The sequence below is a fragment of the Variovorax sp. KBW07 genome, assembly GCF_003852515.1.
Classification (GTDB): Bacteria; Pseudomonadota; Gammaproteobacteria; order Burkholderiales; family Burkholderiaceae_C; genus Variovorax.
Map to the genome: position 1 here is coordinate 1 of NZ_QAJK01000065.1, position 94,028 is coordinate 94,028.

General features: G+C 67.0%; 74 protein-coding genes, 5 tRNA genes and 2 pseudogenes. 35 read left to right on the forward strand and 46 right to left on the reverse strand.

Translation table 11 applies throughout. From position 1 onward, the window contains the following. Positions 1–110: 110 nt before the first annotated feature. The gene (locus DBV14_RS14595) at positions 111–509 is read left to right on the forward strand and encodes a YbaN family protein (protein WP_260397033.1); all 399 of its coding nucleotides are present in this window, start codon (positions 111–113) and stop codon (positions 507–509) included. 31 nt (positions 510–540) lie between these two features. Here the strand turns inward: DBV14_RS14595 and DBV14_RS33435 are convergent, their stop codons facing one another. The 12 genes and pseudogenes from DBV14_RS33435 to DBV14_RS14650 all read right to left on the reverse strand — a co-directional run bounded on the left by DBV14_RS33435 (position 541) and on the right by DBV14_RS14650 (position 14,144). Continuing rightward, on the reverse strand, positions 541–1,197 hold the full coding sequence (locus DBV14_RS33435; protein WP_185546022.1) for an energy transducer TonB: 657 nt from the start codon (positions 1,195–1,197) through the stop codon (positions 541–543). Then, on the reverse strand, positions 1,194–1,628 hold the full coding sequence (locus DBV14_RS14605; protein ID WP_124459884.1) for a biopolymer transporter ExbD: 435 nt from the start codon (positions 1,626–1,628) through the stop codon (positions 1,194–1,196). Before DBV14_RS14605 ends, DBV14_RS33435 begins: the two co-directional genes overlap by 4 nt. A gap of 15 nt (positions 1,629–1,643) precedes the next feature. Continuing rightward, positions 1,644–2,072 carry a biopolymer transporter ExbD gene (locus DBV14_RS14610; protein WP_124459885.1) on the reverse strand — a complete coding sequence of 143 codons (429 nt, stop codon included), beginning with the start codon at positions 2,070–2,072 and terminating at the stop codon, positions 1,644–1,646. Positions 2,073–2,116: 44 nt separating this feature from the next. Beyond that, positions 2,117–3,028, reverse strand: a complete 912-nt coding sequence (locus tag DBV14_RS14615; protein ID WP_124459886.1) for a MotA/TolQ/ExbB proton channel family protein — start codon at positions 3,026–3,028, stop codon at positions 2,117–2,119. A gap of 34 nt (positions 3,029–3,062) precedes the next feature. Beyond that, positions 3,063–4,271, reverse strand: a complete 1,209-nt coding sequence (locus DBV14_RS14620) for an alanine racemase (protein WP_124459887.1) — start codon at positions 4,269–4,271, stop codon at positions 3,063–3,065. Next, positions 4,268–5,161: an alpha/beta hydrolase gene (locus DBV14_RS33885; protein WP_311732834.1), complete on the reverse strand. Its 894-nt coding sequence runs from the start codon at positions 5,159–5,161 to the stop codon at positions 4,268–4,270. Before DBV14_RS33885 ends, DBV14_RS14620 begins: the two co-directional genes overlap by 4 nt. 93 nt (positions 5,162–5,254) lie before the next feature. Continuing rightward, positions 5,255–6,670 (reverse strand): annotated as a pseudogene (locus DBV14_RS33890) (M81 family metallopeptidase); the annotation flags it as partial. Beyond that, positions 6,667–8,367, reverse strand: a complete 1,701-nt coding sequence (locus DBV14_RS14630) for a serine hydrolase (protein ID WP_124459889.1) — start codon at positions 8,365–8,367, stop codon at positions 6,667–6,669. The gene DBV14_RS14630 and the pseudogene DBV14_RS33890, both read right to left, overlap by 4 nt. 71 nt (positions 8,368–8,438) lie before the next feature. Beyond that, positions 8,439–9,902 carry an MFS transporter gene (locus tag DBV14_RS14635; protein WP_124459890.1) on the reverse strand — a complete coding sequence of 488 codons (1,464 nt, stop codon included), beginning with the start codon at positions 9,900–9,902 and terminating at the stop codon, positions 8,439–8,441. Between the two features lies 1 nt (position 9,903). After that, the gene (locus DBV14_RS14640) at positions 9,904–12,435 is read right to left on the reverse strand and encodes a TonB-dependent receptor (protein ID WP_124459891.1); all 2,532 of its coding nucleotides are present in this window, start codon (positions 12,433–12,435) and stop codon (positions 9,904–9,906) included. 69 nt (positions 12,436–12,504) lie between these two features. Then, on the reverse strand, positions 12,505–13,575 hold the full coding sequence (locus DBV14_RS14645; RefSeq protein WP_124459892.1) for a FecR domain-containing protein: 1,071 nt from the start codon (positions 13,573–13,575) through the stop codon (positions 12,505–12,507). Further along, complete coding sequence (locus tag DBV14_RS14650; RefSeq protein WP_260397034.1) at positions 13,572–14,144, reverse strand: RNA polymerase sigma factor; 573 nt, start codon at positions 14,142–14,144, stop codon at positions 13,572–13,574. The genes DBV14_RS14645 and DBV14_RS14650 overlap by 4 nt, the downstream gene beginning before the upstream one ends. 221 nt (positions 14,145–14,365) lie before the next feature. Between DBV14_RS14650 and DBV14_RS14655 the strand changes: the two genes are divergently transcribed. The 6 genes from DBV14_RS14655 (at position 14,366) to DBV14_RS14680 (ending at position 20,980) form a co-directional block, all read left to right on the forward strand. Continuing rightward, on the forward strand, positions 14,366–14,752 hold the full coding sequence (locus DBV14_RS14655) for an STN domain-containing protein (RefSeq protein WP_124459893.1): 387 nt from the start codon (positions 14,366–14,368) through the stop codon (positions 14,750–14,752). 315 nt (positions 14,753–15,067) lie between these two features. Further along, the gene (locus DBV14_RS14660) at positions 15,068–16,780 is read left to right on the forward strand and encodes an IlvD/Edd family dehydratase (RefSeq protein WP_124459894.1); all 1,713 of its coding nucleotides are present in this window, start codon (positions 15,068–15,070) and stop codon (positions 16,778–16,780) included. A gap of 8 nt (positions 16,781–16,788) precedes the next feature. Then, entirely contained in the window at positions 16,789–17,712 is a 924-nt protein-coding gene (locus tag DBV14_RS14665) for a dihydrodipicolinate synthase family protein (protein ID WP_124459895.1), read from the forward strand. Further along, positions 17,709–18,422 carry a FadR/GntR family transcriptional regulator gene (locus DBV14_RS14670; protein ID WP_124459896.1) on the forward strand — a complete coding sequence of 238 codons (714 nt, stop codon included), beginning with the start codon at positions 17,709–17,711 and terminating at the stop codon, positions 18,420–18,422. The genes DBV14_RS14665 and DBV14_RS14670 overlap by 4 nt, the downstream gene beginning before the upstream one ends. 128 nt (positions 18,423–18,550) lie before the next feature. Further along, positions 18,551–19,849, forward strand: coding sequence for an MFS transporter (locus DBV14_RS14675; RefSeq protein ID WP_124459897.1), 1,299 nt, complete (start codon positions 18,551–18,553; stop codon positions 19,847–19,849). 117 nt (positions 19,850–19,966) lie between these two features. After that, positions 19,967–20,980 (forward strand): tripartite tricarboxylate transporter substrate binding protein, encoded by a 1,014-nt coding sequence (locus tag DBV14_RS14680; protein WP_124459898.1) that lies wholly within the window; start codon positions 19,967–19,969, stop codon positions 20,978–20,980. A gap of 19 nt (positions 20,981–20,999) precedes the next feature. Here DBV14_RS14680 and DBV14_RS14685 read toward each other — a convergent pair whose 3' ends face one another. Together DBV14_RS14685 and DBV14_RS14690 are read right to left on the reverse strand one after the other, a co-directional pair. Then, positions 21,000–22,286: a hypothetical protein gene (locus tag DBV14_RS14685; RefSeq protein WP_124459899.1), complete on the reverse strand. Its 1,287-nt coding sequence runs from the start codon at positions 22,284–22,286 to the stop codon at positions 21,000–21,002. Positions 22,287–22,293: 7 nt separating this feature from the next. Next, the gene (locus DBV14_RS14690) at positions 22,294–23,307 is read right to left on the reverse strand and encodes a tripartite tricarboxylate transporter substrate binding protein (protein WP_260397035.1); all 1,014 of its coding nucleotides are present in this window, start codon (positions 23,305–23,307) and stop codon (positions 22,294–22,296) included. 209 nt (positions 23,308–23,516) lie between these two features. Between DBV14_RS14690 and DBV14_RS14695 the strand changes: the two genes are divergently transcribed. Beyond that, on the forward strand, positions 23,517–24,485 hold the full coding sequence (locus DBV14_RS14695) for a LysR substrate-binding domain-containing protein (RefSeq protein ID WP_124459900.1): 969 nt from the start codon (positions 23,517–23,519) through the stop codon (positions 24,483–24,485). On the opposite strand, the gene DBV14_RS14700 is transcribed toward DBV14_RS14695, so the two are convergent. After that, entirely contained in the window at positions 24,475–25,635 is a 1,161-nt protein-coding gene (locus DBV14_RS14700) for a calcium:proton antiporter (protein ID WP_124459901.1), read from the reverse strand. The genes DBV14_RS14695 and DBV14_RS14700 overlap by 11 nt on opposite strands. 301 nt (positions 25,636–25,936) lie before the next feature. Between DBV14_RS14700 and DBV14_RS14705 the strand changes: the two genes are divergently transcribed. Next, on the forward strand, positions 25,937–26,167 hold the full coding sequence (locus DBV14_RS14705; RefSeq protein ID WP_124459902.1) for a hypothetical protein: 231 nt from the start codon (positions 25,937–25,939) through the stop codon (positions 26,165–26,167). Positions 26,168–26,228: 61 nt separating this feature from the next. On the opposite strand, the gene DBV14_RS14710 is transcribed toward DBV14_RS14705, so the two are convergent. Continuing rightward, a complete protein-coding gene (locus tag DBV14_RS14710) occupies positions 26,229–28,763 on the reverse strand; it encodes a penicillin acylase family protein (protein ID WP_124459903.1) in 2,535 nt (844 codons plus the stop codon). A 243-nt stretch (positions 28,764–29,006) separates the two neighbouring features. Further along, the gene (locus DBV14_RS14715) at positions 29,007–30,332 is read right to left on the reverse strand and encodes an aspartate aminotransferase family protein (protein WP_124459904.1); all 1,326 of its coding nucleotides are present in this window, start codon (positions 30,330–30,332) and stop codon (positions 29,007–29,009) included. Positions 30,333–30,428: 96 nt separating this feature from the next. Here DBV14_RS14715 and DBV14_RS14720 point away from each other — a divergent pair, with 96 nt between their 5' ends. Together DBV14_RS14720 and DBV14_RS14725 are read left to right on the forward strand one after the other, a co-directional pair. After that, positions 30,429–31,304: a LysR family transcriptional regulator gene (locus DBV14_RS14720; protein ID WP_124459905.1), complete on the forward strand. Its 876-nt coding sequence runs from the start codon at positions 30,429–30,431 to the stop codon at positions 31,302–31,304. 229 nt (positions 31,305–31,533) lie between these two features. Beyond that, on the forward strand, positions 31,534–31,752 hold the full coding sequence (locus tag DBV14_RS14725) for a hypothetical protein (protein WP_124459906.1): 219 nt from the start codon (positions 31,534–31,536) through the stop codon (positions 31,750–31,752). A gap of 25 nt (positions 31,753–31,777) precedes the next feature. On the opposite strand, the gene DBV14_RS14730 is transcribed toward DBV14_RS14725, so the two are convergent. From DBV14_RS14730 to DBV14_RS14750, 6 genes and pseudogenes are all read right to left on the reverse strand, one after another. Next, positions 31,778–32,371 (reverse strand): TetR/AcrR family transcriptional regulator, encoded by a 594-nt coding sequence (locus tag DBV14_RS14730; RefSeq protein WP_124459907.1) that lies wholly within the window; start codon positions 32,369–32,371, stop codon positions 31,778–31,780. Between the two features lie 96 nt (positions 32,372–32,467). Next, the gene (locus DBV14_RS14735; protein WP_124459908.1) at positions 32,468–33,697 is read right to left on the reverse strand and encodes a dienelactone hydrolase family protein; all 1,230 of its coding nucleotides are present in this window, start codon (positions 33,695–33,697) and stop codon (positions 32,468–32,470) included. 47 nt (positions 33,698–33,744) lie between these two features. After that, complete coding sequence (locus tag DBV14_RS33895; RefSeq protein WP_260397041.1) at positions 33,745–34,269, reverse strand: flavin reductase family protein; 525 nt, start codon at positions 34,267–34,269, stop codon at positions 33,745–33,747. Beyond that, positions 34,255–35,481: pseudogene (locus DBV14_RS34160) on the reverse strand (styrene monooxygenase/indole monooxygenase family protein); the annotation flags it as partial. The gene DBV14_RS33895 and the pseudogene DBV14_RS34160, both read right to left, overlap by 15 nt. Positions 35,482–35,494: 13 nt before the next feature. Then, entirely contained in the window at positions 35,495–36,736 is a 1,242-nt protein-coding gene (locus DBV14_RS14745; protein ID WP_124459910.1) for a styrene monooxygenase/indole monooxygenase family protein, read from the reverse strand. 45 nt (positions 36,737–36,781) lie between these two features. Continuing rightward, positions 36,782–37,573 (reverse strand): SDR family oxidoreductase, encoded by a 792-nt coding sequence (locus DBV14_RS14750; RefSeq protein WP_124459911.1) that lies wholly within the window; start codon positions 37,571–37,573, stop codon positions 36,782–36,784. Between the two features lie 211 nt (positions 37,574–37,784). Here DBV14_RS14750 and DBV14_RS14755 point away from each other — a divergent pair, with 211 nt between their 5' ends. Further along, positions 37,785–38,783, forward strand: coding sequence for an AraC family transcriptional regulator (locus DBV14_RS14755; protein WP_124459912.1), 999 nt, complete (start codon positions 37,785–37,787; stop codon positions 38,781–38,783). Between the two features lie 81 nt (positions 38,784–38,864). Here the strand turns inward: DBV14_RS14755 and DBV14_RS14760 are convergent, their stop codons facing one another. After that, complete coding sequence (locus DBV14_RS14760) at positions 38,865–39,854, reverse strand: hypothetical protein (RefSeq protein ID WP_124459913.1); 990 nt, start codon at positions 39,852–39,854, stop codon at positions 38,865–38,867. A gap of 222 nt (positions 39,855–40,076) precedes the next feature. Between DBV14_RS14760 and DBV14_RS14765 the strand changes: the two genes are divergently transcribed. Beyond that, positions 40,077–40,682 carry a hypothetical protein gene (locus tag DBV14_RS14765; protein WP_260397036.1) on the forward strand — a complete coding sequence of 202 codons (606 nt, stop codon included), beginning with the start codon at positions 40,077–40,079 and terminating at the stop codon, positions 40,680–40,682. A 252-nt stretch (positions 40,683–40,934) separates the two neighbouring features. Here the strand turns inward: DBV14_RS14765 and DBV14_RS14770 are convergent, their stop codons facing one another. Beyond that, complete coding sequence (locus tag DBV14_RS14770) at positions 40,935–41,186, reverse strand: hypothetical protein (protein ID WP_124459915.1); 252 nt, start codon at positions 41,184–41,186, stop codon at positions 40,935–40,937. On the opposite strand from DBV14_RS14770, the gene DBV14_RS14775 reads away from it, so the two are divergent. Further along, positions 41,185–43,074, forward strand: coding sequence for a GspE/PulE family protein (locus DBV14_RS14775; RefSeq protein ID WP_124459916.1), 1,890 nt, complete (start codon positions 41,185–41,187; stop codon positions 43,072–43,074). The two genes, DBV14_RS14770 and DBV14_RS14775, sit on opposite strands and share 2 nt — an antisense overlap. 20 nt (positions 43,075–43,094) lie before the next feature. Here DBV14_RS14775 and DBV14_RS14780 read toward each other — a convergent pair whose 3' ends face one another. From DBV14_RS14780 to DBV14_RS14805, 6 genes are all read right to left on the reverse strand, one after another. Next, positions 43,095–43,877, reverse strand: coding sequence for an EAL domain-containing protein (locus DBV14_RS14780; RefSeq protein WP_124459917.1), 783 nt, complete (start codon positions 43,875–43,877; stop codon positions 43,095–43,097). Between the two features lie 38 nt (positions 43,878–43,915). After that, positions 43,916–45,448 carry a sensor domain-containing diguanylate cyclase gene (locus DBV14_RS14785; RefSeq protein ID WP_260397037.1) on the reverse strand — a complete coding sequence of 511 codons (1,533 nt, stop codon included), beginning with the start codon at positions 45,446–45,448 and terminating at the stop codon, positions 43,916–43,918. A 177-nt stretch (positions 45,449–45,625) separates the two neighbouring features. Beyond that, the gene (locus DBV14_RS14790; RefSeq protein WP_185546020.1) at positions 45,626–59,329 is read right to left on the reverse strand and encodes a filamentous haemagglutinin family protein; all 13,704 of its coding nucleotides are present in this window, start codon (positions 59,327–59,329) and stop codon (positions 45,626–45,628) included. A gap of 165 nt (positions 59,330–59,494) precedes the next feature. Beyond that, positions 59,495–60,460 carry a FecR domain-containing protein gene (locus DBV14_RS14795; protein ID WP_260397038.1) on the reverse strand — a complete coding sequence of 322 codons (966 nt, stop codon included), beginning with the start codon at positions 60,458–60,460 and terminating at the stop codon, positions 59,495–59,497. A 22-nt stretch (positions 60,461–60,482) separates the two neighbouring features. After that, on the reverse strand, positions 60,483–61,043 hold the full coding sequence (locus DBV14_RS14800) for an RNA polymerase sigma factor (RefSeq protein ID WP_124459921.1): 561 nt from the start codon (positions 61,041–61,043) through the stop codon (positions 60,483–60,485). A gap of 13 nt (positions 61,044–61,056) precedes the next feature. Further along, entirely contained in the window at positions 61,057–61,857 is an 801-nt protein-coding gene (locus DBV14_RS14805) for a secretin and TonB N-terminal domain-containing protein (RefSeq protein ID WP_124459922.1), read from the reverse strand. Between the two features lie 451 nt (positions 61,858–62,308). Between DBV14_RS14805 and DBV14_RS14810 the strand changes: the two genes are divergently transcribed. The 5 genes from DBV14_RS14810 (at position 62,309) to DBV14_RS14830 (ending at position 67,384) form a co-directional block, all read left to right on the forward strand. Continuing rightward, a complete protein-coding gene (locus DBV14_RS14810) occupies positions 62,309–62,548 on the forward strand; it encodes a hypothetical protein (protein WP_124459923.1) in 240 nt (79 codons plus the stop codon). 34 nt (positions 62,549–62,582) lie between these two features. Beyond that, complete coding sequence (locus tag DBV14_RS14815; RefSeq protein ID WP_124459924.1) at positions 62,583–63,536, forward strand: helix-turn-helix domain-containing protein; 954 nt, start codon at positions 62,583–62,585, stop codon at positions 63,534–63,536. Between the two features lie 238 nt (positions 63,537–63,774). After that, complete coding sequence (locus tag DBV14_RS14820; RefSeq protein WP_124459925.1) at positions 63,775–65,562, forward strand: DUF262 domain-containing protein; 1,788 nt, start codon at positions 63,775–63,777, stop codon at positions 65,560–65,562. Positions 65,563–65,587: 25 nt separating this feature from the next. Next, a complete protein-coding gene (locus DBV14_RS14825; protein WP_124459926.1) occupies positions 65,588–66,745 on the forward strand; it encodes a PIN domain-containing protein in 1,158 nt (385 codons plus the stop codon). Between the two features lie 333 nt (positions 66,746–67,078). After that, positions 67,079–67,384: a hypothetical protein gene (locus DBV14_RS14830; RefSeq protein ID WP_124459927.1), complete on the forward strand. Its 306-nt coding sequence runs from the start codon at positions 67,079–67,081 to the stop codon at positions 67,382–67,384. A gap of 113 nt (positions 67,385–67,497) precedes the next feature. On the opposite strand, the gene DBV14_RS14835 is transcribed toward DBV14_RS14830, so the two are convergent. The 6 genes from DBV14_RS14835 to DBV14_RS14860 all read right to left on the reverse strand — a co-directional run bounded on the left by DBV14_RS14835 (position 67,498) and on the right by DBV14_RS14860 (position 72,245). After that, positions 67,498–67,585: transfer RNA gene (locus tag DBV14_RS14835), tRNA-Ser, on the reverse strand. Between the two features lie 32 nt (positions 67,586–67,617). After that, entirely contained in the window at positions 67,618–68,880 is a 1,263-nt protein-coding gene (gene hemW, locus DBV14_RS14840; protein ID WP_124459928.1) for a radical SAM family heme chaperone HemW, read from the reverse strand. Next, positions 68,880–69,485, reverse strand: a complete 606-nt coding sequence (locus DBV14_RS14845) for a non-canonical purine NTP pyrophosphatase (protein WP_124459929.1) — start codon at positions 69,483–69,485, stop codon at positions 68,880–68,882. The genes hemW and DBV14_RS14845 overlap by 1 nt, the downstream gene beginning before the upstream one ends. 47 nt (positions 69,486–69,532) lie before the next feature. Then, the gene (gene rph, locus DBV14_RS14850; RefSeq protein ID WP_124459930.1) at positions 69,533–70,264 is read right to left on the reverse strand and encodes a ribonuclease PH; all 732 of its coding nucleotides are present in this window, start codon (positions 70,262–70,264) and stop codon (positions 69,533–69,535) included. 48 nt (positions 70,265–70,312) lie between these two features. Further along, complete coding sequence (locus DBV14_RS14855) at positions 70,313–71,221, reverse strand: PP2C family serine/threonine-protein phosphatase (RefSeq protein ID WP_124459931.1); 909 nt, start codon at positions 71,219–71,221, stop codon at positions 70,313–70,315. A 16-nt stretch (positions 71,222–71,237) separates the two neighbouring features. After that, entirely contained in the window at positions 71,238–72,245 is a 1,008-nt protein-coding gene (locus DBV14_RS14860; RefSeq protein WP_124459932.1) for a serine/threonine-protein kinase, read from the reverse strand. 91 nt (positions 72,246–72,336) lie between these two features. Here DBV14_RS14860 and DBV14_RS14865 point away from each other — a divergent pair, with 91 nt between their 5' ends. The 4 genes from DBV14_RS14865 to DBV14_RS14880 all read left to right on the forward strand — a co-directional run bounded on the left by DBV14_RS14865 (position 72,337) and on the right by DBV14_RS14880 (position 76,483). Then, positions 72,337–73,263 carry a YicC/YloC family endoribonuclease gene (locus DBV14_RS14865; protein ID WP_124459933.1) on the forward strand — a complete coding sequence of 309 codons (927 nt, stop codon included), beginning with the start codon at positions 72,337–72,339 and terminating at the stop codon, positions 73,261–73,263. A 14-nt stretch (positions 73,264–73,277) separates the two neighbouring features. Next, a complete protein-coding gene (gene gmk, locus DBV14_RS14870) occupies positions 73,278–73,898 on the forward strand; it encodes a guanylate kinase (protein WP_124459934.1) in 621 nt (206 codons plus the stop codon). 32 nt (positions 73,899–73,930) lie between these two features. Further along, positions 73,931–74,134 carry a DNA-directed RNA polymerase subunit omega gene (gene rpoZ, locus DBV14_RS14875; protein ID WP_021009011.1) on the forward strand — a complete coding sequence of 68 codons (204 nt, stop codon included), beginning with the start codon at positions 73,931–73,933 and terminating at the stop codon, positions 74,132–74,134. A gap of 93 nt (positions 74,135–74,227) precedes the next feature. Beyond that, entirely contained in the window at positions 74,228–76,483 is a 2,256-nt protein-coding gene (locus DBV14_RS14880; protein WP_124459935.1) for a bifunctional (p)ppGpp synthetase/guanosine-3',5'-bis(diphosphate) 3'-pyrophosphohydrolase, read from the forward strand. Positions 76,484–76,513: 30 nt separating this feature from the next. On the opposite strand, the gene greB is transcribed toward DBV14_RS14880, so the two are convergent. The 5 genes from greB to hrcA form a co-directional block, all read right to left on the reverse strand. Next, positions 76,514–77,092, reverse strand: a complete 579-nt coding sequence (gene greB, locus DBV14_RS14885) for a transcription elongation factor GreB (protein WP_124459936.1) — start codon at positions 77,090–77,092, stop codon at positions 76,514–76,516. 57 nt (positions 77,093–77,149) lie between these two features. After that, a tRNA-Arg gene (locus tag DBV14_RS14890) sits at positions 77,150–77,226 on the reverse strand. Between the two features lie 127 nt (positions 77,227–77,353). Further along, positions 77,354–77,430, reverse strand: a tRNA-Arg gene (locus DBV14_RS14895). Between the two features lie 19 nt (positions 77,431–77,449). Beyond that, positions 77,450–77,526 (reverse strand) — tRNA-Ile (locus DBV14_RS14900). A 62-nt stretch (positions 77,527–77,588) separates the two neighbouring features. Then, entirely contained in the window at positions 77,589–78,596 is a 1,008-nt protein-coding gene (gene hrcA, locus DBV14_RS14905; RefSeq protein ID WP_124459937.1) for a heat-inducible transcriptional repressor HrcA, read from the reverse strand. A 28-nt stretch (positions 78,597–78,624) separates the two neighbouring features. On the opposite strand from hrcA, the gene DBV14_RS14910 reads away from it, so the two are divergent. From DBV14_RS14910 to rapZ, 3 genes are read left to right on the forward strand one after another with little or no spacing between them, the layout of a single operon-like run. Next, entirely contained in the window at positions 78,625–79,539 is a 915-nt protein-coding gene (locus tag DBV14_RS14910; RefSeq protein ID WP_124459938.1) for an NAD kinase, read from the forward strand. Position 79,540: 1 nt separating this feature from the next. Then, positions 79,541–81,223, forward strand: a complete 1,683-nt coding sequence (gene recN / locus DBV14_RS14915; protein WP_124459939.1) for a DNA repair protein RecN — start codon at positions 79,541–79,543, stop codon at positions 81,221–81,223. Beyond that, complete coding sequence (rapZ, locus tag DBV14_RS14920; protein ID WP_124459940.1) at positions 81,220–82,095, forward strand: RNase adapter RapZ; 876 nt, start codon at positions 81,220–81,222, stop codon at positions 82,093–82,095. The genes recN and rapZ overlap by 4 nt, the downstream gene beginning before the upstream one ends. Before the next feature lie 3 nt (positions 82,096–82,098). On the opposite strand, the gene mutY is transcribed toward rapZ, so the two are convergent. The 3 genes from mutY to mutM all read right to left on the reverse strand — a co-directional run bounded on the left by mutY (position 82,099) and on the right by mutM (position 86,043). Further along, positions 82,099–83,136, reverse strand: a complete 1,038-nt coding sequence (mutY, locus tag DBV14_RS14925) for an A/G-specific adenine glycosylase (protein ID WP_185546021.1) — start codon at positions 83,134–83,136, stop codon at positions 82,099–82,101. 34 nt (positions 83,137–83,170) lie between these two features. Then, positions 83,171–85,141 (reverse strand): dynamin family protein, encoded by a 1,971-nt coding sequence (locus DBV14_RS14930; RefSeq protein WP_124459942.1) that lies wholly within the window; start codon positions 85,139–85,141, stop codon positions 83,171–83,173. Positions 85,142–85,230: 89 nt separating this feature from the next. Continuing rightward, entirely contained in the window at positions 85,231–86,043 is an 813-nt protein-coding gene (mutM, locus tag DBV14_RS14935) for a bifunctional DNA-formamidopyrimidine glycosylase/DNA-(apurinic or apyrimidinic site) lyase (RefSeq protein ID WP_124459943.1), read from the reverse strand. A gap of 79 nt (positions 86,044–86,122) precedes the next feature. Here mutM and DBV14_RS14940 point away from each other — a divergent pair, with 79 nt between their 5' ends. From DBV14_RS14940 to DBV14_RS14975, 8 genes are all read left to right on the forward strand, one after another. After that, a complete protein-coding gene (locus tag DBV14_RS14940) occupies positions 86,123–87,979 on the forward strand; it encodes a tetratricopeptide repeat protein (RefSeq protein WP_124459944.1) in 1,857 nt (618 codons plus the stop codon). After that, a complete protein-coding gene (locus tag DBV14_RS14945; RefSeq protein WP_124459945.1) occupies positions 87,976–88,503 on the forward strand; it encodes a lipoprotein insertase outer membrane protein LolB in 528 nt (175 codons plus the stop codon). Before DBV14_RS14940 ends, DBV14_RS14945 begins: the two co-directional genes overlap by 4 nt. After that, positions 88,500–89,381 (forward strand): 4-(cytidine 5'-diphospho)-2-C-methyl-D-erythritol kinase, encoded by an 882-nt coding sequence (gene ispE / locus DBV14_RS14950; RefSeq protein WP_124459946.1) that lies wholly within the window; start codon positions 88,500–88,502, stop codon positions 89,379–89,381. The genes DBV14_RS14945 and ispE overlap by 4 nt, the downstream gene beginning before the upstream one ends. 70 nt (positions 89,382–89,451) lie before the next feature. Then, positions 89,452–89,528 (forward strand) — tRNA-Gln (locus tag DBV14_RS14955). A gap of 140 nt (positions 89,529–89,668) precedes the next feature. Then, positions 89,669–90,643 carry a ribose-phosphate pyrophosphokinase gene (locus DBV14_RS14960; RefSeq protein WP_124459947.1) on the forward strand — a complete coding sequence of 325 codons (975 nt, stop codon included), beginning with the start codon at positions 89,669–89,671 and terminating at the stop codon, positions 90,641–90,643. Between the two features lie 95 nt (positions 90,644–90,738). After that, positions 90,739–91,416 carry a 50S ribosomal protein L25/general stress protein Ctc gene (locus DBV14_RS14965; protein ID WP_124459948.1) on the forward strand — a complete coding sequence of 226 codons (678 nt, stop codon included), beginning with the start codon at positions 90,739–90,741 and terminating at the stop codon, positions 91,414–91,416. 84 nt (positions 91,417–91,500) lie between these two features. Beyond that, the gene (pth, locus tag DBV14_RS14970; protein ID WP_124459949.1) at positions 91,501–92,133 is read left to right on the forward strand and encodes an aminoacyl-tRNA hydrolase; all 633 of its coding nucleotides are present in this window, start codon (positions 91,501–91,503) and stop codon (positions 92,131–92,133) included. 37 nt (positions 92,134–92,170) lie between these two features. After that, on the forward strand, positions 92,171–92,701 hold the full coding sequence (locus DBV14_RS14975) for a hypothetical protein (protein ID WP_260397039.1): 531 nt from the start codon (positions 92,171–92,173) through the stop codon (positions 92,699–92,701). Here DBV14_RS14975 and DBV14_RS14980 read toward each other — a convergent pair. Continuing rightward, positions 92,687–92,971, reverse strand: a complete 285-nt coding sequence (locus DBV14_RS14980; RefSeq protein ID WP_124459950.1) for a YfhL family 4Fe-4S dicluster ferredoxin — start codon at positions 92,969–92,971, stop codon at positions 92,687–92,689. The genes DBV14_RS14975 and DBV14_RS14980 overlap by 15 nt on opposite strands. Before the next feature lie 103 nt (positions 92,972–93,074). On the opposite strand from DBV14_RS14980, the gene DBV14_RS14985 reads away from it, so the two are divergent. Next, positions 93,075–94,025, forward strand: a complete 951-nt coding sequence (locus DBV14_RS14985) for an ABC transporter permease (protein ID WP_124459951.1) — start codon at positions 93,075–93,077, stop codon at positions 94,023–94,025. Positions 94,026–94,028 lie beyond the last annotated feature (3 nt).

A 94,028-nucleotide genomic window follows, 5' to 3' on the forward strand; every position in this document is an offset into this window, starting at 1 on the left:
CAAGCCAAAGAATGACCCCGCCCCCGAACCCTGCACCCGTGGAGAATGGCAACCGGATGGGCTCGACGCGATGGCCCATCGCAACGGTCCGAATCCCCGAGAGTGCTCAGTTGAACCCAGGTCCCAAGTCTCCGTCCGTGCTCGTGCGCGCCCTGCTGTACTGCTTTGCCGTGCTGTGCCTCGTGCTGGGCCTCATCGGCGTCGTCGTGCCCGGCATGCCGACGACCGTGTTCATTTTGCTGGCCGCATGGGCCGCCGCGCGCAGCTCGCCGCGCCTGCACAACTGGCTGCTCGGCCACCGCCTCTTCGGGCCGCTGCTGCTCAACTGGCAGAACGGCCGCACCGTGAGCCGCCGCGCCAAGTGGAGCGCCACCATCACCATGGCCGCCTGCGCCGTCATCGTTTCGCTGACCGCCCACAAGTGGTGGCTCGCCGCGCTGGCCATCGGCTGCATGGCCGTGGTGCTGGCATGGCTGTGGTCGCGGCCGGTGCCACCACCGCAGCCCTGAAGGTCGCGCACGCCGGCTTGTTTACCCGCCGTCACTCGATCCTGAAGACGAACTCCTGCGTGGCCAGCACCTCCACGTCGCCCGTGGTGATGCACTCGTAGCGCATCACCGCCGAGCGCACGGCCGATTGGTACACGCGCGGGCCCGACAGGAAGCGCACCTCCGTCACGTGGCCGCCCTTGATGCGCACCTCGGCCTTGACCACGCCGCCGATGCCTTCGTCCAGCGCCTTGCGCGGCATCTCGGGCTTGACCTGCTTGGGGCAGGCCACCGCGATGTCGGTGGAGGTCGCCTTCGGCGGTGCCGGTGGCGCGGGAGGCGCGGGCGGTGCGGCCGGCGGCGGCGCCACGGGCTCGGTGCTCTGCACCGCGGTGATGGTCGGCGCCGTGGTCGCGGGCGGCGTCACGGCCGGGGGCGGCACGTAGGCCGGCCGCGGTGGCGGCGGCGCCTTGGGCGTTTCCAGCTTGACGATCTTCTTCGGTGGAGGCGGGGGCGGAGGTGGAGGCGGCGGAGGCAGCTTGATCTCGGCAATGATGGTCGCGTCCATCGGCTTCTTGATCATCTCCACGGCCTTGCGGGCCAGGCCCGACACCAGCGCGTAGCCGACCAGCAGGTGGAACAGGATCATCACGCCGATGCCGATCGGGCCGAAGCGGGACTTGGGGTCGAAGTCGTTGGCGCGGCTCATGGGATGAACTGCTCCGAACCCATGATGCCCAGCTTGGTCAGCCCCGAGCGCTGCGCCGACGCCATCACGCCGGCCACCACGTTGTACTTTGCGTGCTTGTCGGGGCGCAGGTGCACTTCGGGCTGCACCGGTTGCGCGGCCACCTGCTCGAAGCGCCGCTCGACCTCCGCGATGTCGGCCACGGCCTCGCCGTTCCACAGCACCGTGCTGCGCTCGTCGATGTCCACGCGCAGCACCTCGGGCTTGATGTCGCTCGGCGGCGGGTTGCCCGTGGGCATGTTCAGGTTCACCGAGTGCAACTGGATCGGAATGGTGATGATCAGCATGATCAGCAGCACCAGCATCACGTCGATCAGCGGCGTGGTGTTGATGTCCATCATCGGTTCATCGGACGGGGTGCCGCTGCGGCGCCCCTGCTTTTCTTTTCGCATGGCTGTGCCTTCTCCTCAGTTGCGCGCGGGCGGCTCGGTGATGAAGCCCACCTTGGCAATGCCGGCGGACTGGCACGCGAAGATGATCTTGCCCACCGGCTCGTAGTCGGAGTGCCAGTCGCCGCGGATGTGCACCTCGGGTTGCGGCGTGAGCGCGGCCACCTTCTTGAGCTTTTCGGCCAGGCTGTTGACGTCGCGCACGGGCGTGTCGTACCAGTAGATGCGGCCCGACGAATCGACCGACAGCACGACGGTGTCGGGCTTGCTCTCGCGCACCTCGTTGCGCTCTTTCGGCACCTCCACCGGCACCGAGTAATTGACCACCGGAATGGTGATGAGGAAGATGATCAGCAGCACCAGCATCACGTCGACCAGCGGCGTGGTGTTGATGGCGGCAATGACCTGCTCCTCGTCGCCCCCGGCGGATGGAATGTTCATCGCCATGGTGTCGTGGCCCGGTTCAATGCGGTCATTCGGTCACGCGGGCATCAGGCCGCGGCGCTGCCGGCCAGGATCACGGAGTGCAGCTCGCCGCTGAATTCGCGCACGTCGTCCATCACGGTGATGTTGCGGCGCAGGAGCCAGTTGTAGCCCAGCACCGCGGGCACGGCCACGGCCAGGCCGATGGCGGTCATGATGAGCGACTCGCCCACCGGGCCGGCCACCTTGTCGATCGACGCCTGGCCGGCAATGCCGATGGCGGTGAGCGCGTGGTAGATGCCCCAGACGGTGCCGAACAGGCCCACGAACGGCGCGGTGGAACCCACGGTGGCCAGCAGCGACATGCCGTTGCTCAGGCGCCGCTGCACGCGCTCGGTGGCGCGGTGGATGCACAGGTCCACGAAGTCCGCGAAGTCCACCTTGCCGCGCAGGCCGTCGTGCTTCTTGGTGGCATGCACGCCGGCGTCGGCGATGAAGCGGAACGGGCTGCCTTCGGCGAGCTTCGCGGTGCCGGCCTGCACGGTTCTCTCGTTCCAGAACTCGTTGTCGACCTCGCGGGCCTGGCGGCCCATGCGCATCTGCTCGAGCAGCTTGGTGACGATCACGTACCAGCTGCCCATCGACATGATCGCCAGGATGGCCAGCACGGCCTTGGCCACCAGGTCGCTCTGCGCCCAGAGCGCGCCGATGCCGTAGGGGTTGTCGACCTTCGTCGCGGCGGCGGGCATGGCGGCCGGTGCAACCGGTGCGGGCGCTGCCGTGGCAACGGCTGCCGGGGCCACCGGGGCCATCTGGGCTGCAGCGCCGTTGCCGGCGGTCTCCGCCACCGGTGCGCCGGTCGGCGACGGTGCGGGCGTGGCCTGCGCATTGGCGGCGTGCGGCATCGCGGCGGACAGGGAAAGCGCCAGAACGAACGGGGCTGCCGCGGCCGTCAGCTTCGCGAAAAAGGTCTTCATCATGAGTGTCTCCAAAAAAAACTGAACGTGGCGCGCGTCAGGCGCCGGGGCCGGCCACGTGCCAGCCGTGGGCCTTGCCCCAGACGGCGTGCACGCTGGCGCCGGTGCCGCGCACGACGTGGTAGCGGTCGTAGGGCGCCGCGGTCATGCAGGCGTGGTGCGGCAGGATGCGCACGCGGCTGCCGATGGGCAGTGCTTCGAACATGGCGCTGTCGCTGTCGCCGTCGCTTCCGTTGCTGTTGCCATCGCAGGCGATCAGCCCGTGCTCCTGGTGCAGCTCGGCCACGCGCAACCCGGCCAATGGCGCCGTGCCGTCCACCGGGCAGACCAGCCCGAAGCCGAGCCCGTCGCGAAACTCCGCCGCGGATTCGTCCTTCGACAGCGCGAGCGCGCCGGCGTCGATGAGCACGCGGCGCGAGCGCGGGTTGTGGCCGATCACCGTGGCCAGCACCGACAGCGCGATGTCGTCCATGGTGCAGATGCCGCGCGCGGCCTGGTCCAGGTCGAAGAAGGTGTAGACGCCGGGGCGCATTTCGGTCACACCGTCGAGCCGCTCGGCGCACACCGCGGTCGGCGTGGCGCCCACGCTGACGGTGTCCACCGTGAAGCCGGCCGCGCGCAGGCATTCGGCCGCACGCACCGCGCCGGCACGCTCTGCTTCGGCAATGGCGCGGATCGCCGCCAGCCCCTCGGCGTGGTAGCTGTGGCCCGCATGCGTGAGCACGCCGGCCAGCGACAGCACGCCGCTGCGCTGCACTTCGCCCGCCATGGCCAGCAGCGCTGCGTCGTCATCGGGTGCGATGCCGCCGCGGCCACCGCCGGTGTCGACCTCGATCAGCAGGCTGAAGCGCGCTCCGATGGCGCGGGCGCGTTCCGCCGCGGCCCGCACTGCTTCGACGCGGTCGGCCAGCAGCGTGATGCGGGCGCCGTGGGTCCGCTGGATGCGATGCAGCGCATCGATCTTTCCCGCGCCGATGCCCACCGCATAGGTCAGGTCCAGGAAGCCGTGCCGCGCGAAGTAGTCGGCCTCGGCCACGGTCGACACCGTGATCGCGCCGCTGTGCCCGCGCGTGGCAAGGCGCGCCACCTCGGCCGACTTCGACGTCTTCAGGTGCGGGCGCAGCGCCACGCCGTGCCGCGCCGCGCGCCGCGCCATCGCTTCGCAGTTGCGTTCGAGAACCGTGCTGTCGAGCAGCAGCGCGGGCGTGGTCATCTCGGCCAGCGCCGTGTGTGCGAGTGGCGTCATCGCGTGCGTCCGAGCTCCGCCATGAGCCAATCGACCTCTTCGGCAATGCGGCTCACGAAAGGCGGCAGCAGCACCAGCGTCATGTGCTCCGCGCCTTCGACGCGGTGCAGGCGGCTTCGCGTCGACAGCGCCGCATGCGACTGCTGGTACTCGGGCCAGTGCCGTTGCACTTCGGCCGCTTCCTCGGCGCCGGGCGGCAGCTTCTGCATGACCGTGGCCGACAGCACCGACAGCGGACGGGCGCCCAGGTCCGGCGATGCGCCGGCCTGCCGGGCGACGTTCGGAAGGCCCACGTGCTCCTTCAGGATGGTGTCGACGCTCTCCGGCGTGTAGTTGGCAGCCATCTGCCGCAGCACATGGGGCATGTCCGCGAAGAGGGCCTGCACCGGCGCGAACTCCGGCGGCGGCGAGCCACCGGCCTGGAACGCGGCACGCTTGGCGCGCTCGGGCGCCAGCACTTCGGGCGACAGGCCCTGGAACACTTCGAACTGCTCCGGGTGGCTCGAATCGAGCATCACGACACCGGCCACCTGCGCCGGGTACAGGCCGGTGTAGATGCGGTTCAGCAGGCCGCCGAGCGAGTGGCCGACCAGCACGATGGGGCCGGTCACGCCGGCCGCGGCCAGCAATGCATGCAGCGTCTGCGCGTTGCGCTTTCCGTCGAAGGGCACGTCGTCGGCCTCGCTCCAGCCCATGCCGGCGCGGTCGTAGCTGATCACCGGGTACTTGGCCGACAGCGCCTGCTGCAGCCGCGCGTAGGTCGGCGAGGCGCAGCCGCCACCGGCTTCGATCACCACCGTGGGCTGCGATGCGTCGGCCGGCGCGGGGCCGCTGCGCTGCAGATGCATCTTGCGTCCGTCGACGGTGTACAGCTCGCCCGGCGCGGGCATCCCGCGCCCGTCCAGCTCCGGTGAAAGCGACGACGCCGCACTCGCGGCGCGCTTTGGCTCTTCCACGCGCGGCCAGTAGTCGAGGTCGCGCACGCGGTACGGCAGGTTGGCGAAGTCGGTGCTCAATGCAGCCGGCGTCGACACGTAGAGCACCGACTTGGCGATGGGGCCGAACTCCGCATGGAAGTGCTGCGCCGACTTCACCACCACCAGCTTCTTGGCCGCCAGGTCGATGCCCAGGCCGGTGAACAGGTCGCTGCCGATGACCTGGTTGCGCTTGCTGATGAGCACGATGTCCACGCCGTTCGCCGCCTGCACCCACACGCAGGGGCCCATGGGCGTGTGGTTGCCGGGCACGAGGCCGCGCTGCGAATGCGCGTCCGCCACGGCCTTGACGGTCACGTGCAGGTCGATGGGGTCGCCCGAGGCCGGGCCGCACTTGCCGCCCAGCCGCAGCTCGAAGCTGGCGCCGACGCCCGCGTCGCGGCACAGTTGCACCGCGCCCAGGTCCCAGACGCCGCCGAAGGCCACGTCGGCAATGCCGCGCTCGACGATGGCGCGCAGCACGAAGGTGCTGTCGCTGGTGGCGCCGCCGCCGGGGTTGTCGGCCGTGTCGGCAATGACCACCGGGCCGCCCACCGTGGCCATGGCCTGTTCCAGCGTTTCGTCGATGGAGAGCGAAGGCACGCCGGTCTTGTGGCGCAGGTCCCAGAACTCGCGGCCCAGTTCATCGGCGAGCTTGGCGGCCAGCGCGGGGTCGTTGTCGGTCACCACCCACAGCTTGGCGCCCGACTCGGGCACGTCGGCCCACGGAAAGCCATGGCCCAGCGACACCGACAGCACGCCGGGCAGCTTCTCGCAGGCTTCCATGCGGCGCACGAAACCGGCCATCGGTTCGCGCGTGGTGTGCCACTTGCCCACCATGCGGCAGTCGTGCACGGCCGTGACGGGCTGCACGCGGCCTTGCGCGGTGTCCACCACGATGCGGGTCAGCTCGCGCAGACGGTCGAGCGCGTCGGTGTGCGGATATTCCTTGTAGCAAATGATGACGTCCGACTCGGTGAGCATCTGCTGCGTGAAGTGGCAATGCAGGTCGAGCGACACGCCGACGGGCACCTTCGGGCCGACGATGGCGCGCACGCGCGAGATCAGGTCGCCTTCGCAGTCGTCGTAGCCGTCGGCCACCATGGCGCCGTGCAGCACCAGCAGCACGCCGTCCACCGGGCCGGCATCGCGCAGGTCGGCCAGGATCTCGTCGCGCAGGCGCTCGTACACCGGGCGCACGGTGCGCCCCAGCGGCTGCGCGAAGGCCAGCAGGCTCTCGACCATCTCGTGGCCCTCTTCGGCCAGCTGCTTGCGCAGCTCCACCGCGAACATGCCGTAGCCGGATGCATCGCGCGTGCTGGAGTCGCCGTGGAAGATGCCGTATTCCTCGAAGCTGCCAAGCCCCGTGGGGGCGGAGACGAAGGTGTTGGTCTCGGTGGCGAAGAGTGTGGTGAAGAATTTCATGCGCGTTGCTCCTGGCGTGCGAAGTGAATGTTCCGGGTGCGCAGGGTGTCCATCCGCAGTCCGACGACCCGGCCCGCCTTGCGCTCCACGTTGAGAATCGACTTGCCCATCTGGCTCAGCACCGGATCGGTCGAGACGAGCGTCATCACGTCGGCCGACAGCGGCGTCAGCGCGCAGGCGTGCTGGCCGTGGCGGCCCTGCACCGTGAACAGCAGCGTGCCGTCGACCAGCGTCATCCGCCCGGTCGCGTCGAGGTCGGCGCTGGTGTAGTCGCCGCACAGCTGTTCGGCCAGCGACGCGGCATCGGGCACCGCCGGATCGAGGCGCTCGAAGCGGCGCGGCTGCCCGCCTTCGTGCAGCACCAGCGTGTCGGGTGCGCGCTGCGGATCGATGTCGCCGGCGTCGAGCACGAGGTCGTTCACCGGCAGGTCCTGCAGGCCCAGCCACAGCTTGCCGTCGCCCTGGTGCATGGGCTTGCCGCCCGAGGCCTGCCACGACATGCACAGCCGGCCCGCGGCGTCGGCGGAAAAACCGATCACGCTGCCGGTGGACGGCGCATGGTAGTTGTGGCCCACCAGCGAAGGGAAGGCACTGGCCTGCGGACGCACTTCGGGCGGCTGGAGCACATCGCCCAGCAGCAGCTCGACCACCTTGAGGGCCAGCGGCGAAGGCGCCACGGCGGCACCGTTCACCATGACGATGATGTCCAGCCCATGGGCCGGCACGCTGAGCATCTGCGACTGGGCGCCGAGCACCGCGCCCGCGTGATGAACGATTTCGACGCCGCGGTAGGGGTGGCGCGCCAGCCCGAAACCGTAGGTCACCTTCGAGCCTGAAGACAGCGTGGTGGGTTCGGACAGCAGGGCCCAGCTCTTGGCGCTGCCCACGGTCTTTTCGCTGCTGCGCATGTGCGCCTGCCAGCGCAGCATGTCGTCCAGCGTCGACACCAGCGAGCCGCCGCCGTCGAGTTCGCACGGGTACATGCCGCGTTGCCATCCGCCGCCGCCGATCGCCGGCACGTAGAGGCCGGCCAGGCCGGGAACCACGTCGAGGTCGGTCGCCACCGATGCGGTGTCGGGCATGCCCAGCGGCCCGAACAGGCGCGTCTTCAGGAAGTCGTTGAAGCTCTTTCCGCTCACGCGCTCGACGATCTTCGCCAGCAGGAAATAGCCGCCGTTGCTGTAGACCATGTGCGTGCCGGGCTCGAAGTTCAGCTCGCTCTGGCGCGCCATGGCGGGCAGCCCCGGACCGGGATGCGTGAACGTGAGGCCGTGCGCAATGGCCCACAGCTCGTCGTGGCCGCGCCAGCCGCTGGTGTGGGTGAGCAGGTGGCGCAGCGTGGGGCCGTTGGCGCTCAGTTGCGGCAGCTCGGGCAGGTACTTTTGCACCGCGTCGTCCACGCTCAGCAGCCCGTCTTCGGCCAGCAGCAGCACGGCCATTGCCGTGAAGTGCTTGCTGGTGGAGGCGATGCGCATGCGCGTGGTCGGCGTGAGGGCCACGCCCATCTCCAGGTTGGCCATGCCGACGGCGCGCCGGTACAGCAGGCGGCCGTTGCGCGCGATGCCGATGACCAGGCCGGGTGCGTCGCCGCGGTTGAAGGGTGCCACCAGCGCGTCGATGGCGGCCAGCGCGGCCATCTCCGCGGCGCTGGGCGATGAAGGGGTTTCAGGCAATGAAGGCGAGGGTTGTTGCGACATGAAAGGACAACGAAGGGGTGTGGAAGGAACGAAGAGAAAAACCGGGTAGGACGAGGTGGGACCAGATGGCGTCAGGTGGGCCGCGCCGCGCGCATCAGGCGCACGAACGGGCCTTCGGTGGCGCGCAGCACCATGGCGCCCATGACGCCGCCGATCAGCGTCGTGGCGACGATGGCCACCGCCAGCCCGTTGGGCACCGACTTGAGGGCGTCCGACAACATGCCGACCACCAGCGGCCCCAGCACGCCGAACGGCAGGCCGGCCACGGACAGCAGCGCGATGGTGCGGGCGCGCAGGTGCGGCGGCGCGGCGTCCTGCAGCACGTTGGGCAGCAGCACCGCGCCGCTGATGAGCGGCACGACCAGCAGCGCCAGCAGCGCGAACGCATCGGTCGCCGAGCGCGTGAAGAGCAGCAGCGACGACAGCAGCGCGGCCGTGAGGTTGCCCAGCATGATGATGCGCAGCGCCGCGGCCGGGCCCATGCGCGGCTGCACGTAGCGCATTGCCGCCACGCCCAGCAAGCCGCCGACCACCGTGCCGGTGAGAAAGGCAATGCCCATGCCCTGCCCCATCTGCGCCGGCGTGACGCCGTATTCGCGCGCCGCCATGATCGGCAGCCAGGTGCCGATCGAGCTCATGCCGATGCTCGCCAGGCCCGCGCCGACCACCAGCCCGGCGAAGGTGCGCCAGTGCTCGCGTATGTGGTCGCGGAAGCTGATGTTGCTGGCCGCGTCGTCCGCTTCGACGGCATGCACGGCGGGTGCGGCATCGGGTGCTGCCGAAACCGCCGGAACAGCCGGCACGGCTGCAGCTTCATCCTGCAGCGCGCCCCCGCGCCGGGTCCTGCGGATCGACAGCACCAGCAGCGCCACCGGCACGCCGGCGGAGGCCATCACGAAGAAGGTCAGGCGCCATGCCTCCATCTGCTGCATCGACGCGGGCAGGAACGGCCGCAGGTCTTCCGTCAGGTGAACGACGGTGCCGCCCAGCAAGGCGCCCAGCGCGCTGCCGAAAATGGCCGACAGCGCGAACACCGCATTGGCCAGCACCCGCTGCGCGCGCGGGAACAGGTCGGGGATCATGCTGTTGGTGATGGGCCCCAGGCCCGCCTCGCCCACACCCAGGCCGATGGACGCGATGAACAGCACGCCGTAGTCCATGGCGGTGCCGCGCATGGCGGTGGCGGCACTCCACAGCACCACGCAGGCGGCCAGCACCACGCGCCGGTCGTAGCGGTCGCTGAGCCAGCCCAGGGGCAGCGTGGCGATGCCGGTGAACAGCACGATGCCCGCGCCCTGCAGCAGGCCCAGTTGCGTGTCGGAGAGCGACAGCGCAATGCGCATCGGCTCCGTCAGCAGCGTGAGGATGACCTTGTCGATCGAACCCAGCACCGTCGCGATGACCAGCACCGCCAGCGCATACCAGGCGCTGGTCGGCGCCTTGCGCACGGTGACGGGCGCGACGGACGCGACGGACGCGGCAAGGCTCGTGTTGTCCGGCGGCACCGCGGCCGCCAGTGGCGTGATGCTCGACATCTCAGAACGGAACGTTGACGCTCAGGCCAATGGTGCGCGAGGGTGCCAGCGCGGCCTGCACCAGGTTCGGGTTTGCCGCCAGGCCGGTGTCGATCGACAGAATGCCGCGCTTGTTGGCCAGGTTGCGCACATAGGCCGAGAGGCTGAAGCGCGGGAAGTCGATGCCCGCCTGCAGGTCGATCAGCGTGAAGGCCGGCATCTTGATGCTCGGAATGGTCGAACTGCCGCGATAGCCCGCATCGCGCTTGCCGGTGTAGCGCGCGCTGACGCCGAAGTACGCCGGGTGGTCGGCGATGCTGAAGTTGTGCGTCACGCCCAGCGTGGTGGCAAAGCGCGGCGTCTGCGGCAGGCGGGTGCCTGCCTTGGCGTCCAGGCCCTTCGCGTCTTCGGTCAGGCGCGCATCGATGGCCGCGGCATTGGCGGTGAAGCGCCATGCCTTGTTCGGCTTGTAGTTGAGCGTGAGTTCGCCGCCCTTGATGCGCGCGCCGCCGGCGTTGGTGACGAAGACGAAGCCGCCGCTCTTCGTGGGCTGCTGCACGTCGCGCCATTCGATGTCGTACAGCGCGGCCTCCAGCGACAGCTTGCGGTCCAGCAGGTCGGCCTTGTAGCCCAGCTCGTAGCTCCACAGCGAATCGGACTTGTACATCGGCTGCACGATCTTGCGGTCGGTGTCGGCCTTCAGCACGTTCGGGCCGCCGGGGCGGTAGCCGCTCGCCGCGCGGAAGTACAGGTTGCTGGTGTCCGACAGCGTGTACTTGGCCGCGGCAAGGTAGGTGGTGGGGCTTTCCGACGAAGTGCCGGAGGCGTTGGCATCGACCGGGCCGACCAGCGTGCCCGACTGCTTGCTGCCGTAGCGCTGGTTGTTGCGCGCCAGCCGCACGCCACCTGTGAACGACAGCGCGGGGCTCACGTTCCAGGTCACGTCGCCATAGAGCGCCTCTTCGCGGTAGCGCGAGAACTGCGTCGATGTCAGGAAGGTCTTGCTGCCCAGTCCGCCGTTCAGGTTCGCACTGAGGGTGCCGTCGTTGGCGCCGCGTTCGCGGTTCAGGTAGAGGCCGGCCAGCCACTCGATGGTGGTGCCCGAGCGCGAGGTCAGGCGAAATTCCTGGCTCACGCGGTGCTGCTCCACCGTGCTGGCCAGCGGCGCCGAGGCGGCCGACAGGCGCATCGCGGCCAGCGCCGGACCGTAGAGGGCGGTGAGGTCGACCGAGTTGTTGATCTTCACGTCTTGCGCGGAGGTGATCGAGTTCAGCCGTGCCCAGCCGAAGTCGTACTCCACGTCCAGGCCGAACAGCTGCGAGTGGTTGCGGTAGGGCTCGGTGCCGGCCAGTTGGCGCGTACGGTCGAGGGTCCACGGGCGCAGGGTGCGCTTGTCGATGTCCTCGAAGCCCAGGCCCTTGCGGTTCACGTCCTGCACCATGCCCGTGAGGCGCACCGTGAGTTCGCGCGTGGGCGTCACCAGCAGCGAGACGCGGCCGCCGTCGGTGTGGCCGCGGTCGATGTTGCGGCCGCGGCCAAGACCGGTGGCGTCGTAGCTGCCGCCCAGCTGGTCGGTGAAGGCGGCGATGCGCACGGCCGCCACGTCTTCCTTGATCGGCACGTTGAGCACCGTATTGACCGTGAAGCCCGGGCCGCCGCCCTGGGTCCACGAGGTGCCGAATTTCACCGAGCCCGCGAACTCCATGGTGTCGGGCTGGTTGGTCACGTACTTGAGCACGCCGCTCATGGCGCCGGCGCCATACAGCGTGCCCTGCGGGCCGCGCAGCACCTCGATGTGGTTCAGGTCGAGCATGCCCATGTCCAGCGGCGTGAAGCCGGAAAGCGCGCCGGCCGAGCTCAGGCCCGTGGCCACGTCGTCGACATACACGCCGACGGTGGCAATGCCCTGCACCGGGCCGGTGGTCAGCCCGCGCATGGTGAGGATGCCGCCCACGCTGCCGCTGCTCGTGAGGTTCACGCCCGGCTGCTCGGCCACGTAGTCGGCCAGGTTCTTGGCACCGGCGCGCTCCAGCGTCTCGGCCTTCATCACGTTGACCTGCATCGGCACTTCGCGGATCGGCTCGCGGCGGCGCGTGGCCGTGACGGTCACGCTGTCGAGCGACTGCGGCTCTTCGGTCGATGGCCTTGCCACGGCAGCTGCGGGCGCGGCCGCATAGATGACGATGGCCCCGTCGTCGCCGCGGCGCGTGAGCAGCGGCGTGCCTTCGAGCAGGCGCGACAGCGCCTCTTGCGGCGACAGCGCGCCCTTCACGCCGCGCGTGGCGACACCCTTCACGTCGTCGACCTTGTAGAGCAACTGCACGCCGCCCTGCGCGATGTAGGCATCGAGCGCGGTCTTCAGGTCGCCACCGCCGACGTCGAAGCTCTGCGGCTGTTGTTGCTGCTGCGCCGGAACCTGCGCATGAACCTGCACCGACAAGCCGCCCACCAATGCCCACGTGCCACCGATGACCCAGGGCCGCATGGCATCCCATTTTTTCTTGCGCATCTTCTTCGTGGGCAACGGACCGGGGCTTTTCGCGACTCGATTCATGGGTGTCTCCAGCGTGTAGTTGTTTGGGTACTCACTGAGACGAATGCCCCGTCACATTCCGGTAATAAGCTAGTTCGAAATCCTTGTTTCGTTGTCGCTTTCGTGGGCCGCGAGGCCGAAGCCCTGCTTGAGCAAGGCCACGAAGCCGCTCATGTTGTTGGCATCGAAGCTGCCGCCGATGCGAATGCCCGCGATGGCCTTGTCGGCAATCACCAGCTTGCGCGTGTTGTAGCGATTGAACTGCGCGGCCGCGTCGCCCAGCGTCGTCTGGTCGAACACCAGGCGGCCTTGGCGCCAGCTCAGTTCGTCGTCGATCTGCTTGGGCGCCTTCGACATCACCAGCACGCTGCTGGCACTGGCCACCGCCGCCTGGTTGCGCGTGAGCACGGTGGGCTGCTCGCCGCTCTTCACGCCCTGCCCGGAGGACGAGGCGATCTGCACGCGCCCTTCTTCCACCGTCACGTTGACCTGGTCGCCCTGGCGGCGTACCAGGAAGCGCGTGCCCAGCACGGTGATGCGGCGGTCGCCGGCAATCACCACGAACGGATGCTGCTTGTCGTGCGCGATGTCGAAGTAGGCCTCGCCATCGTCGAGCCACACCTTGCGCCCGCTCTCGTTCACCAGCGCGCGAACGTGGGTCGCCGTGTTCAGCGTGAGCACGGAGCCATCGGCCAGCGCGACCGACTGGCGCGCGCCCACCACGGTGGCGTAGTGCGCGCTCTGCCAGTCCTGCGTGTAGCGCCAGCCGAGCCAGCTGCAACTGGCGGCCACCACCAGCATGCCGGCCGCGACGCGCTGCACCGAGAAGCGCGGCAGCCAGCGCACGGCGCTCGCCTTGGGCTTGGGCCTTGGCCGCGATTCGGGGAGCGGAATGCGCAGGGGAATCGGCACCGAGGCCGGCAAGGTCGGCGTGGTCGGCGTGGTCGCGGGCGACGTCACCTGCGCCGGCGGCGGGCGCAGCACGCTCAGTCGGTCGCCGCGCTGCCAGACGCTCGACAGCCGCAGCCATGCCACGCGGTGCGCGATCGATTCGGCAATCCAGGCGTCCAGCTTCTGCTGGTCGGCCTCGGTCCATGCGCCACTGTCCTGGCGCGCCAGCCAGTCGGCGGCGGCGGATTCGATGCGTTCGGCTTCAGTCATGGTGAAAGCCTCTTTTCGTTCTGTGCCCGGCCGAAGGCCTTGGTGTGCAGCTGCACGCCACCAGAGAGCAGCGCGTCCGCCAGCGCCCGCACGCCGCGCGACACCTGGCGCTCGACCGTGTCTTCGGTAATGCCCAGCTGCGTGGCGACCTCGCGTTGCGACAGGCCGTCGATCTTGCGCATCTCCACCACGCGGCGGCACTTCGATGGCAGGGCGTCGAGCGCCGTCTGCAGCAGCCGCAGCTCGCCGCGCCCGGAGGCATGGCGCTCGGGCGTCAGCTCGTCCGCCGAAAAATCGAGCGCATCGAGATCCGCAATGATCTCGATCGACACGATCTGCGCTCGCCGCGCGCGGTCGATCAGCAGGTTGCGCGCCGTGGCGAAGACGAAGGGTTTCACCAGCTCGGGCACGGCCTTGGCCGCTGATTCATAGATGCGCATGTAGACGTCCTGGCGCAGGTCGGGTATTTCTGCTTCGTCGCGCCAGTTGCGGCGAAGAAAGCGCGTGAGCGCAGCCTCCATCGGCAGCACTTCGCTGACGAACCAGTTGTCCAAGTCACTGAGAACCAAAGAGCGCTCCTGGGAATGGCCGGATGGGGGTGGCATCGCGTCGCCGGGATTGGCGACAGACAGTGAGACGAACGGCCAGAAGATTTCCGGGAACGTGCACCGTAAAAAGCACGAGAAATGCCCAGCGGCACTGAAATGGGGCAGCCCTGTTACCGGAAAGCGCAGCCGCGCTCGTCTCACTGGGGTAACAAGAACACCCTTCTCGCTGGAAACACACTTACATGAATCGAATCGGGAGGCAGAAGAACCCCACCCTCCGCTCAGGGATCATCGGCCGGCGCATCGTCGTCGGCGCGGCATGCGCATGGATGATGGGACTGGCATGCGCCCATGCCCGCGAGTTCGACGTGCGAAGCGGCGAGCTGAAGCCCGCGCTCGACGCCTTCATTGCGCAGTCGGGCGTGCAGCTGATCTACAAGGTCGAAGACGTGCAGGACCTGTCGACGCGGGGCGTCAAGGGAAAGATCACGCCCGATGCGGCGCTCGACCGCCTGCTGGACGGCACGCGCCTGCGCATCCGCCGCGGGCAGGACGGGGCCATGGTGCTCATCGCCCCACCCGCGCCGGAAGCGATGGCCGCGCCCGCGACAACGGACAAGAGGCGCTGAGGCGATAGACATGTCTGCACACCGGGTTGCTTGGAATTGCTGAACCAGTACCCGGTGCCTCTGCCCTCACGCGTCGTACACGGAAAATTCTAAGAACCGGCGTTGCGCTCGCCGCTATCGCAAGCGCGCCAAAGCAGTGACTTCAGGAGCACGCGCCACCACGGCGCGATGCGGCGCAACGTGGTTCATCGCGAAGATCGCCAGCCGCCGTATCCGGTGATTCCCTAGGCTTGTTCGCTCAATAACTCCGATAATATTACTTATCAACGACAGCCCCACGCTGCCGTTTTCCGGAATGTTTTGGAGCAAGAGCGAGTGAAGAAAAGACGATCGCAGCACTGGTTCGGTGGCATGGGCAAGGACGCCTTCATCCATCGAAGCTGGATGAAGAACAACGGCCTGCCGGACGATGCCTTCGACGGGCGGCCGGTGATCGGCATCTGCAACACCTTCTCCGAATTCACGCCCTGCAACGCGCATTTCCGCGGCCTGGTCGAGCACATCAAGGCCGGCGTCTTGGAAGCGGGCGGGTTGCCGCTGGAGTTTCCGGTGTTCTCGTGCGGCGAATCCAACCTGCGCCCGACCGCGATGCTGTTTCGCAACCTGGCGTCGATGGATGTGGAAGAAGCCATTCGCGGCAACCCGATGGACGGCGTGGTGCTGATGGCCGGCTGCGACAAGACCACGCCCTCGCTCGTCATGGGCGCGGCCTCGTGCGACCTGCCCTCCATCGTCATCTCCGGCGGGCCGATGCTCAACGGCCGCTTCCAGGGCCGCACCATCGGCTCGGGCACCGACGTGTGGAAGTTTTCCGAAGACGTGCGTGCCGGCGTCATGAGCGCGCAGGATTTCGCCGATGCCGAAAGCGCGATGTCGCGCTCGCCGGGAAGCTGCATGACCATGGGCACGGCCTCCACGATGGCGTCGATGGTCGAAGCCCTGGGCATCGCGCTGCCCGGCAATGCCGCCTACCCGGCGGTCGATGCGCACCGCAACCGCCTCGCCCGCATGACCGGCCGGCGCATCGTCGAGATGGTCAACGAAGACCTGCGGCTCTCGGCCATCCTCAGGAAAGAGGCGTTCATCAACGCCATCCGCGTCAACGGCGCCATCGGCGGATCGACCAACGCGGTGGTGCACCTGCTGGCCATCGCGGGCCGCATCGGCACGCCACTGACGCTGGACGACTGGGACCGTTTCGGCCGCGACGTACCGACCATCGTGGACCTGATGCCTTCGGGCCGTTTCCTGATGGAAGACTTCTGCTACGCCGGCGGCATTCCCGCGGTCATGAAAGAGATGGCCGACCTGCTCGACCTCGACGCGCTGACGGTCACCGGCAAGCCGGTTCGCGAGAACATCGCCGACGCGCGCAACCACGACACCGAAGTGATCCGCCCGCGCGACAAGGCGCTGACGCCGCAAGGCGGCATGGCCGTGCTGCGCGGCAACCTCGCGCCCGATGGCGCGATCCTGAAACCCTCGGCCGCCTCGCCGGGGCTCATGAAGCACCGCGGCCGCGCGGTGGTGTTCGAGGACATCGACCACTACAAGGCCGTCATCGACGACCCCGCGCTGGAAATCGACGCGCACTGCATCATGGTGCTGAAGAACTGCGGCCCCAAGGGCTACCCCGGCATGGCCGAGGTCGGCAACATGGCGCTCCCGCAAAAGCTGCTGCAGCAGGGTGTGCGCGACATGATCCGCATCTCCGATGCCCGCATGTCGGGCACCGCGTATGGAACCGTGGTGCTGCACGTCGCACCCGAAGCCGCGGTGGGCGGCCCGCTGGCGCTGGTGCGCAACGGCGACATGATCGAACTCGACGTCGAGGCCAGGCGCCTGCACCTTGACGTGAGCGATGCCGAGCTGGCCGAGCGCCGCGCCGCCTGGGTGGCACCGGTGCCGGCCATGAAGGGCGGCTACCAGAGCCTGTATGTCGAGCGCGTCATTCAGGCCGACCGCGGCGCGGACCTCGACTTCCTGATCGGTTGCCGGGGCCACGCCATTCCTCGCGAAAGCCACTGAGGTCGCGCATGCCCGCCTTCACACCCGACACGTTCCACGGCATCCACGCGATCGTCTATGCGCTGTTCGACGCCGAAGAAAAACTCGACCGCACCGCCATGCGGCAACAGGTGCGGGCCTGCCTGGCCAGCGGCGTGCACGGCATGGCCGCGCTCGGACTCGCGACCGAGGTGGCCAAGCTGACCGAGGCCGAGCGCCGCACGGTGATGGACTGGGTCGCCGAAGACACGGCGGGCCGGGTGCCGCTGGCCTTCACCATCTTCGGTTCGTCGGTGGCCGAGCAGGTCGCGCAGGTGCGGCATGCCGAGCACGCCGGCGCCGACTGGGTGATCCTGCAGCCGCCCGCCGCCGGCGCTTTCGGCGCGGCAGAGTACATCCGCTTCTTCGGCCGCGTCGCGGCGGCGACCACGCTGCCGGTGGCAATCCAGAATGCGCCCGCCTTCTTCGGCCGCGGCCTCACGGCGGACGAGATCCGCGAGCTGGTTTCGCAGCATCCGAACATCCAGCTCATCAAGGGCGAAGGGCCGGTGGTCGACATCGCCGGGCTCATCGAACGGACCGGGGGCCGGGTGCCGGTCTTCAACGGCCGTGGCGGACTGGAGCTGGTCGACAACCTGCGCGCGGGATGCCGCGGCATGATCCTGGCGCCCGATTGCATCGACCATGCGGTCCATGCCTACGAGGCGTTTCGCCGTGGCGACGAGGCCGCCGCCGAGCGCGCGTACCAGGCCATGCTGCCGGCGGCCGTGTTCGGCATGCAGGGCATCGAGAATCTCCTGTGCTACGGCAAGCGCCTGTTCGGCGCACGCGCGGGCATCGACATCCACGACCGGGCGCCTGCCTTGCGCCCCGTCGCGGCCGGCGAAGCCATGGTCGCGCGTTTCGCCAAGGCATTGGGCCCGCTCGGTGGCCCCCAGGAAAGATCACCATGAATCTATCGAACGACGCTGGCGCCCGGGACCTGGAGCGCGGCCTGCCGGCGCAGATTGCCGGACGGATCGGCCGCCGCATCCTGCAGGGCGAACTGAAGCCCGGCGACACGCTGCCCAAGGAACTCGACCTGCTGTCCGAACTGCAGGTCAGCCGCACCACGCTGCGCGAAGCCTTCGCGCTGCTCTCGAGCAATGGCTTCGTGGAAGCCAAGCAGCGCATCGGGACGCGCGTGCGCACGCCCGACCACTGGAACACGCTCGACCCCATGGTGATCGCCTGGCACGGCGAAACCGAAGAGCCCGGCACGCTGATGCAGGAACTGTTCGAGATACGCCTCTCTATCGAGCCGATGGCGGCCAAGCTCGCGGCGCAGCGCGCCACGCCCGAAGACATCCAGCGCATCCGCACCGCGCTGCATGCAATGGGCGAAGGCCACGACAACCCCCAACGCGCCATGGAAGCGGACGTCGACTTTCACCTGCAGGTGATCGCGGCGGCGCACAACCGCTTCCTGATGCCGGTGGCCTCGGTGATCAGGGCCGCGCTGATGGTGAGCGTTCCGAAGACGTTTGAAAAGTTCGGCGGCATGGACCACTCCATGGCCATGCACGCCGACATCGCTCGGGCGATCGAGCAACGCAAGCCCGAGGCCGCGGCGCGCGCAGCCACGAAGCTGCTCGAAGACACCTACCAGAGAAATTTCGTCTAGCGCTTCTCGCTGATCCGGCAAAGGCCGGGTTCGCAGGGCACAGGCCTTCAGGCCTGGGCGGAGCCGTGCGCGCTGGAACAAGAGAAACGCAAGAGACCAGCAAGACACAAGCAAAAAAGGAGAGACAGATGATCGTGGAAAAACAATTGATCCGAAAAATCTCGTGGCGGCTGATTCCGTTCCTGGGACTGCTGTACCTCATCGCCTACATCGACCGCCAGAACGTCAGCTTCGCCAAGCTGCAGATGGTCGATGCGCTCGGCATGAGCGAGTCCGCCTACGGCCTGGGGGCGTCGCTGTTCTTCATCGGCTACTTTCTCTTCGAGGTGCCCAGCAACCTGATCCTTGCGAAGGTCGGCGCGAGCAAGTGGTTCGCGCGCATCCTCGTCTCGTGGGGCATCGTGACCGTGGCGCTCGCCTTCACGCAGAACGCGACGATGTTCTACATCCTGCGCTTCCTGCTGGGCGCCTGCGAGGCCGGCTTCTTCCCGGGCGTGCTTTACCTGCTGACGCTCTGGTATCCGTCGGCCCATCGCGGAACGATGGTCGGCCTGTTCATGATCTTCAGCGCGCTGGCCAATGCCATCGGCGGCCCGCTCGGCGGGATGCTGCTCGACCTCGACGGTCTGCACGGCCTGGCGGGCTGGGAATGGGTGTTCATCGTGACCGGCATTCCGGCGATCGTGATGGGTGTCGTCACTTTCTTCTACCTGCCCGACAACCCGCAGCGTGCGTCGTTCCTTACGGCCGACGAAAAGGCGTGGCTCGGCGCCAAGCTGGCCAGCGAGCAGGTGGGCATGGACGAATCTGCAAGCCATGCGCTGCGGGCCCTCGTCGACCCGCGCGTGCTGCTCATGGCGCTGTGCTTCATCGCGTTTCCCTTGTCCGCCTACGGCCTGAGCTACTGGCTGCCCACCGTGGTGAAGAGCTTCGGCGTGGGCAACACGGCGAACGGATTCCTCAACATCATTCCCTGGGTGCTGGTGGCGATCGGCCTGTACACCGTTCCCCGGGCTGCTGCAAAGGCGAAGTCGAAGACGCCCTACATCGTCGGTCCCGCGCTCTTCGGCGTGGCCTGCCTGCTGCTGTCGGCATTGCTGACGAACCACGCGCTGCAGTTCATGTTCCTGTGCCTGGCGGCGGCCGGCATCTTCGCGGGCCAGCCTGTGTTCTGGAGCCTGCCCTCGCGATTTCTCAAGGGCGCCGGCGCGGCGGCCGGGCTGGCGGCCATCAACGCCGTGGGCAATCTCGGCGGCTTCATCGCGCAGAACGCGGTGCCGTGGGTCAAGGACGCCACCGGCAGCACGATCGCGCCGATGTTCTTCCTGGCCGCCTGCCTCTTCCTGGGCGCGATGCTGGTGTTGGTCATGACGGGAATGACGGCGCGCAGCGAGGCCCTGGCGGCACGGGCAAGGCCTTCGACCTGAAGAAGGGAGGTGCCGCACGACACACCATCACGGCCTCACACAACGCGAACAACGCACGAACGGCAATTCCCGACGGATGCCGAAGAGAAACAACAACTTCAAATGACGGAGACAGACATGAGCATCGAACGCGAGACACAAGAGACCACCGCAACCGGCAAGCCGCAGGGCCACAACCGCCGGCGCATCGTCCAGGGCTTGGGCCTGGCCGCATTGCCGCTGCCGTGGTCGGCCTTCGCCAACAACGACTACCCGAGCAAGCCCATCGAGATCATCGTTCCTGCATCGGCGGGTGGCGGCACCGACGCTTTGGCGCGCGTCTTTGCCGAAGTGGCGAAGAAGCACCTGCCCCAGCCCTTCATCGTGAACAACAAGCCCGGGGCCAGCGGCGTCATCGGCATGAGCGACGTGCTCAACGGCCGCTCGGACGGCTACAAGGTCTGCATGGTGATCGCCGAAGTCACCACCTTGCCGAACCTGGGACTTGCAAAGTTCGACTACACGAACTTCCAGCCCGTGGCCCGGCTCAACGCCGACCCCGCCGCCATCACCGTGCGTGCCGATGCACCATGGAACACGCTCGAGGAATTTCTTGAAGCAGCGAAGGCCAAGGCCGGCGAGATGAAGATCGGCAACGCCGGCAGCGGTTCGGTCTACCACCTCTCGGCCATCGGGCTCGAAGAGAAGACGGGCATCAAGTTCAACCATGTCCCGTACTCGGGCGCGGCACCCGCCGTCGTGGCATTGCTGGGTGGACACATCGACGCGCTGGACGTGAGCCCGGCCGAAGTCGGCCCGCACGTGCTGGGCGGCAAGCTCAAGATGCTCGGCATCATGGCCGACCAGCGCATCCCGGCCTTCGGCAACGTGCCCACGTTCAAGGAGCGCAAGATCGACCTGGCACTGGGAACCTGGCGCGGCCTGGCGGTGCACAAGGCAACGCCGCCCGCCGTGGTGGAAGTGTTGCGCCAGGTGGCGCGCAAGACGGCCGACGACCCGGCGCTGCGCCAGGGCCTGGACAAGCTCAACCTCGGCTTCGCCTACATGGACGCACCGGAGTTCGCGCAGGCAATGCAGCGCGACCACGAGTACTTCGGCAAGCTCATCCGGACCACGGGCATCAAGATCTAGAAACGAGAAAGGCGCGGGCTCAGACGATCCCGGACACGTCCACGATGTACATCTGCCGCTGCGACTCGTGCACCGAGTCGATGCAGACCTGCTGGCCGTCGCGGCGCCAGCGCGGGTGCAGGTCGCAGCGGTTCTCCTTGCCCAGGTCGGGCGTGGCGTAGAAGCTGCCCAGGTCGTGGCGCCGGCCGGTTTCCATGTCGAACAGGAACAGCACGCGCTCGTGCGTGCGGGCATCGGGGTAGGTGTCGCTCAGCAGCCAGCGCTTGTTCACCGGCGAGAAGGTCATGTGGCCGTTTTCAACGAGCACGCCTTCGCCCACCACCCTCACCTCCCCGCCTTCACTGTCGTGGTACAGGTGGTAGTGGATCTTTCCGGCGTGCGGGCTCCAGACGATGATGTGCGCGTCGTCCTGCCACAGCGGATGCGAGATCTGGTATTCGGACTTCTCGTAGTCGAAGGTGCCCACAGCCGCGGGGTCGAAGTCGTCCGCGAGCTGCGGCAGCGGATGGTCGGAGCATTCCAGCAGGCGCAGGTCGGAACCATCGGGGTTCATGGTGATGAGCCGGTGCAGGAAGCAGGTCTCGTCTTCGACTCGCTCCGTCCAGCGATGCAAAAACAGCACGCGCGAAGACGACGGGTTGATCTCGATGTGGCTCACCCAATGGATTGCCTTGTCCATCGACGCGCGCGGATGAAACTGGCGAAGGTCGTGGTAGCTCACGAGCAGGCGCGTGGCGCCGGTGCCCAGGTCGGTCGCGTGAATGCCGTCTTCGGCCGGCGCCAGCGGAAGGTCGAAGGGCGCGCCGGCCTCGCTGTAGCCGATGGTCTGGTGCGTGACGTACAGGCGCCGGTAGTCCACGCTCAATGCGTAGCGGCTGTTCGGCGCGACCACGTAGACCGGCATCGGCAGCACGCGTTTCGCGCCGGTGTCGACATCGAGAATCGTGGCCCCGAAGCCGGGGTAGAACGCATCGGCATCGCCCGTGCGGCTGTTGAAAATCAACTGGCGGCCCGGTGCGCCGTCGAGCCATTGCAGCTGGCTGCCCATCTGCCAGTTCCAGGCCGTGGTGTCGTCCACCGCATGAAAGCGGTCGTTGTCATGCAGGTCGAAATAGCCGATGCGGGCGGTGGCGTCGGGCACCAGTTCCGCGTCCATCCACGGCACCTGCTGCGCCAGCATGTAGCGGCCGCTGCGGTCCCAAGCGCTCTTGTTGTAGTAGCCGAAGAAATGGTGCTGCCGTGCATCGCCCGGCCCCACGCGACGGCAAGGGGCGAGCGCGGACTTGTCGAGAATTTCGTTGGTCATCGACTGGTTACTCCGCGACGATGCGGCCTTGCTGGATCACCTTGTCCCAGCGCACCTTCTCGGCGGCGATGAACTTGCTTGCGACATCGCGCGTGTTCGCCACCGGCGTCATGCCCTGGTCCGACAGCCCCTGGCGAAATTCCTGTGCCGAGACGATCTTGCGGATGTCCGCATTGAGCTTGTCGGCAATGGCGTCGGGCACCTTGGCGCTCACCGCCACGGTGGTCCACGAGGTGGCCTCGAACGCGGGGAAGCCGGCCTCGATGGCGGTCGGCACATCGGGCAACGCCGGCAGGCGGGCCTTGCCCGTCACGGCCAGGGCCTTGAGCTTGCCGCCGCGAATATGGGCCAGCGTGGTCGGCGGGTTTTCGAACATCAGCTGGATCTGCCCCGCGAGCAGGTCGTTCAGCGCGGCGGTGCTGCCCTTGTAGGGCACGTGCGTGATGGGTGCATCAGACGTGAGCTTGAACAGCTCGCCGATCATGTGCACCGACGAGCCCACGCCGGCGGAGCCGAAGTTGATGGTGTTCGGTTCCTTGCGCGCCAGCGCCACCAGCTGCTTCAGGTCGTTGGCGGGCAGCGCGGGGTTGGCCACCACCACGTGCGGCATCTCGGCCAGCACCGTGATCACTTTCAGGTCGGTCGCGGGGTCGTAGGTCAGCTTCTTGAACACGCCGTAGGTCGCGTGCAGCCCGATCGAGCCGAGCAGCAGCGTGTAGCCGTCGGCCGGCGCATCGGCCACGTACTTGCCGCCGATGTGGCCGCCGGCGCCGGGGCGGTTTTCAACCACCACGGCCTGCTTGTAGAGCTTGCCCAGGCGGTCGGCGAGCATGCGCGCCTGCACGTCGGAGCTGCCGCCTGCGGTGAAGGGAACCACGAGGCGGATCATCCGGTTGGGGTAGGCCTTCCCCTCCGATGTCTCCGATGCCTGCGATGCCTGTGACACCGAGGCGAAGCCCAGGCCCACGGCCATTCCGAGAATGCCGAGGCCGACTGCCCTGCGTGGCCATTGCTGTTTCATGCGTCTTCCTTGCTGCGCGCACCCCAAGGTGCGATGTGGATGGTGAAAAAGAAGGGAGGTATCGGCGCAGTTTAGAAACGCGGCATCATTCTGGAAAATTCAATTTCTTCGCCGGGGTATGCAGAATTGGTATGCCCTTGTGAACACGCCCGAGCACGCCCCAAGACACCCGAACACGCACCCGGCGTGCAATTGCAGGAGACCACCGAATGTCGCGACCATTGAACTTCCGCCAGATCGAGGCCTTTCGCGCGGTCATGCAGACCGGCACCACCACGGCCGCGGCGGCCATGCTGCACACCACGCAGCCTTCGGTGAGCCGCCTGCTGGCGCAGATCCAGAATGCCACCCAGCTCAAGCTGTTCGACATCCACAAGGGGCGGCTTCGGCCCACCCACGAGGCACGGCAGTTGTTCGACACGGTGCAGCGCCACTTTCTCGGGCTGGACCGCATCGAGCAAAGCGTGGCCGTCATGCGCAAATCGGGAACGGGCTCGCTGCGCGTCGGCTGCACGCCGGCGCTCGGGCTCAGTGTCATGCCCAAGGTGGTTCATGCGTTCTCGCTGCTGCACCCCGAGGTGCACGTCAACCTGCAGACCGTCAGCGCGCACCCGCTGCGCGAGGGGCTGCTCTACGGGCTGTACGACGTGGCGCTGACCACCTCGGTCATCAACGACCCGCAGATCGAAGCCGTGTCGCTGCACCGCGCCAATGCGGTGTGCGTGGTGCATCCCGCGCATCCGCTGGCGGGCCGCGCCGGCCTGCACGTGCGCGACCTGAAAGACCAGGTGCTGCTCACCCTGAATGCCGACGACGAAATCCACCAGCAGTTCCTGGGCACGCTGCAGCAGCACCGCATAGAGGCCGCCGCGACGGTCGAGACGACCTACTCCGTCACCATCTGCATGATGGCCGCGCAGGGCACGGGCATCGGCATCGTCAACCCCTATGTCGCCTCGGTGTTCGCGCGCGACCTGAAGGTTCTTCCCTTGCTGCCGCGTTGCCCGGTCGAGGTTTCCATGGCCTTTTCTCCGCAGTCGGCGCCCTCCGCCATTGCCGAAGAATTCGCCAGGCTGCTCAAGGTGTACTTCCACGAGTTCCCGCGCCCGGCTGTGCAGAAGGCGCAGCCTGCACAGAAGACGCAAATGACGCAGAGGGCATCACGCCTCAAGGATTGAAGAGCAGCAGCCCGTAGATGGCGAACAGCACCATGTGCATCAGCCCCTGCAGCGCCGACGTCCGCTGGCCGTTGAAGGTCAGCATGCTCAGCGCCGCCGTCACGATGAACAGCACCGTCTCGATGACCGAGATGCCCATCGTCACCTGCTTGCCCGTGACCAGCCCGATCACCAGCACCGCCGGCACCGTCAGCCCCACGGTCGACACGAAGGCCCCCAGGCAGAGGTTGATGGCCCGCTGCATCTCGTTGTTGAGCGCGGCCTTCACGGCCGTGATCGACTCCGGCGTAAAGACGATGATCGCGATCAGCACGCCGCCCAGCGCCACCGGCGCGCCCGTGGTGGCGACGCCGTAGTCGATCACGATGGCCAGGTAGTGCGCCAGCAGCACGATGGGAAGAATCATCGCCAGCAGCACGCCGGAGCGGACCCACAGGGCGCGCTTTCCGCCGGCGTCGTGCGGGGCCGGTGCTGCGGCGGCGCTCTCTTTTTTCGATTCCGCGAACGGCACCGCCAGCATGCCCGGCCGGGGCTGCACGAACAGCCGGCGGTGGCCGCCCATCTGCATCGCGAGGAACACGCCGTACAGCACCGCCGTCAGCGCGGCCACGGCGAGCGCCTGGCTGAAGCTGAACTCACCGGCGCCCGACGTATAGTTGGGCAGCACCAGCGCCGTGCCCGTCAGCAGCACGATCATCGACAGGTAGGCGGCCGTGCCCTGCACGTTGAACTCCTGCTCGCCATGGCGCAGGCCGCCCGCCAGCAGGCAGACACCCATCACCAGGTTCACGATGATCATCATCACCGCGAAGATCGAATCGCGCCCGATGGTCGGGAAGTCGCCCGGGCCCAGCAGCACCGAGGCGATCAGGATGACCTCGATCAGCACGATCGACAGCGTGAGGATCAGCGTGCCGTAGGGCTCGCCCAGTTGATGCGCCAGGTGGTCGGCTTCGCGCACCACGCCGAAGGATGCCGCGACGATGGTGCCGAACAGCAGCACGAAAACGCCCGCGGCGATGGCCGGGGTGAGCGGCGCGGCGAGCCATGCATCGCCGAAGAAGACGAAGAGCCCGACGATGGCCCATGACCAGATCAGCCGCGCCCAGGTCACGCGGGGAATGAGTTTCTGGTGAGATGCGGATTGCATGGTGAGAGGTCCTTTGCAGCGAGCGCCATGGCGTGCGCCATGAAGGGCCGTCCCTCGGATGTGTTGCAGTGCCGAGGCCGTCCTCGGTCAGTCCCGCTGCAAAGGGCGCAGCGGTCGTTCAAATTTAGCACGGGTGGAACCGGAGCTGGAACGGTTGCCGGGAAGAAAAAAGCGTCCAGCTGAATACCCCGTTCTGGGGATTGACGCCATCTCCCGCGAAACGACACTAGGTCGCCCCATTCGAATCCCACGGCGCAACTCGCCACGGTTCCGACGACCCGTTCGCGAACGCCCGCCCTTCTTGACTTCCAAACGCATTTCCGTAGAACTCCACGGCGGCTGGTCGTGCTCGTTCCATGTCCAGCAGACCGCCAGCGGAGACTATTCGGGCCTCGCGGAGATTGCCCTCGACGGCCTTCGCCTGGGGGAAGTGGTCATCATGCAGCAGCCGTCTCTGGAGGCCGCCATTGCGCGGGCCAGGTTGCGAAGCGGTCATTTCGTCAGTTCGCGAATGCCTGTAGCCGTCGCCTAGCCGCGCGAGTCGCGCGAAGCGCGAGGAGCCTGCCCTCCACGCACTGCGCGCCCTGCTCGCACTACTCGCTCACGACCGCGCTGCTGTACCCCGCATCGGCCTTGATCTCCGCCTCCGAGAACGGCAGCCGCAGCCACTGCTTGGCACTGTAGGCGCGCGTGTAGTCGGCGTGGTGCGCCGAGGCCGGGTCGTCCGACAGCGAGTAGGTCAGGAAGGTATGGGCCTCCACGCCATCGGCCGGGAAGCGCACGACCTGCATGTAGCTGTTGGCGACGACGGTGTCGGAGTCCATCGTGTAGCCGCCCTTGTCGAGCGGGTTGAGCGAGCAGGTCGTGGTGAAGTAGCCCGTGAAGTCGGCACAGCCGCCGAAGAGCGGGATCTTCTTTCCGTTGCGGGTCACGAACAGGTAGTCGCCGCGCGGCGCGTCCACCGCGTAGGGGCTCGCGTTGATGCGCATCAGCGCGGCGCCGAACACCTGGCGCAGTGCGTTGGTGGCGCTGCTCTTCAGGTCGCGCGGCGTGTTCAGCGGATCGGCGGCCGAGAACGGCACGGCATACAGGTCGTCCGGCGGCAGGTTCTCCACGCGGGTCCAGAACTCGTCCCACACGAGCGCACCGCGCGACTCCGTGTTACCGGCGTTGTCCCACGTGCGCAGCGCGGCGCAGGCCGCGGTGCTGTCGACAGTGCCGGCCGGCGTGTCGCCCATGAAGAGGTCATGGTGGGCCGCCACGTTGATGGTGGGCACGGCGCAGACCAGGTCGAGTGCGCGCGTCTTGAAGCGCTCGGCGGTGTACGAGCGGCTGTTCAACACCATTTGCCGCACCGTGTCCGCGGTGGCCTTCTTGCCCGTGTAGCCATCGGTGCCGTCGATGCGCGCCTGCGCCATCAGCAAGCCCAGTCGGGCGCGGGTGGTAAAGCCGGCGTCCAGCGAACCGTAGATGGGCGGAAAGCCGGTGAGCGGCTCTTTCAGGTTGGTGAGCCAGTAGCTGTTGTTCATGTTGGCCACGTAGTCGTCGCGCATCAGGCTGGGCATGCGCGCCGCGCCGAGGGCGCCCTTCTGTGCCGAGTCGGCATCGGTCTGCCAGTCGCAGGCGCTGCGCGATCCATCGAAGACCGGCGCGGGCGCCAGCGAGGCCTGCAGTGCCATGCCGATGGGGCTGGTGCTCGTGCAGTTGGCAATCTGGTCCGCCGACACGTTGGGCACGGCGCCAATGTCGGCATACCAGGCCTTGGCGCTGCCACGACCCACGGCCACGGTGTTGACCCACGGAATGGCCGCTTCCTGGCGCTGGATGGCGGTGAACTCGTCGAGCGACTTCGCCTGGTTCCAGCGCAGCCAGTTGCGGAAGGTGCGGTAGTTGTCGGCGTTGATGTCGCGGATGGCGAAGGCGGTGGTCTGGTCCCACTGGTTGATGAGCGGACCGTATTCCGACTTGTAGAGCGTGCGCGTCGCGGTGCCCATGCTGCCGTCGGCCTGCTTCAGCTTGACGGTGATCTCATGGGCCTGCATCTTCACCGCGCTGCCGTCGCGCATGTAGCTGGTGGGGTTGCCCGCGGCGAGCTTCAGTTCGTACAGGCCGAAGCGCCTGGCGGTCGACACCGTGTGGGTCCACGCGATGTTGTCGTTGAAGCCGATCTGGATGACCGGCACGCCGAGGAAAGAAGCACCGCTCACATTGAGCTTGCCCGGAATGGTGAGCTGCGCCTGGTAGAAGCGGTCGGGCCCGCGCCAGTACCAGTGCGGGTTGCCGAACAGCAGCGGGCTCGCGTCCCCAGTGCCCTCGGTGCCGAAGCCGAGCATGTTGCTGCCCACGCCGCCCTTGCCGCCGACATGCAGCTCGGGCACGCGGATGTCAAGCGCGGCAAGTTGCAAGGCCTGCTGCTGCTTCTTCTTGCTGTTGCTCCGTGCCGCGACCTTCGCGACCGGGGCCGGCGTGGGCGCTGTCGCACCGGCAATCTGCAGCAGGAAGTTGCCATAGCCCGCCACGAGATTGGCCGCATGCATGCGGCGGAAGATGTCGTCGGCAGTAATGGGTTGCACCCAGGCCTCGCTGCGGCACGCCGCATGTGCGCTGCCATTGGCCTTCACGTCGCGCACGTAGCGGTTGTAGCCTGCCGCGAAACCCTCGGCCAGTTTCTTCATGTCGTCGGATTGCGCGTCGGTCATCTTCTTCAGCACGTCGTCGGAGAGAACGTGCCGGTGGAAGAAGTCCGACTCGATGTTCTTGGGCTGCGAGATCGTGCCCGGGTAGGCCAGCGGCGTGTCGCCGCCGAGGTACTGCGAGCGCTCACCACGGTAGGTGAGGAACGAGTCGGCCATGGTGCACAGGTTGTCTTGCGCCTGTGCGTAGCCATAGCCGTAGCCAGCGCCGCCCCAGGTGTCGGCCTTGATGTGCGGCACGCCCATGGCGGTGCGGCGGATCTCTGCCTTGTAGTTGCCTTCGACTGGAGGGTTGACCGGATTGCCCGGGTTACCCGCAAAGGGCATGAACGCGAAACCATCGCCGCCACCTCCACCGCATGCGGTCAGGGTGGCTGCGGCGACGAGCGCGAGCAAAAAGAACGGCGTGCGGCCGCGACATGTTGTTTGTGTCATGGGGTCTCCAGTTGATGCTCTCTTCAAGGAGCGTCGCGGAGCTTAGGCACGGAGTTCTTCGGACTCTTGAACGAAGCCGCTGTGTTTTGTCTTCTTCAGCAAGCCTTCATCTTTTGGCTCTGGCAGCGGGAAAGATGAAGCTCCATGTTTTTCTCCAGCGTCCATGAAAACGAAGAAAGCGCGCATGAGCCGCACTGCAAGGTGCGGCTCATGCGCGCTGAGCGATCGAAGCCGTCGGCGTGGCTATCGTCGGTTCGGCCCTTCCCGCACCGCTGTCTCGATGGCCTTGTCGAGCAGCTCCAGGCCCAGGTCGATCTCGCTGTCGCTGATCGTCAACGGCGGCGCGATGCGGAACACACCGCCCATCGAAGGCAGCTTCACGATGTTCATGCTCAGCCCACGCTTCATGCATTCGCGCGTGATGGCCTCGCCCAGTTCGAAGGCCGGCTTCTTCGTCTGGCGATCGGCGACCAGCTCCAGCCCGAGCAGCAGGCCACGGCCGCGCACGTCGCCGATGCATTCATGGCGCGATTGCATGTCGAGCAACCCTTGCCTCAGGCGCTCGCCGGCGGTGCGCGCGCGTTCGACCAGCCCGTCGCGCTCCACCACCTGCAGCACCTTCAGCCCGACCGCGGCGGGGAGCGGGTCGGAGACATGCGTCGTGTAGAACAGGAAGCCGCGCGCATGGGCTTCGTCTTCGATGGCGGCCGTGGTGACCATCGCCGCCAGCGGCAGGCCCGCACCCAGCGTCTTGGACAGCGTGAGGATGTCGGGCGCCACGCCGTCGCGCTCGCACGCGAACATCAGGCCGGTGCGGCCGACGCCGGTCTGCGCCTCGTCGACGATCAGCAGCATGCCGCGCTCGCCGCACTTGTGCTTCAGCGCGGCCATGTAGCCCGGCGGCAGTTCGAGAATGCCGCCGCTGCTGAGAATGGGCTCGGCAATGAATGCCGCGAGCGCGCCGGTCGATTGCCTGTCGATCTGCTCGAAGCCGTCATCGAGTTCGCGGCGCCAGTCGAGTTCGCCGTCTTGCGTCGTGAAGCGCGGCCGGTAGGCGTTGGGCGCGGGAATGGCCAGCGAGCCGGCCGCCGTGGGGCCGTACCCCTTGCGGCCCGCGCTGTAGGTTGCGGCGGCCGCGCTGCCCGTCATGCCGTGCCACGACTGCGTGAAGGCCACCACCTCGTGCCGGCCCGTCACCAGCTTGGCCATGCGGATCGCCGCTTCGTTCGACTCGGCGCCGGTGCTCAGCAGCAGGCAGCGCTCCAGGTCGCCCGGCGCGTGCCGCGCGATCTGCTCGGCCAGCGCCACCACCGGGCGCGACAGCATGCCGCTGAACAGATGGTCCAGCTTGCGCACATACTCCGTGACGACGGCCACGATGTCCGGATGCGAGTGGCCGAGCAAGGCGCTCATCTGGCCCGAGGTGAAATCGAGAATGCCCCGGCCATCGGCGTCGTAGACGAAACTGCCTTGCGCGCGCTCGATGATCAATGGCTCGAAGCTACCGCCGTAGCGCACCAGGTGCCGCCCGGCCTGTTGCCAGAACCGTGGCTCGTTGTTCCTGCTCATGTCGATGCTTCCCCATCAAAATGCTGCACGTTACGCAGCGCCGCCCGCACCGGGAAGCGAATTGTTTTGAACACAGGTATCAGGAGAATTCATAGCGTGAGCCAATCCCTGGACATCGACCTGCTTCGCAGCTTCGTCGCCATTGCCGAGACCGGCGTGCTGGGCCAGGCGGCGGTCCGCGTGGGGCGCACGCAGTCGGCGCTCAGCATGCAGATGCAGAAGCTCGAAGGCATCGTCGAGCAGCCGCTGCTGTACCGCACGGGGCGAGGCGTCACGCTCACCGCCACCGGCGAACGGCTGCTGGTGCGCGCCGGCGAACTGCTGCGCAAGCACGACGAAGCCCTGGCGGAACTGCGCGGCAGGCAGCTGTCGGGCGTGCTGCGCTTCAGTTGCCCCGACGACTACGCGGTGGTGTTCCTGCCCTACCTGCTGCAGAGCTTCGCCAGCCTGCACCCGCAAGTTCAACTGGAAGTGATGTGCGCGCCGACGCCCCGGCTGCACGAGCTGCTGGCCCGCCATGCGGTCGACCTGGCGCTGGTGTCCGTGGCGGGCGCAACGGGCTCGACCGGAGCGGCGACGGGCGACGACGTGATCCGCCGCGAGCCGCTGGTGTGGGTGGCGCAACGCGGTGGCGCCGCCGCGTCGATGGACCCGCTGCCGCTGGCACTGGGCGCGCCCGACGCGCTGGACCACCTGCTGCCCAGGCAGGCGCTCGAAGCCGCGGGCCGTGCGTACCGGCTGGCGTATGCCAGCAGCAGCCTTTCGGGGCTGGTCGGCATGGCGCGCTCGGGCCAGGCCGTCATCGTGCTCACGCGAACCGCCGTGCCCGACGACCTGCAGATCCTGACGTCGGAGCACGGGCTCCCCGACTTGCCGAGCGTCGGCGTCACCCTCGCATTCGACCGCGACGAACCCAGTGCATTGACGGCTGCATTCGCGGCGCATGTGAGGAAGTTTCTGCCTGCCGCTTGAAGGGCCGTGGGCTCCCGCAACGCTGTCACGCGCTCACGCGAACAGACCGAAACGGTTGCAAACCAACCAAATCGGTAGAATAATCCGCTTCCCCGTCACGGAGAAAGCGCGGTGGCCGACGCATCGGCCACCGCCGCATCGCCCGTTCGCATGCGACAAGGAAGAACACGTTGACACTCTTGCACCCAGCCTTCGCCATCGAGGTGACCTGCCCGATGCCCCGCTCCTGATGCATTGGACGATGGACGTGATGCGCTTGCGGCTGCATGCCCTGTCTTCGATCGTCAGGCAGTGCGTGCGAACACTCGTCGTGCTTGGCGTCGTCGCCGGCGTGCTCTATGTGGTGGGGGTGGCCATCATGTCACTGGTGCCCGAGCTGAATTTTTCGCTCGGCCCCCGTGGCATTTTGAGCCGCTGGTGCCTGAGCCTGTACTGCGTGTTCAGGTAGGTACGCGGAACTTGAAACCTGAAATCTATTTGGCCGCGGCGCGCTTGCGCGATGCGCTCTTCTTGTGGCCGAGCGCGTCCATGGCCGACGCGATGATCTCGTCGCGCCATTGGTCTTTCAAGCCCATGCGAACGGCCAGCAGTGCCGTGATGCCCAAGCCCGAGAACGCGCTGGTGATGCGCACCACCCGCTCCGGCGTTGCGGTCAGCAGGTCGGTTCCCAATGCGCGGTAGACGATGAGGCCGAGCTCGGTCAATTGCGGATCGACGTTGTCTTCGTTGCCGGCTTTGTTCGCGAGTTGGTTGGCGAGCGCCGAGACGCCCGGCCAGTCGAAGGTGTAGTCCACCGAGTCTTCCACCACGGCCCTGTCGCGCTCGGCACCGGGGGAAATTTTCTCGACACTGGCCACCAGCGCCATGAGATGGTCGCGGCCCATCTTGAAGCTGGCGTCGTAGATCGCCTTCTTGCTCGGGTAGTGGTGCAGCAGCCCCGCCTTCGAGTAACTGACGGCATCCGCGATCTGCTGAAGCGAGGTGTTCGCGAAACCATGTCTGGCGAACAATCCGGCAGCGCGGTCGATGATCTCGGCATCTATTTGAGATTTTGTCGGCCTGGGCATTCAGGAAGTCTAGCGCAGCTTTTCTACCGAAACAGTCGGTTTACATGAGGGCCGCCGAACGCATTCGCGCGGCCCTTTGCACGGCCCTTTGCGCGGCTACATCAGCGTGTTCGACGGCAGGTTTTCGTCGAGCAGCTTGCGCGCCGTCTCGATGCCCGCCACCGGCAGCAGCTTCGCATCGAGCAGGCCCACCTGCACCAGCACGCTGGCCTGGTCCCAGTAGATGTGCTCGTGGTACAGCTTGTTGCCGCGGAACTTGATGACCGCCAGCAACGGCACTTCGACGCGCTTGCCGGTGGGCTTCACGCCCGGCAGCATCCACGGAATTTCGGTGGTGTGCGTGAAGCTGAACAGCAGCTCATCGACCACCTGCGTGGCGCCCACTGTGCGCGAGATCGATGTGAGCGCGGTGTCGGGCGGGTTGCTGTTGACGAAGTGGTTCGTATAGAACGCGTGCAGTGCCTTGTAGCCCACGCCACCGGTCATGGTGGGGATGTGGTTGACGTAGGGCTCGGCCACCATGGTGCCCATGGTGTCGTCCACGTTGCGCGTGCCGAACTCGTATTCGCAGTGCTTGTCCCACAGCGCCGAGAGGTCGTAGTTCGGGCCGATGGCGTCTTTCAGCGTGGCGATGCTGCGCTCGTGCGCCATCAGCGCCGAGGGCTTGTGAAAGTGCTCGCCGCCGGCGCGCGCAAAGGCGTGGTCCATGCCGGGGTACACGTACACCGACACGCCGGGGCGGCCCTTGAGCGTTTGCACGATGCGGTCGCGCGCTTCGGGCGGGCAGAACTTGTCGAGCTCGGCCACGTGCAGCGTGAGCGGGCACTTGATGCTGTCGGCCTCGTCCAGCGCGGCGTCGATGCCCACGCCGTAGTAGCCGACCACCGCATCGGCGTCCGTGCGGCAGGCCGACAGGTAGGCCAGCTTGCCGCCCAGGCAGAAGCCGAGCACGCCGACTTTCTTGTCGGTCACTTCGGGGCGGGCGCGCAGCGCGTCGATGGCGGTCTGCATGTCCTGCATGCCCTTGGCTTCGTCGAAGCCGCCGTACAGCGCGAAGGCGCGTTGCCAGTCGGCTTCGCTGTAGCCCAACTCGACGTTCGGCTCTTGCCGCCAGAACAGGTCGGGCACCAGCACCACGTAGCCTTCTTCGGCGTAGTAGTCGGCCACGTCGCGCATCGTCGAATTCACGCCGAAGATCTCTTGCGCAAGCACCAGGCCGGGGCCGGAGCCGCCTTCGGGCAGTGCGAGGTAGCCGCTGAAACTGCCGCTGCCATCGGCCGCCTGCATGCGGATCTGCTGCGCGGAGGTGGGGGATTTTTTCTGCATGTGCTCTTCTCCATTCCAAACATGAGGGGGTGTTGCGGGCCGCGCGCTCACTGCGCGCATTCCGGGTGCCGTGTCGTCACCTGGTAGTAGCCCGAATGAAAGACCAGCGGCTCGCCATCGAAGCGGTCGTAGCGCTCGACCTCGCCGATGAAGATGAGGTGGTCGCCGCCGTCGTACTGCTTCACGCTGCGGCAGACGAAGCGCGCGATGACGCCGTTCAGCAGCGGCACGCCGGCCGTGCCTTCGCAGCAGTCCACGCCGCCGAACTTGTCCGCCTGCGGTGTAGAGAACTGCCGCGACAGATGATGCTGGTGCGCGGCCAGCACGTTGATAGCGAAGTGGCTCGCACCGGTGAAGTCGGCCACGCTCGGCGCCTGCCGGGCCAGGCTCCACAGCACCAGCGGCGGATCGAGCGACACCGACGAAAACGAATTGGCGGTCATGCCCACGCGGCGGCCGTCGATGGCGCGCGTGGTGATGACGGTCACGCCGGTGGTGAACTGGCCCAGCGCCTTGCGGAAGTCGCGGCGGTCGAAGCGGTCGACCACGGCTTCGCGGGCCCGCGCCTCCAGGAAGCGGTCGGCCTCGGCGGCATCGAACCACCACGGCGCAAAGACGCGCGGGTCATCGAAGCCGTTGACGATGGTGCTCGCGACGGCGGGCATGTGGCTGGCGCTCTGCAGCAGCTTCTGCAGGTGCGGCCTGGGTGGTGCCAGCAGGCTGTGGGTCCAGTCGGTGGCCCAGCGGGCGTAGCCCTCCCAGTAGCGGTCGAAGGTCTGCTGCATCCAGGCGGCATCGAACAGCGCATCGTCGTTTTCGAGAATGCGCTTGAGGTAGATGTCGGCGCACTTGGCCGCGTTGTTGGAGCCCTGGCCGGTGATCGGGTCGTTGAGCACCACCGCATCGCCCAGGCCCAGCACCTTGCGCCCCGAGGGCAAGGTTGCCACCGGCTGGCGAACCGTCGGCGCGAAGCGGCCCACCAGGATTCCGTGGTCGTCGGTCAGCTCGATGTTCGTGCAGCGCTCAGCCTCCCAGGGCAGGAAGGTATCGAGAATCCATTGGCTGCGCGCCAGATGCTCCTGGGGCGTCTTCACATCGGCCCAGCAGTCCATCGGACCGCCGGGCACGCCTTCGAACACCATGATCTCGCACGGCCCCGTCGTGGTCAGCGCCGGGAACACGAAGTACTCGCCCACGCCGGGAATCAGGTTGAAGCTCACGGCGGCAAAGGGCTCGCGCGGCTTCATGCCCTTCACGTAGGTCAACGCCAATGCGCGCTGGGGCTGCGCGAAGGGCGAGCGTTCAGCGTCGCGTTCGAACAGCTGGGAGATCTCGCCCTTGCCGCTTGCAACGACCACGAGGTCGTGCGTCGCGGCGCAGTCTTCCAGCGCATCGAGCCCCACGTCCTGCAGCAGCAGCCGGCCACCGCGCTTTTCGAACTCGGCCATCCAGGCGGGTATCTTGAGCCGCTGGTCGACCGACCGCGCGGGTCCGTCGAGCCTTGCGCTCCACTCGATGGCCTTGCCGCCTTCCGGGTTGCGCACCGCGATGCCGATGCCCTCGACCAGCGGGCATTCGTCGGTCCACCAGTCCAGCCCCAGTTCGCGCTCGGTCTGCAGCGCGGTCTCGAACATGCACTGGCTGGACATGACCGGCCCTTCGGCAATTTCACGCGACGTGCGGTTCGAATAAACCGTCACCTCATGCCCCGCGCCCAGCAGCCCCAGCGCGAGTTGCATGCCGGACTGCCCGGCGCCGACGATGGCCACGCGTCTTCTGTTCATTGCAGGCCCCGGGCTACGCAGCGGCGGCGGCGCAGGTGTCGATGTAGCGGTCGGCCTCGACCGGGTCCGCGAACCACGGGAAGAAGGTGCGCGGGTCGTCGAAGCCGTTGGCGAAAGCGCTGGCCAGCGGCGGCATCGCGCCGGCGGTGCCGAGCAGCTTGAGCACGTGCGGCGGCGGCGGTGCGAGCAGCATGTTGGTCCACTGCGTGACCCACTGCGCGTAGCCGAACCAGTAGCGGTCGAAGGTCTGCTGCATCCACGCCGCATCGGCCACGCCGTCGCCGCGCGCAAGAATGCTCTTCAGGTAGGTGTCGGCGCACTTGGCCGCGTTGTTGGAGCCCTGGCCGGTGATCGGGTCGTTCAGCACCACCACGTCGGCCAGGCCCAGCACCTTGCGCCCCGAAGGCAGCGTTGCCACCGGCTTGCGCACCGTCGGCGCGAAGCGGCCCGCGAGAATGCCATTGTCGTCGGTTAGCTCGATGTCCTTGCAGCGCTCGGCCTCCCAGGGCGTGAAGGTGTCGAGAATCCACTTGCTGCGCGCCAGGTGCTCCTGCGGCGTTTTTACATCGGCCCAGCAGTCCATCGGGCCACCGGGCACGCCTTCGAACACCATGATCTCGCACGGCCCCGTCGTGGTCAGCGCCGGGAACACGAAGTATTCGCCCACGCCCGGAATCAGGTTGAAGCACACGGCGGAAAAAGGCTTGCGCGGCGTCATGCCCTTCACGTAGGTCAGCGCCAATGCGCGCTGCGGCTTGTCGAAGGTGGACTTGTGCGCGTCGCGCTCGAACAGCTTCGAGATCTCGCCCTTGCCGCTGGCGACCAGCGTGAGGTCGTGGCTTTGGGTGCAGGCTTCCAGCTCGTCGATGCCCGCGTCCTTGAACACCAGTTCGCCGCCCTTCTTCTGGAACTCGCTCATCCAGGCCGGAACCTTCACGCGCTGGTCGACCGACTGCGCGCTCGAATTCAGCCGCGCGATCCAGTCGATGGCCTTGGCGCCCTTCTGCTCGGGATGCGGCACGGCCAGCCCGATGCCATCGACCGTGGGGCAATCACTCGCCCAGTGGTCCAGCCCCAGGTCGCGCTCGATCTGCAACGAGGCGTCGAACATGCACTGGCTCGACATGACCTTGCCGTGGCGGATGTCGTCGCCCGTGCGGTTGCTGAACATCGTGACCTCGTAGCCTGCCGACAGCAGGCCCAGTCCCAGTTGCAGGCCCGACTGGCCCGCGCCGATGATGGCGATTCGCTTCATTGCTTGCTCCTTGCTTGTTTGCTTGCTTGATGCTCCGTATCGGAGCTAGTCCATCAACTTGGGAATGGCGGGCTCGGCCTGCTCGGGGCCCATGGCGGAATAGCCGCCATCGACCGCGTAGTCGGCGCCCGTCACGAAGCTCGCGTGGTCCGAGCACAGGAACAGCACCACCTGCGCCACTTCGTCCGGGTCGCCGACGCGCCCGAGCAGATGGAAGGGCGCGGCCACGCGGTCGGTCTTGGCGCGGTCGCCGCCGCTCAACTTGTCCATCACCGCCGACCATGTCCAGCCCGGCGACACGCTGTTCACGCGGATGCGGTCCGGCGCCAGGTCCATCGCCATGTTGCGGGTCAGCTGCGCCATGGCGGCCTTGCTCACCGGATAGAGCCAGCGCCCCGTTTGCGCCACGCGCGACGAGATGCTCGTGAAATTGACCACCGCCCCGCCGCCGGCCGCCACCATGTGGGGGTGCACGGCCTGCAGCATGGCCACCGCGCTCGCGATGTTCACGTTGAACGAGGTGAGCCAGTCGGCGCGCGGCGACTTGAAGCCCTCGTCCACGTACGAGCACGCGAGGTTGACCAGAAAGTGCACGCCGCCGTGCCGCTCCGCCGCCTCGGCCACGCAGGCCTTCACCTGCGCGTCGTCGGTGATGTCGGTGCGCACGAAGCGCGCGCCGGCACCGAGCGAATCGGCCAGCGGCTGGCCGTTGGCCGCGTCGATGTCGGCCACCACCACCTTCACGCCGGCCGCGTGCAGTGCGCGCACCACGCCGGCCCCAATCAATGTCGAGCCACCCGTGACGATGGCGCTCCTGCCTTCGAGTCCCTTGAACATGACGCTTGCTCTCCTGTTGTGTCTCTCTGTCGGTCGATCGGGCAGGCCGGGCCGGCCTGCGGTGTGGAGCGAACGTTAGGGGCAGGCAGGCCGCGGGCGAATCCCGCAAACGCAGGCGCTGTCCCTGGCGCGCAGGTTTTTGACGGCGCGGGGGCCGAGGGACGGCCCGAATTGTGGGCGGGGATGGTTTTTGCTAGGGTCACCCGACCCCATGCAAACCGCCACGACACCACCGCTGCCGCTGCAGCGCTACAGGCTTTTCGAGAGCCACGACATGGACGAGGCCCGCGAAAGCGTGGCGCGCGTTTTCTGCCCGCACGGCCTTGTCATGCTGCGCCCGCGCACCGAGCTCGATGCCTGCCACCACAGCGCGCGGCTGCACCGCGACGTGAGCCTCAACTACGTGCAGTACGGCCCCGGCGTGCAGATCGACCCGGGCTACCTGCAGGATTTCTTCCTGTTGCAGATTCCGTTGCGCGGCAGCGCCGACATCCGCTGCGGCGCGCAGCATGTCGATGCCACCCCCACCCTCGCCTCGCTGCCCTCGCCCACCGAGCCGCTGTCGATGCGCTGGGCCAACGACAGCCCGCACCTGATCGTGCGGCTGGCCCGTTCGGCACTGCTGTCGCGGCTCGAGTCGCTGCTGCAGGCGCCCGTCAACCAGCCCCTGGTGTTCGATCTCGGCGTGCCGCTCGACAACCCAGCGCTGGCGCCGCTGGTGCACTTCATCGACTACCTGCGGCTCACGCTCGACGCCGGCAATGCGCTGCAGGCGGGCAACCGCCTGGCCGAGCATGCAGAGGAATACCTGATGTCGAGCCTGCTGATGTCGGCGGGGCACAACCACTCGCGGGCGCTGGCGGGCGACACCCGGCGCAACCTGTTGCCGCGCGTGGTGCGCAGGGCGCAGGAATACATGGCGGCGCATGCCGAGCAGCCCCTGTCGCTGGCCGACATCTGCCGCGAGGTCGGCTGCAGTGCGCGCGCGCTGCAGCTGGCGTTTCGCCAGCACGCGGGCCAGGGGCCGATGGAGTTCCTGCGCGAGCTGCGGCTCGACAAGGTGCGGGCCGAACTGCAGGCGTCGCCCGGCGCCGGTGTGCGCGAGGTGGCGCAGAAGTTCGGCTTTCTTCACCTGGGGCATTTTGCGGCGCAGTACCGCGTTCGCTTCGGGGAGCGGCCGTCGGAAACGGCGGGCCGGCAGCGCGGCTGACCCTGGCGCGAAAGCCGGTCAGCGCGGCCGGCTGACCGGCACCGCGTCGTTCGAGGAAGACAGCAGCATCGAGGACGAAATCTAGAGGGCGTCGTGGTTACCCAGCGCCAGCGCGTAGGCGACCAGGTTGGCCAGTTGCGTGGCGCCGCCCTCGCTGTCCAGCGCCGGCTTGAGCACGGGCCTGCTGTTGGGCTGGTACTTCTTGCCCTTGGAGGCCATGCCCGCCAGTTGCTGCCTGGCATCCGCGCAGGCCGTGTAGTAGGCATTGAACACCACGTCCTTCGCGACATCGACCATGCGTGCCGCAAGCTCGTCCGTGTCCTTGTGCATGAGCTCCGCGACGCGCTCGGCGCGCACCTGCATGCCTTCCACATAGGCATTGATCTTGATGAGCTGCTGGCGCAGGTCGGACGCGGACATGCGCACCTTGGCCGCCACGCCCGGATAGAGCACGGCATCGTTCAGGCTGGTGATCTGCTCCGGCATGGAGTTGATCAGGTTGGCGATGTGCTTGTACTGCGCCATGGCAGCCTCCGCGGCGGCCATGGCTTCGCGGTCGTCGCGGTAAAGCGCCGCGGCTTCGGCGTTGCCGCGGTTGGAGATCACGGTGTCGGCTTTGCGGATGCTCTTGCCGTGCAGGTAGCCGTCGACCCCGCCAGCGGTCTCGTCGACGAGCAGGCCTCCCGCGACCTGGATGGCGCCTGCCAGTGCTTTCTTGAGGTATTTGGTACCGGGGACCGGAATGGCGGAAACCCCTGCATTGATCAGGGCAGCCGCCCCCTTGACCAACAGCTTCTGCATGTCGGCGCTGTTGCCGCAGTACTCCGACAGCAACAGGGTCAGCCGCTTCTTGTACGGCACGCTGAAGCTGTCGTTGGACTTGGCGCGAAAGGCGTCCCAGGTCCGCTCGACCATGTCGGTCTTCTGGACGACGGCGGCGCTCACCACGCCCCAGTCCCGGGTGCGCATGCGGTCCATCAGGGCACGGATGCCCGCCGTCATTTCTTTCTCGTAGTACAGCGAGAGGCTCTTTCCGAGCGCGTCGAATCTGGTTTGCGGAATATCGAGCATGGGACTTTCAGGATGCGGTCGCGGAACGATCGGCAGCGATCCTAGGCCGCGGCCGGGCGCGGCGCATTGGACCAAAGTCCAATGACAGGCGAGGCGACACCCGGTAGTGCGTGCCTTGCGAACGGTGCGCCGGCCGCGTCTCCATAATGCAGCCCTCTTGTCAGGACCAGCGAAAAAATGAGCGCCGCAGATTTCCTCTTTTCCCCCGAGGTTCAAACCCTCTTGAAGATCGTCTTCGCGGCTCCCGGGCAGCAGTTTTCGTCGGGCGAACTTGCCCGGTATTCCAAGCTGGATGCGGCCGATGTCACGCGCACCCTGGAACACCTCGTAAAGAGCGGCATCCTGACGCAGCAGGACCCGAAGGCCGAGCCGCCCGACAACGTCAAGGCCAACGACGCCTTCATCTTCTACGGCGAGCTGCGACGCATCGCACTCAAGTCGTTCGCCGCCGCGGCGCCGATCCGCGCGATGCTGCGCTCCAAGTTCAAGGACTCGGTCTTGCGCGCCTTCGTGCTGGGCGAAGACAAGGACGGCACCGTGGAGCTTCTGGTCGTGCACGGCGAGCTCACGCCCGATGAAGCGGCCATGACCGCCGCCTGCCAGAAGCTTTCGAAGACCTTGCGCCGCCACCTGACAGTGCACGTCATCTCGAACGCAAGATTCAACGGCCTGACGCTTCGCGATGCACTCGCCTCGAAGCTCGCGGCCGAATCGGCTTTCGAGATCATCGCGCTGGGCGACACCAAGGCGAAGTTGCCCATCGAGCGGATGGGCCTGCTGCAAAGCGCGAAGAAGAAACTGGCGAAGCTCTCGCGCTCGTCCACCTGAACCAAGACGGCGGGACGGCGAGACAGCAAGAAAGTCGCTCGTTCGCTGGCGAAAGAAAGAAACAGGGTCGAGCGAAACAGGACGGCGGGTATCGTTTCACGGAACTCCCGCACAGACTTCACCCTGGCTTCACTCCCGCCGGCCACACTGCATCCCGACAACGGTTCGGCGCTGGTAGAGGCAAGGCCACCAGGGAGAAAAAAAAACCGCTCAGGGAACCGCCTCGATGCCGGCCGTTGTCGCCATTCTTTTTCATTGCCGCCGCTCGATGCAGCTCGCGGCAACCAGTCCATCGCCCTGCCTGAGAACTTGCGTACTCAAGAAGCAGCGGCCCTGACTTAAAAAGTCGTAGGACAGCCCACCTCTTCCGCATTCGTGTTCGATGGCCATGCCAACGAACTGCTGGCACGCGCGGGCGCTGCGCTCTACGATGCAAAAGTCGAGAGGCCGCAACGGATCGGGCGCGCCGCGCCAAGGCATTTCAAACAGAGAGGACAGGTTCATGTCATCTACCGAAGTCGTCATGCCCGAACAACTGCTCAGAGAGCTCGAAGCACAGAGCCGCATGCCGATCGCGCGGATCGGCGAGGCGCTGGCATCGCTGGGCATGGTGACCGACGAGCAACTGCGCGCGGGCCTGGCCCAGCAGAAGCTCGAGCCCTCCGTGTCGCTGGGCGAGACCCTGGTGCGCATGGGCGTGGTCGAGCGGGAGCAGTTGCAGATTGCGCTGGTGCGAAAGATGGGCTACCCGCTGGTGAACCTGCATGTGTTTCCACCGGCTGCCGACGCGCTGCGCAAGATCAGCCACGAGGTGGCCCGGCGCCTGCAGGTCATGCCGCTGATGGTGCACGAAGGACGCCTGGTGCTTGCGCTCGAGGACCCCGCCAACCGGCACGCGGTGATCGACGAGGTGGAGTTCATCGCGCAGATGAAGGTGGTTCCGGTGCTGGGCAAGTGCCTCGACCTGGACGGCGTTCTGCAACGCGCGTACGAAAAGATCGGCGAGCCGTCGAACAGTTTTTCTTCGAGCCTGGACCCCATGCGCCCGATCGAATTCGACATGGCCGGCACCAGCGAGCTGCTGCAGACCCTCGAAAAAGAAGGCCCCGCATCCGCCGGCGTCGAGGCGCCCGTGGAGCAATCGGACAACTCGCTGGTGCGGATGATCAACAGCATGATCATCGAGGCGCATCGCGAGGGCGCATCGGACATTCACATCGAGAGCTATCCGGGGCAGGAGAAAACGCGCATCAGGTTTCGCCGCGACGGCCGGCTCTACACCTACCTGGAGCTTCCGCCGAGCTACCGCGGCGCGATCGTCGCGCGCGTGAAGATCATGTGCGACCTGGACATCAGCGAAAAGCGCAAGCCGCAGGACGGGAAGATCAACTTCGCGAAGTTCTCGCCGCAGCATCGCATCGAGTTGCGCGTTGCGACCATTCCGACCAACGGCGGCCTCGAAGACGTGGTGATGCGCATCCTGGCATCGGCCAAGCCGATTCCCATGGGCGAGCTGGGCCTGTCGGCGCGCAATCTCGCGGAGCTGACGCAGGCCGTGGAGCGGCCCTACGGCATGGTGCTGTGCGTGGGCCCCACGGGCTCGGGCAAGACCACGACGCTGCACTCGGCACTGATGCAGATCAACACGCCCGAGCGAAAGATCTGGACCGCGGAAGACCCCATCGAAATCACGCAGACGGGCTTGCGGCAGGTGCAGGTGAATCCCCGCATCGACTGGACCTTTGCCAAGGCCCTGCGGTCTTTCGTACGCGCCGACCCGGACGTGATCATGGTCGGTGAAATCCGCGACGAGGAAACCGCGAAGACCGCGATCGAAGCCTCGCTGACCGGCCACCTGGTGCTATCGACGCTGCACACCAACAGCGCGCCGGAAACCGTGACCCGCCTGCTGGACATGGGCATGGACCCCTTCAACTTCGCGGACTCGCTGCTGGCGGTGCTGGCGCAACGCCTGGTGCGCCGCCTGTGCACGCATTGCGTCAGCAGCAGCCCTGCAAGCCCGGAGAAAGTCGACGAGCTGCTGGCCGACTACATGCATGCGTTCGGCCCGAACGATGCGGTGAAAGGCCGCCAGCAATCCGTGCGCGAAGAGTGGGTGCGCCACTACGGCCGCGACGGGCAGTTGCAGGTCTACCGAAGCACGGGTTGCAAGCACTGCGGCGACACCGGCTTCAAGGGCCGCGTGGGCATCCATGAGCTCATGGTGGTATCGAAGAACGTGCGCCGGTTGATCCAGGCCGGCGCGCGCGCGGAAGAACTGCAGGCAGCCGCATTGCAGGAGGGCATGCGCACCTTGCGGCAGGACGGCATCGAGAAGGTGCTCGCCGGCAAGACGAGCATCGAGGAAGTCCGCGCGACCAGCAACGTGTGAGCGACCCTGGGGTCTAGTGTCTAGCGCCTGGCCGCCCGGACAGGCTGCACGGGCTGCACGGGCACCGCGGGCCACGCCACGTCCGGCAGGCTTGCGACGGCGGGTCTTGCGAACAGGTAACCCTGGAAGAGGTCCACGCCCAATGCACGAAATGCGTCGGCCTCTTGCGGCACCTCGACGCCCTCCGCAACCACCTTGATCCGAAGCTCGCTACATGTCGTGACGATGCCCTTCACGATCGCATGCCGCACCGGGTCGATGTGGATGTCCTGCACCAGGCTCCTGTCGATCTTCACCACATCGGGCTGAAAGCCCGCGAGCAACGTGAAGCCCGCGTAGCCGGCACCGAAGTCGTCGATGGCGGAAGCAACGCCCTGGCCCTTGAACGCCTGGAACGAAGCGGCAAGGCCCGGCAGGTCGTCGACGGGTTCGCCCTCGGTGATCTCGAACATCAACTGGTCCACCGGAAAGTGGCAGCGCCGCGCGGTGGCAATGGCCGTGTGAAAGCACTCGGTTTTTCCCGCGATGTCGTTGGGCGTGACGTTGAGACTGAGCCTGGATTTCATGCCCAGGCTCGAAGCGAGCTCGATCGCCCTCACCCGGCTGGCCTCGTGAAATGCAAAGCGGTCGGATGCGTTCACGCGCGACAGCACTTCGGTGGCGCTCTCGCCCGCGCTGCCTCGCACCAGCGCCTCGTGCGCGTAGATTTCCCGGCGCGCCAGGTCGATGATCGGCTGAAAGGCCACGGTGAACCCGGAGCCGAAGCCAGGAAGACCGGCATCGGTCCTTGTTTGGGTTTTCACTGGTGTGGGCCTCTCATGCAAGGGAAAGCATTTGCTGGCTAGGCGAGCGTGGACCGCTCGGTGGTGCAGACGCGGTTTCGCCCCGCCGTCTTGGCTTCGTACAGCGCCTTGTCGGCGGATTGAATCAACTCCTTCGGCTGGCTTTTTCCAGCAACGGGACTCAGCGCATCGACGCCGGCGCTCAGCGTCACGAAGCCGTCCGAGCTGCCGGCGTGAACGATCTTCAGCTCGCGAACCGCGCTGCGGATTCGCTCCGCCAGCACGGCCGCGCCGGCCACGTCGGTGTTGGGCAGCAGCACCGCGAGTTCTTCCCCGCCGTAGCGGGCCGCAAGGTCTCCCGGCCGCCGCGACGCAAGGTTGGCGATGGTGCGGCCGATGAGCTGCAGGCACTCGTCGCCGGCCGCGTGGCCGTAGATGTCGTTGTATTGCTTGAAGCGGTCCACGTCCATCAGGATGAGTGCCAGGGTGCCCGCTTCGCGCAGTGCCCGGCCGAACTCGTTGTCCAGCGTCACGTCGAACTGCCGGCGATTGGCCAGGCCCGTGAGGCCGTCTTCCATGGCGAGCGTGTTGAGGGTCTTGTTGAGCGTTTCGAGCGCGTCGCGCGCCCGGCGCAGTTCGCCCTCGGCCTTGGTTCGCAGCTCGACCTGCTTGATGAGGCGCCATCCCACGATGCCGGCCAGCGAGACCAGGAGAACGACGCCGCCGGTATGCCAGAGCGTTTCGCGCCACCACGCCGCAAGGACCTCGTCCTTGGACAATGCCGCGCCGACGAACAACGGATAGTTGTCCAGCCGCCGGAAGCTGTTCAGCCGCGTCACGCCGTCTTGCGAAGACTTGATCTCGGCGGTTCCCACCGGGCCTTCGGCAAGGTAGGTGCGATAGAGCGCGGTCTCGCGCATGTTCCGGCCGACCATGTCGGTGCTGAAGGGCCGGCGCGTCATCATGGTTCCGGTTTCGAGTATCAGCGCCACCGCGCCGGCCTGGCCGATGTCCAGGCCGTCGTAGAACTTCATGAGGAAGTCGATCTCGATGGTCGCGAGCGCCACCCCGGCGAAGCTGCCGTCGGCATGGTTGATGCGCCGCGAAATGGGAATGAGCAGCTTGCCGTTGGTGCGGCTCTTCACCGGGATGCTGATGTGCGGCCCGCGGTCTTCGTGCGTGCGATGAAATAAAAAGTACGCACGGCTCGCGTTGTTCAGGTTCTCGGGCACCACCTGCCGGGAATTGGCGACCCAGTTGCCATCGCCGTCGTAGATGTGCAGGGCGTCGAGTTGGGGGAGTTCGGCCACGTGCATGGCGAGCACCTTGCGAAGCCTCTCGACGGCGGCCGGACCGGTGCCGTCGTGTTCGACGCGCTCCACGATGCCGATCAGCGCGGTGTCTGCTTCCTTGATGGTGTCGTCCGCCTGCTGCGCCATGGCACGCGCGAGGTTCGAACTTGCAACGCCCATCTGGTCAAGCTGCACCGTGCGCGCCTGCCAGCTGTTCCAGCAGTCGATCGCCACGAGGGAGAGGCAGAGGATGGCCACGAAGGCCGTCGTGCGGAAGATGAGGGATCGACGACGAAACACGATGTCCTTTCGAGGCAGTGCGAGCCCCGTTCCACTTTGACACATGTCTGTGTGGATTGGCAGTGTTTCTTGCGCGCGCCGGCTGCTCGGCGCGGTGTCGGGGCGGCTGCCGGCGCAGCGCCACGCGGGCGGGGTTCGCGGCGGCCATCGCACGCGAACCCCGAAGGGTTCAGCCGTTCATCGCTTCAGCCCGCGCTGCTCGCCCGGCGTGAGCGACTGCATCTGCGCGGTGGTGAGCGCGCCCGCGCCGAGCACCTGCACCACGCCCTTGGGGTCGTAGGCCGCGCCGGTGTGCTCCCGGCCCTCACCGCCACGGCCACTGCCCTCGCCGCCCGCCGGTTCGTTGCCGAAGCCGAGCACGCGCACGGTGAACACCGAAGGCAAGGCCTGGCGCGCCGCGGTGCGCTCGCGCTGCAACGCCTCCTGCGCCGCGGCACCGGCCTGCGCGGCCGCCGCGCTGGCGTTGGTGAGAGCGCCCACGTTCACCGCCGCCACCACCGGAATGCCGGTGGACTTGCCCTGCACCTGGATGTTCTCGGCATTGACCACGCGCAGCGCCGCCAGGTTCACGTTGCCCGACACCCGGATGCCCGCCTCGCCCGCATCGATGGTGCCCAGCGGCGCGATCAGGTCGATGTCGCCCGGCGGCACTTCGGGAATGGGGTTGAGCGTGGCGATGCCCGCGCCGGTGTTGGGCGTGGTCGGCGACAGGCTGACGTTGCCTGCGTCGTCGTACAGGCGCCGCTGCGGCGTGTAGACCACGGTGGACTTGGAGCCGCGGCCGGCGTTGATGTCGCCTTCCGCCGACCAGGCCAGGATGCCGCCGCCGAAGGTGGTGAAGATGCGGCTCTGCCCCAGCAGGATGCTGCCGAGCGAGTAGATCTGCACCTCGCCCGCGCCCTGCGTCAGCACGCCCGAGCCCTCGCCCGGCACGAAGCCGCCGTCCACCCCCACCAGCGTGCGGCCGCCCGGCGCGAGGATGTTCACGTTGCCGCCGAAGTTGGTGTGGATGCCGGCATCGAGTGCGTCGTACACGCCGATGTCGTTGGGCCGGCCGGCCGCGTTCCATGCGTCGCGCCGCAGGTAGCTGCGCCCGGCCTGCGGCCGCTTGGTGAACGGGTCCGAGCTGCCGAGGTAGTAGTTGGCGCTGCTGAACATGGTCAGGTCGCCCTGGTAGCGGCGCGCGCCGCCGTCGGCACCGTGCGACGGGAACAGCGTGGCGATGGCCTCGCGGCCGCGCAGGTAGCTGCCCCGGCGCGGGCCGCCCTCTTCGTTGTACTCGCGCCCGCCGGCCCGCAGTTCGGCGTAGTACACATTGCGCAGGTACACCTGCTGCTGCTCGGGCGGCAGCGCGGCAAAGAAAGCGCGCGCGTCCATGGTCGCGGCATCGAAGTGCCGGCCCTGGCCGTTGCTGCCGCCGAAGCGCTCGCGCAGCCAGTTCACCAGGTGCAGGCCCTTGGCCAGGCCGAACTCGCGCGCCAGGTCGCGGCGCGTGTTGCCACCGCCTTCGCTGCCGCGCCTGCCGTCGATCTCGGCCTGCTTGCGCGCCAGGTAGGCATCGGCGCCGGCCTCGTCGCCACCGTAGCCGAACTGCTGCGACAGCCAGCCGGCCAGCGTCAGTTCGCCGCCGTAGCTGTACAGCGCGGTGCCGGGCTGGTCGGCAAAGGGCTGGCCACTCACCGCGCGGCGCTTCGGATCGAGGTAGCGCGCGGCGAAGGCGGCCCAGTCGGGTCCGTCGCGGCCCACGCCCACCGCCACCGAAATGCCGGCGCCGCTGCTGCGGTCGCCGGGCTTCACGTTGACGATGGCGCCCAGGCTCTTGAGCTCGCCCTTGTCGGCCATGTACACGTCGCGCCCGGCGCTGAGCGCCAACTCGCCGGGGCCGGCGATGTGGAAGCTGCTGTTGCGGATGTCGCGCCCGGCCTCCACCACCGACACATCGCCGGCATGGCGATGCACGATCAGGTTGCCGCGCGCCGAACCGACGTTCAGCATCTGCGGCTGCGGCGACAGCTCCGGCTTGCCGGGGAAGTAGCGTGCATACCAGCCCACGGCCTCCTGCGGTACGCCGTCGACCTCGCCCAGCGCGGTGCCGGCACCGTCGATGTCGCGGCCGGCGCGGATCGCCACCGGGCCGCTGCCTTCGTACCAGATGCCGATCGGCGTCGCCACGCCGGTGCTGGAGCCGCGGTAGACGATCGAGCCGGTGCGCAGGCCCACGATGTCGCCTTCCACCGCATAGAAGCGCGAAGGCTGCTGGCCCGTCGGTGCCACGTCGGCCACGCTGGGCGAGGTGAGCGTGAACAGCGGGAAGCGCAGCGACGAGTTCTGGCCTCCCCCGGCCACGCTGGACAGCAGCGCGTCGGCGGCCGCGTTGTGGATCACCTCGCGGCCATACCAGAGCGGGTCGCCCAGCGCGGCAAAGCCCGGCTGGAACGGATTCACCAGCCGCGACGGATCGGCCCCCGAGGGCGTGATGGTGTAGCCCGCCGCGTGGATCGAGTCGCGCGCCAGCAGCTCCAGCTGCGCGTTGCGCTGCACTGCGTACTGCGGTCCGACAGGCGACGGCGCCAGCGTCAGGCTCCAGGGCGACAGCAGCGGCCCGCCGGTGGAGACATCGCGCGCGCCCGAGCTCGCGTTGCCGTAGTACAGGCTGCCGCTGGCGGCCACCGCGCGCAACACCGCCGGGTACACGAAGCGCCCGTCGGTGGCCTCGTGGTTGGTGCGATCGGCCAGGTCGGTCCAGCCCAGCGTCGGCGTGAGGTTGCCGCCGGCGCTGAAGAGATCGATGGCGGTCGACGGCGTCCACAGCGAGAACCAGCTCCAGCCCTCGCCCTGGTACTGCTTGCCGTTGGCGCTGAAGGGTGTGCCGTGGGTGAGCGTGGGCACGCGCCCCGGATCGGCCACGCCGCCGAGCACCAGGTCGCCGCGCGCATCGAGCCGCACGCCGGCATCGCCGGGAATCAGCACCGGGCCGCCGGAGGCGATCGACGAGGTGGCGACGTAGGGGTCCTGCGCGCGGGAGTCCTTCGGGGCGGCAAACCCGAAGTCGAGCTGGATGCCGCCCACCGCGCCGCTTTCCAGCCGCAGCGCGCCGCGCAGGTTGGCGAAGACCCCGTTGAGGTCCAGCCGCATGCGCTCCAAGCGCGAGACGCTGCCGGCCTGCCAGGTGGTGCTGGTGGGCAGTGCGCGCACTTCGGGTGCCGGGTTCAGCGTGCCGCCGATGCGCACGTCCAGGTCGCCGCCGCCGGTCAGCAACAGCTCGCCCGAGCGCGTGACGCGGCCGGTGCTGCCCACCGCGAGATGCAGGCCCTGGCTGCGCGACACGTAGGTGCTGCTGTAGTCGCCCATCTGCTCCATCATCCCGGCGTTGCCGCCGGTCTCGAACACCAGGTTGCCGCCACCCAGCGTGCCGATGCCGGTAAAGCCGACCAGCGAGGGCCAGAGGCCGCCGAGGTCATAGGTCGAGCTTTCGTTGCCCGCGACGTAGCTGCCGAAGTTGATCCACCAGGCGGTGGGCACGCCATCGGCGCCCGGCACCACGCTGCCGGTGCCCTGGCGCCAGAGCCAGTTGCCGAGCATGGCGCTGGGCGGCTGTCCGCGGAACACGCCCAGTTCGTCGGTGGTGCGGCGCACGTTGCCCCGGGTGCCGATGGTGTCGCCGCGCGCATCGCCCTGCACGCGCACGCGCAGGTTGCCGCCGTGGTCGGGGTACCAGGCGCGGTACAGGTTCTGGCTGTCGACGAACTGCTCGAAGATCGGGTAGTCGCCGTCGAGCACGTTGCCGCTCGGGCCCTTGGCGCGCGGCAGGTTGAAGTCGGCGTCGTCGGTGCGCGCCGATGCGCGGGTGCCGGCGGTATAGATGCCGTAGGGCGAGCGCTGCGTGAAGTCGTTGCCGGCCAGCAGGTCGAGGTCGCCGGTGCCGGTGCGCACCACGCTGAACAGCGGCTGGCGCACGGGGAAGGACTTGAAGTTCCAGACCTCGGGGGTCTCGGAAACGAGGTCGCAGTAGCCGAAGTCGCACATGCCCCACGACACCTCCTCCGGCGTGAGGATCGCGCCCTTCCCGCCATACCCTTCGTCCGCGGCCAGTTGGTTCCAGGCCCAGACCTTGCCGCCGGAAACCAGCTCCTTCGTGAAGCCGTTGCCGTAGTGCGTGTCGCCCAGCAGCAGGTCGCGCTGCGGCCCGCGCGACTGCAGCGCGCGGCTGTCGGCGGCCTGCGTGTCGGCGCCGGCCACCAGGCGCATCGACCACGACTGCGAGCCCTCGGCCAGCATCGGCGCGATGGCGAAGTTGCGGCCCTGGTTGCCGTCGGCATCGGCCAGCCGCAGCTTGACCGACGCCACGCCGCCGGGCAGCTTGACGATAGTCTCGGCCGGGATGACGGCGCCGCGCCGCAGCGCCACCTCGCGCGCCAGCACCGGGCCGTTGTAGCGATAGAAGGGCGGCTGGTTGACGTCCATCACGGCGCCGTTGGGGAACGGCAGCGGCACGCCGGCCGGCCACAGCATCTGGCCGACCTTGGCCGCGCCCGCCAGGCGCACGCCGGGGTCGAGCTGCATGTTGACGCCCAGCACCAGCGGCTGCGCCAGCACGGTGCCGGCCGCATGGATCACGTTGCCGGCGGCATCGCGCACCGCGCCGCCGAGCACGGTGCCCGCGGGCAAGGTGTAGCTCTCGGTCAGCACCGCGCGCACCGGCAGCACGGTGCCCGCGGCCAGGCTCATGGGCTTCAGGGGCGCATCGAAGTTGAGCGCGCGGCCGGGCTGCAGGAAGGTGTCTTCGGCCAGCGAGACGGCACCGCCGCGCGGCACCACCACGTCGCCGCCGAAAGGCACGCGCCCCTTCAGCAGCACCCAGCCGTCGTCGTCGCGGGTGACCGGCAGCGCCGAGGTGTCGAAGCCGTCGTTGATGCTGCCGTAGATTTTCAGGTTGCCGCCCGCGCGTATCGCCAGCGCGCCGGCCTCGCCCGAGCCATGCACGCCGGTGCGCTGCGTGCGCGCATTGAGGCTGTCGTAGCGGAAGCCCGAGAGGTCGAGGTCGCCGTCGATCTGCAGGTCGCCGTCGGGCGTCTTGCTGACGATCTGAACGCCGGGGCGCAGATGGAAGGCATCGCCGTAGGCACGCAGGCCACCGAGCCTGCGGTTGACCAGGTCGCCGTTGGCCAGCGCGTTGCGCATGAAGTCGACGCTGTCGTCGTGCTTGGCCTGCAGGTAGGCCTGGTCGATGCGCTGGTAGGGCCGCCCGCTGGCATCGGGGTCGGTGCCCATGGGCGCGTCGTCGTAGCGGAAGAAGCCGTTGACGTTGACCGTGCGCGCGCCGTCGATGCGCAGCGTGCCGCTGGCGTCGATGTCGATGTCGCTGCCGCGCGCGCCACCCAGGCGCGGCGCATTGAGCTCCACCGTGCCGAAGGCGCGCGGCGTGCCGTCGGTGCCGGCGCGCAGGTCCATGCGTGCGCCGTTCTGCAGCACCAGGCGGCCGCTGCCGCTGTCGATCTCGATGATGGCGCGGTTGGGCGCCTCGATGGCCTGGCCGTAGCTGTCCACGCGCAGCCGCGAGCCGTGCGCATCGAGCAGCGCGTTGCCGGCGATGGTGACGCCGTCGCGCGCCGCCAGCCGGATGCTGCCGACCTGCACGCCGCCGGCGTCCACCTTGCCTGCCACGGTGAGGTGGCCACCATCGACCGAGAGATTGATCTCGCGCGCCTTCAGCTCGTCGCCCACCGTCAGGTCGCCCTGCTTGAGCTGGAAGCTGCGTTCGCCGAGCACGCCGCCGTCGGTCAGGCGGCGGTTCAGGCCCGCGAAGTCGGCAAGGCGCTGCGCGCGCACGTCGATGCGCCCGGCCGCGTAGGGCACCGGCGTGCCGCCGGCGTCGTATTCGCCGCTGCTGCCACCGGCGATGCGGCCCAGCAGCTCGACGTTGCCGGCACCCGCGTCGAGCGCGGTAGCGGTGAGCTTGCCGGCGCGGTTGTTCTGTGCCGACATGTCGATCTGCGCGCCCTGTGCCAGGCGCACATTGCCCTTGCGGCTTTCGATCTCCACGTCGCCGCCCCAGCTGTACTTGTCGACGTCGAAGAAGCGCAGGCGCCGGCCGGCCAGGTCGAGCCGCGCGCCGTCCTGCAGTTGCACGTCGCCGTCGGCGCGCAGCACCAGCTTGCCGCTGGGCAGCACGACCGAGGTGTCGAGCGCCACGCTGCGCCCGTCGATGGCTATCTCGGCGCCCAGCGCGCGCGAGGCCTCGGCGTCGGTCAGCGTGCCGGGCTGCGCGCCCTGGGGCGCGGCCACGCGCACGTCGCCGCCAGCCTTGTAGCGCATCACCGAGCCGGCATCGCCGGTCAGCAGCGGGGTGTCGATGCGCAGCGTGCCGCCCGTGCGCACGTAGCCCTTGGTGGCCTCGTCCCACGCGCCCTGCGACTGGTAGACCGAGAGCGATCCCTTGTGGCGCGCCGTGACCTGCTCGCTGGCATTGAGCCGCACTTCGCCGAAGCCCAGCACCAGCCGGTCCATCTCGTGCACGGTGTCGACGCGCATGCCGCGCGCGGCGCCCAGCTCGATGCGCCGGGCGTCGATCTGCAGCCGGCCGCTGCCGGTGCCCGCGCCGCCCGCGGCCACCAGGCCGGGCGGCGTGTCGGTGCCGTTCCACACCAGCACGTCGGTGTGGATGCGCGCCACGTCGTCCGCGCCGCCCCAGCCGTGGATGGCGGGCGTGGTCAGCATCAGGCGCTCGATGGGTGACTTGCCGGTGGCGGGGTCGATGGTCGACAGCTGCGCCGAGCCGAAGAAGTTGACCGCATCGCGCACGGTGAGCACCAGGTTCTCCAGCGCGGGCGCGCCGGTGCTGGTGTCGCCGCGCAGCAGGCGGTCGAGCAAGGGCTGGTTCAGCGTCAGGCCCGGCGGCAGCGCGCCGCGCGCCGCGGCATCGGCCAGCGCGCGCTCGCTGCCGACGTTGATGCCGCCCAGCGCCAGCACCAGGTTGCGCGTGCCGTAGCGCGAGCTTTCGCCCAGCGTGAAGGACTGGTCGGTGGCGGCGGTGATGGTGCCCTCCGAGTACAGCCGTGCGCCGGCATTGCAGTTGCCGGTGCTGGTGCACACGCCGATGTCGATGCGGCCGGGGCCCGTTTCGCCGCCGGCCGAAGCGGACGGCGGCCGCACGTCGAGCCAGCCGTTGGACACCGCCAGCACGCTGCGCAACCCCGGGCTGTAGATGTAGCCGCGGCGCGAGTCCCAGGCGGCCGGCCCGCGGCCCAGCGTGTCGATGCCGGCACCGGACTCGATGGTGATGCCCGAGTCGCGGCGGTCGGTGACCAGGAACACTTCGCCCGCGCGCAGCACCGCGCCTTCACGCAGCACGATGCCCTCGGCGGCACTGCCGAAGCCGAGGTTCCTGGCGTCCTTCAGGCGGTCGGCCGCCGAAGGGTCCAGCACTGTCGTTCCTACCGGTGCGCCGCCGATGTTCAACTGCGCGGCACCGATGGCGTTGAGGTCGCGCGCATGCAGCGAGGTGCCCTTGTAGCCGGGCGTGGGCGCGGCGCCGTCGGCCAGCACCTCGAAGCTGCGGCTCCATCCGCCGAGCACCAGCGCCGTGCCGCCCATGCCGTCGCCCACCGGGGCGTAGCGCGTGGTGCCGGCGAAGCGCAGCGAGGGTTCGCCGGGCACCTCGCCCGGCTTGCCCTTCAAGCCGAATTCAAGGCGCAGCGACTTGGCGTCGCGCTCCACCAGCGGACGCGGCACGCCGTCGCGCATCGCCTGCGCCACGGCAAAGTCGGCATAGCCGGTCTCGTTGTACTGCGCGTAGGTACGCAGCACGTCGGCCGGCGTGAACACCGCCTGCTGCGGCAGCGCATCGTGGATGCCGGTGCCGGCCACGCCCAGCTGCGCGGGCGCGGTGTAGGAGCCGTTGCGCATGGCGGTCGAGCTGCCCGGCGCGCCGACCTGCGACGCCAACCCGTTGAGCTCGACGCGGAAGGCGCCCGGCAGCAGCGCATAGGTGGAAGGCATCAGCGTGTAGGTGCCCGGCGGCAGGCCGGGCACGCCGGCGCCGATGGTGATCTGCCGGCCCACCGCCGGATCGCTCGCGCCCTTCTCGCCCTTGAGTGGCGCCTGCAGCGGCTGCGCGCCCGGCACGATGGCGTAGACCGGGTTGGTGGCCAGCGTGGGCAGCACGAAGCCCTTGCGCTGCGCGCCGATCTGCACCAGCGGGTGCATGCGTGCATCGGTGGAGCCGCCGCGGCCGGCCAGGAAGGCGGTGCCGGTGAGCGTGCCGCCGCCCGACATGTCGAGCACCGCGCCCTCGCGCACATCCACCGCGTGGCCGGACAGCGTGATGGTGGGGCCGACGCCGGGCACGCGGTAGATCACGTCCTTGCCGTTGAAGAGATAGGTCAGCCCGTCCTGCGTGCCGCCGTAGGGCATGAGCAGCCCTTCGGCGCTGATCGAGGTCAGGCTGCCCGCGTGCAGTTGCACCGAGCTGGCGGCGGCCGAGTCGAGGGTGTTGCCCAGCGTGATGCTGCCCAGCGGCGCGCGCAGCACGCCGCGCTGCTCGATGTTGGCTGCGTAGAAGGTCATGCTGCCGAAGGCCGACTGCGGCATGGCCGGCGTGTCGTCCACACGCTCGATCACCAGCCTGCGGCGCATGTCGAGCTCGACCTGGCGCACGCCCCATTTGTCGAGGAAGCTGCGCTGGCCGACCTGCACCAGCCCGCTGTCGCCGGTGGCCGGATAGATCTGCGCCGCCGCCAGCGTGAGGTCGCCCGGCACGTAGAACCTGGCCCCGTTCGAAAAGCGCAGGTCGCCGCTGCTGCGCAGCAGCGTCTGGTCGAAGGCGTTGCGCTCCACGACCAGGTCTTCGGGCACGTTGCGCACGATGGTGCCGCGCACGCCCTGCTGCACCGAGCCCACCAGGTCGATGAGCTGCGCGTCAAGGCGCAGCGAACTGCCAGCCGACACCAGCGGCACGCCGAGGGTGCCGCCCCCCTCGCCGGCGTTGCGCGAGCCGGTCACCGGGTTGGGCAGGATGTAGTCGTCGGGCTGCGCGCGCCCGCTGCCGGCCATGCGGATGTAGGGCGCGGCCAAGGCCACGCGCGCATCGGGCCTGGCCGCATCGGCCAGGGCCAGCGCGCTGGTGGTCAGGCGCAGGCTCTGGCCCAGCGAGAGATCGACGCTGCCGTCGAAGGACAGCATGCCGTGGCTGAGCAGCGAGAGGTTGTCGAAGCCGCCGTCGTGGATGCGATCGACGCCGATGCGCGCGGCGCCGTAGGCCAGCGCGCGATGCGCTTCGCCGGGACGCAGGTCGGCGGCATCGGCGACCGCGCTGCGGCCCTGCACCTGTGCCAGCAGCATCTCGCGCGGCACGCGCACCGCGTCGTCGACATTCGCGCCCTTCAGGCTGTAGCGCGCCACCAGGCCGTAGATGGGCGTGTCCAGGTTCAGTGCCAGCGTGCCGCCGGCCGCGCCCGCGCCACCCGCGGCGGCGCGCATGTCGCCGTCCAGGAACAGGCCGCGGAAGGAACTGAGCGCGATGGTGCCGCCATGGCTGGCGACATCGGTCGCGCCGCGGCCCGGCAGGTCGAGCGTTGCCGACGTGCCCGAAGCCTCCAGCCGCGCACCGGGGCGCAGCACCACGAAGGCATCGGCCGCGTCCACCTGCGCGGCATCGGGCACGTGGCGCGCGCCGATCTCGATGGTGCCGCCGTTGGCCACCTGGCCGTAGCGGCGGCCCAGCACATCGGTGACCACCACCGGTCGCGCGGCGACGTCGATCAGTGCGTGCTCGCCGATCCAGTAGGAGCGCGCGTTGGGCATGCCGTCGGCCAGGTTGCGCTGGTTGCCGATGCCGTGCTCGCCCGGCAGCAGCGAGACGCGCCCGCCCCAGGCCGAGAGCGTGCCATCGACCGTGACCTGGTCGTTGCCGCGCAGCGTGAGCGTGCGGCCGGGATCGAGCGCGATGTGCGCGCCCTCGCCCACCACCAGCGGCGCGCGCTGGTAGACGGTGCCGGCCTCCAGCGTCAGGTCGGCGCCGGCGCGCTGGGTGAGCTTCTGCTTCAGCGGATCGTCCTGGTACACCGGCGGGGTCCACAGCGGCAGTGCGGCGGACGGGTCCGCGCCAGTGGGCATGAGCGCGCCAGCGGCCGGGTCGAAGCGCTGCACCGGCATGCGCACATCCACGCGCGTGCCGTCGGCCACGGCCACGCCGTCTTGCCCGCGCACCGTGTACTGCGCGAAGCCGCTCTGGAACAGGCCTGCATCGAGGTTGAGCAGCGGCTGCACCGCGACCGCACGCGGCAACGTCTTGCCGGCGGCGATCAGCGTGCCGGCAGGCATCACCGTGTCGGCGGAAGCCAATGCACCAGCCTTGTACGACGTGGTCTTGGCCGGAATCGGCAGGCCCGAGGGGAACACGTCCTTGGGCACGACATAGCCCTTGGCCAGTTCGCTGATGCCCACCAGCACGGTGCCGGACGGCACCATCTGGCCGGCCTCGTAGATGTTGCCGTCGACCAGGTACACCTCGGTGTCCGGGGGCACCACCCAGTTGGCGCCGGTGGTGAGGGTGCGGTTGGGGCTGACGTCGGGTTGCACGGCCTCCTTCAGCGCCAGGCCCGGAAGCGCGCGCGACACCGTGATGGAAAAGTCCATCGGGATCACGCTGCCGGCCGCGATCAAATAGTCGCCGGCCAGCCGCAGGTGCACGCTGCTGCTGCGCCCTGCCGCGAGCTGCCCGTCGCTGCCGGCGGGCAGCTGGCCGATGCTGATGGCCGTGCCGGTGGCCAGCGTGAGCTTGCCACCGCCCTTCACGCCATGGCCGCGCACTTCGCCGTCCATGCGCAGCGTGCCCGGGCCCACGCCTTCGGAGCCGGGCTGGGCCGCCATCAGCGTCACGTCGCCGCCTCGGCCGCCGCGCAGTTCGTTGCCGGCCATGAGGGCCGCGCCGCCCGACACGTCGATCAGGCTGCGCGCACCCAGCGCGACATCGCCGGTGCTGCGCACCGTGACCTGCCCGCCGTCCACGTAGGGCAGGCCATCGATGCGATCGGGCGACTGCGCGATGTTGCTCCACAGGCCACGCGCATCCAGCCGCACGCCCTCGCCCACCGCCACGCGCGGCTGGTAGCCGGCGGACAGCATGTCGGCGATGGAGATGTCGACCCAGCTGCCGCCGTTGACGCTGGCGAACCGGCTCACCAGGTCGCCCAGGGCGATGACGCCGCCGCGCGCGACCAGGTCCGCATCCACCGCCACCGTGGGCGCGTGCAACGCGATGGTGCCGCCAGGCGCGACGGTGATGGCCGACTTGACGGCCACCGTGTCGTTCGCATACGCGACGACGCCGCCCAGGCGCTGGCGCCGCAGCCAGCCGCTGTCGATCTGCACGTGGCCCTTGAGGTCCGTTGGCAGCGCGGCGCCGGCGGCCAGCGCATCGCCCAGCGAAGGGGGCGAGGCTGGCGAGCCCGATGCGTCGGCGAAGGTGACGCGGTCGACCCGCGCGGAGGGGTTGTCGCGCAGCAGCCCGGTGGTGGCGTCGTAGACCGGCGCCACGCCGCCGATGACCAGGCGCCCGGCCAGCGGTGCCGCGGCCTGCAATTGGCGGTAGCTGTCCAGGCCCGCATCGCGCTTGCGCTGCTGGCGGTCGCCCTGGAACACGGTGGCGTCGATGTCGCCCTCGAGCACCGCGGCGCGGGTGCCGACCTGCACCTGGCCGGCATCGCGGCCCACGGTGTAGCCGTTTTCCATACGCTGGCGCGGCGCGATCAGCGCGTTGTAGAAGAAGCCGGTGGTGTTCTTGCCCCAGCGCGCGTGCTCGTCCTCGAAGCCGCGGTACAGGCCGGTGTAGCTGATGTCCGCCGGCGCGGTCGACAGGTTGTACAGGCGCCCGTCGTTACCCTTCAGCCAGCTCTGCTGCAGCAGGCCGGTCTGCACATTCAGCGTGCCGCCGGCCACGTTGATGAGCGAGCCGCGCTGCGTGACCAGCTCGCCGCCGGCAAAGGCCACCGTGCCGCCCGATGCGGCCCATTCGCCGACGGTGTGGCCGTCGGTGTTGAGGTAGCCGCCCACTTCCAGCAGCCCGCCGCCGGTGTACCAGCGCTCGCCGGCATAGCCGTTGACGCCCGGCGCCACGCGCACGAGGTCGCGGCGGTCGATCCACATGTCGAGGTTGTTCAGGCGCTTGCTGTCGCGGTTGAGCGGCGCATCGCGCTGCTCGTTGCCCTGCACGTTGATCTTCACGTTGTTGGACGCCATGGCCACGCTGACGCCGACCGCGCCGGCCACGTCGATGGCGGCACCGCTTGCCACGCGCGTGCGGCGCTCGGCGCGCGCCTGCACCTGGCCGCCGGTGGCCAAGGTGAGCGAGCCGCCGTCGAAGTTGATGTCGCCGGCCGAATCGATCTTCACCAGCGACTGGTCGCGGCGGTTGTAGCCGCCGTCACTCAATCGCATCGAGTCTTTCAGCAGGGCGTCGCGCTGCACGTCCAGCGCGGTCGCGCCGTCGGTCTCCAGCATGACGGCCGTGATGCCCTGCGGCGCCAGCGTCACGCGGGCCTCGGTCGCATCGCCCAGCGCCCTCAGGTGCACCGTGCCGCGGGTGTTGACCGAGGTGCTGGACAGCAGCACGCCCTGCTGCTCCACCGTCTTGCCGACCAGGGTCACGTCGCCCGTCGGGGCGGCGATCAGGCCGGTGTTGCGCACGCGGCCGGCGGCGCTGCCGGCCAGGCGCAGCGGATCGACCTCGTTGCCGCGCGTGCTCGAGTCGCTGTTGCCGTCGGTGCCCATGCCCTTGCGGATCACGAAGGCGTCGCCGGCGGCCAGCACGGTCTGGCCACTGGCCGTGGTGATGCTGCCGTGGTTGTGCGCCTCGCGCCCGGCCAGCAGCACGTAGCCACCGCCTTCGGTCACGCTGGTGGGCCGGCGCGTGGCAATGCGCGCACCGGGCTCCACCACCACGTCGGCGGTGGCCGCGCCGTGGCTGGCGCTGGTGGCATCGAGCACCAGGTCGTTGGCCAGCACTGGCACCTGGCTGCTGCCGCGCGCTTCGCTGTATAGGCCCTTCCTGAACTGCGCGTCGGTCATGCCAACGGCCGCGGCCACCAGGTTGCGCGTGTCGACCTGGCTGCTGCCGCTGAACACGATGCCGTTGCGGTTGACCACCATCACCGTGCCGTCGGCCTGAATCTGCCCCTGGATCTGCGAGGGCCGCGCCTTCGGGTCGTTCACGCGGTTGAGCACGGACCAGCTGGCCTGCTGGTCGAACTTCAGCGTGGTGTTGCGGCCGACGTTGAAGGTCTCCCAGTTGAGGATGGCCTTGTCGCCCGTCTGCTCGACCGTGACCACCGTGCGACCCGCCACCTGCCGCTGCGAATCGGCAGTGAGCGGACGCGCGTTGAGCCAGCCGGCGGTGAGCGAGTTGGCGTCGACCTTCAGGCCGCCTTCGGCCAGGCCGTCGGGCACCGAGGGATCGTTCTGCGCGGCCGCGCGCGCCGCGGCCTGCGCCGACTGTTGCGCCGCAATGGCGCGCGCCGCGAGGTTCAGGTTGCCGATGGATTGCCGCAGCTCTTCGCTGGCGCGCTGCTGCTGCGCCTGCGGCCCCGACAGCAACGACGCGGGCATGCCGTTGGGCAGCCGGCCCGTGGCGAGCGCGGTGCTCTGCGCCATGTTCTTCTGCGCCATCCAGGCACCGCTGAACGCCTGCTGCGCCTGCGCGCCATCGAACGCGGCACCGCCGGCCAGAAGCAGTGCGACGGCACGCACCAGTGGCGTGAGCCGCACCTGCATCGATGCGGAGCGAGAGGAAAAAGAAGAAGAAGAAGAAGGAGAAGAAGAGGAGGAGGACGACGCGTTCGGCGGATTGCGCCGGGACACCGTGCGGCGGCTGCTGGTGCGTTGCATGCGGACTTCCATGGGTTCGTGTTTCGTTGCTCGGTCGGGGGCCACGAAGCGGCAAGGCCCGTGGACTACCGAGCTATGACAGCGAAGGCCAGGCGCGACTGCACCATGTCACGAAATCTTCACGAACGCGGAGGTTCGGCGCGGGTCGGCGCGGGCCGGTGCTCGTCAGGCGCTGGCGGCGCCCAGCAGCACGATGCCGCCGGGCAACTGCGTGAGTTCGGCGCCGTACACGTCGCGCACCAGGAAGGCCACGTCGTCCAGCCGGTCGATGGAAAAGCTCGCCTGCACGCGGCTGCGGCCCAACGCCTCGCTCGTGAGAATCAGCCGGCCGTGGCGGTAGCGGTTGACCTCCGCCACCACCTGCGACAGCGGCACCTGGTCGAACACCAGCTGGCGGCGCCGCCATGCGATGACCGGGCCGGTGTCCACGCCGGTGACCGCGCCGAGCCCCGCGGGGCCATAGCGCAGCTGCCGCCCTTCGTCGAGCCGCGCATGCTGCGTGCCTTGCGCCACCTCGACCTGGCCCGACAGGCAGGTCACGCAGACTTCGCCGTCGAGATGGCGGATGTTGAAGCGCGCATGCACCGCCGACACCACGCCGCCGCCCGCCGCCACAGTGACGCGCGCGGATGCCGCGCCGCCGGCGAGCACCTCGGCCTCGCCGGAAACCAGGTCGATGCTTTCTCCCGCGCCTTCTTGCGCCGCGCCGTGACGCAGGTTGATGCGCGTCTGCGTGTTCATCTGCAGCACCACGCCGTCGCCCATCGCAACCTCGCGCTGCTCGCCGGTGGCCGTGCGCAAGTCGGCGCCCCATTCGGTCACCGACGGCCAGAGCGCCAGCGGCGGTGACACCGCGAGGTACGCGACCGAGGCCGCCACCGCGCCGCCCAGGAAGGCGCGACGGCCGGGCGCCGGCAGGCGGCGGCGGGCCGCCTCGCGCGCCTCTTGCTGCTGCACGCGCTGCGCGGCCGGCGCCATCGCCTGCCACACCTCGCGCGCCTGCACGAAGGCTTGCGCATGGTCGCGGCTGCGCGCGCACCAGCGACGGAACGCCTGCGCGTCGTCTTCCGTCGCCATTTGCGAGCCGAGCCGCACCACCCAGGCTTGCGCTTCGCGTTGCAGGGTCTTCATGGCGTCCGTCGCTCCGGGTTCATCAGCGGTCATCACACGAAGACTGTTTTCCGGCACCGGGACCGAAGCGCTGGATGAAATCCCTGCCCAGCCGCTCGCAGCAATGCTCCAGGCCCGCACGCAGTTCCTTCTCGACAGTGCGGGCCGACACGCCGTAGCGCGCCGCGATGTCCTTGTGCGGCATCTCGTCGACGCGCGCCGCCAGCACGATGGCGCGGCGACGGCGCGGCAACTCCGCCAGCGCGCGCTCCAGCGCCTCGAGTTCGTTGCGCGCCTCGGCGCTGCGCGCCGGGTCCGCCGCCTCGTCGGCCATGTCGTACAGCGCCTCGACCTCGCCCACGCTCAGCAGCCGCGAATTGCTCTTGCGCTGGTCTTCCGCCACGTTGAGCGCGATGCGGAACAGATAGGCCGAGGGGTAGCGCACCGCGCTGTGTACAGTGGATTTTTCGACGCGCAGATAGGCTTCCTGCAGCGCGTCGTTGGCCAGGTCTTCCGAGCCGAGGCGAAGGTGCAGGTGCTTGCGGAACTGCGCATAGCGCGCAAGGAACAGCGCACGCAGCGAGGCCTTGATCGATTCGGACATGCGCGTCGCCGCCTCAGCCCCCGGCGCCCACGGCGCCCGCAGCGCTGGTCGCGTGTGCGCCGAGGTAGGGCCGGCAGTCGCGCGCCGGGTCGGGGCGCGGGGTCAGCAGCAGCGTGATGGGCTGTGCCAACGCGGGCGGCGGTGGCGTGTCCAGGCCGAGCGCGCGCAGGCTGGCGAGCACCGTGGCGTCGCGCGCCGGCACGCCGCTGCCTTCGAGCACATGCGCGTCGCTGACGCTGCCCGCCGAGTCGATCCACAGCTGGACCGCGAGTCGGTAGCGGCCGAAAGCGTCGGGCTGCGCGATGCACAGCACGCGCGTGATGGCACCCTGCAGGACGGTCGCGTAGGCACGCAAGGCCGGGCCGCTGCCGGCCAGCGCGGCGCTGGCGGGTTCGTGCGCTTGCTGTTGTTCTTGTTCTTGCGAACTGCCGGTTGGTGCTTGCAGCGGCACGAGCGTGAACGCGTTGGCGCCGGTGTAGCGCGCCGCCAAGCCGGTGCCGGTGAGCATGCGCTGCAACGCGTCGCGCGGCGCGAACTCGCCTTGTACCGGCGACGCTTCGCGGCCTTCGGTGAGGCGGCTGGTGACGAGTACCGAATGGCCAGTGAGACGGCCGAACACGGCGAGGGAACGCGCCAGCGGCTGAGCCGGGAGGTCGAAATGAAGGGGGGCCGCATCGATCGCCATGTCGTCCGGCGATGGTGCTGTTGCCGATGCTGAGGCCGCTGCTGCAGCGTGCGCGGCGCAGATCGCCAGCATCATGACCAGGCACCAGGACAGCGTCAGGGCACCGCCCGATGCGGAAGTACGTGTCATGAGGCGGAGGGTCAACGGCAACAACGAAGAGGTCTGGAGCGGCGACTGTCCGCCGCGCGGCCCGGAGCGGTCCGGGTGAGCGTGCGGGCGAGACTAGCGGGCGTGCGTGACCGACTTGTGACGTTTGGTTTTCGCTTTGGGGGCGGGAGGGGTGGCGTGCGCGAGTCGAGGGTGCGCAGACTTCATCGGTCTCGAAAGGACACAGCCCAAAAAGAAAAGTCCCGTCGCATGGACTGCGCGGGACTTTCAGGAATTGCCAAGGATCAAATCTGGCGGAGAGTGTGACCGCACATTGACCAGGCTGTATGCGGGTTTTTTGCCCGTATTCAAAGACTTCCATCATCCTCACCACCAAACAACGAACGCACCTCGGAATCCGGGCTTTCCCGAAGCGCGTTCCCATCGCAAACCGCCGACATTCGTGTGATTGAAACGAAATGAAAGCGCGACGATGGCTTCCTATAAGCATGACGAGTTTCTGACAAAAAATCTCCACGCCGAGTTTGATAAGAGCTACGCCCCTGGGACTGAGGCGGCAAATGCTGGAATCTATCGGTGTACCGGATGCGGCGATGAGATCGGTATCGCAAAGGGACACAAGCTGCCCCCACAAAATGAACGGCAGCATCCACAAAGGTGTGGCGGGATTCGCTGGCAGTTAGCGGTGTTCGCGATTCAAGTCAAAAATTGATTCGTGAAAAGAAACCGTCCATGAGGCCAGCAACATGACGGCGGAAGAAATTCTCAGCCTCATCGAAGATCGGACGCAGGAATCGCTCTACCTTGAGTTCAAGCGAGGTGATTCCCTGGGCCGACAGAACAATCAGCGCGTAGAACTTCTGAAGGACGTGACCGGTTTTGCCAATGCAGATGGGGGACGCATCATCTACGGCATCGCCGAGAGCCGGCCAGTCGACGGCATCGCCGCTGCAGATAGTTTGGCGCCCCTTGCCGACCCAACCATTACCCGCGAGTGGCTAAGCTCGACAATTCACGATCATGCAAGCCCTAGATTTCACGACTTCGATATCGAAGAGATCGCAGTGGAAGGTGGTCGTGTACTGGTCGTCGACATCAAGGCTGCAGGCACAGCCCATCAGACCCTGCTTGGGGACCTACGCTACTACCAACGAGCTGGCGTCACCACAAGGCCGCTTGAAGATTTTCGCATTCGCGACCTGATGTCGCGCGGCACGCGCCCCCTCGCTGAAGTTGTTGTGCGCACCCAGAACCATGGAATTTCGGCAGATCTTCATCGATACAGTCTTCGAGTGGCAGTCACGAATGTCGGTAACGTTACGATGGAGAAATGGTGGCTGAACGTTGATGTCCCGGCGGTTGCTTTTCATGACTCGCGATACCAAGGCCAGAACCTCGCACGACTTCATGCCTTGTACCAACACATGGCCCAAATGGTGAACCTCCGCGATGGAGGAGAGGTTGCCCGGCTTTCCTTTGGCGATCCTCTAGGCAATGGAGCTCGCTTCATTCTTCACCCGGGCCAATCTCAGAAATATGACCCTGAACCAGGTCACTTTCCGGAGTTCATCATGGAAGTCGACCACGACAACTTTCAGGTGCTGAGTGATATGCAACGTGCACTCACTTGGACCCTGTATTTAAACAATGCTCAGCCAGTCACGGGCATTATTCCCTTTGCTGACTGGTGCCGCTTCTAGGAAGACTGCGGAAAGTTCCGTTCAGCGTGCCGAGCGCTGAAGAATTTTCTTGATCCCTGGTGAGCTCGCACAGCAGCAGCTTCCTTCTTTACCTGTGCGATCAGAGTGGTCGGCGCTAAGGCAAACTACTTCGGTCAGCTCGTTGGTTAAGCCGTCTCGAGGGAGGCCAAAATCGAACCAGCCTCCATGAATATCAGCGCGACTTATCTACGCTGTCTATTGCTTCAGAAAGCTCTCCATGAAAATTTCTCCGAATACGCTCACCTTGAAGCAGTTCTTCTCGGTGGCCAACGAGCAGTTCGTCATTCCAGCTTACCAGCGTCGCTACGCCTGGGGTATGCGACAGCAACGTGAATTATTCGACGACATTCGGCTACTGCCTGCTGGAGATACCCATTTGCTGGGCACGCTACTCCTCTTGTCTGGCACCCACTCACCCCTATTGAACCAGCTGGAACTCGTCGATGGGCAACAACGCGTCACAACCATCTCGATACTGATGGTTGTGCTCGCAGAGCAGTTAGAAAGCAAGGGACTAGAGAAGAAGGCCTACGATCTTCGCAAGCTGCTCGAGTGCGAAACCGGAGAGGGCGACGAGCAACCCAAACTCCAACTAGGCGATCTAGACGACTCGGAGTATCGACGAGTGATGACGGGTGAGTGGGACGAGGATCCCGAGAATCCGCAACTTGTCGCCGCCCGGGAGAACTTTGTATCTTGGTTCGAGGAGTTCACTGCACAGGACCTATCGGCCTTCCAAGGCAAACTTCTAAATTCTGCAGCGTTGATCAGGCTGGACGTCAGTGCCGCCAAGGATGCCTACAAGCTCTTCGAGACTATTAACAATCGCGGCCTGAGACTGAGGCCAACCGATATCATCAAGAATTTCCTTTTGGGCCACGCATCCTCGCTCCCGCCGGGAACACTGGACAAGGTAAAGGATGACTGGCGGAGGTTGATTGTCTCGCTGGACGGACTGGATAGCGATGGCTTCTTTCGCCAATGGCTGGCCAGCAGGTTGCACCGCAAGGTGACCACGGGCAAGGTGGTTGCCGACTTCCGGGCCTACTATCTCAGGCACGTCACCGAGGCCGAAAGCATGACCGAATTTATTTCGGCCAACCTCAAGGATGGTGAAGATGAAGATGGGGAGGACGTAGAAGACGTCGCCGTCTTGGACGATGACACTGCAAAGGCCATCCCGAAGACCAGCAAGGTCAAGCTCATCGTCTTTGCAAAAGAGTTGCGCCGGGCTGCCGAGCTCTATTCGAATTTACTACGGGCGAACACGGCCTCCAAGAAGGTCAATCGTCATATCGAGAACCTGCGGCGCATTAAGGCCTTTCAAGCCTTCACTTGGCTACTGGACATGTTCGGGCGGGATTGCTTGGACGACAAAGCACACGTTCGGTTATTGCGGGTGTTGGAGAATTTCATGATGCGTCGGCACATCTGTGAGAAGCGCTCCAACGAGCTGGAGACGATCTTCGCCGGACTTACGGGCATAGACGATCGCGGCTACGAGCAATCGGTGCTAGCAACCTTCCGAGAGCACACGCCTGATGACGATGAGTTTGAGGCCGCGTTTGCGACCTTCCCCTTCGTGCCCGCCGTGATCGACCGAGCGCGGTACGCTCTTGAGATGTTCGAGTACCAAGCAATCGCGCACAAAAACGAGTACTACCTGGCTTCTCCAGACGACCTAGAACTCGAACACATCATTCCCAAGGCAGCCGAGAAGCTCAGCACCAAGGCAACCCTCGGTGACTGGCCTAGCTATCTCGGCGAGGGCTGGAAGGTTAAGCACACCAAAATGCTGCATCGCATCGGCAACATGACCCTCCTAGCCGACGAACTCAACGTGGTCGCATCAAACAACCCCTTCCTGGCCAAGCGCAAGGAATATTTAAAGTCAAATATTCGGCTTACTCAGGATGTCGCCAAGCTAACTCAGTTCAAGTTCAAAGCGGTCGAAGATCGGTCAAAGTCATTCGCGAAGCTCGCTCTCAAGATCTGGAGAGTCTGACGCCATTGGCAGATGAAAATCCAGCATGCCCAAGGATCTACCGACCGCCGCTCAGGCCTGGGAAGACATCACGTTCTTCTCAATCGACACAAATCTCATCCAGGCCGCCGGCTACAACTTCACGCAAGGCGCGCTACATCAGCTGCCGAATCAACTGCCCGAGTCGATCGGACTGCAGTTACCGGAGATCGTGGTTAGCGAGATCGTTAAGCATCGGATGGAGTCGGTACACAAGGCGCACAAGCTTCTCCAGGGTGCGGCCGATGAACTACACAGGCTGACAACAATTGATGTCTCAGAGGTCCGGGACTCCGTTGAAAAGCTCAACACCATTGAGGCAGCCTCTCAACAGTTTACCCAGCAGATTCACGACTACGCAACCCAATGCCGAGGCGCCGTTCTGCCCACGGCGGGCGTGGACGCAGTAGCAAGCCTGTTCGCCGACTACTTCGCCCAGCGGCCTCCATTCGGCCTAAGCGAGAAGAAGAAGTCAGAGTTCCCGGACGCCATGTGCCTGTGGCAGCTAGACCAGTACGCCAACGACAACGACACTATTGGAATCATCGCGTCGGACGACAAGGGGTGGAAACAATACGCCGCCGAGTCGGATACGTTGTACTGCGCTGGTTCGATCGACGAACTGGCAACACTCTTCGCTGCGACCAACGAACACGCTGAATCCATCAAGATGAAGATTGCAGCCGCGGTCAAGGACGCTGGTTCGCCGTTGGGTACAGCTCTCGCGGACGCCCTAAATCAACACATTGCTGACGCACAGTGGGACGCCTGGGATGTGCACACAGGTTCGGCGTACCGGGTGGAACCGGAGGTCTACGATGCCAATGTCGTCGAGTACAGCATCGACGGCGATATAAGCGTCTGGTCTGCGAAGGGCGCGCCCACCACGTGGATCGTCGAACTGACGGTGCGCGTCAAGGCGAACGTTGACCTGTCCGTTGAGTTTTTTGCCTGGGACTCCATCGACAAGGAAGAACTGAGCCTCGGAGCGGAAGAGTTCGCCACCGAGGAAGAGGTCGATGTCGAGGTCTTCCTGACATGCTCCGACGTGCACCTGGAAACCGAACCGAGCGACTGGGACACCGACATTGAGATCGCGAAGGGTAGTTACTCCCTAGAAGGGTTCGAAGTCGAGTTGGACTACGGACCGCCGGACTACGAGTAATCCCCCGGCCGCAGGCTCCTACGAAAGAAATGGCCCTTCCGGCCAAATCCGGTCGCCGGGCTCCCCGCTGCGGACGCCGGCGAAGGGGTGGCAGAACACTAGCCCCTGCGAACGGTCGCGCGAGCAGGCTGGCGCGCTGGGCGCACCACTGCGGTCAATCGAGCGAAGCCCCGCCCCCGACCGTTGGGCCCCGCTAACACCCCGTTGTCGGCGGATAGTCTCACCTCATCTCATGCCAAGTCATGCGCGTGATTGCCTCTGTACTCCCCCCGAAACCTCTTGAAACTCGCTGGATCGAATCCAGTTTCATCAACGGAGACATAGCATCGCGTATTGGCAAGAATCCATCATTTTCTGAGACGGCTGCGCGAAGAGTACGTGCACTTCAATATCGGCCTTGAGATGACCTGCATCGTGTCGCTGATCGGCGCCAATAGCGTCGAGCTAGAGTTCGGTAGAGACCGCAGCTTTGGCTTTGAGGATCATCAGGGTCCTTTTGACCGCCATACATTGACTTTGCCCGACGTGCTTGTACCCGCACATCTGACACCCGAAGCAGCGATGCGCCCAGTCTTTGACCTGATGTGGCAGTCGGCCGGATTTGAGCGCCCTTCGAACTACAACACTGCCGGTGAGTGAAGCCCCTTCGCGCTGATAGCTCTTAGCTCATCACTTCGTATCACCCAGTCGCACTGCCGACGGATGGGTAAGGATATCGAACTGGCCGAGCGTCGATGAGAGACATCGATGGCTGGCGGAGAGTGTGAGATTCGAACTCACGGACGATTTCTCGTCGGCAGTTTTCAAGACTGCTGGTTTAAACCACTCACCCAACTCTCCGGAACCGTCGATTTTAAGCTGACGGCACTGCCTCAATCTTCATCGGGCAGGAACAGCGTCTGCAGGTCGCTCAGAAAGTCCAGCCCGCGCTCGGTGGGCCATACACGAAACAGGTCGCGCGCCAGCAGCCCCTTGCGTTCCGCCTCTTCCATGCCGCGCTGGATGGACGTCATGGCCAGCCCCGTGCGCTCGCTGAACTGGGGCAGCGTGAAGCCCGCCTTCAGCCTCAGCGCATTGAGCATGAATTCGAACGGCAGGTCGGCCAGCGACACCTCGTCGCTCTGCGACACGGCCGCGCCGGCGCGCGCGTTCTCCATGTACAGGCGCGGCTCGCGATAGCGCACCTGCCGCACGATGCGGTGCGCAAAGCTGAGCTTGCTGTGCGCGCCGGCGCCAATGCCGAGGTAGTCGCCGAACTGCCAGTAGTTGAGGTTGTGCGCGCAGCCGTGGCCTTCGCGCGCATAGGCCGACACCTCGTAGCGCGACATGCCTTGCGCGCCAGTGCGCTCGGTGATGCGGTCGAGCATGGCGTAGGCAATGTCGTCTTCGGGCAGCGTCGGCGGAAACTTCGCGAACCAGGTGTTGGGTTCGATGGTGAGGTGATACACCGAGATGTGCGGCGGCGCGAGGGCCAGCGCCTGCGAGAGGTCGGCCTCGAGGTGCTCGAGCGTCTGGCCCGGCAGCGCGTACATCAGGTCGAGGTTGAAGGTGTCGAATGCGCTGGCGGCCTCTTCCACGGCGGCAATGGCCTGGGCGCGGTCGTGCACGCGGCCCAGTGCGGTCAGGTGCTCGTCGTTGAAGCTCTGCACGCCCACCGACAGGCGCGTGACGCCGGCGGCGCGGTAGGCACGAAAGCGGTTGCGCTCGAAGGTGCCGGGGTTGGCTTCGAGGGTGATCTCGCAATCGGGCGCCAGCTTGAGGCGCGCGCGCACGTCGCCCAGCAGGCGGTCGATGGCCTGCGGAGAAAACAGGCTGGGCGTGCCGCCGCCGATGAAGATGGTGTGGACGGTGCGGCCCCAGATGAGCGGCAGCGCGGCATCGAGGTCGGCCAGCAGCGCATCGATGTAGGCGACCTCGGGAATGCCCTCTGCATCGGCCGCGGTGGTGGCGCGCCATTCGTGCGAATTGAAGTCGCAGTACGGGCACTTGCGCAGGCACCACGGCAGGTGGATGTACAGCGACAGGGGCGGCAATGCAGACAGCTGCAGCGGGCCGGGCCGCATCCAGTGCAGCACGTCGTTGGCCTGCGGCGCGCCCGAAGACTGCGCCGGCTGGATCGGAAAAACAGTGGCCATTACGACGACAGCCAGCGCTCGCGCATCAACGCCAGCATGGCCTGCGCGGCACGGCCGCGGTGGCTGTTGGCGTTCTTGACCTCGGGCGGCAGTTGGGCAAAGGTCTTGCCGAAGGCCGGCAGGTACATGACGGGGTCGAAGCCGAAGCCGTTGTCGCCGACGGGTGCGGGGGCAATTTCGCCGACGACGCGGCCCACGGCGATGAGGGGTTCGGGGTCGTCGTGGCTGCGCAGCGCAACCAGCGTGCTGACCAACGCGGCGCGCCGGTTGACGACGCCGTCGAGCTGCTCGAGCAGCGCCTTCACGTTGTTGGCGTCGCCCTTGGCGTAGCCGAACTGCGTGGCATAGAAAGCGGTGTCGACGCCCGGCAGGCCGCCGAAGGCATCGACGCACAGGCCGGCATCGTCGGCAATGGCCGGCAGGCCGGTGGCGGCGCTGGCATGGCGCGCCTTGGTCAGCGCGTTCTCGACGAAGGTACGGAAGGGTTCTTCAGCCTCGCCCACGCCCAGCGCCGATTGCGGCACCAGCGTAACGGCCAGCTCCGCGAACAGTTGCTGGAGTTCGGCGAGCTTGCCCGCATTGTTGGAAGCCAGAACCAGTTTCATAAGTCAAGGTGGCTGTGGCGCACGCCTTGCGCGCGCCAGTAGCTGGGTTAGTTCGACAGCAGTGCTTGCTGCTGCAGGGTCACGAGTTCGCCGATGCCTTTTTCGGCCAGGCCGAGCAGGAGGTTCATTTCGTCGCGGGTGAAGGCCACGCCTTCGGCGGTGCCCTGCACTTCGACGAAGTGGCCGGCGCCGGTCATGACGACGTTCATGTCGGTGTCGCAGGCCGAGTCTTCGGTGTATTCGAGGTCGAGCAGCGGCGTGCCTTCGACGACGCCGACCGAAATGGCGGCGACGTGACCCTTGATGGGCGAGGCCTTGAGGGTGCCGGCGGCGATGAGCTTGTTGACGGCATCCTGCGCGGCGACGAAGGCGCCGGTAATGGCTGCCGTGCGGGTGCCGCCGTCGGCCTGCAGCACGTCGCAGTCGAGGTGGATGGTGCGTTCGCCGAGGGCGGCAAGGTCGAACACGGCACGCATCGAGCGGCCGATGAGGCGCTGGATTTCTTGCGTGCGGCCGGTCTGCTTGCCCTTGGCGGCTTCACGGCTGCTGCGGGTGTGGGTGGCGCGCGGCAGCATGCCGTATTCGGCCGTGACCCAGCCTTCGCCGCTGCCCTTCTTGTGCGGCGGCACTTTTTCTTCGACCGAGGCGGTGCACAGCACGCGGGTCTGGCCGAACTCGATGAGCACCGAGCCTTCGGCGTGGATGGTGAAGCCGCGGGTGATGCGCACGGGGCGCAGCTGGTCGGCGGCACGGCCGCCGCTTCGTGTGAAAGCAGTCATTTTTTTGAGACTCGAAAGAGGAAAAAAGGGAGCGAACGAACGGCGCGCTCAGGTCTTGCGCGCGGCGGAACGGCGGATGGCTTCGTTGATCTCGGCGATGGAACGCTCGATGGCGTCCTCGTCGAGGTCGTCGATCTCGCTGTCGGAGGGCATGCCGGCCTGGATGGTCGAGGCGAACACGCCGTCGGTGATGGTTTCGGTGGAAATGCCGTGGTTGTCTTCGTTCGCGCTGTCGGGCATTTCCCATTCGAGCGCGATGAGCGTCACGTTGTCGCTGTGGGCACCGCCCTTGCGCAACGCCATTTCGGCGAGGTCGGGCGCGGCATCGGACACGGGCTTGCCGGAAGACAGCGTGTGCACGATGAGCGCGTCGTCGAGCACGCCCCACACGCCGTCGGAGCACAGCATGATGCGGTCGCCGCGCTGCAGTTGCAGCGGCGCCGACACGTCGAACAGCGGCGTGGTCGGCGAGCCGAGGCAGGTCAGCAGCAGGTTTCGGTTGACCGGGGTGTCGGAGCCGTGCGGCTTGGGGCGCTCGGCGTGCGAATGGTCGCGCGTGCGGGTCAGCAGGCGGCCGTCGCGCACGACATAGAGGCGCGAGTCGCCGCAATGCATCCAGGTGGCGGTGGTGCCCTGCAGAACGGCCGCGACGACGGTGGTGCGCGGGGTGTCGAGCATGGCCTTGTGGCTGGCGTACCGCATGATCTGCTGGTGCGCGGCCATGGCCGATTCGGCCAGGAAGGCCTTGACGTCTTTCACGGTCGGGCGGGCCTCGCGCTGGTACAGCGCGGCAATGGTCTGCAGGGCCAACTGGGCCGCGACCTCGCCTTCGGGGTGGCCGCCCATGCCGTCGGCCAGCACGAACAGGCCCGACTCCCGCGTGTAGCAATAGCCCATGCGGTCTTCGTTCTTGACTCGGCCGCCCTTGCGGCTGACCTGGAAGACGGAAAATTTCATGTCGTCGATGTCGTGGTCATGCGGGGCGGGTGGTGGGCGCGGCGGCCTTGGGCAGGCTCTTCTTGTCGAAGGAACGGATGTTGTCGAGCGACAGGCGGACCTTTTCTCCGACCGTGAGCTTGGTGTAGCGGCGCTCGCCTTCGCGGCTCAGTTCCTTTTGCAGCGCAAAGACCGATTGCGGGCGCGACAGCGGGTCGAGCGACATGCACCACTCGACCACTTCGATGAGGTTGTCGGAGTACACGCCGCGCAGGCGCGACAGCGAGAGGCTGAGCCGGTCTTTCTCGATGCGGCGCGGCGCGTCGTTGGGCGGGTAGCCCTGCATGCAGGCGTAGATGCAGGCGCCGATGGCGTAGATGTCGGTCCAGGGGCCCATCGACGAATCGCGCCGGTACATCTCGGGGGCGGCAAAGCCGGGGGTGTACATGGGGCGGATGAAGATGCCCTCTTTGCTGAGCACTTCGCGTGCGGCACCGAAGTCGATCAGCACGGCGCGGTCGTCGTCGGTGACGAAGATGTTGGCCGGCTTGATGTCCAGGTGCAGCATCTTGTACTGGTGGACGATGCGCAGTCCGCGCAAGATTTCGTCGAACAGCGAGCGGATGGTCGATTCGCGGAACACCTTCTGCCGCTTCAGGTCGCGCGCCGTGACCACGAAATCCTGCAGGGTCGCGCCCTCCAGGTAGTTCATGACCATGTACACAGTTTCGTTCTCGCGAAAGAAATTGAGCACGCTGACCACCGAGGCATGCGAGATCTGCGCAAGCGAGCGGCCCTCTTCGAAGAAGCTCTTGAGCCCCAGCCGGTAAAGGGACAGTTTTTCGGGCGGAACCTGCGGATTCAGCTCGCCGGGCCCGCGCGTGGCCAGCGAAGAAGGCAGGTATTCCTTGATGGCGACCTGCTGTCCGCTGGGGTCGATGGCGAGATAGACAACACCGAAACCGCCCGCGGAAAGCCGGCGAACAACGCGGTAACCGCCAATGACCGTATCGGGCAACAGGGGCGAAGGCTTGACCTTTGACATAATCCGGGAGTTTCGCCCGAAGGCGATGGTGCGGCAAGCGAACGCCGTGCCGACGCCTCGGTGCATGCAAGCAAAACCACAGTGAGGCGCAATGCCAGTTTACAGCATGACCGGCTACGCCAGCGGCCAGAACGGGTCCGCAGGCAGCCACTCCGAAGCCGAAGCACGGCCTCCCGCCGCGGGCCGACTCGGGGTCGAAATCCGCTCGGTCAACAGCCGCTTCCTCGACCTGACTTTCAAGTTGCCGGAGGAACTGCGCCAGCATGAAACCGCGCTGCGCGAGCTGCTCACGGGCAAGCTCAAGCGCGGCAAAGTCGAAGTGCGCGCCGCCATCGAGAACACCGCCCAGGCGGGTGTCGTCGAGCCCTCCGTCAAGCTGCTCCAGCGGCTCAACGGGGTGCAGGACAGCATCAAGGCCTGGTTGCCCGGTGCCCGCGACCTGAGCGTGGCCGACGTTCTGCGCCTGGCCGGCGGCGACAGCGCCGCCCGCGGCGACTGGAGCGCCGACCTGCTCGACGTCACCGGCAAGGCCCTGGAAGGCCTGATGTCGGCCCGCCAGCGCGAAGGCGCACGGCTGGCCAAGATGCTCGAAGCCCATCTGGGCCAACTGCGCACCCTGGTGCAGCAGGCTGGCCCGCTGGTGCCGCAGCTGGTCGAACAGCAGCGGGCGCGGTTCCTGGAGCGCTGGCAGGAGGCCATGGGCCTGACCGCCGCCGGTACGGGCGGCACGCTGCCCGAGGCCGCGCAAGACCGCGCGCTGACCGAGGCCACGGCCTTTGCCATCCGCATCGACGTGGCCGAAGAGCTGACGCGCCTGAATTCGCACCTCGACGAGATCGAGCGGCTGCTCAAGAAGGGCGGCGAAATCGGCAAGCGGCTGGACTTCTTGATCCAGGAACTGCACCGCGAGGCCAACACGCTGGGCTCCAAGTCGGCAGCCCTGGAGCTCACGCGGATCGGCGTGGACATGAAGGTCCTGATCGAGCAGATGCGCGAGCAGGTCCAGAACATCGAATGACGGCGAGCGAAAGAATGGACTATCCCGGCAATATCTTCGTGGTGGCGGCGCCCAGCGGCGCCGGCAAATCGAGCCTGGTCAAGGCGCTGATGGAGCTCGACTCGGCCGTGCAGCCGTCGGTGTCACACACCACGCGGCCGCCCCGCGGGCAGGAAAAACACGGGCGCGAGTACTTTTTTGCCTCGCCCCCCGAATTCGACGCGCTGATCGCGGCGGACGGCTTCGTGGAATGGGCCCATGTGCACGGCCACCGGTACGGCACTTCCAAAAAGGCCATCGAGGAGCGGATCGCCCAGGGGGCCGACGTCATTCTTGAAATCGACTTCCAGGGCGCGCTGCAGATCCGCAAGACCTTTGCCAACGCGGTGATGATCTTCATCCTGCCGCCCAGTTGGGAAGAATTGCGCTCCCGGCTCGAGCGGCGCGGCGAAGACAGCGCCTCGGTCATCGAATTGCGGCTGAAAAACGCCGCCGAAGAGATGGCCAGGGCGGGGGAATTCGACTTCGTTATAATCAACGAGTTATTTGAGCGCGCGCTTTTCGATCTCAAGGCGATCGTCCACGCTCAGCGGCTTCGGTACTCTGCACAGCGCCGTGCACGTGCCGACACATTCGCCGCACTGAACATCACCTGATTTTCCCGCTCACCGACCGAAAGATTCTCATCATGGCCCGCATCACCGTCGAAGATTGTCTGCTGCAGATTCCGAACCGCTTCCAGCTCGTTCTGGCCGCCACGTACCGCGCGCGCATGCTGAGCCAGGGCCACGCGCCCAAGATCGAGAGCAAGAACAAGCCCGCCGTGACCGCCCTGCGCGAAATCGCCGAAGGCAAGATCGGCATCGAAATGCTCAAGAAGGTTCCGGGCTGATCTGACGCAGCCCTGCAACGAAAAGGCACCGCAAAGCGGTGCTTTTTTTATGTCTGGACGCGTCCATAGAGCGGTCACGCTAAAGTGGTAGCCATGAGCGCGGTAGCCAAACATCAGTCCCATGCCCCGACGGGCACGCCGAAGCCGAGTCCGGCGGCGCTGAATGCGGCTGCCGCAAGCTTTGCCGCCCTGACGGCACGGCTCGATTACCTGAGCCCCGAAGACACCGAGCTGGTCCGCCGCGCCTACCGCTTTGCCGACGAAGCCCACCTGGGCCAACTGCGCAACAGCGGCGAGCCGTACATCACCCACCCGATCGCCGTGGCGGCGCAATGCGCCGAATGGAAGCTCGACGCGCAGGCGCTGATGGCCGCCCTGCTGCACGACGCGATCGAAGACTGCGGCGTGACCAAGCCCGAGCTGATCGAGCGTTTCGGTGCCCCGGTGGCCGAACTGGTCGACGGGCTCACCAAGCTCGACAAGCTGCAGTTCAACACCCGCGAAGAAAACCAGGCCGAGTCGTTCCGCAAGATGCTGCTGGCCATGGCGCGCGACGTGCGCGTCATTCTGGTCAAGCTGGCCGACCGCACGCACAACATGCGCACGCTGGCCGACGCGCCGCGCGAAAAATGGGCCCGCATCTCGCGCGAAACGCTGGAGATCTACGCACCCATCGCGCACCGGCTCGGGCTGAACCAGACCTACCGCGAGCTGCAGGAACTGTCGTTCCGGCACCTCAAGCCCTGGCGCTATGCCACGCTGTCCAAGGCCGTGGCCAAGGCGCGTGGCCGCCGCCGCGACCTGATCCAGAAGGTGCAGAAAGAGGTCGAATCGGCCTTCTCGGCCGCCGGCATGACGCTGCGGATCGCGGGCCGCGAAAAAACGCTTTATTCCATCTACCGCAAGATGGAAGAAAAACACCTGAGCTTTGCCCAGGTGACCGATATCTACGGCTTCCGGCTGATCGTGCCGAACGTGATCGCCTGCTACACCGGCCTTGGCATCCTTCACCAGATGTACAAGCCGCTGCCGGGCAAGTTCAAGGACCACATCGCCATCGCCAAGCTCAACGGCTACCAGTCGCTGCACACCACGCTGGTGGGCCCGGCCGGCGTGAGCGTCGAGTTCCAGCTGCGAACCGAGGCCATGCACGTGGTGGCCGAATCCGGCGTGGCGGCGCACTGGCTCTACAAGGCCGCCGAGCCGAACGCTGCCAGCAACGACCGGCTGGGCACCAAGTGGCTGCAGTCGCTGCTCGACATCCAGGACGAAACCCGCGACGCCGCCGAGTTCTGGGACCACGTCAAGGTCGACCTGTTCCCCGACGCGGTGTACGTCTTCACGCCCAAGAGCCAGATCATGGCGCTGCCGCGCGGCGCCACGGTGGTCGACTTTGCGTACGCCATTCACAGCAACATCGGCGACCACACCTCGGCCGCGCGCATCAACGGTGACCAGGTGCCGCTGCGCACCGAGCTGAAAAACGGCGATGTGGTCGAGGTGATCACCGCACCGGTGTCGACGCCCAATCCGGCCTGGCTCGGGTTCGTGCGAACCGGCCGGGCGCGCTCGAAGATCCGTCACTACCTGAAGACCCTGGCGCATGCCGAATCCGAAGGCCTGGGCGAAAAGCTGCTGGCGCAGGCGCTGCGCGCCGAAGGCCTCGGCAAGCTGCCCGAGGAAGACGAAGAGCACCAGGCCCTGTGGGAAAAGCTGCTGCGCTTTACCGGCAACCGCACCCGCTCAGAGTTGCTGACCGACATCGGCCTGGGCAAGCGCATAGCGAGCATCGTCGCCAAGCGGCTCATGGCGCTGCTTTCCGAATTGGGCGAGCGGCCCGATGCATTGCTGCTGAGCCGTGAGCGCTTCATTTCGCACGAAACCGTGTCGCAAGGCGCGGTCACGCTCGATGGCAGCGAGAACTCATCGGTTCGTTTCGCGCTGTGCTGCCGCCCTATTCCCGGCGACCAGATCGTCGGCTACCTCGGACACGGCGAAGGCCTGGTGGTGCACACCGAAGACTGCGGCGTGGGCCAGCGCTTGCGCCACAAGGACAGCGAGCGCTTCTTCGCCGTCGAATGGGCGGACGAGCCCACGCGCGCTTTCGAAACCGGCGTGGTGATTACCGTGCGCAACGACAAGGGCGTGCTGGCGCGCGTTGCCGCCACGTTGGCCGACGCCGAAGCCGACATCACGCACGTGGAAATGGCCGACGAAACGCCGCAGGATTCGACCGACCTGCGCTTCGTGATTGCCGTACGCGACCGCACGCACCTGGATGCGGTGCTGCGCGCCGCGCGGCGGACCGCGTCGGTGCTGACAGCGGCCAGGACGATTCCCGCTCCCTGAGTCCCTCCCTTGCGAGGGGCCTGCAGCACGCTAGGCTTCGGCCGGGCGCGGCGTCGGATAACTCACCGAAATGATCTCGACTTCGTGCGCTCCGCCCGGCGTCACGAGCTTCACCACGTCGCCTTCACGCGCCTTGAGCAACGCCCGCGCAATCGGTGAGATCCAGCTGACTTGCGACTTGGCACTCTCGGCCTCGTCGATACCGAGGATCGTGACGCTTCGCTCGTCGCCCGTCTCGTCGGCATAGCGGACCGTGGCGCCGAAGAAGACCTGGTCGCGGCCATGGTGCACCGATGGATCGGTGATTTCCGCAATTTCGAGCCGCTTGGTGAGAAAGCGGATGCGGCGATCGATCTCTCGCAAGCGTTTCTTGCCGTAGAGGTAGTCGCCGTTTTCGGAGCGGTCGCCGTTCTTTGCGGCCCAGTGCACGGCCTCGACGACCTTTGGGCGCTCCTCGTCCATCAACTGCAGCAGCTCGTCGCGCAGGCGCGCGTAGCCTTCTGGCGTGATGTAGTTCTTGCTGCCGGCGGGCAACGGGGGCAAGGCGCCGCCGTCTGCGCCATCGTCGTCCCCGTCGGTATCGGTTTCCTTGGTGAATGCCTTGCTCACAGCAGAATCCTCCAAATGAAAAAAGCCCGCAACTTTCGTTGCGGGCTTTCCTTGTAGTGGTGCGGCTGGCAGGAATTGAACCCACGACCCCTTGGTTCGTAGCCAAGTACTCTATCCAACTGAGCTACAGCCGCACAGCTTGCAATTATAGCCCGCTTTTTATCGACATTCGCCGGCCTTGGCGGGAGCTCACCCATCGATTTGAGACAAGGGCAAAAAGAAAATGCCCGAAAGACAAGTCTTTCGGGCATTTCTGATAGATGGTGCGGCTGGCAGGAATTGAACCCACGACCCCTTGGTTCGTAGCCAAGTACTCTATCCAACTGAGCTACAGCCGCTGAGCCTACGATTATAGCATGGTAGGCCGTGATGGGCTTGAACCATCGACCAACGGATTATGAGTCCGCTGCTCTAACCAACTGAGCTAACGGCCCATGCGGGCACGATTCTATTCGTGCCTTGCCGTGCAACGGCCCGGCCTTGCTGCTTTGCTTACTTACTTGCGATGGCTCAGCGCATTGCCGATCAGCCGCGATGTGATGTCGACGATCTGGATCATGCGTTCATACGGCATGCGCGTCGGCCCGATCACGCCCAGCGTGCCGACCACCTGCCCGTCGACCTCGTAGTTGGCGCTGACGATGGAGAGCTCTTCGAACGGCACGACCTGGCTCTCGCCGCCAATGAAGATGCGAACACCCTCGGCCTTGCTCGACACGTCGAGCAACCGCATGAGCTGCGCCTTCTGCTCGAAGAGTTCGAAGGCGCGGCGCAGTTGCCCCATGTCGCTGGAAAAATCGCTCACAGCAAGCAGGTTGCGCTCGCCGGAGATCACGACGTCGTCTTCCTGCGCCTCGGTCAGCACTTCGGAACTGACCTGCACCGCCGCCTGCATCAGCGCGGCGATTTCACCGCGCAGCTTCTCGACCTCGGACTGAAGGCGGTCGCGCACCTGCTCGATGGTCAGGCCCGCGTAGTGCGCGTTGATGTAGTTGGAGGCCTCGACCAGCTGCGACTGCGAATAGTCCGCCTCCGGAAAAATCACCCTGTTCTGCACGTCACCATCGGGCGACACGATGATCACCAGCAGCCGGTTCTCGGACAGCCGCAAGAACTCGATCTGCTTGAACACCGAGGCGCGCCGCGGCGCCATCACCACGCCGACGAACTGCGACAGGTTCGACAGCAGGTGAGCCGCGTTGGCGATCACCTTCTGCGGCTGGTCCGGCGCGAGGCTCGGCGTGCTCATCTGCTCGCGCTGCGCGGTGAGCATGGTGTCGACGAACAGGCGGTAGCCGCGGTGCGTGGGAATGCGGCCGGCCGAGGTGTGCGGGCTGGCAATCAGCCCCAGCGCCTCGAGGTCCGACATGACGTTGCGGATGGTCGCCGGCGACAGGTCGAGCCCCGACGAACGCGAGAGCGTGCGCGACCCGACGGGTTGCCCGTCGGCGATGTAGCGCTCGACGAGCGTCTTGAGCAGCAACTTGGCACGGTCGTCCAGCATTGCAAGATTTTAGTGTTGTAATTTGTGAATGACTTCCCGCTTTCGTCACGTCGCCTTGATCGGCAAATACCAGGCATCCGGCGCCCGCGCGCAGGCGGATGCGCGCGACGGCGTGATGGAGAGCATCGGCACCTTCCTGGAGTCGCAGGGGTGCAAGGTATTCGTCGAGCGCTCGACATGCGAGGAAGACGCCGACGACGGCGCCCCGGCGCTGCCGCGCTATGAAGCCTTGTCGGTCGAAGAAATCGGCCAGCGCTGCGACCTCGGCCTGGTGGTCGGCGGCGACGGCACCATGCTCGGCATCGGCCGGCAGCTCGCCAGCTACGGCATTCCGCTGATCGGCATCAACCGCGGCCGGCTCGGCTTCATTACCGACATTCCGCTCGACAACTACCAGGCCACGCTGATCCCGATGCTGGCTGGCGAGTACGAGGAAGACCACCGCAGCCTGATGCATGCGCAGGTCATGCGCGACGGCGTGTCGGTGTTCGATGCATTGGCCATGAACGACGTGGTGGTCAATCGCGGCGCCACCTCGGGCATGGTCGAGCTGCGCGTGTCGGTGGGCCGGCATTTCGTGGCCAACCAGCGCGCCGACGGCCTGATCATCGCCACGCCCACGGGCTCGACCGCCTATGCGCTGTCGGCCGGCGGGCCGCTGCTGCATCCGGCGGTGCCGGGCTGGGTGCTGGTGCCCATTGCACCGCACACGCTGTCGAACCGCCCCGTGCTGCTGCCCGATGCCGACGAGATCGTGATCGAGCTGGTGGGCGGGCGCGACGCCAGCGCCAATTTCGACATGCAGTCGCTGGCCTCGCTCGTGATCGGCGATCGCGTGGTGGTGCGCCGTTCCGACTTCAGGGTGCGCTTCCTGCACCCCAGGGGCTGGAGCTATTTCGACACGCTGCGCAAAAAACTTCATTGGAACGAAGGGGGCTCCTGACATGGCGCTGCGACGCATCGCACTGCGCGACTTCGTGATCGTGCGATCACTCGAACTCGACCTGTCCGCTGGCTTCACGGTATTGACCGGTGAAACCGGTGCCGGCAAATCCATCCTGATAGACGCCCTGCAACTGGCCCTCGGCAACCGCGCCGACGCCGGTGCGGTGCGCGAAGGCGCCGAACGGCTCGACGTGAGCGCCGAGTTCGATGCCGACCCGGCCCTTGCCGCCTGGCTCGACGAAGGCGGCTTCGAAGCCGGCGACGCACTGCTGCTTCGCCGGACGGTCGACCTGCAGGGCCGCAGCCGCGGCTGGATCAACGGCAGCCCCGCCACGGCCACGCAACTGCGCGAGCTCGGCGACCGCCTGCTCGACATCCACGGCCAGCACGCCTGGCAAAGCCTGACGCGGCCCGAGGCCGTGCGCGGCCTGCTCGACGCCTACGCGGGCATCCGCACCGACGCGCTCGACACGGCCTGGCAAGGCTGGCGCCAGGCCCTCTCCGCGCTGGAACACGCCCGCTCGGCACAAGACTCGCTGCAGCGCGAGCGCGAACGCCTTCAATGGCAGATCGCCGAGGTCGCGAAGCTCGCGCCGGGCGCCGACGAGTGGGAAGAGCTTTCGACCAACCACTCGCGCATCTCGAACGCGCAAGCCCTGATCGACGCTGCCCAGGGCGCCAGCCAGGCGCTTGAAGAAGACGACAACGGCGCGCTGTCCGCGCTCACGCGCGCGGCCACGCTGCTGCAGAACTGCGAGCACATCGAGCCCGAATTCCGCACGCTGGGCGAAGTGCTCGCCTCCTGCGTGGCGCAGGCCTCGGACGCGGCCCATTCGCTGCACGGCTACCTGCGCAACGCCGAGGCCGATCCGCAAAGCCTGGCCGAGCTGGACGAGCGCATGGGCCTGTGGATGTCGCTCGCGCGCCGCTACAAGCGCACGCCGGCCGAACTGCCGGCGCTGCTGGCCGGATGGCAGGCGGAGCTGCAGGCCCTCGATGCGCAAAGCGATCTCGAAGGCCTGGAGCGCGCCGAGCAGAACGCCCAGCAGGCCTACATGAAAGAGGCCAAGTCGCTCGGCAAGGCCCGCAAGCAGGCGGCCCCTCGCCTCGCCCAGGCCGTCACCCAAGCCATGCAGGGGCTCGGCATGCAAGGTGGGCGCTTCGAGGTCGAGCTGCAGCCGCTGGCACAGCCCAGCCGCGCTGGCCTGGAAGACGTGGCCTTTCTCGTGGCAGGCCACACCGGCAGCACGCCGCGCGCCATCGGCAAGGTGGCTTCGGGCGGCGAGCTTTCGCGCATTGCACTGGCCATTGCCGTGACGACAAGCCAGCTCGGCGCCGCGCAGACGCTGATCTTCGACGAGGTGGATGCCGGCGTCGGTGGCGCCGTTGCCGACACCGTCGGGCGCCTCATGAAGCAGTTGGGCCGCGACCGACAGGTGCTCGCCGTGACCCACCTGCCCCAGGTGGCCGCCTGCGCCGACCATCACCTCGTGGTGGCCAAGCGCCAGACGGCCGCGGCCGGCAAGGACGGTCCGCGCACCGAGAGCGGCGTGTCGCGCCTGGACGACGACAACCGCGCCAAGGAAATCGCCCGCATGCTGGGCGGCGAAAAAGTCTCGCAGACCTCGCTCGCGCATGCCCGCGAAATGCTCGGCCACAAGACCTCGGCAACCGCGCCATGAACCTCGACCTCGTCCTCATCACCGGCATGTCCGGCTCCGGCAAGTCGGTGGCCCTGCACGCGCTGGAAGACGCGGGCTACTACTGCGTCGACAACCTGCCGCCCGAACTGCTGGTGCCGTTCATCGCCCTGCAGCATGAACAACAGGCCACGCGCGTGGCGATTGCCATGGACGTGCGCAGCGGTGTTTCGCTGCCGATCGTTCCGCAGCAGCTCGAGGAACTGCGGCGCGACGGCGTGTCGCTGCGCTCGCTCTTTCTCGACGCCACCACCGACGCATTGCTGCGCCGCTATTCGGAAACGCGCCGTCGCCATCCGCTGTCGCGCCAGGAGGCGCGCACCGACGTTCCCGAGCAGCACCGCGTGCTCATGCAGGCCATCGAGCTGGAGCGCGAACTGCTGGCCGACCTGCGCGATGGCGCCGACGTGATCGACACCAGCCTGATTCGCCCAGCCCAGCTGCAGAGCTACATCAAGGCGCTGATCTCCGCGCCGCAAAGCGCGCTGACACTGGTGTTCGAGTCGTTCGCCTTCAAGCGCGGCGTGCCGCTCGACGCGGACTACGTGTTCGACGTGCGCATGCTGCCCAACCCGCACTACGTGGCTACATTGCGCCCGCTCACGGGCCGCGACGAGCCGGTGATCGAATGGCTGCGCGAGCATGAAGACGTGGCGCGCATGTACGACGACATCGAGCAGTTTCTTTCGCACTGGCTCGATGCGCTGGCACGCGACCACCGCAGCTACGTCACGGTGGCCATCGGCTGCACGGGCGGGCAGCACCGGTCGGTGTTCCTGGTCGAGCAGCTTGCACGTTCCTTCGGCGCACGCTGGGGTGCCCTGAAGCGCCATCGCGAACTCGACGCGACCTAGCGACTAAACCGCGCTACTGCTCTCCAGCAGCTTGCGCACCGGCGCGGGCAAGCCCAGGCGGCCCCACTCCTCGGCATCGACCCAGCGCGCGGACTCGCCCTGCGGCTGGCTGCCTTGAAGCAGCACGGGGTGCAGGTGAAGGTCCTTGTGGGTCAACACGTGCACGAAGGCCGGCAGGTCTTGCGTGCCACGTTGCGCGGCGGGCGGCAGGGCGGCAAGCAGCTCGTCGCGGCTGTCGAACACCGGCAGGCAATACAGCCCGGCCCAGATGCCCTTGGCAGGCCGCTTCTCCAGCCAGACGCGGCCCTGTTCATCGCGCGCCAGCAGCACCCAGAGCGACTGAGCACTGCGCTTCAGCTTGCGGGTCTTCACGGGATAGCGCTCGGGCGCGCCTTCGCGCAGCGCCACGCAGGTCTTGTTGACGGGGCAGATCATGCAGCTCGGCTTGCGCGGAATGCAGACCGTGGCGCCCAGGTCCATGAGCCCCTGCGTGTAGCTTGCGATGGCCTCGCGCTGGTCGGCGGGCGGCAGCAACTGTGTCGCGAGGTCCCACAGCGCACGCTCCTGCGCCGACGAAGACATGTCGCCGCCGAAGCCGAGCACGCGCGTCAGCACGCGCTTCACATTGCCGTCGAGAATCGCGACCCGCTCGCCGAAGCAGAACGCGGCAATCGCAGACGCGGTGGAGCGGCCGATGCCGGGCAAGGTCACCAGTTCGACCGCGGTACGCGGAAACTCGCCGCCGAATCGCGCAACGACGTCCTGCGCGCAGCGATGCATGTTGCGTGCGCGGCTGTAATAGCCAAGGCCGCTCCAGAGGCCGAACACTTCGTCTTCCGTGCCTGCGGCCAGCGCCTTCACGTCCGGGAACCGCTCGAGAAAGCGCGCGAAGTAGCCGAGCACGGTCGTGACCTGCGTCTGCTGCAGCATCACCTCCGACAGCCACACGCGGTAGGGATCACGGGTGTTCTGCCACGGCAGCTGGCTGCGCCCGTGACTGCGCTGCCAGCTCACGACCTGGGCAGCGAAATCCGGTGGCAGTTTTGCAGGGACGGCCGCCGCGGGGGCGGAACGCTCAAGCCGCACGCAACTCGCCGGCAGTGGCCGCAATGCTTGGCTGCTGCGGCTTTCCCTGCTGGGTGATCAGCGACGTGAAGTCGCGCAGGCGGTGATGGAGCTCGGCCAGGTTGCTTTCCTGCGCGGCCAGTTCGACCAGCCGTTCATCAAGATTGCCCGCCGCGCTCTGGATGCGCTCGATCGCTTCGATGCGCTTGCTGAAGTTGCGGCGGCGCTCCTTCAGCTGTGCATCGATCTGCGCGCTCGCGCCCCTGCTCCAGCGCTCGACCTCGGTCATGGCGGCCTCGTTCACCAGCCGCAGCCGGCTGGCCAGCGCACGCACCAGCTTGTCGCAGAAATCGGCCTGCGCAAGCTTCAGCAGGTTGCCCACGCCCAGGTAGTGGATGTGGCTGCGCTCGATCTGGCTCAGCTCCTGTTCGAAGCCCGTCAGGTCGGGCTCGGCCGGCGCCTGCAAGGTGAAGCCCTGCTCGGCATTGAGCTGGCGGAAGGTGGCGTGCAGCATCGACTGGATCTCTGCCGTGGTCGCCTGCACTTCGCGCAGGTTGTTGCGCAGCGAATCGAAGGTCTCGGCGTACACCTTGCGCACATTGAACTTGACGCCGGGGCGCTTGAGCGCGGCCGACAGCCGCACCATGTCCGCCTTGAGCGCGGTGCGGCCCAGCACCGCGTACACCTCGCGCAGCAGCTTGCCCTGCACCGAGCGCAGCGCCAGGATGCGGGTGTTGCTGCCCTCGAACTCGGCATGCTCCTGATCGATGCGCGCACGCATGTGGCGGATCACCGAAACGTTCTTGCCGCGCAGCCCCTGCAGTTCGAGCGCCTGCTCGGACAGGTCGCGCTGGCGCACCTTCAGGATGCGTTCGGCCTCGGTGCGCAGCGCGCTCATGCCGGCATCGACGGCAAGCCGCAGCATGGTCTCGCGCTTGCCGAGCACGCCTTCGCCCAGCAGGGCTTCGAGCGCCGGCAGCCGGCTGGCTTCGAGCAACGGCCCGTCGCGCTGGATCTTGGCCTGCAGCCCCTTTTGCGCGGACACCGGCAGCACCTGCGCCAGCGGCACTTCGAGCAGTCGGGCCGCGCCGTCGCGCTGGCGCTCGATCTGCTGTTCGATCTGCGCGGGCGTGCTCAGCGTGTCCCACATGGTGTCGATCTTGTTGAGCACCACGAAGCGCGTGCTGTTGTCTTCGTCCTCGGTAATGAGGTGTTCGCGCCAGATCGACAGGTCGGAGCGCGTCACGCCCGTTTCGGCGCCAAGAATGAAGACGACCGCGTGCGCCTGCGGGATCAGGCTCACCGTGAGTTCGGGCTCGGCACCGATCGCGTTCAGGCCCGGGGTATCGAGAATCACCAGCCCCTGCTCCAGCAGCGGGTGGGGCATGTTCAGCACCGCATGGCGCCAGCGCGGAATTTCGACGCGGCCGTCGGCGTTCTGCACCGGGTTGTCGTCGGGTGTGTCGTCGTTCCAGAAGCCCAGCGTGCGGGCTTCTTCCTTGTCGACCCACAACACTTCGGCCACCTTGCCCATGGCCTGCGCCAGTTGCTCGGCATTGCCGACGTCGATGGCGATCTCGGTCCAGCGCGTGGGCTTCTCGCGCCAGTGGGCCAGCGAATGCGGCTCCAGGCGGGTTTCGATCGGCAGCAGGCGCAGCTTGGGCGCCAGCGCGGCGTCGTAGCCCAGCTCGGTGGGGCACATCGTGGTGCGCCCCGCGCTGGCCGGCATGATGCGCCGCCCATAGCCTGCGAAGAAGATGGCGTTGATCAGCTCGGACTTGCCGCGCGAGAACTCGGCCACGAACGCGACCATGACCTTGCTGGTGCGAATCTGCGTCTCGAGCCCGCGCAAGCGCTCGGCCACCGCCTGGTCGAGCAGCTCGTTCTCGGTCAGCCAGCGGGACAGCCACTGCAGCCGGTGCGCGAAATTGCTCCGCCAGGCACCGTGCTGATCGAGTTGTTGATTGAAAGAGCGGCTCAAGGGAAATATGTAAGAAACAATTTACAAATATAGCATCGCACGCCGTGCAGCGACGGTTTGCAGGGTATCCCCCTGCAAGCGGGCCGCGGCTACTTCTGGCAATTCGGGCAGTAGTAGGTGGAGCGCTGCCCCTGGCGCAGCAGCCGGATCGGCGTTGCACAAACCCGACAGGGCTCACCGGCCCGGCCGTAGACGGTCGCTTCCAGCTGGAAATAGCCGCTCTGGCCGTCCACGTTCGAGAAGTCGCGCAGCGTGCTGCCGCCCTTTTCCACCGCCCGGGCCAGGATGTCCCGCACCGCCGCGTGGAGCTTGGCCGCCCGCGGCCGGCTGATGCGCGCGGCCGACAGCGTGGGCCGGATGCCGGCCATGAACAGCGCCTCGGACGCATAGATGTTGCCCACGCCCACCACCACCTCGCCGGCCAGCAGCACCTGCTTGACGGCCGTCTTGCGCTTCTTGAGGCCGGCATGGAATGCGTCGAGGTCGAAATCGTCGCCCAGCGGCTCCATGCCCAGGCCGCCGAGCAGCTTGATGGCCCAGGGCGCTTCTTCGTGGTCCACGTACACCACGGCACCGAAGCGGCGCGGATCGTTGAGCCGCAAGGTGCCGCGGTCGGTGACCAGGTCGAAATGATCGTGCGTGCCGGGCGGCGGCAGCGCCGCATCGAAGCGCAGGCTGCCCGACATGCCCAGGTGCAGCAGCAGGATGCCGCGATCAAGGTCGATCAGCAGGTATTTGCCGCGGCGCCGTACCTGGAGCACCCGCCGCCCGACCAGCGCCTCGGGCAGCACCATCAGCGCCCAGCGCAAGGGCTTGCCGATGCGGACCGCATCGATGCGCGCGCCGGCAATGCGGTCGGCAAAACCGCGCCGGGTGACTTCGACTTCGGGCAACTCGGGCATGAAAGGAAAACTCCGATGACTCGCGATTCGACGAAGCCCCACGCGGCGCTCGTTCAAATGGCTGGATTATTATGGCCAGATGAATCTATCGCCCCGCCGACACCGCCTTGCGGCGGCCGCGTCTCTCGCTCTCCTGGCCTGCGCGGTTCACGCGCAATCCTCCTCCGATCCCGCCGCTCCCGGCAGCCCCGCGCCCATCATCGAGCGCACGTCGCCACCGAAGCCGGCGGTCAGGCCACGGACCGTCGCGGCCAAGCCGGCCAGCGAACCGGCGGCTCAGCCTTCGGCACTGACGGCCGACCTGTTCTACGAAATCCTCATGGGCGAGCTGACGACGCGCTCGGGCGATCCGGGCTCCGGCTATGCGCTGGTGCTCGACGCCGCACGCCGGCTGCGCGATGGCAAGCTGTTCCAGCGGGCCGTTGAAATTGCATTGCAATCGCGTTCGGGCGACGCCGCCCTCGCGGCAGCCCGTGCCTGGCAGGAATCGCTGCCCACCTCGCGCGACGCACGGCGCATCGAGCTTCAGATCCTGATCGCGCTGAACCGCATCAGCGAAACGGTCGAGCCCCTGCGCGCCGAAGTGGCTGCCACCTCGCAGATCGAACGGCCGCTGCTGATGGCCGTGATCACGCGCAACTACTCGCGTGCGTCCGACAAGAAGCTGGCCGCTTCGGTGGTCGAGCAGGCGTTGGTCGACGAACTCAAGAGCCCGACGAGCGGCGGCATGGCCTGGGCCACCGTGGGCCGGCTGCGGCTGAATGCGGGCGATGCCAGCGGCGCCCTGGAAGCTGCGCGCAAGGGCCAGGAGATCGATCCGACGTCCGATGCGCCGGCCGCCCTGGCGCTCGAAATGATCGACCCCGGCCAGCCGCTCGCCGAACCGATCGTCACGCGTTACCTGAACAACAACCCCAAGGCCGCGCCCGACCTTCGCGTCGCCTATGCACGCGTGCTGGTCGAGAACCGCCGCTACGGCGATGCCAGCACACAGCTCCAGGCAGTGACCACATCGCGCCCCGAACTGGCCGAGCCGTGGCTGCTGCTCGGCAGCCTGCAGATGCAGGCCAAGCAGGACGCGGCAGCCGAAGCCTCGCTCAAGCGCTTCATCGAGCTGTCGGGAAGCCAGGGCAAGGGCGCGGCGGCGGCTGATGCCGACGACCGCAAGCGCGGCGTGTCGCAGGCCTACCTTGCGCTTGCGCAACTGGCGGAGCGGCGCAAGGATTTCGCCGCCGCCGAGCGCTGGCTGGCGCGCGTCGATGGCGCCGATGAACTGGTGGCCGCGCAAAGCCGCCGCGCGGGCCTGCTGGCACGCCAGGGCAAGCTGGCGCAGGCACGTGAAGTCATTCGTGGGCTGCCCGAGCGCACGCCCGAAGACAAGAAGCAGAAATTCCTTGCCGAAGTGCAGTTGCTGCGCGACGCCAAGCAATACCAGGCGGCCTACGACATGCTGGCCCAGGCCTCCGCGGCCACGCCCGACGACGCCGACCTGGTCTATGACCAGGCCATGATCGCCGAGAAGCTCAACCGCCTCGACGAGATGGAGCGGCTGCTGCGCCGGCTGATCCAGCTCAAGCCCGACAGCCAGAACGCATACAACGCGCTTGGCTACTCGTTCGCCGATCGCAAGATCCGACTCGAGGAGGCACGCACGCTGATCCAGAAGGCGGTGCAACTGGCGCCTGAAGATCCGTTCATTGCCGACAGCCTGGGCTGGGTCGAATTCCGCCTCGGCAACACGGCCGAGGCCATCCGCATCCTCGAGGCGGCCTACAAGACACGCCCCGACCCCGAGATCGGCGCGCATTTCGGCGAAGTGCTGTGGAGCACCGGCCAGAAGGACCGCGCGGTCACGATCTGGAAGGAAGCCCTGCTGAGCGATGCCGAGAACGAGACCCTGCAGGAAACGCTCAAGCGCTTGCGGGTCAAGCCATGACCTCGGCCGTCGTCGGCGAAGCCGTGTCGAACGGCCGCCGCACGGCCCTGTCCGTGGGCGGCGCGGCGCTTCTCTGGCTGACGGGCTGCGCCCAGTTGTCGGGCCGCTCTTCGGGGCCGAAGACTTCGGACAGCTGGAGCGGCCGCATGTCGCTGCGCATCGAAAGCGAACCAGTGCAGACCTTTGCCGCGCTGTTCGAGCTGCGCGGCTCGGCCGAGGCCGGCGACCTCACTCTCACCACGCCCATCGGCAGCACGCTGGCGCAACTGCACTGGACGCCGGGCGAAGCCCTGCTCAAGGACGGCAGCAACACCCGGCGCTTCGAATCGGTCGATGCACTGGTCGAAGCGGCCACGGGCGCGGCCATTCCGGTCGGCGCGCTGTTCGGCTGGCTGGCGGGCCGCAACGAGCCCGTGCCCGGCTGGAAACCCGACCTGGCGCAACTCGGCAGCGGGCGCCTGCAGGCCGTGCGCGAATCGCCGAGCCCCCGCGCCGACCTGCGCATCGTGTTCGAACGGTCATGAAGGCGATCTACGACCTTCCCGCACCGGCCAAGCTCAACCTCTTCCTGCACATCACCGGCCGGCGAGACGACGGCTACCACCTGTTGCAATCGGTCTTCATGCTGATCGACTGGTGCGACACGCTGCACGTCGAGCTTCGGCGCGACGGCCAGCTGAGCCGCCAAGACCTCACGACCGAGCTGCCGGCCGACGACCTGATCCTGCGGGCCGCACGCGCATTGCAGGCACATGCCGCGCCCGGCCAGGGCGCCCACATCTCGGTGGCCAAGCATGTGCCGGCGCAGGCCGGCATGGGCGGCGGCTCTTCGGATGCGGCCACCTGCCTCCTGGCGCTGAATCGCTTGTGGGGGCTGAACCTGCCGCTTTCGCGCCTGTTGCACATCGGGCTGAAGCTCGGTGCCGACGTGCCTTTTTTCCTTGCCGGCCGCAACGCGTGGGTCGAGGGCATCGGAGAGCAAATTCGTCCGGTTACACTCCCTGCTGCGCACTTCGCGGTGGTCAAGCCACCCGAAGGACTCGATACCCGATTAATTTTTTCTGCGCCCGATCTTGAACGTGCAACTCCTGTTGCTATAATCTCGGGCTTTGCTGCAGATAGCAAACAAAACGAAGCTCCTGACCTGGGAAACCAGGTTTTCGACTTCGGTAGAAACGACCTGCAGCCGGTTGCTCAGCGGCTTTGCCCCGCGGTCACCGACGCCATCGAATGGCTCGGCGCCCAAGGTTTGAAGGCCCGAATGACCGGCTCCGGAAGTTCGGTGTTCGCAAAGCTGCAGCAAGCGCCGCAAGACGCGGAACTGCTCGAAGCCCCAAAAGGGTGGCAGGTTCGTCGATGCAGCAATTTGGCTGTTCATCCTCTCTGGGGGTGGGCAACCTGAAGATGATCGAATCGCCCAGGCGGTTCGATGCGACATATATCGGTTGATGGTGAAAACCATCGACCCGTGTAGGGGAGTCGCCAAGCTGGTTAAGGCACTGGATTTTGATTCCAGCATGCAAAGGTTCGAATCCTTTCTCCCCTGCCAAATCTTCAAAGACTGCGGCCCAACGGCCGCAGTCTTCTTTTGCAGCCCGCCCGCTGCAATAATCGGCGGCTAACCGGCCGCCACGCATCACAAACCTTTTGGCGGCTTCCTTAGCCAATTCGCACTGCCGGGACGCGCTCATGCAGGCTAATCACCCTGATTTCATGGTTTTCACCGGCAACGCCAATCCTGGCCTTGCCGCAGAAATCGCGCACAACCTCGGCACTTCGCTGGGCGCCGCACGCGTCGGTCGCTTCTCCGATGGCGAAGTCACCGTCGAGATCAACCAGAACGTCCGGGCGCGCGATGTGTTCGTCGTGCAGTCGACCTGCGCCCCGACCAACGAAAACCTGATGGAACTGCTGATCATGGTCGACGCGCTCAAGCGCGCTTCGGCCGAGCGGATCAGCGCCGTGATTCCCTATTTCGGCTATGCCCGCCAGGACCGCCGCCCGCGTTCGAGCCGCGTGCCGATCTCGGCCCGCGTCGTGGCCAACCTGCTGGAAACCGTCGGCGTCGAGCGCGTGCTCACGATGGACCTTCACGCAGACCAGATCCAGGGCTTCTTCGACATTCCGGTCGACAACATCTACGCGTCGCCGGTGCTGCTGGGTGACCTGCGGGCCAAGAACTACGAAGACCTGATCGTGGTGTCGCCCGACGTCGGCGGCGTGGTTCGCGCCCGTGCGCTGGCCAAGCAACTGAATTGCGACCTCGCCATCATCGACAAGCGCCGCCCGAAGGCAAACGTCAGCGAAGTCATGAACGTCATCGGCGAGATCGACGGCCGCAACTGCGTGATCATGGACGACATGATCGACACCGCCGGCACGCTGGTCAAAGCAGCCGAAGTGCTGAAAGAGCGCGGCGCCAAGAGCGTCTACGCCTACTGCACGCACCCGATCTTCTCGGGCCCGGCCATCGAGCGCATCACGCAGGGCTCGGCCCTCGACGAAGTGGTCGTGACCAACACCATTCCCCTTTCCGACGCCGCCCTGGCCTGCGGAAAGATCCGCCAGCTCTCCGTGGCTCCGCTGATCGCCGAAACGATCCAGCGCATTGCCAAGGGCGAGTCGGTGATGAGTTTGTTCTCGGACCAGGACAACCTGTTCTGATCTGAGCAAAAAGCGGGTTCCTCTCCCTTTCGGGACGGGAGCCCTTGTTGAACCGGAGTCGCACTGGTCGCGGTGGACTCTCACAGGAGCTAGTTATGAAATTCGTCGCTTTTGAGCGCGCAAAGCAGGGCACGGGTGCGAGCCGCCGTCTCCGCATCTCGGGCAAGACCCCCGGTATCGTCTACGGTGGCGACACCCAGCCGCAACTGATCGAAATCGATCACAACGCGCTGTGGCACGCCCTGAAGAAGGAAGCTTTCCACGCCAGCGTGCTGGAAATGGAAATCGACGGCGCCGTCAGCAAGGTTCTGCTGCGCGACGTGCAGTACCACCCGTTCCGCCAGCTGGTGCAACACATCGACTTCCAACGCGTCGATGCCAAGACCCGCATGACCATGAAGGTGCCCGTGCACTTCAAGGGTGAAGAAGAATCCGACGCCGTCAAGGTCGACCAGAACCTGGTCAACCACGTGACCACCGAACTCGAACTGAACTGCCTGCCGAGCGATCTGCCCGAGTTCATCGAAGTCGACCTGTCGGGCCTGAAGAAGAACGGCACCGTCACGCTGAAGGACATCAAGCTGCCCAAGGGCGTGAAGTGGGTCAGCCACGGCAAGGTCAACCCGGTGCTGGCTTCGGCCGTGTCGCCGGCGGCTGAAGAAGTCGACGCCCCCGTTGAAGGCGCTGCCGACGCAGCTGCCGCGGCACCGGCCGGCAAGGGTGGCAAGCCCGCAGCCAAGACCCCCGCTGCCAAGACGCCTGCCAAGAAGTAATCTCTTCTTCGCAAGCTCTCGAAAGAGTCAAAAGGCCCGCCCCGTGCGGGCCTTTTGCTTTTTGGCAGCGAGATAATCCCGGCCATGATCAAGCTGTTCGTCGGCCTCGGAAACCCGGGCCCAGAGTACGAAGCCACGCGGCACAACGCGGGCTTCTGGTGGATCGACGCCCTGGCGCGCGACTGGAAACTCAACCTCGCGCCCGAGCGCGGCTACCACGGCCTTGCGGCACGCGCCAACATCGGCGGCCAGAGCATCTGGCTGCTGGAGCCGCAGACCTTCATGAACCTGTCGGGCAAGTCGGTGGCGGCGCTCGCGCGCTTCTTCAAGATCGCGCCCGAAGAAATTCTTGTGGTGCACGACGAACTCGACGTGGTGCCCGGCCAGGCCAAGCTCAAGTTCGGCGGCAGCCATGCGGGCCACAACGGCCTGCGCGACATCCACGCGCAGCTCGGAACCGGCGACTACTGGCGGCTGCGCCTGGGCATCGGACACCCCGGCGTGAAGTCGGAGGTCGTCAACTGGGTGCTCAAGAAGCCACTCAAAGAACAGCGTGAGCTGATCGAGGACGCCATCGTCCGCACGCTGCACGCCGCACCCGCGCTCGTGGCCGGCGAGATGGAAAAAGCGACCCTGGTCATTCACACGAGCAAACCGCCACGGCCCAAACCGCCGCGGCGGGAGCCCGGCGACGGAGGCACGCCTGCCGCCACCTAGCCGGCAACCGGAGCGCAGGGAGGGAGAGAAATAAAAAATGAAGAAGAGAACAACAACAGCAGCAACAAAGGCGGCATCGGGAGCCGCCAAGGGGGCGATGAAGGCCGCTCTTTTTTTAATAGCGTCATTTGCTTGCTCCGTCAGCATTTCCGCCCCAGGCGGAACGCAGACATGGCGCTGCGGCAGCACCTATTCGGACCACGCCTGCGACGGAGGCAAGCCCGTGAAGGTGGACGACAACCGCAGTGACAACGACCGCCGGGCCGCCGATGCCGGCACCCGCAGTGCAAGCGCCCGGGCCGACCAACTGGAGCACAACCGGCTGTCGCAGGAAAAAGCAGCGTACGACCGCGACCGCCAGGCCGCGCAGGAAGCCCGGAACGCCGCCCTCGCAGACAGGCGCATGGCCTTGTCCGAGCAGATGGCGCGGGCACAGGAAAGCAGAGCAGCGCGCGATCCGCGCAAGCCAGGTATGAGCTTCAAGGGCACAGCCAAGGACGCTGGCGAGGGGTCGGCCCCGAAGAAGAAAAGAAAGCGGAAGTCGTCCGCCGATTCAAGCGCCGGTTGAAGCAGCCGTCGTCGTCGTGACCTTGATCGCCGTGAGGCGCTGGTACTTCTGCATCAGCGTCTCGCGGCTTTCCACGTGCTCGGGGTTCAGCGGAATGCAGGCCACCGGGCAGATCTGCACGCACTGCGGCTCGTCGAAGTGGCCCACGCACTCGGTGCACTTGTGTGGATCGATTTCATAGAACTCCGCGCCCATGTAGATCGCATCGTTCGGGCACTCGGGCTCGCAGACATCGCAGTTGATGCATTCGTCGGTGATCATGAGGGCCATGCCCCGATTATCGGCGGACCGGCAAGGCCAACCCCTCGTGAATGACAAAGGCCACATTCGCGGCACATTTTTTGCGGTAGTCAGTTATGCTGCGCCCCGCCCCATGAGTCTGTTTTTATTCAAGCGCCTCGCCACGCTGATCGGCACGTTGATCGGCGCCTCCGTCATCGTCTTCCTCGTCCTGGAGATCCTGCCGGGCAATGCCGCGCAGATGCTCATGGGCCCCGATGCCTCGCCCGAAGCCGTGGCCGCGCTCGCCACCAAGCTCGGCCTCGACCAGCCGGCATGGACGCGCTACTGGCACTGGATCGGCGGCCTGCTCACCGGCAACCTCGGCGACAGCTACGCCTACAGCTCGCCCGTGCTCGACCTGATTTTTGAACGGCTCGCGCTGACCGTGCCCCTTGCCATGCTGGCCATGGCGCTCACCGTCGTCATCGCACTGCTGGTGGGCGTGACCGCCGCCGCGCGCCACAACAAGCTCGGCGACGTCGGCCTGATGGGCATGGCGCAGGTCGGTATCGCGATTCCGAATTTCTGGTTCGCGATTCTCTTGATCCTCGTGTTTTCGGTGCAGTTGCAGTGGTTCTCAGCGGGCGGCTTCGAAGGCTGGGGCGAAGGCTTCTTCGCAGGGCTCAAATCGCTTTTGCTGCCTGCCCTGTCGCTGGCCGTGGTTCAGGCCGCGATCCTCGCGCGCATCACGCGTTCGGCCGTGCTCGAAGTGATGCGCGAAGACTTCGTGCGCACCGCGCGCGCCAAGGGCGTTTCGCAGCGCATGGTGCTGTGGACCCACGTGCTGCGCAACGCGATGATTCCGGTCATCACCGTCATGGGCATGCAGTTTTCCGAACTGCTGGCCGGCACCATCGTGGTGGAAAACGTGTTCTACCTGCCGGGCCTGGGCCGGCTGATCTTCCAGGCCATCAGCAACCGCGACCTGATCGTGGTGCGCAACTGCGTGATGCTGCTTGCCGCACTCGTGGTCATCGTGAACTTCGTGGTCGACGTGCTGTACGCCGTGATCGATCCGCGCATCAAGGCCAGCGACATATGAGCA

What these genes read in the sequence shown, in the direction of transcription:
- DBV14_RS33435 (WP_185546022.1), bottom strand. Translation starts at nt 1,197, where the DNA reads ATGAGCCGCGCCAACGACTTCGACCCCAAGTCCCGCTTCGGCCCGATC.
- DBV14_RS14605 (WP_124459884.1), bottom strand. Translation starts at nt 1,628, where the DNA reads ATGCGAAAAGAAAAGCAGGGGCGCCGCAGCGGCACCCCGTCCGATGAA.
- DBV14_RS14610 (WP_124459885.1), bottom strand. Translation starts at nt 2,072, where the DNA reads ATGGCGATGAACATTCCATCCGCCGGGGGCGACGAGGAGCAGGTCATT.
- DBV14_RS14615 (WP_124459886.1), bottom strand. Translation starts at nt 3,028, where the DNA reads ATGATGAAGACCTTTTTCGCGAAGCTGACGGCCGCGGCAGCCCCGTTC.
- DBV14_RS14620 (WP_124459887.1), bottom strand. Translation starts at nt 4,271, where the DNA reads ATGACGCCACTCGCACACACGGCGCTGGCCGAGATGACCACGCCCGCG.
- DBV14_RS33885 (WP_311732834.1), bottom strand. Translation starts at nt 5,161, where the DNA reads ATGCCCGCGCCGGGCGAGCTGTACACCGTCGACGGACGCAAGATGCAT.
- DBV14_RS14630 (WP_124459889.1), bottom strand. Translation starts at nt 8,367, where the DNA reads ATGTCGCAACAACCCTCGCCTTCATTGCCTGAAACCCCTTCATCGCCC.
- DBV14_RS14635 (WP_124459890.1), bottom strand. Translation starts at nt 9,902, where the DNA reads ATGTCGAGCATCACGCCACTGGCGGCCGCGGTGCCGCCGGACAACACG.
- DBV14_RS14640 (WP_124459891.1), bottom strand. Translation starts at nt 12,435, where the DNA reads ATGAATCGAGTCGCGAAAAGCCCCGGTCCGTTGCCCACGAAGAAGATG.
- DBV14_RS14645 (WP_124459892.1), bottom strand. Translation starts at nt 13,575, where the DNA reads ATGACTGAAGCCGAACGCATCGAATCCGCCGCCGCCGACTGGCTGGCG.
- DBV14_RS14655 (WP_124459893.1), top strand. Translation starts at nt 14,366, where the DNA reads ATGAATCGAATCGGGAGGCAGAAGAACCCCACCCTCCGCTCAGGGATC.
- DBV14_RS14665 (WP_124459895.1), top strand. Translation starts at nt 16,789, where the DNA reads ATGCCCGCCTTCACACCCGACACGTTCCACGGCATCCACGCGATCGTC.
- DBV14_RS14670 (WP_124459896.1), top strand. Translation starts at nt 17,709, where the DNA reads ATGAATCTATCGAACGACGCTGGCGCCCGGGACCTGGAGCGCGGCCTG.
- DBV14_RS14675 (WP_124459897.1), top strand. Translation starts at nt 18,551, where the DNA reads ATGATCGTGGAAAAACAATTGATCCGAAAAATCTCGTGGCGGCTGATT.
- DBV14_RS14680 (WP_124459898.1), top strand. Translation starts at nt 19,967, where the DNA reads ATGAGCATCGAACGCGAGACACAAGAGACCACCGCAACCGGCAAGCCG.
- DBV14_RS14685 (WP_124459899.1), bottom strand. Translation starts at nt 22,286, where the DNA reads ATGACCAACGAAATTCTCGACAAGTCCGCGCTCGCCCCTTGCCGTCGC.
- DBV14_RS14690 (WP_260397035.1), bottom strand. Translation starts at nt 23,307, where the DNA reads ATGAAACAGCAATGGCCACGCAGGGCAGTCGGCCTCGGCATTCTCGGA.
- DBV14_RS14695 (WP_124459900.1), top strand. Translation starts at nt 23,517, where the DNA reads ATGTCGCGACCATTGAACTTCCGCCAGATCGAGGCCTTTCGCGCGGTC.
- DBV14_RS14700 (WP_124459901.1), bottom strand. Translation starts at nt 25,635, where the DNA reads ATGCAATCCGCATCTCACCAGAAACTCATTCCCCGCGTGACCTGGGCG.
- DBV14_RS14710 (WP_124459903.1), bottom strand. Translation starts at nt 28,763, where the DNA reads ATGACACAAACAACATGTCGCGGCCGCACGCCGTTCTTTTTGCTCGCG.
- DBV14_RS14715 (WP_124459904.1), bottom strand. Translation starts at nt 30,332, where the DNA reads ATGAGCAGGAACAACGAGCCACGGTTCTGGCAACAGGCCGGGCGGCAC.
- DBV14_RS14725 (WP_124459906.1), top strand. Translation starts at nt 31,534, where the DNA reads ATGCATTGGACGATGGACGTGATGCGCTTGCGGCTGCATGCCCTGTCT.
- DBV14_RS14730 (WP_124459907.1), bottom strand. Translation starts at nt 32,371, where the DNA reads ATGCCCAGGCCGACAAAATCTCAAATAGATGCCGAGATCATCGACCGC.
- DBV14_RS14735 (WP_124459908.1), bottom strand. Translation starts at nt 33,697, where the DNA reads ATGCAGAAAAAATCCCCCACCTCCGCGCAGCAGATCCGCATGCAGGCG.
- DBV14_RS14745 (WP_124459910.1), bottom strand. Translation starts at nt 36,736, where the DNA reads ATGAAGCGAATCGCCATCATCGGCGCGGGCCAGTCGGGCCTGCAACTG.
- DBV14_RS14750 (WP_124459911.1), bottom strand. Translation starts at nt 37,573, where the DNA reads ATGTTCAAGGGACTCGAAGGCAGGAGCGCCATCGTCACGGGTGGCTCG.
- DBV14_RS14755 (WP_124459912.1), top strand. Translation starts at nt 37,785, where the DNA reads ATGCAAACCGCCACGACACCACCGCTGCCGCTGCAGCGCTACAGGCTT.
- DBV14_RS14760 (WP_124459913.1), bottom strand. Translation starts at nt 39,854, where the DNA reads ATGCTCGATATTCCGCAAACCAGATTCGACGCGCTCGGAAAGAGCCTC.
- DBV14_RS14775 (WP_124459916.1), top strand. Translation starts at nt 41,185, where the DNA reads ATGTCATCTACCGAAGTCGTCATGCCCGAACAACTGCTCAGAGAGCTC.
- DBV14_RS14770 (WP_124459915.1), bottom strand. Translation starts at nt 41,186, where the DNA reads ATGAACCTGTCCTCTCTGTTTGAAATGCCTTGGCGCGGCGCGCCCGAT.
- DBV14_RS14790 (WP_185546020.1), bottom strand. Translation starts at nt 59,329, where the DNA reads ATGCAACGCACCAGCAGCCGCCGCACGGTGTCCCGGCGCAATCCGCCG.
- DBV14_RS14795 (WP_260397038.1), bottom strand. Translation starts at nt 60,460, where the DNA reads ATGAAGACCCTGCAACGCGAAGCGCAAGCCTGGGTGGTGCGGCTCGGC.
- DBV14_RS14800 (WP_124459921.1), bottom strand. Translation starts at nt 61,043, where the DNA reads ATGTCCGAATCGATCAAGGCCTCGCTGCGTGCGCTGTTCCTTGCGCGC.
- DBV14_RS14805 (WP_124459922.1), bottom strand. Translation starts at nt 61,857, where the DNA reads ATGACACGTACTTCCGCATCGGGCGGTGCCCTGACGCTGTCCTGGTGC.
- DBV14_RS14810 (WP_124459923.1), top strand. Translation starts at nt 62,309, where the DNA reads ATGGCTTCCTATAAGCATGACGAGTTTCTGACAAAAAATCTCCACGCC.
- DBV14_RS14815 (WP_124459924.1), top strand. Translation starts at nt 62,583, where the DNA reads ATGACGGCGGAAGAAATTCTCAGCCTCATCGAAGATCGGACGCAGGAA.
- DBV14_RS14820 (WP_124459925.1), top strand. Translation starts at nt 63,775, where the DNA reads ATGAAAATTTCTCCGAATACGCTCACCTTGAAGCAGTTCTTCTCGGTG.
- DBV14_RS14825 (WP_124459926.1), top strand. Translation starts at nt 65,588, where the DNA reads ATGCCCAAGGATCTACCGACCGCCGCTCAGGCCTGGGAAGACATCACG.
- hemW (WP_124459928.1), bottom strand. Translation starts at nt 68,880, where the DNA reads ATGGCCACTGTTTTTCCGATCCAGCCGGCGCAGTCTTCGGGCGCGCCG.
- DBV14_RS14845 (WP_124459929.1), bottom strand. Translation starts at nt 69,485, where the DNA reads ATGAAACTGGTTCTGGCTTCCAACAATGCGGGCAAGCTCGCCGAACTC.
- rph (WP_124459930.1), bottom strand. Translation starts at nt 70,264, where the DNA reads ATGACTGCTTTCACACGAAGCGGCGGCCGTGCCGCCGACCAGCTGCGC.
- DBV14_RS14855 (WP_124459931.1), bottom strand. Translation starts at nt 71,221, where the DNA reads ATGAAATTTTCCGTCTTCCAGGTCAGCCGCAAGGGCGGCCGAGTCAAG.
- DBV14_RS14860 (WP_124459932.1), bottom strand. Translation starts at nt 72,245, where the DNA reads ATGTCAAAGGTCAAGCCTTCGCCCCTGTTGCCCGATACGGTCATTGGC.
- DBV14_RS14865 (WP_124459933.1), top strand. Translation starts at nt 72,337, where the DNA reads ATGCCAGTTTACAGCATGACCGGCTACGCCAGCGGCCAGAACGGGTCC.
- gmk (WP_124459934.1), top strand. Translation starts at nt 73,278, where the DNA reads ATGGACTATCCCGGCAATATCTTCGTGGTGGCGGCGCCCAGCGGCGCC.
- rpoZ (WP_021009011.1), top strand. Translation starts at nt 73,931, where the DNA reads ATGGCCCGCATCACCGTCGAAGATTGTCTGCTGCAGATTCCGAACCGC.
- DBV14_RS14880 (WP_124459935.1), top strand. Translation starts at nt 74,228, where the DNA reads ATGAGCGCGGTAGCCAAACATCAGTCCCATGCCCCGACGGGCACGCCG.
- hrcA (WP_124459937.1), bottom strand. Translation starts at nt 78,596, where the DNA reads ATGCTGGACGACCGTGCCAAGTTGCTGCTCAAGACGCTCGTCGAGCGC.
- DBV14_RS14910 (WP_124459938.1), top strand. Translation starts at nt 78,625, where the DNA reads ATGACTTCCCGCTTTCGTCACGTCGCCTTGATCGGCAAATACCAGGCA.
- recN (WP_124459939.1), top strand. Translation starts at nt 79,541, where the DNA reads ATGGCGCTGCGACGCATCGCACTGCGCGACTTCGTGATCGTGCGATCA.
- rapZ (WP_124459940.1), top strand. Translation starts at nt 81,220, where the DNA reads ATGAACCTCGACCTCGTCCTCATCACCGGCATGTCCGGCTCCGGCAAG.
- mutM (WP_124459943.1), bottom strand. Translation starts at nt 86,043, where the DNA reads ATGCCCGAGTTGCCCGAAGTCGAAGTCACCCGGCGCGGTTTTGCCGAC.
- DBV14_RS14940 (WP_124459944.1), top strand. Translation starts at nt 86,123, where the DNA reads ATGAATCTATCGCCCCGCCGACACCGCCTTGCGGCGGCCGCGTCTCTC.
- DBV14_RS14945 (WP_124459945.1), top strand. Translation starts at nt 87,976, where the DNA reads ATGACCTCGGCCGTCGTCGGCGAAGCCGTGTCGAACGGCCGCCGCACG.
- ispE (WP_124459946.1), top strand. Translation starts at nt 88,500, where the DNA reads ATGAAGGCGATCTACGACCTTCCCGCACCGGCCAAGCTCAACCTCTTC.
- DBV14_RS14960 (WP_124459947.1), top strand. Translation starts at nt 89,669, where the DNA reads ATGCAGGCTAATCACCCTGATTTCATGGTTTTCACCGGCAACGCCAAT.
- DBV14_RS14965 (WP_124459948.1), top strand. Translation starts at nt 90,739, where the DNA reads ATGAAATTCGTCGCTTTTGAGCGCGCAAAGCAGGGCACGGGTGCGAGC.
- pth (WP_124459949.1), top strand. Translation starts at nt 91,501, where the DNA reads ATGATCAAGCTGTTCGTCGGCCTCGGAAACCCGGGCCCAGAGTACGAA.
- DBV14_RS14975 (WP_260397039.1), top strand. Translation starts at nt 92,171, where the DNA reads ATGAAGAAGAGAACAACAACAGCAGCAACAAAGGCGGCATCGGGAGCC.
- DBV14_RS14980 (WP_124459950.1), bottom strand. Translation starts at nt 92,971, where the DNA reads ATGGCCCTCATGATCACCGACGAATGCATCAACTGCGATGTCTGCGAG.
- DBV14_RS14985 (WP_124459951.1), top strand. Translation starts at nt 93,075, where the DNA reads ATGAGTCTGTTTTTATTCAAGCGCCTCGCCACGCTGATCGGCACGTTG.